At 70.8% G+C, this 114,051-nt stretch carries 102 protein-coding genes, 4 tRNA genes and 3 pseudogenes (1 of these 109 only partly in view); 37 read left to right on the top strand and 72 right to left on the bottom strand.

Translation table 11 applies throughout. The annotated features are described in order from the left end of the window. The 3 genes in view from AB0F82_RS08370 to rfbB are tightly spaced (at most 47 nt apart) and all read right to left on the bottom strand, a layout consistent with a single transcriptional unit that may run on beyond the window. Window positions 1-555 carry the 5' portion of a lipopolysaccharide biosynthesis protein gene (locus AB0F82_RS08370; RefSeq protein ID WP_356811239.1) on the bottom strand. 777 nt of this gene lie to the left of the window's left edge, so the window shows 555 of its 1,332 coding nt (coding positions 1-555); the start codon lies at window positions 553-555; its stop codon lies beyond the left edge, outside the window. 8 nt (window positions 556-563) lie between these two features. After that, window positions 564-1,436: a dTDP-4-dehydrorhamnose reductase gene (gene rfbD / locus AB0F82_RS08365; RefSeq protein ID WP_362625330.1), complete on the bottom strand. Its 873-nt coding sequence runs from the start codon at window positions 1,434-1,436 to the stop codon at window positions 564-566. 47 nt (window positions 1,437-1,483) lie between these two features. Next, complete coding sequence (gene rfbB / locus AB0F82_RS08360; protein WP_356811240.1) at window positions 1,484-2,461, bottom strand: dTDP-glucose 4,6-dehydratase; 978 nt, start codon at window positions 2,459-2,461, stop codon at window positions 1,484-1,486. A gap of 81 nt (window positions 2,462-2,542) precedes the next feature. Here rfbB and rfbA point away from each other — a divergent pair, with 81 nt between their 5' ends. Both rfbA and rfbC read left to right on the top strand, forming a co-directional pair. After that, window positions 2,543-3,418: a glucose-1-phosphate thymidylyltransferase RfbA gene (rfbA, locus tag AB0F82_RS08355; RefSeq protein WP_356811241.1), complete on the top strand. Its 876-nt coding sequence runs from the start codon at window positions 2,543-2,545 to the stop codon at window positions 3,416-3,418. Then, window positions 3,415-4,014 carry a dTDP-4-dehydrorhamnose 3,5-epimerase gene (gene rfbC / locus AB0F82_RS08350; RefSeq protein WP_356811242.1) on the top strand — a complete coding sequence of 200 codons (600 nt, stop codon included), beginning with the start codon at window positions 3,415-3,417 and terminating at the stop codon, window positions 4,012-4,014. The genes rfbA and rfbC overlap by 4 nt, the downstream gene beginning before the upstream one ends. Window positions 4,015-4,219: 205 nt before the next feature. Here the strand turns inward: rfbC and tuf are convergent, their stop codons facing one another. From tuf to rpsL, 4 genes are all read right to left on the bottom strand, one after another. Then, window positions 4,220-5,413 (bottom strand): elongation factor Tu, encoded by a 1,194-nt coding sequence (gene tuf, locus AB0F82_RS08345; protein ID WP_030653602.1) that lies wholly within the window; start codon window positions 5,411-5,413, stop codon window positions 4,220-4,222. 151 nt (window positions 5,414-5,564) lie between these two features. Continuing rightward, a complete protein-coding gene (fusA, locus tag AB0F82_RS08340) occupies window positions 5,565-7,697 on the bottom strand; it encodes an elongation factor G (RefSeq protein ID WP_356811243.1) in 2,133 nt (710 codons plus the stop codon). A gap of 39 nt (window positions 7,698-7,736) precedes the next feature. After that, window positions 7,737-8,207, bottom strand: a complete 471-nt coding sequence (rpsG, locus tag AB0F82_RS08335) for a 30S ribosomal protein S7 (RefSeq protein ID WP_007265894.1) — start codon at window positions 8,205-8,207, stop codon at window positions 7,737-7,739. A gap of 2 nt (window positions 8,208-8,209) precedes the next feature. After that, window positions 8,210-8,581, bottom strand: a complete 372-nt coding sequence (gene rpsL / locus AB0F82_RS08330; RefSeq protein WP_007265893.1) for a 30S ribosomal protein S12 — start codon at window positions 8,579-8,581, stop codon at window positions 8,210-8,212. Window positions 8,582-8,949: 368 nt separating this feature from the next. Between rpsL and AB0F82_RS08325 the strand changes: the two genes are divergently transcribed. Then, the gene (locus tag AB0F82_RS08325) at window positions 8,950-11,430 is read left to right on the top strand and encodes a YfhO family protein (RefSeq protein ID WP_362625046.1); all 2,481 of its coding nucleotides are present in this window, start codon (window positions 8,950-8,952) and stop codon (window positions 11,428-11,430) included. 95 nt (window positions 11,431-11,525) lie between these two features. Here AB0F82_RS08325 and AB0F82_RS08320 read toward each other — a convergent pair whose 3' ends face one another. From AB0F82_RS08320 to AB0F82_RS08270, 11 genes are all read right to left on the bottom strand, one after another. Beyond that, the gene (locus tag AB0F82_RS08320) at window positions 11,526-15,425 is read right to left on the bottom strand and encodes a DNA-directed RNA polymerase subunit beta' (RefSeq protein ID WP_356811245.1); all 3,900 of its coding nucleotides are present in this window, start codon (window positions 15,423-15,425) and stop codon (window positions 11,526-11,528) included. Between the two features lie 101 nt (window positions 15,426-15,526). Continuing rightward, entirely contained in the window at window positions 15,527-19,009 is a 3,483-nt protein-coding gene (gene rpoB, locus AB0F82_RS08315) for a DNA-directed RNA polymerase subunit beta (protein ID WP_030026653.1), read from the bottom strand. A 566-nt stretch (window positions 19,010-19,575) separates the two neighbouring features. Continuing rightward, window positions 19,576-19,959 carry a 50S ribosomal protein L7/L12 gene (gene rplL, locus AB0F82_RS08310; RefSeq protein WP_031152699.1) on the bottom strand — a complete coding sequence of 128 codons (384 nt, stop codon included), beginning with the start codon at window positions 19,957-19,959 and terminating at the stop codon, window positions 19,576-19,578. Between the two features lie 111 nt (window positions 19,960-20,070). Next, the gene (gene rplJ / locus AB0F82_RS08305; protein ID WP_030653597.1) at window positions 20,071-20,601 is read right to left on the bottom strand and encodes a 50S ribosomal protein L10; all 531 of its coding nucleotides are present in this window, start codon (window positions 20,599-20,601) and stop codon (window positions 20,071-20,073) included. Window positions 20,602-20,859: 258 nt separating this feature from the next. After that, window positions 20,860-21,765, bottom strand: a complete 906-nt coding sequence (locus tag AB0F82_RS08300; protein WP_362625042.1) for a hypothetical protein — start codon at window positions 21,763-21,765, stop codon at window positions 20,860-20,862. Window positions 21,766-21,830: 65 nt separating this feature from the next. Next, window positions 21,831-22,799, bottom strand: coding sequence for a DUF6612 family protein (locus AB0F82_RS08295; RefSeq protein ID WP_362625040.1), 969 nt, complete (start codon window positions 22,797-22,799; stop codon window positions 21,831-21,833). Window positions 22,800-22,988: 189 nt separating this feature from the next. Further along, on the bottom strand, window positions 22,989-23,717 hold the full coding sequence (gene rplA / locus AB0F82_RS08290) for a 50S ribosomal protein L1 (protein WP_356811248.1): 729 nt from the start codon (window positions 23,715-23,717) through the stop codon (window positions 22,989-22,991). Between the two features lie 88 nt (window positions 23,718-23,805). Further along, a complete protein-coding gene (rplK, locus tag AB0F82_RS08285) occupies window positions 23,806-24,240 on the bottom strand; it encodes a 50S ribosomal protein L11 (RefSeq protein WP_030026644.1) in 435 nt (144 codons plus the stop codon). Window positions 24,241-24,424: 184 nt separating this feature from the next. Continuing rightward, window positions 24,425-25,300: a transcription termination/antitermination protein NusG gene (gene nusG, locus AB0F82_RS08280; protein ID WP_362625037.1), complete on the bottom strand. Its 876-nt coding sequence runs from the start codon at window positions 25,298-25,300 to the stop codon at window positions 24,425-24,427. An 82-nt stretch (window positions 25,301-25,382) separates the two neighbouring features. Further along, window positions 25,383-25,664, bottom strand: coding sequence for a preprotein translocase subunit SecE (gene secE, locus AB0F82_RS08275; RefSeq protein ID WP_030825982.1), 282 nt, complete (start codon window positions 25,662-25,664; stop codon window positions 25,383-25,385). Window positions 25,665-25,770: 106 nt separating this feature from the next. Next, a tRNA-Trp gene (locus tag AB0F82_RS08270) sits at window positions 25,771-25,843 on the bottom strand. Window positions 25,844-26,036: 193 nt separating this feature from the next. Here AB0F82_RS08270 and AB0F82_RS08265 point away from each other — a divergent pair. Next, the gene (locus AB0F82_RS08265) at window positions 26,037-27,263 is read left to right on the top strand and encodes a pyridoxal phosphate-dependent aminotransferase (RefSeq protein ID WP_356811250.1); all 1,227 of its coding nucleotides are present in this window, start codon (window positions 26,037-26,039) and stop codon (window positions 27,261-27,263) included. Between the two features lie 220 nt (window positions 27,264-27,483). Next, window positions 27,484-28,503, top strand: coding sequence for an adenosine deaminase (locus AB0F82_RS08260; RefSeq protein WP_362625036.1), 1,020 nt, complete (start codon window positions 27,484-27,486; stop codon window positions 28,501-28,503). Here AB0F82_RS08260 and AB0F82_RS08255 read toward each other — a convergent pair. The 10 genes and pseudogenes from AB0F82_RS08255 to AB0F82_RS08210 all read right to left on the bottom strand — a co-directional run bounded on the left by AB0F82_RS08255 (window position 28,493) and on the right by AB0F82_RS08210 (window position 34,545). Further along, entirely contained in the window at window positions 28,493-28,864 is a 372-nt protein-coding gene (locus AB0F82_RS08255; protein WP_234308926.1) for a hypothetical protein, read from the bottom strand. The genes AB0F82_RS08260 and AB0F82_RS08255 overlap by 11 nt on opposite strands. 61 nt (window positions 28,865-28,925) lie before the next feature. Then, window positions 28,926-29,999 (bottom strand): annotated as a pseudogene (locus tag AB0F82_RS08250) (UDP-N-acetylmuramate dehydrogenase); the annotation flags it as partial. 61 nt (window positions 30,000-30,060) lie between these two features. Next, window positions 30,061-30,459: a DUF3291 domain-containing protein gene (locus AB0F82_RS08245; protein WP_356811252.1), complete on the bottom strand. Its 399-nt coding sequence runs from the start codon at window positions 30,457-30,459 to the stop codon at window positions 30,061-30,063. Window positions 30,460-30,586: 127 nt separating this feature from the next. Beyond that, entirely contained in the window at window positions 30,587-32,035 is a 1,449-nt protein-coding gene (locus AB0F82_RS08240) for an MFS transporter (RefSeq protein ID WP_362625033.1), read from the bottom strand. 77 nt (window positions 32,036-32,112) lie between these two features. Continuing rightward, window positions 32,113-32,682, bottom strand: coding sequence for a TetR/AcrR family transcriptional regulator (locus tag AB0F82_RS08235; protein ID WP_362625031.1), 570 nt, complete (start codon window positions 32,680-32,682; stop codon window positions 32,113-32,115). A gap of 393 nt (window positions 32,683-33,075) precedes the next feature. After that, a complete protein-coding gene (locus AB0F82_RS08230) occupies window positions 33,076-33,504 on the bottom strand; it encodes a MaoC family dehydratase (protein WP_356812073.1) in 429 nt (142 codons plus the stop codon). Window position 33,505: 1 nt separating this feature from the next. Further along, complete coding sequence (locus AB0F82_RS08225) at window positions 33,506-33,958, bottom strand: MaoC family dehydratase N-terminal domain-containing protein (RefSeq protein WP_356812072.1); 453 nt, start codon at window positions 33,956-33,958, stop codon at window positions 33,506-33,508. A gap of 140 nt (window positions 33,959-34,098) precedes the next feature. Further along, entirely contained in the window at window positions 34,099-34,263 is a 165-nt protein-coding gene (gene rpmG / locus AB0F82_RS08220; protein ID WP_007265873.1) for a 50S ribosomal protein L33, read from the bottom strand. Window positions 34,264-34,351: 88 nt separating this feature from the next. Next, window positions 34,352-34,424: transfer RNA gene (locus AB0F82_RS08215), tRNA-Met, on the bottom strand. 48 nt (window positions 34,425-34,472) lie between these two features. Next, window positions 34,473-34,545 (bottom strand) — tRNA-Thr (locus AB0F82_RS08210). A gap of 382 nt (window positions 34,546-34,927) precedes the next feature. On the opposite strand from AB0F82_RS08210, the gene AB0F82_RS08205 reads away from it, so the two are divergent. Next, window positions 34,928-36,196 carry an amidohydrolase family protein gene (locus AB0F82_RS08205; protein ID WP_362625028.1) on the top strand — a complete coding sequence of 423 codons (1,269 nt, stop codon included), beginning with the start codon at window positions 34,928-34,930 and terminating at the stop codon, window positions 36,194-36,196. A 97-nt stretch (window positions 36,197-36,293) separates the two neighbouring features. Then, complete coding sequence (locus AB0F82_RS08200) at window positions 36,294-36,950, top strand: SDR family oxidoreductase (RefSeq protein ID WP_356812069.1); 657 nt, start codon at window positions 36,294-36,296, stop codon at window positions 36,948-36,950. Window positions 36,951-36,997: 47 nt separating this feature from the next. On the opposite strand, the gene AB0F82_RS08195 is transcribed toward AB0F82_RS08200, so the two are convergent. Then, a complete protein-coding gene (locus AB0F82_RS08195) occupies window positions 36,998-37,438 on the bottom strand; it encodes a DUF3574 domain-containing protein (protein ID WP_362625026.1) in 441 nt (146 codons plus the stop codon). Between the two features lie 285 nt (window positions 37,439-37,723). On the opposite strand from AB0F82_RS08195, the gene AB0F82_RS08190 reads away from it, so the two are divergent. Next, a complete protein-coding gene (locus AB0F82_RS08190) occupies window positions 37,724-38,284 on the top strand; it encodes a DUF6313 family protein (RefSeq protein ID WP_362625024.1) in 561 nt (186 codons plus the stop codon). A gap of 3 nt (window positions 38,285-38,287) precedes the next feature. Then, the gene (locus AB0F82_RS08185; protein ID WP_362625022.1) at window positions 38,288-38,707 is read left to right on the top strand and encodes a hypothetical protein; all 420 of its coding nucleotides are present in this window, start codon (window positions 38,288-38,290) and stop codon (window positions 38,705-38,707) included. A 116-nt stretch (window positions 38,708-38,823) separates the two neighbouring features. On the opposite strand, the gene AB0F82_RS08180 is transcribed toward AB0F82_RS08185, so the two are convergent. Continuing rightward, window positions 38,824-38,905: transfer RNA gene (locus tag AB0F82_RS08180), tRNA-Tyr, on the bottom strand. A 200-nt stretch (window positions 38,906-39,105) separates the two neighbouring features. Between AB0F82_RS08180 and AB0F82_RS08175 the strand changes: the two genes are divergently transcribed. The 3 genes from AB0F82_RS08175 to AB0F82_RS08165 all read left to right on the top strand — a co-directional run bounded on the left by AB0F82_RS08175 (window position 39,106) and on the right by AB0F82_RS08165 (window position 42,477). Then, window positions 39,106-39,594, top strand: coding sequence for a YajQ family cyclic di-GMP-binding protein (locus AB0F82_RS08175; RefSeq protein ID WP_356812065.1), 489 nt, complete (start codon window positions 39,106-39,108; stop codon window positions 39,592-39,594). A 201-nt stretch (window positions 39,595-39,795) separates the two neighbouring features. Beyond that, the gene (locus tag AB0F82_RS08170) at window positions 39,796-41,223 is read left to right on the top strand and encodes a SulP family inorganic anion transporter (RefSeq protein WP_362625020.1); all 1,428 of its coding nucleotides are present in this window, start codon (window positions 39,796-39,798) and stop codon (window positions 41,221-41,223) included. An 18-nt stretch (window positions 41,224-41,241) separates the two neighbouring features. Next, the gene (locus tag AB0F82_RS08165; RefSeq protein WP_362625018.1) at window positions 41,242-42,477 is read left to right on the top strand and encodes an APC family permease; all 1,236 of its coding nucleotides are present in this window, start codon (window positions 41,242-41,244) and stop codon (window positions 42,475-42,477) included. Here AB0F82_RS08165 and AB0F82_RS08160 read toward each other — a convergent pair. The 13 genes from AB0F82_RS08160 to AB0F82_RS08100 form a co-directional block, all read right to left on the bottom strand. Next, a complete protein-coding gene (locus AB0F82_RS08160) occupies window positions 42,461-42,994 on the bottom strand; it encodes an SMI1/KNR4 family protein (RefSeq protein WP_362625016.1) in 534 nt (177 codons plus the stop codon). The two genes, AB0F82_RS08165 and AB0F82_RS08160, sit on opposite strands and share 17 nt — an antisense overlap. Window positions 42,995-43,071: 77 nt before the next feature. Continuing rightward, on the bottom strand, window positions 43,072-43,464 hold the full coding sequence (locus AB0F82_RS08155; protein WP_356812061.1) for a YccF domain-containing protein: 393 nt from the start codon (window positions 43,462-43,464) through the stop codon (window positions 43,072-43,074). Beyond that, window positions 43,461-44,324, bottom strand: a complete 864-nt coding sequence (gene htpX / locus AB0F82_RS08150) for a zinc metalloprotease HtpX (protein ID WP_362625328.1) — start codon at window positions 44,322-44,324, stop codon at window positions 43,461-43,463. Before htpX ends, AB0F82_RS08155 begins: the two co-directional genes overlap by 4 nt. A 207-nt stretch (window positions 44,325-44,531) precedes the next feature. Next, complete coding sequence (locus tag AB0F82_RS08145; protein WP_362625014.1) at window positions 44,532-46,073, bottom strand: NADH-quinone oxidoreductase subunit N; 1,542 nt, start codon at window positions 46,071-46,073, stop codon at window positions 44,532-44,534. Further along, on the bottom strand, window positions 46,070-47,623 hold the full coding sequence (locus tag AB0F82_RS08140) for a complex I subunit 4 family protein (RefSeq protein WP_362625326.1): 1,554 nt from the start codon (window positions 47,621-47,623) through the stop codon (window positions 46,070-46,072). Before AB0F82_RS08140 ends, AB0F82_RS08145 begins: the two co-directional genes overlap by 4 nt. 38 nt (window positions 47,624-47,661) lie before the next feature. Continuing rightward, a complete protein-coding gene (locus tag AB0F82_RS08135) occupies window positions 47,662-49,704 on the bottom strand; it encodes an NADH-quinone oxidoreductase subunit 5 family protein (protein ID WP_362625012.1) in 2,043 nt (680 codons plus the stop codon). Next, the gene (gene nuoK, locus AB0F82_RS08130) at window positions 49,701-50,072 is read right to left on the bottom strand and encodes an NADH-quinone oxidoreductase subunit NuoK (RefSeq protein WP_356812058.1); all 372 of its coding nucleotides are present in this window, start codon (window positions 50,070-50,072) and stop codon (window positions 49,701-49,703) included. Before nuoK (AB0F82_RS08130) ends, AB0F82_RS08135 begins: the two co-directional genes overlap by 4 nt. Further along, window positions 50,072-50,659, bottom strand: a complete 588-nt coding sequence (locus AB0F82_RS08125; RefSeq protein WP_436842054.1) for an NADH-quinone oxidoreductase subunit J family protein — start codon at window positions 50,657-50,659, stop codon at window positions 50,072-50,074. Before AB0F82_RS08125 ends, nuoK (AB0F82_RS08130) begins: the two co-directional genes overlap by 1 nt. Continuing rightward, window positions 50,656-51,264, bottom strand: a complete 609-nt coding sequence (locus AB0F82_RS08120) for a NuoI/complex I 23 kDa subunit family protein (RefSeq protein WP_356812057.1) — start codon at window positions 51,262-51,264, stop codon at window positions 50,656-50,658. Before AB0F82_RS08120 ends, AB0F82_RS08125 begins: the two co-directional genes overlap by 4 nt. Further along, window positions 51,264-52,232, bottom strand: a complete 969-nt coding sequence (locus AB0F82_RS08115; RefSeq protein ID WP_356812056.1) for a complex I subunit 1/NuoH family protein — start codon at window positions 52,230-52,232, stop codon at window positions 51,264-51,266. Before AB0F82_RS08115 ends, AB0F82_RS08120 begins: the two co-directional genes overlap by 1 nt. Continuing rightward, window positions 52,229-53,533: an NADH-quinone oxidoreductase subunit C gene (locus tag AB0F82_RS08110; protein ID WP_362625009.1), complete on the bottom strand. Its 1,305-nt coding sequence runs from the start codon at window positions 53,531-53,533 to the stop codon at window positions 52,229-52,231. The genes AB0F82_RS08115 and AB0F82_RS08110 overlap by 4 nt, the downstream gene beginning before the upstream one ends. Then, window positions 53,530-54,123: an NADH-quinone oxidoreductase subunit B gene (locus tag AB0F82_RS08105; protein WP_030653517.1), complete on the bottom strand. Its 594-nt coding sequence runs from the start codon at window positions 54,121-54,123 to the stop codon at window positions 53,530-53,532. Before AB0F82_RS08105 ends, AB0F82_RS08110 begins: the two co-directional genes overlap by 4 nt. Further along, on the bottom strand, window positions 54,114-54,521 hold the full coding sequence (locus AB0F82_RS08100; RefSeq protein WP_030037398.1) for an NADH-quinone oxidoreductase subunit A: 408 nt from the start codon (window positions 54,519-54,521) through the stop codon (window positions 54,114-54,116). The genes AB0F82_RS08105 and AB0F82_RS08100 overlap by 10 nt, the downstream gene beginning before the upstream one ends. Window positions 54,522-54,668: 147 nt before the next feature. Between AB0F82_RS08100 and AB0F82_RS08095 the strand changes: the two genes are divergently transcribed. The 8 genes from AB0F82_RS08095 to AB0F82_RS08060 all read left to right on the top strand — a co-directional run bounded on the left by AB0F82_RS08095 (window position 54,669) and on the right by AB0F82_RS08060 (window position 65,471). Continuing rightward, window positions 54,669-55,850, top strand: coding sequence for a sensor histidine kinase (locus AB0F82_RS08095; RefSeq protein ID WP_356812053.1), 1,182 nt, complete (start codon window positions 54,669-54,671; stop codon window positions 55,848-55,850). Window positions 55,851-56,253: 403 nt separating this feature from the next. Then, complete coding sequence (locus tag AB0F82_RS08090; RefSeq protein ID WP_362625006.1) at window positions 56,254-57,555, top strand: sensor histidine kinase; 1,302 nt, start codon at window positions 56,254-56,256, stop codon at window positions 57,553-57,555. Window positions 57,556-57,966: 411 nt separating this feature from the next. Continuing rightward, a complete protein-coding gene (locus tag AB0F82_RS08085) occupies window positions 57,967-58,626 on the top strand; it encodes a response regulator transcription factor (protein WP_030026962.1) in 660 nt (219 codons plus the stop codon). Window positions 58,627-58,777: 151 nt separating this feature from the next. Next, a complete protein-coding gene (locus tag AB0F82_RS08080; RefSeq protein WP_362625004.1) occupies window positions 58,778-60,721 on the top strand; it encodes a 2-oxoacid:acceptor oxidoreductase subunit alpha in 1,944 nt (647 codons plus the stop codon). Next, on the top strand, window positions 60,714-61,793 hold the full coding sequence (locus AB0F82_RS08075) for a 2-oxoacid:ferredoxin oxidoreductase subunit beta (RefSeq protein ID WP_356812050.1): 1,080 nt from the start codon (window positions 60,714-60,716) through the stop codon (window positions 61,791-61,793). Before AB0F82_RS08080 ends, AB0F82_RS08075 begins: the two co-directional genes overlap by 8 nt. A 158-nt stretch (window positions 61,794-61,951) precedes the next feature. Beyond that, window positions 61,952-62,806 carry an SDR family oxidoreductase gene (locus tag AB0F82_RS08070; RefSeq protein ID WP_362625002.1) on the top strand — a complete coding sequence of 285 codons (855 nt, stop codon included), beginning with the start codon at window positions 61,952-61,954 and terminating at the stop codon, window positions 62,804-62,806. A 177-nt stretch (window positions 62,807-62,983) separates the two neighbouring features. Further along, a complete protein-coding gene (gene rarD / locus AB0F82_RS08065) occupies window positions 62,984-63,928 on the top strand; it encodes an EamA family transporter RarD (RefSeq protein ID WP_362625001.1) in 945 nt (314 codons plus the stop codon). A gap of 226 nt (window positions 63,929-64,154) precedes the next feature. Then, window positions 64,155-65,471 (top strand): M28 family metallopeptidase, encoded by a 1,317-nt coding sequence (locus AB0F82_RS08060; RefSeq protein ID WP_362625000.1) that lies wholly within the window; start codon window positions 64,155-64,157, stop codon window positions 65,469-65,471. A gap of 69 nt (window positions 65,472-65,540) precedes the next feature. Here the strand turns inward: AB0F82_RS08060 and AB0F82_RS08055 are convergent, their stop codons facing one another. The 4 genes from AB0F82_RS08055 to AB0F82_RS08040 all read right to left on the bottom strand — a co-directional run bounded on the left by AB0F82_RS08055 (window position 65,541) and on the right by AB0F82_RS08040 (window position 68,725). Further along, window positions 65,541-65,960, bottom strand: a complete 420-nt coding sequence (locus AB0F82_RS08055) for a hypothetical protein (RefSeq protein ID WP_356812046.1) — start codon at window positions 65,958-65,960, stop codon at window positions 65,541-65,543. Further along, on the bottom strand, window positions 65,957-66,160 hold the full coding sequence (locus AB0F82_RS08050) for a ribbon-helix-helix domain-containing protein (RefSeq protein WP_225884906.1): 204 nt from the start codon (window positions 66,158-66,160) through the stop codon (window positions 65,957-65,959). Before AB0F82_RS08050 ends, AB0F82_RS08055 begins: the two co-directional genes overlap by 4 nt. Before the next feature lie 103 nt (window positions 66,161-66,263). Continuing rightward, entirely contained in the window at window positions 66,264-67,475 is a 1,212-nt protein-coding gene (locus AB0F82_RS08045) for a LolA family protein (protein ID WP_362624998.1), read from the bottom strand. A gap of 239 nt (window positions 67,476-67,714) precedes the next feature. Further along, entirely contained in the window at window positions 67,715-68,725 is a 1,011-nt protein-coding gene (locus tag AB0F82_RS08040) for a polyprenyl synthetase family protein (protein ID WP_356812044.1), read from the bottom strand. Window positions 68,726-69,235: 510 nt separating this feature from the next. Here AB0F82_RS08040 and AB0F82_RS08035 point away from each other — a divergent pair. After that, window positions 69,236-71,242, top strand: coding sequence for a CocE/NonD family hydrolase (locus AB0F82_RS08035; protein ID WP_362624996.1), 2,007 nt, complete (start codon window positions 69,236-69,238; stop codon window positions 71,240-71,242). 19 nt (window positions 71,243-71,261) lie between these two features. Here AB0F82_RS08035 and AB0F82_RS08030 read toward each other — a convergent pair whose 3' ends face one another. Continuing rightward, window positions 71,262-72,080, bottom strand: a complete 819-nt coding sequence (locus tag AB0F82_RS08030) for an HAD family hydrolase (protein WP_356812042.1) — start codon at window positions 72,078-72,080, stop codon at window positions 71,262-71,264. 141 nt (window positions 72,081-72,221) lie between these two features. On the opposite strand from AB0F82_RS08030, the gene fahA reads away from it, so the two are divergent. The 9 genes and pseudogenes from fahA to AB0F82_RS07985 all read left to right on the top strand — a co-directional run. Further along, the gene (fahA, locus tag AB0F82_RS08025) at window positions 72,222-73,445 is read left to right on the top strand and encodes a fumarylacetoacetase (protein ID WP_362624994.1); all 1,224 of its coding nucleotides are present in this window, start codon (window positions 72,222-72,224) and stop codon (window positions 73,443-73,445) included. A gap of 140 nt (window positions 73,446-73,585) precedes the next feature. Continuing rightward, window positions 73,586-74,341: a GntR family transcriptional regulator gene (locus AB0F82_RS08020; protein ID WP_362624992.1), complete on the top strand. Its 756-nt coding sequence runs from the start codon at window positions 73,586-73,588 to the stop codon at window positions 74,339-74,341. 39 nt (window positions 74,342-74,380) lie between these two features. Next, complete coding sequence (locus AB0F82_RS08015; protein WP_030831630.1) at window positions 74,381-74,608, top strand: 4Fe-4S dicluster domain-containing protein; 228 nt, start codon at window positions 74,381-74,383, stop codon at window positions 74,606-74,608. Window positions 74,609-74,622: 14 nt separating this feature from the next. Next, window positions 74,623-75,969: an ABC transporter substrate-binding protein gene (locus tag AB0F82_RS08010; protein WP_362624990.1), complete on the top strand. Its 1,347-nt coding sequence runs from the start codon at window positions 74,623-74,625 to the stop codon at window positions 75,967-75,969. Then, the gene (locus AB0F82_RS08005; RefSeq protein WP_362624988.1) at window positions 75,966-76,904 is read left to right on the top strand and encodes an ABC transporter permease; all 939 of its coding nucleotides are present in this window, start codon (window positions 75,966-75,968) and stop codon (window positions 76,902-76,904) included. The genes AB0F82_RS08010 and AB0F82_RS08005 overlap by 4 nt, the downstream gene beginning before the upstream one ends. After that, window positions 76,901-77,665: an ABC transporter ATP-binding protein gene (locus AB0F82_RS08000; RefSeq protein WP_362624986.1), complete on the top strand. Its 765-nt coding sequence runs from the start codon at window positions 76,901-76,903 to the stop codon at window positions 77,663-77,665. Before AB0F82_RS08005 ends, AB0F82_RS08000 begins: the two co-directional genes overlap by 4 nt. Window positions 77,666-77,676: 11 nt before the next feature. Then, window positions 77,677-80,415: a fumarate reductase/succinate dehydrogenase flavoprotein subunit gene (locus tag AB0F82_RS07995; RefSeq protein ID WP_362624984.1), complete on the top strand. Its 2,739-nt coding sequence runs from the start codon at window positions 77,677-77,679 to the stop codon at window positions 80,413-80,415. A gap of 129 nt (window positions 80,416-80,544) precedes the next feature. Further along, window positions 80,545-81,150, top strand: coding sequence for a hypothetical protein (locus AB0F82_RS07990; RefSeq protein ID WP_362624982.1), 606 nt, complete (start codon window positions 80,545-80,547; stop codon window positions 81,148-81,150). Between the two features lie 177 nt (window positions 81,151-81,327). Next, window positions 81,328-81,450: pseudogene (locus tag AB0F82_RS07985) on the top strand (Uma2 family endonuclease); the annotation flags it as partial. Window positions 81,451-81,520: 70 nt separating this feature from the next. Here AB0F82_RS07985 and nuoN read toward each other — a convergent pair. The 14 genes from nuoN to AB0F82_RS07915 form a co-directional block, all read right to left on the bottom strand. Beyond that, window positions 81,521-83,167, bottom strand: coding sequence for an NADH-quinone oxidoreductase subunit NuoN (nuoN, locus tag AB0F82_RS07980; protein WP_390075939.1), 1,647 nt, complete (start codon window positions 83,165-83,167; stop codon window positions 81,521-81,523). Window positions 83,168-83,172: 5 nt separating this feature from the next. Beyond that, a complete protein-coding gene (locus AB0F82_RS07975) occupies window positions 83,173-84,795 on the bottom strand; it encodes an NADH-quinone oxidoreductase subunit M (protein WP_362624980.1) in 1,623 nt (540 codons plus the stop codon). Window position 84,796: 1 nt separating this feature from the next. Beyond that, the gene (gene nuoL / locus AB0F82_RS07970) at window positions 84,797-86,692 is read right to left on the bottom strand and encodes an NADH-quinone oxidoreductase subunit L (protein ID WP_356812031.1); all 1,896 of its coding nucleotides are present in this window, start codon (window positions 86,690-86,692) and stop codon (window positions 84,797-84,799) included. Between the two features lie 9 nt (window positions 86,693-86,701). Continuing rightward, a complete protein-coding gene (gene nuoK / locus AB0F82_RS07965; protein WP_030653455.1) occupies window positions 86,702-87,001 on the bottom strand; it encodes an NADH-quinone oxidoreductase subunit NuoK in 300 nt (99 codons plus the stop codon). Further along, on the bottom strand, window positions 86,998-87,804 hold the full coding sequence (locus AB0F82_RS07960) for an NADH-quinone oxidoreductase subunit J (RefSeq protein ID WP_356812030.1): 807 nt from the start codon (window positions 87,802-87,804) through the stop codon (window positions 86,998-87,000). The genes nuoK (AB0F82_RS07965) and AB0F82_RS07960 overlap by 4 nt, the downstream gene beginning before the upstream one ends. Beyond that, window positions 87,801-88,403 (bottom strand): NADH-quinone oxidoreductase subunit NuoI, encoded by a 603-nt coding sequence (gene nuoI, locus AB0F82_RS07955; protein WP_362624977.1) that lies wholly within the window; start codon window positions 88,401-88,403, stop codon window positions 87,801-87,803. Before nuoI ends, AB0F82_RS07960 begins: the two co-directional genes overlap by 4 nt. Then, window positions 88,396-89,760, bottom strand: coding sequence for an NADH-quinone oxidoreductase subunit NuoH (gene nuoH, locus AB0F82_RS07950; RefSeq protein ID WP_356812028.1), 1,365 nt, complete (start codon window positions 89,758-89,760; stop codon window positions 88,396-88,398). The genes nuoI and nuoH overlap by 8 nt, the downstream gene beginning before the upstream one ends. Then, a complete protein-coding gene (locus AB0F82_RS07945; protein WP_362624975.1) occupies window positions 89,757-92,261 on the bottom strand; it encodes an NADH-quinone oxidoreductase subunit G in 2,505 nt (834 codons plus the stop codon). Before AB0F82_RS07945 ends, nuoH begins: the two co-directional genes overlap by 4 nt. Next, entirely contained in the window at window positions 92,258-93,625 is a 1,368-nt protein-coding gene (gene nuoF / locus AB0F82_RS07940) for an NADH-quinone oxidoreductase subunit NuoF (RefSeq protein ID WP_356812026.1), read from the bottom strand. Before nuoF ends, AB0F82_RS07945 begins: the two co-directional genes overlap by 4 nt. Continuing rightward, complete coding sequence (nuoE, locus tag AB0F82_RS07935) at window positions 93,625-94,380, bottom strand: NADH-quinone oxidoreductase subunit NuoE (protein ID WP_356812025.1); 756 nt, start codon at window positions 94,378-94,380, stop codon at window positions 93,625-93,627. The genes nuoF and nuoE overlap by 1 nt, the downstream gene beginning before the upstream one ends. After that, window positions 94,377-95,702: an NADH-quinone oxidoreductase subunit D gene (locus AB0F82_RS07930; RefSeq protein ID WP_362624973.1), complete on the bottom strand. Its 1,326-nt coding sequence runs from the start codon at window positions 95,700-95,702 to the stop codon at window positions 94,377-94,379. The genes nuoE and AB0F82_RS07930 overlap by 4 nt, the downstream gene beginning before the upstream one ends. After that, window positions 95,702-96,385 (bottom strand): NADH-quinone oxidoreductase subunit C, encoded by a 684-nt coding sequence (locus AB0F82_RS07925; RefSeq protein ID WP_356812074.1) that lies wholly within the window; start codon window positions 96,383-96,385, stop codon window positions 95,702-95,704. The genes AB0F82_RS07930 and AB0F82_RS07925 overlap by 1 nt, the downstream gene beginning before the upstream one ends. Window positions 96,386-96,447: 62 nt before the next feature. After that, window positions 96,448-97,002 (bottom strand): NuoB/complex I 20 kDa subunit family protein, encoded by a 555-nt coding sequence (locus AB0F82_RS07920; protein ID WP_030028258.1) that lies wholly within the window; start codon window positions 97,000-97,002, stop codon window positions 96,448-96,450. Between the two features lie 15 nt (window positions 97,003-97,017). Continuing rightward, the gene (locus AB0F82_RS07915; RefSeq protein WP_030010013.1) at window positions 97,018-97,377 is read right to left on the bottom strand and encodes an NADH-quinone oxidoreductase subunit A; all 360 of its coding nucleotides are present in this window, start codon (window positions 97,375-97,377) and stop codon (window positions 97,018-97,020) included. Window positions 97,378-98,157: 780 nt separating this feature from the next. Here AB0F82_RS07915 and AB0F82_RS07910 point away from each other — a divergent pair. Both AB0F82_RS07910 and AB0F82_RS07905 read left to right on the top strand, forming a co-directional pair. Beyond that, window positions 98,158-98,988, top strand: a complete 831-nt coding sequence (locus AB0F82_RS07910) for a C40 family peptidase (protein WP_356812023.1) — start codon at window positions 98,158-98,160, stop codon at window positions 98,986-98,988. 194 nt (window positions 98,989-99,182) lie between these two features. Further along, on the top strand, window positions 99,183-99,452 hold the full coding sequence (locus tag AB0F82_RS07905; protein WP_362624970.1) for a hypothetical protein: 270 nt from the start codon (window positions 99,183-99,185) through the stop codon (window positions 99,450-99,452). A gap of 20 nt (window positions 99,453-99,472) precedes the next feature. Here the strand turns inward: AB0F82_RS07905 and AB0F82_RS07900 are convergent, their stop codons facing one another. Beyond that, entirely contained in the window at window positions 99,473-100,756 is a 1,284-nt protein-coding gene (locus AB0F82_RS07900) for a geranylgeranyl reductase family protein (protein WP_362624968.1), read from the bottom strand. Between the two features lie 98 nt (window positions 100,757-100,854). On the opposite strand from AB0F82_RS07900, the gene AB0F82_RS07895 reads away from it, so the two are divergent. Beyond that, window positions 100,855-101,421 carry a GNAT family N-acetyltransferase gene (locus tag AB0F82_RS07895; protein WP_030831575.1) on the top strand — a complete coding sequence of 189 codons (567 nt, stop codon included), beginning with the start codon at window positions 100,855-100,857 and terminating at the stop codon, window positions 101,419-101,421. A 91-nt stretch (window positions 101,422-101,512) separates the two neighbouring features. Here AB0F82_RS07895 and AB0F82_RS07890 read toward each other — a convergent pair whose 3' ends face one another. After that, entirely contained in the window at window positions 101,513-102,442 is a 930-nt protein-coding gene (locus tag AB0F82_RS07890) for a glutaminase (RefSeq protein WP_362624966.1), read from the bottom strand. Between the two features lie 5 nt (window positions 102,443-102,447). Next, entirely contained in the window at window positions 102,448-103,140 is a 693-nt protein-coding gene (locus AB0F82_RS07885; RefSeq protein WP_356812018.1) for a demethylmenaquinone methyltransferase, read from the bottom strand. A gap of 266 nt (window positions 103,141-103,406) precedes the next feature. On the opposite strand from AB0F82_RS07885, the gene AB0F82_RS07880 reads away from it, so the two are divergent. Beyond that, a complete protein-coding gene (locus tag AB0F82_RS07880; protein ID WP_356812017.1) occupies window positions 103,407-104,315 on the top strand; it encodes a DUF3152 domain-containing protein in 909 nt (302 codons plus the stop codon). Window positions 104,316-104,368: 53 nt separating this feature from the next. Continuing rightward, window positions 104,369-104,821, top strand: coding sequence for a response regulator transcription factor (locus AB0F82_RS07875; protein WP_362624963.1), 453 nt, complete (start codon window positions 104,369-104,371; stop codon window positions 104,819-104,821). On the opposite strand, the gene AB0F82_RS07870 is transcribed toward AB0F82_RS07875, so the two are convergent. The 4 genes from AB0F82_RS07870 to AB0F82_RS07855 form a co-directional block, all read right to left on the bottom strand. Further along, complete coding sequence (locus AB0F82_RS07870) at window positions 104,787-105,431, bottom strand: imidazolonepropionase-like domain-containing protein (RefSeq protein ID WP_362624961.1); 645 nt, start codon at window positions 105,429-105,431, stop codon at window positions 104,787-104,789. The two genes, AB0F82_RS07875 and AB0F82_RS07870, sit on opposite strands and share 35 nt — an antisense overlap. Before the next feature lie 13 nt (window positions 105,432-105,444). Continuing rightward, entirely contained in the window at window positions 105,445-106,644 is a 1,200-nt protein-coding gene (mqnC, locus tag AB0F82_RS07865; RefSeq protein WP_356812014.1) for a cyclic dehypoxanthinyl futalosine synthase, read from the bottom strand. A 78-nt stretch (window positions 106,645-106,722) separates the two neighbouring features. Further along, window positions 106,723-108,531: a serine/threonine-protein kinase gene (locus AB0F82_RS07860; protein WP_362624958.1), complete on the bottom strand. Its 1,809-nt coding sequence runs from the start codon at window positions 108,529-108,531 to the stop codon at window positions 106,723-106,725. Window positions 108,532-108,972: 441 nt separating this feature from the next. After that, window positions 108,973-109,836, bottom strand: coding sequence for a menaquinone biosynthetic enzyme MqnA/MqnD family protein (locus tag AB0F82_RS07855; RefSeq protein WP_356815924.1), 864 nt, complete (start codon window positions 109,834-109,836; stop codon window positions 108,973-108,975). A gap of 237 nt (window positions 109,837-110,073) precedes the next feature. Between AB0F82_RS07855 and AB0F82_RS07850 the strand changes: the two genes are divergently transcribed. Further along, window positions 110,074-110,277 (top strand): cold-shock protein, encoded by a 204-nt coding sequence (locus AB0F82_RS07850; protein ID WP_007265804.1) that lies wholly within the window; start codon window positions 110,074-110,076, stop codon window positions 110,275-110,277. A gap of 163 nt (window positions 110,278-110,440) precedes the next feature. On the opposite strand, the gene AB0F82_RS07845 is transcribed toward AB0F82_RS07850, so the two are convergent. Then, complete coding sequence (locus AB0F82_RS07845; protein ID WP_362624955.1) at window positions 110,441-112,102, bottom strand: lytic transglycosylase domain-containing protein; 1,662 nt, start codon at window positions 112,100-112,102, stop codon at window positions 110,441-110,443. A gap of 438 nt (window positions 112,103-112,540) precedes the next feature. On the opposite strand from AB0F82_RS07845, the gene AB0F82_RS07840 reads away from it, so the two are divergent. Then, on the top strand, window positions 112,541-113,137 hold the full coding sequence (locus tag AB0F82_RS07840) for a dihydrofolate reductase family protein (protein ID WP_362624953.1): 597 nt from the start codon (window positions 112,541-112,543) through the stop codon (window positions 113,135-113,137). 18 nt (window positions 113,138-113,155) lie between these two features. On the opposite strand, the gene AB0F82_RS07835 is transcribed toward AB0F82_RS07840, so the two are convergent. Next, window positions 113,156-113,413: a DUF6221 family protein gene (locus AB0F82_RS07835; RefSeq protein WP_362624951.1), complete on the bottom strand. Its 258-nt coding sequence runs from the start codon at window positions 113,411-113,413 to the stop codon at window positions 113,156-113,158. Window positions 113,414-113,446: 33 nt separating this feature from the next. After that, window positions 113,447-113,944, bottom strand: a pseudogene (locus tag AB0F82_RS07830) (IS5 family transposase); the annotation flags it as partial. Window positions 113,945-114,051 lie beyond the last annotated feature (107 nt).

Below are 114,051 nucleotides of genomic sequence, written 5' to 3'. Positions count from 1 at the left end.
GGCCAGGATGAGGCTGAAGGCCAGTGCCGAGTGCAGTCCGAAGAGGGCGCACCCGAAGGCGAGCACGATCCGCAGCCCGCCGTCGACGGCGAGCTGGGTGCCGTACGCGCCGAAGCGGCCGAGGCCCGCCAGCACACCGCGGGTCAGGTAGCAGACGGCCATGCCGGTGAAGGCGCCGCCGAGCGCGGCCACCAGGGCGCGGTCCCCGTGGAACAGCAGGTCGGCGACGGGGCCGGCGCCGAGGACGAGGATCAGCAGGGTCGCGCCGAGGATGCCGGCGGTGAGCAGGCCGGCGCGGCGCAGCACCGGGGCCGTTCCCTGACCGAGGACGACCCGGGCGGAGACGATCCGGGTGAGCTCCTGCTCCAGGGGGAAGAAGATGCCGATGCCGAGGGACATCACGATCGTCCACAGCACCGAGACGTTGGCATAACCCGCATCGGACAGGCTGTGACCGGCCACGCCCAGGTGGGCGTACGAGGCCGCGCCGAGCACGACGGTGCCGCCGGCCACCGCGACGGTGCCCGGCGGCAGCGCCGCGCTCAACTTGTTCACCAGGGTTTTCATCCCGTGGGGCCGTTCCGGGCCGCCTTCGCGAGTGCGGCGAAGCCGGGGGTGGCGAGCGCCTTGGCCAGCTGGTCGCGCCAGTCGGGGAGCGGGTCCAGTCCGGCCTCCTCCTTCCACGCGTCGTGCGCGAGCACGCTGAAGGCGGGGCGGGCGGCGGGGCGGACGAACGCCTCGGAGTTGGTCGGCCGGATCCGCTCGGGGTCCAGGCCGCTCAGCCGGTAGGTCTCGCGCGCCAGTCCCATCCAGGTGGTCCGGCCGCTCGCGGTGCCGTGGTAGATCCCGCCCATGGCATGGCCCCTGAGGGCCGACAGGCCGAGGTCAACCAGGTGGCGGGCGAGCGCGTAGGACCAAGTGGGCTGGCCGTGCTGGTCGTCGACCACGTCGAGGGTGTCGCGCTGGGCGGCCAGCTTCAGCATGGTGGCGACGAAGTTCGGCCCGTGCTCGCCGTACAGCCAGGCGGTCCGTACGACGTAACCGTCCTGCGGCAGCAGCTCGGTGACGGCCTGCTCGCCGACCAGCTTGGAACGCCCGTAGGCGTTGACCGGGCCGGTCTCGGCGTCCTCCCGGTACGGCTCCGAGGCGTCGCCGGGGAGCACGTAGTCGGTGGAGACGTGGATCAGGCGCACATGGGCGGCGGCGCACGCCTCGGCGAGGACGCGTACGGCGGTGCCGTTGACGGCGGTGGCGGCCTCCTCGGCCGTCTCGGCGCCGTCCACGTCCGTCCAGGCCGCGCAGTTGACGACCACGGTGACGTCCTCGACCGCGGCGCGGACCGCGGCCGGGTCGGTGATGTCGAGGTCGGCGCGGCCCAGGCCCACGGCCTCGATGCCGGCGCGCTTCAGGACCGTCAGGACGTCCTGGCCGAGCATCCCGGCGGCACCGGTGACGAGCCAGCGGCCGGCGAACGAGTCGGTGCTCACTTCTGCAGGGCCGCCTTCGCCTTCAGCGGCTCCCACCAGGCGCGGTTCTCGCGGTACCAGTCGATGGTGGCCTTGATGCCGTCCTCGAAGGTGACCTGCGGGGCGTAGCCCAGCTCCGCACCGATCTTGCTGATGTCGATGGAGTAGCGCAGGTCGTGGCCCTTGCGGTCCTCGACGTGCTCGACCATGTCCCAGCCCAGGCCCGCGGCCTCCAGCAGGACGCCGGTGAGCTCCTTGTTGGTGAGTTCGGTGCCGCCGCCGATGTTGTAGACCTCGCCGGCGCGGCCCTTGCGCATGGCCAGGTCGATGCCGCGGCAGTGGTCGGAGACGTGCAGCCAGTCGCGGACGTTGCCGCCGTTGCCGTACAGCGGGACCTTCTTGCCGTCCATCAGGTTCGAGACGAACAGCGGGATGACCTTCTCCGGGAACTGGTAGTGCCCGTAGTTGTTGGAGCAGCGGGTGACGACCACGTCCATGCCGTGCGTGCGCGCGTAGGCCAGCGCCAGCAGGTCGGAGGACGCCTTGGAGGCGGAGTACGGGGAGTTCGGCACCAGCGGCCACTCCTCGGTCCAGGAGCCCTCGGTGATCGAGCCGTAGACCTCGTCGGTGGAGATGTGGACGAAGCGGCCGACGCCGTGCTTGCGGGCGGCGTCCAGCAGCACCTGGGTGCCGACGACGTTCGTCATGACGAAGGGTCCCGCGCCGGCGATCGACCGGTCCACGTGGGACTCGGCGGCGAAGTGCACGACCACGTCGTGGCCGGCCATCACCTGGTCGACGGCCTCCGCGTCGCAGATGTCGCCCTTGACGAAGCGGTATCCGGAGTGGCCCGCGACCGGGGCGAGGTTGGCCTCGACGCCCGAGTAGGTCAGCTTGTCGAAGACGGTGATCTGCGCCGTGGCGTCTGCACCGAGCTGCTGGCGGACGAATTCTGAACCGATGAAGCCGGCGCCGCCGGTCACGAGGATGCGCATAATACGAAGAGTCTAGCCGCCTGCCGAACGTCACACGCCGGACGGTCGGACCGCCCCGGCCCTCTCGCATAGGGTTCACCCATGCGTGGAATCCTTTTGGCCGGTGGCACCGGATCGCGACTCTGGCCGCTGACTCGGGCCGTCTCGAAGCAGCTGCTGCCCGTCTTCGACAAGCCGATGATCTACTACCCGCTCTCCACCCTGGTGATGGCGGGTATCAGCGAGATCCTGATCATCACCACCCCTGAAGACCGCGACCAGTTCGAGCGGCTGCTCGGCGACGGTTCGCAGTTCGGCCTGCGGCTGGAGTACGCGGTCCAGGAGCGCCCCGAGGGCATCGCCCAGGCGTTCGTGCTCGGCGCCGACTTCATCGGCGACGAGTCCGTCGCACTGATCCTCGGCGACAACATCTTCCACGGCAGCGGCCTCGGCACCCGCCTCGCCCAGCACACGGACGCCAAGGGCGGCCGTGTGTTCGCGTACCCGGTGGCGGACCCGACCGCCTACGGCGTCGTGGAGTTCGACGAGACGGGCCAGGCCATCTCCATCGAGGAGAAGCCGGTCAAGCCCAAGTCCCGCTACGCCGTGCCGGGTCTGTACTTCTACGACAACCAGGTCGTGGAGATAGCCAAGGGGCTCAAGCCCAGCGCCCGCGGCGAGCTGGAGATCACCGCCGTCAACGACGCCTATCTCCAGGCCGGCGAACTGAACGTCACCATCCTCGACCGCGGCACCGCCTGGCTCGACACCGGCACCTTCGTCTCGATGGTCCAGGCCTCCGAGTTCGTGCGCGTGATCGAGGAGCGTCAGGGCTTCAAGATCGGCTGCATCGAGGAGGCGGCCTGGCGGGCCGGCCTCATCGACTCCGCCCAGCTGCGCGCGCTCGCCGAGCCGCTGACCAAGAGCGGCTACGGCACCTACCTCCTGGCCCTGCTCGACGAGGAGGAGGGCAAGTGAAGTTCCGCGAACTCTCCATCGCGGGCGCCTTCGAGGTGACCCCGCAGCTGCACGGCGACCCGCGCGGCCTGTTCACCGAGTGGTACCGCTTCGACCGCCTGGCGGAGGTCGTCGGCCACCCGCTGAACCTGGCCCAGGCGAACCTCTCCGTCTCCGCCGCCGGCGTGGTCCGCGGCATCCACTTCGCCGACGTGCCGCGCGGCCAGGCCAAGTACGTGACCTGCGTGCGCGGCGCCGTGCTCGACGTCATCGTGGACCTCCGGGTGGGCTCCCCCACCTTCGGCACGTGGGAGGGCGTGCGCCTCGACGACGTCGACCGCCGCGCCGTCTACATCCCCGAGGGCCTCGGCCACGGCTTCTGCGCCCTGAGCGACGACGCGACCCTGTCGTACCTGTGCTCGGAGACGTACAACCCGACCGGCGAGCACTCGGTCCACCCGCTCGACCCGGACCTGGGCATCGAGTGGCCGGCCGAGGTCCCGCAGCTGTCCGCGCGCGACGAGGCCGCCCCGTCGCTGGCCGAGGCGATCGCGACCGGGCTGCTCCCGGACTTCGCCGCCTGCAACGAGTTCACCGAGTCGCTCCGCGTGAGCTGACCGGCCGCCGCAGGCAGGCACGAACGTAGAGAGGGCCGCACCCCGCACGGGGTGCGGCCCTCTTCCCGTACCCGGTTTTCGTTGCCGGTTCCGTTTCCGATTCCGGGGAACGCCGAAGGGCCCCGCCCCACCGCCGAAGCGATGGGCCGGGGCCCTCCAGTGCAACTTGGTGCCCGATCAACGAGCTACCAGGTCAGAACACGAATTACTTCGTGATCTTGGTGACCTGGCCGGCGCCCACGGTACGACCACCCTCACGGATGGCGAACTTCAGGCCCTCCTCCATGGCGACCGGCTGGATCAGCGCGACCGACATCTCGGTGTTGTCGCCCGGCATGACCATCTCCGTGCCGGCCGGCAGGGTGACGACACCCGTGACGTCCGTGGTACGGAAGTAGAACTGCGGACGGTAGTTGTTGAAGAAGGGGGTGTGACGGCCACCCTCGTCCTTCGACAGGATGTAGGCCTGGGCCTCGAACTCGGTGTGCGGCGTGACCGAACCCGGCTTGATGATGACCTGGCCGCGCTCGACGTCCTCGCGCTTGATGCCACGGAGGAGCAGACCGACGTTCTCGCCCGCCTGGCCCTCGTCGAGCAGCTTGCGGAACATCTCGATACCGGTGACCGTGGTGGTGGTCTTCTCTTCCTTGATACCGATGATGTCGACGGTCTCGTTGACCTTCAGGACACCACGCTCGATACGGCCGGTGACGACCGTACCGCGACCGGTGATCGTGAAGACGTCCTCGACGGGCATGAGGAACGGCTTCTCGGTGTCACGCGGCGGGGTCGGGATGGCCTCGTCGACGGCGGACATGAGGCCGAGGAGCTTCTCGCCCCACTCCTTGTCGCCCTCGAGCGCCTTCAGCGCGGAGACGCGGACGACCGGCAGGTCGTCGCCCGGGAACTCGTACTCGGAGAGCAGCTCACGGACCTCGAGCTCGACGAGCTCCAGGATCTCCTCGTCGTCCACCATGTCGGCCTTGTTCAGGGCGACGACGATGTAGGGGACGCCGACCTGGCGGGCCAGGAGCACGTGCTCCTTGGTCTGCGGCATCGGGCCGTCGGTGGCGGCGACCACGAGGATCGCGCCGTCCATCTGCGCGGCACCCGTGATCATGTTCTTGATGTAGTCCGCGTGACCGGGGCAGTCGACGTGGGCGTAGTGACGCGCCTCGGTCTGGTACTCGACGTGCGCGATGGAGATGGTGATACCGCGCTGGCGCTCCTCAGGAGCCTTGTCGATCTGGTCGAAGGCCGAGGCCTCGTTCAGGTCCGGGTACGCGTCGTGCAGCACCTTGGTAATGGCGGCCGTGAGGGTCGTCTTACCGTGGTCAATGTGACCGATGGTGCCGATGTTGACGTGCGGCTTAGTCCGCTCGAACTTCGCCTTCGCCACGGGGGTCCTCCTGGAGAGTGGTTCTGTACGCCTTACAGATCGGCGCCAGGTGATCTTTGCTGGAAAGCCGGCCGGTCCCCGGGGCAACGGGAGTGGTTCCTGTTGCCCCAGAGGCTGCCGGTGACAAGCCTAAAGCGTGTACTCCGAAGAGTTACTCGCCCTTGGCCTTCGCGATGATCTCCTCGGCGACGTTCCGGGGAACCTCGGCGTAGGAGTCGAACTGCATCGAGTAGCTGGCGCGACCCGAGGTCTTGCTGCGGAGGTCGCCGACGTAGCCGAACATCTCCGACAGGGGCACGAGGCCCTTGACGATCTTGGCTCCGTGACGGTCCTCCATGGCCTGGATCTGGCCACGGCGGGAGTTGATGTCGCCGATGACGTCACCCATGGACTCCTCCGGCGTGGTGACCTCGACGGCCATCATCGGCTCGAGGAGCACGGGAGAAGCCTTGCGCGCGGCCTCCTTGAAGGCCTGCGAACCGGCGATCTTGAAGGCGAGCTCGGAAGAGTCGACCTCGTGGTAGCCGCCGTCGAGAAGCGTGACGCGGACGCCCGTCATCTCGTAGCCGGCCAGGATGCCGAACTGCATGGCCTCCTGCGCACCCGCGTCCACCGAAGGGATGTACTCCTTCGGCACACGACCGCCGGTGACCTTGTTCACGAACTCGTACGCCGGGCCGTCGGCCTCGGTGATGGGCTCGATCGCGATCTGCACCTTGGCGAACTGACCGGTACCACCGGTCTGCTTCTTGTGGGTGTAGTCGTGACGCTCGACGCCCTTGCGGATCGTCTCACGGTACGCGACCTGCGGCTTGCCGACGTTGGCCTCGACCTTGAACTCGCGCTTCATACGGTCGACCAGCACCTCGAGGTGCAGCTCGCCCATACCGCCGAGAATGGTCTGGCCCGTCTCCTCGTCCGAGTGAACGTGGAAGGAGGGGTCCTCCTCCGCGAGACGCTGGATGGCGACACCCAGCTTCTCCTGGTCACCCTTGGACTTGGGCTCGATGGCGACCTGGATGACCGGAGCCGGGAAGTCCATGGACTCCAGGATCACGGGCTGCTTGTCGTCGCACAGCGTCTCACCGGTGGTGGTCTGCTTCAGGCCCATCACGGCGACGATGTCGCCGGCGCCCACCGACGCGATCTCCTCACGCTTGTTCGCGTGCATGCGGTAGATCTTGCCGATGCGCTCCTTCTTGCCCTTGACAGAGTTCAGCACCGCAGTGCCGGCCTCCAGGCGGCCCGAGTAAACCCGGACGAAGGTGAGCTTACCGAGGTGCGGGTCGCTCATGATCTTGAACGCGAGCGCGGCGAGGGGCTCCTCGTCGGACGGCTTGCGCTTCACGACCGTCTCGGCGTCGCGGACGTCGTGGCCCTCGATGGCCTCGATGTCCAGCGGCGACGGCAGGTAGCGGACGACGGCGTCGAGCAGGGGCTGGACACCCTTGTTCTTGAACGCCGTGCCACAGAACACCGCGGTGATCGTGGGCTCGCCCTTGCCCTTGCCGGAGCCGAGGATGATGCGACGGACGGCGGCGTGCAGCTGCTCCTCGGTCGGCTCGTCGCCGTTGAGGAAGAGCTCCATGATCTCGTCGTCGTTCTCGGCGACGGTCTCGACCAGCTTGCCGCGCCACTCTTCAGCGGTCTCGGTGTGGCTGGCCGGGATGTCGACGATGTCGTACATCTCGCCCTTGGTCGCCTCGGCGGACCAGACGAGCGCCTTCATGCGGACGAGGTCGACGACACCCTGGAAGTCGGCCTCGGCACCGATGGGGAGCTGCATGACGATCGGGACGGCGCCGAGGCGGTCCTTGATCATGTCGACGCAGCGGTGGAACTCGGCACCGGTACGGTCGAGCTTGTTGACGAAGCAGATGCGCGGGACGCCGTAGCGGTCCGCCTGACGCCAAACGGTCTCGGACTGCGGCTCCACACCCGCGACACCGTCGAACACGGTGACGGCGCCGTCGAGGACGCGGAGCGAACGCTCCACCTCGACGGTGAAGTCCACGTGACCCGGGGTGTCGATGATGTTGATGGTGTGGTCGACGTCCTCGAGCGGCCAGTGGCAGGTCGTCGCGGCGGACGTGATGGTGATGCCGCGCTCCTGCTCCTGCTCCATCCAGTCCATCGTGGCGGCGCCGTCGTGGACCTCACCGATCTTGTAAGACACACCGGTGTAGAACAGGATGCGCTCGGTGGTGGTCGTCTTGCCCGCGTCGATGTGGGCCATGATCCCGATGTTGCGGACCTTGGCCAGGTCAAGCGAAGTGGTAGCCATAAGGCTTCGGTCTTCTCTCGGTCTCGATGTGGGGTGGGACTACCAGCGGTAGTGCGCGAAGGCCTTGTTGGACTCGGCCATCTTGTGCGTGTCCTCGCGCTTCTTGACGGCAGCGCCAAGACCGTTGGAGGCGTCGAGCAGCTCGTTCATGAGGCGCTCGGTCATGGTCTTCTCACGACGGGCGCGGGAGTAACCCACGAGCCAGCGGAGGGCCAGGGTCGACTGGCGACCCGGCTTGACCTCGACGGGGACCTGGTAGGTCGCGCCACCGACACGGCGGGACTTGACCTCGAGGGACGGCTTGACGTTCTCCAGCGCGCGCTTCAGCGTGATGACCGGGTCGTTGCCGGTCTTCTCGCGGAGGCCTTCCATGGCGCCGTAGACGATGCGCTCGGCGGTGGAGCGCTTGCCGTTCAGGAGGATCTTGTTGATGAGCGAGGTCACCAGAGGAGATGCGTAGACCGGGTCGATGATGACCGGGCGCTTCGGGGCGGGGCCCTTACGAGGCATTCTTACTTCTCCTTCTTGGCGCCGTAGCGGCTGCGGGCCTGCTTGCGGTTCTTGACAGCCTGGGTGTCAAGCGCACCGCGGATGATCTTGTAACGAACACCCGGCAGGTCCTTCACACGGCCACCACGCACGAGCACGATCGAGTGCTCCTGCAGGTTGTGTCCCTCACCCGGAATGTAAGCGGTGACCTCGATGCCGGAGGTCAGACGCACACGCGCGACCTTACGGAGCGCCGAGTTCGGCTTCTTCGGGGTGGTCGTGAACACACGCGTGCAGACGCCGCGACGCTGAGGCGAGGCCTCGAGCGCGGGAGTCTTTGTCTTCTCGACCTTGTCCTGCCGGCCCTTACGGACCAGCTGCTGGATCGTAGGCACTACTTCTCCGGTTTCTGTGTGCCGTGTAGTGAAGCTAACCTGGAACTTTGCCGACCCACGCGGTCGGGTGTGTCGGACCCTGCACACTTCCACCGAGGTGAGAGGGGCACGGATCGCGGTGTGGTCTTCTCGGCTCACCGCGGGTCTTGAGCGCACGCGGGAGCCCAGGGCACACCCCAGGCACAAGGTCAGAGCGTACCTACCTCACAGAGGTAGGTCAAAACAAATGCCCAGCACGAAAACCCGCCCCGCGCAAGCGGGAGGAGGGCCGTTCGGCCCGGCGGCCCGCCCCGGCGCCCTAAACTGACACCTTGCCCGGGCGCCGGGCGCCCGCGAGTCGATCAGCAGGGAGCAGGACATTGGGGACCGTGGCACCCGAGCCGACCACAGTCGACGCCCGGCCCCACGCTCCGGACCGCCCGTCGGCCGTCCGTCGGTCCGTCCGCCGCTCGGTCCGCGGATCCGCCCGCCTGCGCGGCCCCCTGCTGGCCTTCCTGATGGCGGCGACCGCCTTCTGCGCGGCCTGGGTGGCCCGCGGCACCTTCCCCTTCGGCAACACCGGGCGGGCCGTCAACGACCAGGCCAACCAGTACGTGCCCTTCCACCGGGCGCTGTGGGACCTGGTCCACGGGCAGGCCGCCGGCGACCTGCTCTTCACCTGGCGCGGCGGATTCGGACAGCAGTTCCTGTCCGACTACCACACCTACCTCGGCAACCCGTTCTCCTGGATCGCCGTCCTGGTCCCGCGCGCCCACGTCGACCTCGCCGTCTTCGCCGTCACCCCGCTCACGATGGGCGCCGCCGCCGCCGTGATGACGGTGTACCTCGGCAAGCTGCACGCCGGCCCGTGGTGGCAGCGGGGCGTGCTGGGGGCGACGTACGGCCTGTGCGGGTGGGCGCTCAGCGACGCCTCGTACATCCCGATGTGGCTCTGGGGCCTGGTCGCGTTCCCGATGCTCGGCATCGCCGTCGAGTGGTGCCTGGAAGGGCGCCGCTGGCCGGGCGCGACCCTGCTGGTCGCGCTCGCCTGGTTCGGGAACTTCTACACCGCGATGATGGCCACGATGGCCGCCTGCGTCCTGCTGGCGATCCGCCTCGCCACCCGCGAGACGACGGCCCGGGAGCGGCTGCTCGCCCTGTGGCGGGCCGCCACGGCCGCCGGCACCGGGATCCTGCTCACGCTCCCGCTGCTGCTGCCGTCGTTCCTGTCCAGCGGGGCCGCGCAGCCCACCAGGGCCGCCGCCTTCGACCCGGTACGGATCGAGGTGTTCTTCGCGGGCATGCTGCCGGCCACGCACCTGTGGGGCGGCCGCCCCCGGCTCTACGTGGCCTCCCTCGGCCTGATCCTGGCCGGCGCCTTCCTCCTCAACACCGCCGTCGCGCGGCGCACCCGCCTGGTGTGGGCGCTCGCCACCGCGCTGGTCCTCGCCTCCTTCCAGTTCCCGCCCACGCAGTACGTGTGGCACGGGCTGGCCGTGCCGAACGGCAACCCGTACCGCGAGACCTTCGTCTTCAGCGGGATGGTGGTGGTCCTGGCCTGGCTGGCGCTGGCCAACCGGCCGCGACCCCGGCACCTGGCCCTGATGGCGGCCGTACTGGTCGCCGCCGCCTTCGTGCTCCGCCGCACCGACGACTTCGGCGGCTGGACCTGGCCGGCGGTACTCGGCGGCGGAGGCGTCTCGCTGCTGGCCCTGGTGCTGCTGCGGCTCGGCGACAAGCGCCGCTTCCTGGTCCCGGTGGCCGCCGTACTGATGGTCGGCGTCGTCCTCACCGAGTCCGCCGTGGCCGCGGCCGGCGCCGACGCCCGCCGGGCCCGCGAGCGCTGGGCCAAGCCGGTCCCCACCTCGAACCAGTCGATCACCCGGCACTTCGACGCCGTCCGCGGCGTCGAGGACTGGCCCGCCCACCGCACCGACTCGGGCGCGCCGCAGACCTCGTACAACGACGCCCTGGCGCTCCGCGCGGAAGGGCCGCAGTACTACAGCAGCTACCTCCCCGAGGCCACCTACCGGGCGCTGGAGCCCCTCGGATACGGCTTCAAGAACGACGGCCGGACCTTCTTCGGCGCCGACAACCCCGCGCTCGACGCGATCTTCTCGATCGGCGCTCGGGTCCGGCCGGGCACCGCCCCGGACAGCTGGACGGCCGAGAGGTTCCCGGCGCCCCCGCTGGTCACCGTCCGCACCGCCCCGTACGCCTCGCCCAACCCGGCGGACAGCGTCTACGCCCGCCAGGAGGCCGTCCTGGGCGCCACGGTCTACGAGGTCCCGCAGGTCACCCGCGGCGGCGACCCCGAGGTCCAGACGTACGCCGCCCGGTGCCGGCCCGGCTCCGAGGCCTACTGGTACTCCCCCGCCCTCTACGGCACCCTCAGCTCGGGGGACACCGAGAAGCCGCTGGAGGACGAGGTGACGGGGGTGACCCCGCTCGGCCCCGTCCCCGCCTCCGGCAAGGTCGACGTCACCGTGCGGACCCGTACGAAGGGCGCCGACGCGGGCGCCCACCCGCTGGGCTGCCTGGACCGGACGGCCCTCGGCTCGGCCGTCGACCGTCTGAAGGCCACCGGCGCCACCGCGGTCGAGGTCGGCGGTCACTCGATCGAGGCGACGGTCCCCCCGAACACCCGGGGCACCGCGGTCATCGCCACCACCGCCGTCCCCGGCTGGAGCTGCTCGGCCCCGGTCAAGCCCTTCCACGGCCTCCTGGCCGTGGACCTCCCCCCGGGCACGGACAAGGTCTCCTGCACCTTCACCCCGAAGGGCCTCACCCCGGGCCTGGCAGCCGCCGCCCTGGCCCTCCTGACCCTCGCGGCGGTCCAGGCCGCCACCCTCCGCCGCCGCCGACGCTGAGCCGCCGTGGTCCCGCGGGGGAAACACCCCCGTGAGAATGAAAGAAGCCCCCCGCCACTCCTCTCGGAGCGGCGGGGGGCTTCTTCTTACGAGCCTCAGCCGTTGTACGGGCCGTAGTCGTAGTCCTCCAGCGGGACGGCCTGGCCGGAGCCGGTGCCGAAGGGCGAGTAGTCGATGTCGTCGTAGCCGACGGCCGAGTACATCGCTGCCTTCGCCTCCTCGGTGGGCTCCACCCGGATGTTGCGGTAGCGGGCGAGGCCCGTACCGGCCGGGATGAGCTTACCGATGATGACGTTCTCCTTGAGGCCGATCAGGGAGTCGGACTTGGCGTTGATCGCCGCGTCCGTCAGGACCCTGGTCGTCTCCTGGAAGGACGCCGCCGACAGCCACGACTCGGTCGCGAGCGAGGCCTTGGTGATACCCATCAGCTGCGGACGGCCGGAGGCGGGGTGACCGCCCTCGGTGACCACACGACGGTTCTCGGTCTCGAACTTCGACCGCTCGACCAGCTCGCCCGGCAGGAGCTCCGCGTCGCCGGACTCGATGATCGTCACGCGGCGCAGCATCTGCCGGATGATGATCTCGATGTGCTTGTCGTGGATCGACACGCCCTGCGAGTTGTAGACCTTCTGGACTTCGCCGACCAGGTGGACCTGGACGGCACGCTGGCCGAGGATGCGCAGCACGTCGTGCGGGTTGGTGGCACCCATGGTGAGCTTCTGGCCCACCTCGACGTGGTCGCCCTCGTGCACGATGACCTTGGCGCGCTTCGAGATCGGGAACGCCGTCTCGTCGCTGCCGTCGTCGGGCGTGATGACGATCTTCTTCGTCTTCTCGGTCTCCTCGATCCGCACGCGGCCGGCGGCCTCGGAGATCGGGGCGACACCCTTCGGGGTACGGGCCTCGAAGAGCTCGACGACACGCGGCAGACCCTGCGTGATGTCGTCACCGGCCACACCACCGGTGTGGAAGGTACGCATCGTCAGCTGGGTACCGGGCTCACCGATGGACTGGGCGGCGATGATGCCGACCGCCTCACCGATGTCGACCAGCTTGCCGGTGGCGAGGGAGCGTCCGTAGCAGAAGGCACAGGTGCCGACCGCGGACTCACAGGTCAGGACCGAGCGGGTCTTGACCTCCTCGACGCCGTTGGCGACCAGGGCGTCGATGAGCACGTCACCGAGGTCGACGTTGGCCGGCGCGATGACCTTGCCGTCGATGACGACGTCCTCGGCCAGCATGCGGGCGTAGATCGAGGTCTCGACGTCGTCGGCCTTGCGCAGCACGCCGTCCTCGCCGCGAACGGCGATCTTCAGCTTCAGGCCGCGCTCGGTGCCGCAGTCCTCCTCGCGGATGATCACGTCCTGCGAGACGTCCACCAGACGACGGGTCAGGTAACCCGAGTCGGCGGTACGCAGGGCGGTGTCCGCCAGACCCTTACGGGCACCGTGCGTGGAGATGAAGTACTCCAGAACGGTGAGGCCCTCACGGAAGGACGCCTTGATCGGACGCGGGATGGTCTCGTTCTTCGCGTTCGACACCAGACCACGCATACCGGCGATCTGTCGCATCTGCATCATGTTTCCTCGGGCACCCGAGTCAACCATCATGAAGATGGGGTTGGTCTTGGGGAAGTTCGCGTTCATCGCCTCGGCAACCTCGTTGGTCGCCTTGGTCCAGATCGCGATGAGCTCCTGCGTGCGCTCGTCCTTGGTGATCAGACCGCGCTCGTACTGCTTCTGGACCTTCTCGTCCTGTGCCTCGTAGCCCGCGACGATGGCCTTCTTGGCCTCGGGCACGACGACGTCGGAGATGGCCACGGTGACGCCCGAACGGGTCGCCCAGTGGAAGCCGGCCGCCTTCAGGTTGTCGAGCGTCGCCGCCACGATGACCTTGGGGTAGCGCTCCGCCAGGTCGTTGACGATCTCGGAGAGCTGCTTCTTGCCCACCGAGTAGTCGACGAACGGGTAGTCCTCGGGCAGCAGCTCGTTGAAGAGCGCGCGGCCCAGGGTGGTGCGCAGACGGAAGCTGTCGCCAGGCTGGAACTCCTGCTCACCCTCCTCGGCGACCGGCGGCACCCAGCCGCGCGGCGGGATGGTGCCCACCGGGAAGCGGATGTCGACGGACGACTGGAGCGCGAGCTCGCCGTTGTCGAACGCCATGGTCGCCTCGGCCGTGGAGCCGAACGCACGGCCCTCGCCCTTGGTGTCACGGAGCTCACCGTCGGTGGTGAGGAAGAACAGACCCAGCACCATGTCCTGGGTCGGCATGGTGACGGGACGACCGTCTGCCGGCTTCAGGATGTTGTTCGAGGACAGCATCAGGATGCGGGCCTCGGCCTGCGCCTCCGCGGAGAGCGGCAGGTGCACGGCCATCTGGTCACCGTCGAAGTCCGCGTTGAACGCGGTGCAGACGAGCGGGTGGATCTGGATGGCCTTGCCTTCGACCAGCTGGGGCTCGAAGGCCTGGATGCCGAGGCGGTGCAGGGTGGGCGCACGGTTCAGCAGGACCGGGTGCTCGGCGATGACCTCTTCGAGCACGTCGTACACGACCGTGCGGCCGCGCTCGACCATGCGCTTCGCCGACTTGATGTTCTGCGCGTGGTTCAGGTCGACCAGGCGCTTCATCACGAACGGCTTGAAGAGCTCCAGCGCCATGGCCTTGGGCAGCCCGCACTGGTGCAGCTTCAGCTGCGGACCGACGACGATCACGGAACGCGCGGAGTAGTCCACACGCTTACCGAGAAGGTTCTGACGGAATCGGCCCTGCTTGCCCTTCAGCATGTCGCTGAGGGACTTCAGCGGACGGTTGCCGGGGCCCGTCACCGGGCGGCCACGACGACCGTTGTCGAAGAGGGCGTCCACGGCCTCCTGGAGCATGCGCTTCTCGTTGTTCACGATGATCTCGGGGGCACCGAGGTCGAGAAGGCGCTTCAGGCGGTTGTTGCGGTTGATCACGCGGCGGTACAGGTCGTTCAGGTCGGAGGTCGCGAAGCGGCCACCGTCCAGCTGCACCATCGGACGCAGGTCCGGCGGGATGACCGGCACGCAGTCCAGAACCATGCCCTTGGGCTTGTTGCTGGTCTGCAGGAACGCGGAGACGACCTTGAGGCGCTTGAGCGCACGGGTCTTCTTCTGGCCCTTGCCGGTACGGATGATCTCGCGGAGGCGCTCGGCCTCCTCCTCCAGGTCGAAGGACTCCAGGCGCTTCTGCAGCGCGGCGGCGCCCATGCAGCCGTCGAAGTACGTGCCGAAGCGGTCACGCAGCTCGCGGTAGAGGAGCTCGTCGCCCTCGAGGTCCTGGACCTTGAGGTTCTTGAAGCGGGCCCACACCTCGTCGAGGCGGTCGATCTCGCGCTGGGCGCGGTCACGGAGCTGCTTCATCTCGCGCTCGGCACCTTCGCGCACCTTGCGGCGCACGTCGGCCTTCGCACCCTCGGCCTCGAGCTCGGCCAGGTCGGACTCGAGCTTCTTGGCCCGGCCTTCGAGGTCCGCGTCGCGGCGGTTCTCGATCTGCTGGCGCTCGACGGAGACGTGGGCCTCCAGCGACGGCAGGTCGCGCTGGCGGCGCTCGTCGTCGACGAACGTGATCATGTACGCGGCGAAGTAGATGACCTTCTCGAGGTCCTTCGGCGCGAGGTCGAGCAGGTAGCCCAGGCGCGAGGGGACGCCCTTGAAGTACCAGATGTGGGTAACGGGAGCGGCAAGCTCGATGTGGCCCATCCGCTCACGGCGCACCTTGGCGCGCGTGACCTCGACGCCACAGCGCTCACAGATGATGCCCTTGAATCGGACACGCTTGTACTTGCCGCAGTAGCACTCCCAGTCCCGGGTCGGACCGAAGATCTTCTCGCAGAAGAGTCCGTCCTTCTCGGGCTTCAGGGTGCGGTAGTTGATGGTCTCCGGCTTCTTTACCTCGCCGTGCGACCAGGTTCGGATGTCGTCCGCGGTGGCAAGGCCGATCCGCAGCTCGTCGAAGAAGTTGACGTCGAGCACTGTGCGTCAATCCCTCTTTCGGGGTCGTGTCTCTTGATCAGTGGTCTGAACGGTCCCGGGGATGACGGGGGGCTCTGTTCGTGAGCCCCCCGTCAGGCCCGTCAGACCTCTTCGACGCTGCTCGGCTCGCGCCGGGACAGGTCGATACCGAGCTCCTCCGCCGCGCGGAAGACGTCCTCGTCGGTGTCGCGCATCTCGATGGACATGCCGTCCGAGGACAGCACCTCCACGTTGAGGCAGAGCGACTGCATTTCCTTGATGAGCACCTTGAAGGACTCGGGAATGCCCGGCTCGGGGATGTTCTCGCCCTTGACGATGGCCTCGTAGACCTTCACGCGGCCGGTGACGTCGTCGGACTTGATGGTCAGCAGCTCCTGGAGGGCGTAGGCGGCACCGTAAGCCTCGAGCGCCCACACCTCCATCTCGCCGAATCGCTGGCCACCGAACTGTGCCTTACCACCCAGCGGCTGCTGCGTGATCATCGAGTACGGACCGGTCGAACGGGCGTGGAGCTTGTCGTCGACCAGGTGGTGGAGCTTGAGGATGTACATGTACCCGACCGAGATCGGGTCCGGGAACGGCTCGCCGGAGCGGCCGTCGAACAGGCGCGCCTTGCCGGACGGGAGGACCAGGCGGTCGCCGTCGCGGTTCGGGATGGTGTGCTCGAACAGGCCGGCGAGCTCGTCCTCGCGGGCGCCGTCGAACACGGGGGTGGCGACGTTGGTGCCGGGCTCGACGCGGTCGGCACCGATCGCCTTCAGCCGCTCGGCCCACTCCTCACCCAGACCGGAGACGTCCCAGCCGCGGCTGGCGAGCCAGCCGAGGTGGATCTCCAGGACCTGTCCCGGGTTCATTCGGGACGGGACACCCAGCGGGTTCAGGATGATGTCGACCGGCGTGCCGTCTTCGAGGAAGGGCATGTCCTCGATCGGAAGGATCTTGGAGATGACACCCTTGTTGCCGTGGCGGCCGGCGAGCTTGTCACCGTCGGTGATCTTGCGCTTCTGGGCGACGTAGACGCGGACCAGCTGGTTCACGCCCGGAGGAAGCTCGTCGCCCTCCTCGCGGTCGAAGACGCGGACACCGATGACCTTGCCGATCTCACCGTGGGGGACCTTGAGCGAGGTGTCACGCACCTCGCGGGCCTTCTCACCGAAGATCGCGCGGAGCAGACGCTCCTCCGGGGTCAGCTCGGTCTCACCCTTGGGCGTGACCTTGCCGACCAGGATGTCGCCGGCGACGACGTCCGCACCGATGCGGATGATGCCGCGCTCGTCGAGGTCCGCGAGGACCTCCTCGGAGACGTTCGGGATGTCCCGGGTGATCTCCTCGGGGCCGAGCTTGGTGTCACGGGCGTCGACCTCGTGCTCCTCGATGTGGATCGAGGAGAGGACGTCGTCCTGCACGAGGCGCTGCGACAGGATGATCGCGTCCTCGTAGTTGTGGCCTTCCCACGGCATGAACGCGACGAGCAGGTTCTTGCCGAGGGCCATCTCGCCCTCTTCGGTCGCCGGTCCGTCGGCGAGGACCTGGGACTCGACGATCCGGTCACCCTCGTTGACGATGACCTTCTGGTTGACCGAGGTGCCCTGGTTCGAGCGGGAGAACTTGGCGACGCGGTACGTGGTGTACGTGCCGTCGTCGTTGGCGACGGTGATGTAGTCGGCCGAGACCTCCTGGACGACACCGTCCTTCTCCGCACGGATCGAGTCACCGGCGTCGACCGCACAGCGGTACTCCATGCCGGTGCCGACGAGCGGGGCCTCCGCCTTGATGAGCGGAACGGCCTGGCGCATCATGTTCGCGCCCATGAGGGCACGGTTGGCGTCGTCGTGCTCCAGGAAGGGGATCATCGCGGTCGCGACGGACACCATCTGGCGCGGGGAGACGTCCATGTAGTCGACGTCGCCGCCGGCGATGTAGTCGATCTCGCCGCCACGACGGCGGACCAGGACGCGGTTCTCGGTGAAGCGCATGTCCTCGGACAGGGCCGCGTTGGCCTGCGCGATGACGAAGCGGTCTTCCTCGTCGGCCGTCAGGTAGTCGACCTCGTCGGTGACGACACCGTCGATGACCTTGCGGTACGGGGTCTCGACGAAACCGAACGCGTTGACGCGGCCGTAGGACGCGAGCGAGCCGATCAGACCGATGTTCGGGCCTTCGGGGGTCTCGATCGGGCACATGCGGCCGTAGTGCGACGGGTGGACGTCACGGACCTCGAAGCCGGCCCGCTCACGGGACAGACCGCCGGGGCCCAGCGCCGACAGGCGGCGCTTGTGGGTCAGGCCCGAGAGCGGGTTGTTCTGGTCCATGAACTGCGACAGCTGGCTGGTGCCGAAGAACTCCTTGATGGAGGCGACGACCGGCCGGATGTTGATCAGGGTCTGCGGCGTGATCGCCTCGACGTCCTGGGTGGTCATGCGCTCGCGCACGACGCGCTCCATACGAGCCAGACCCGTGCGGACCTGGTTCTGGATGAGCTCGCCGACGTTGCGCAGACGACGGTTGCCGAAGTGGTCGATGTCGTCGGTCTCGACCACGATCGAACGGCCGGACTCACCGATCGTCTCGGTCTCGCCGGCGTGCAGCTTGACCAGGTACTTGATCGTGGCGATGACGTCGTCGGTGGTGAGCACACCGGCGTCGAGCGGCTCGTCGGCGCCGAGCTTCTTGTTCACCTTGTAGCGGCCGACCTTGGCGAGGTCGTAGCGCTTGGGGTTGAAGTAGAGGTTCTCGAGCAGCGTCTGAGCGGCCTCACGGGTCGGCGGCTCGCCCGGGCGCAGCTTGCGGTAGATGTCGAGCAGCGCGTCGTCCTGACCCTGGGTGTGGTCCTTCTCCAGGGTGGCGCGCATGGACTCGTACTCGCCGAACTCCTCGAGGATCTGCTCGGTGGTCCAGCCGAGAGCCTTCAGGAGGACGGTGACGGACTGCTTGCGCTTGCGGTCGATGCGGACACCGACCATGTCGCGCTTGTCGATCTCCATCTCCAGCCAGGCACCCCGGGACGGGATGATCTTGGCGGAGAAGATGTCCTTGTCGGACGTCTTGTCGATGGAGGAGTCGAAGTAGACACCGGGGGAACGGACAAGCTGCGACACGACGACACGCTCGGTGCCGTTGATGACGAAGGTGCCCTTGTTGGTCATGAGCGGGAAGTCGCCCATGAAGACCGTCTGAGACTTGATCTCTCCGGTCTCGTTGTTCGTGAACTCGGCAGTGACGAACAGCGGAGCCGCGTACGTGAAGTCGCGCTCCTTGCACTCGTCGACAGAGTTCTTCGCCGGCTCGAAACGGTGGTCGCGGAAGGTCAGCGACATCGACCCGGAGAAGTCCTCGATCGGCGAGATCTCCTCGAAGATCTCTTCCAGACCGGACTTGGTGGGGACGTCCTGTCCACTCTCAAGCGCCGACTCGACGCGAGACTTCCAGGCGGCATTGCCGAGCAGCCAGTCAAAGCTCTCGGTCTGCAGCGCCAGGAGGTTCGGAACCTCGAGGGGCTCCTTGATCTTTGCAAAGGAGATGCGCAGCGGGGCGGTGCTGGCACCGTTGTTCGTATTGGTCGAGGCGTTGCGCGAGGCGGCCAAGAGGGGGTCCTTCCGAGGGCTCGGACTCACTACGCGCGTACCGGTCCCAGCAGACACAGAAGACAGGCCCCCCGATTCCGGCCCAAAAGGCCAGATCAGGGCAAGTCAATCAAGTGTGCTCAAGCGTGGGCATGTCCCTGGCGACGGGCAGGGAACAGCTAACAGGCAGCGCAAAGGGTCAGTGTAGCCACTCGGCTCACTGATGTCCAGACCAGGTTTCCGGAAACCGGCAACAGGCCTTCCCCATGTCGTTCAAACTGCGTCCAACGCTGTGGCGTTCGTACACAGAGCGCGTATCAGTACTGCCCTCTTCGTAGTCGATCCATGCCTCGGATTTCGGATCGAGGCGGTCGACCTCTCGACGGGTCTGAGAATGCTGCGCCGCGTCCCGTTCGTCAAGGCCCCCTGCTCCGAGCGGATCATCTTCGGACCCTGCGTCGGGGCAACGATGATCACCCTACTCCCCAACGAGACCAGGGCAAGTCAGGCACTGCGGGTACGCCAAAGGGCGACCACCCTTACGGGTGATCGCCCTTGGATGAGGCCTCAGGAAGGCCTCAGAGGTGTTACTTGACCTCGACGGCCGCACCGGCGCCCTTGAGGGCCTCGGCGGCCTTCTCGGCGGCGTCCTTGGCGACCTTCTCGAGGACCGGCTTCGGGGCGCCGTCCACGAGGTCCTTGGCCTCCTTCAGACCCAGGGAGGTCAGCTCGCGCACGACCTTGATGACCTGGATCTTCTTGTCGCCGGCACCGGTGAGGATGACGTCGAACTCGTCCTTCTCCTCCTCGGCCTCGACAACGGCACCCGGGCCGGCCGGGCCGGCAACGGCGACGGCCGCGGCGGCGGTGACGTCGAACTTCTCCTCGAAGGCCTTCACGAACTCGGAGAGCTCGATGAGGGTCATCTCCTCGAACTGGGCGAGGAGGTCGTCCTGAGAGAGCTTCGCCATGATGGGCGATCCTTCCACTAATTCGGCAGGTGCCGATGTGTCTATAGAGGCGGGCGTAACGGCCCGCTACGACCCGCGCACTAGGCGGCGCGGATCACTGCGCGAGCCGAATTACTCGGCACCGCCCTGCTCGGCGAGCTTGACGCGAAGCGCTTCCGCGGTGCGGACGAACTTCGACGGCAGCGCCTGGAAGAGCGAGGCAGCCTGGGACTGCTTGCCCTTGAACGCGCCGGCCAGCTTGCTGAGCAGAACCTCGCGGGACTCGAGGTCCGCAAGCTTCTTGATGTCATCGGCGGAGAGCGCCTTACCATCAAGGACACCCGCCTTGATGATCAGGTTGGGGTTGTCCTTGGCGAAGTCACGCAGGCTCTTCGCCGACTCCACCGGGTCACCGGTGATGAAGGCGACCGCGGTCGGACCAGCGAAGTGCTCGTCCAGCGCGGTGATCCCGGCCTGGTTGGCCGCAATCTTGGTCAGCGTGTTCTTCACCACGGCGTACTGGGCGTTCTCACCAAGGGAGCGACGCAGCGTCTTGAGCTGCGCGACGGTGAGACCCCGGTACTCGGTCAGCACGGCGGCGTTCGAGCTCTGGAACGCGTCCTTGAGCTCGGCTACCGATGCAGCCTTGTTGGGCGTCGGCATGGTGCGTTCGCCTCCTTCCGGGTGATGAGGACCGCTCAGAAGGGGCTGAAAGACGAAACGCCCCGGCGCAGGCGCCAGGGCGTGGCTCAACCGGAACGAATTCCGGGAACCTTCCACAGTCACCTGCGCGGGTCGTCCGCATCCAGCGGATCCTTCGGCCACCGAACCCTTGCGGGCACGGCAACGACCAGCGGTCTTTGGCTTCCGGGGAAGACTACGTGAAGGGTTCCGGTCGAGGCAAATCGGTCAGCCGGCCGGTCAGCGGCGCAGGCCGGGCAGCCCCGCGTCCCGCAGCGTCTTGTCGGCCTCTTCCAGGCTCTTGTCGGCCTCTGCCAAGTCCTTGTCGACCTGTTCGAGGTCGGCGTCGACGCCCTTCATCACGGCGTCGAAGGTGACGACCTGGTCGGCCGGCGGCGGCTGGACGGCGGCGGGCTTGCCGAAGTCGGAAAACTTCGCCGTGGTCTTCGTCGTGCCCTTGCCGTCCGTGCTGGAGCTGTCGACGCGGACCGGGTAGCCGTCCTTGCCGATCCACAGGTCCACCTCGAAGGCGGTGATGTGCTTCACGGACTCGCGGAGGTACTGGCGGTTCTTTTCCTCCATCACCTTGGTGGACTCGTCCGCCTTGACCAGGTCCGCGTTGGTGAAGCTGCCCTTGTAGTGCTGGGCGTCGATGCCGTCGGTCGTCCCGGCCCCGACGTGCGTGAGCTTGTCCTGGCCGAGCAGCATGGCGAGGTACTCGGCCGGGTCCTCGTTCAGCCGGACCCCCGGCTTGCCGTCCTTGGACAGGTCCATCTGCATCCAGGTCTTGCCCTTGAGGGGCTTGTCCAGCTGGGTGTAGACGGTGTCGCCCATCATGATCGAGCGGGTGTCGGGCTTGCCGCCGCCGTCCTTCAGGACCACGTCGTGGCTGGAGGGGTACCAGCCCTTCGTGCCGGACTGGCCGCTGGTCTTGCCGTCGGTCCCGACGGTGGACAGCTCCGCCTTGGCGAACTTGGCGGCCACCGTCTTCAGGTAGGACGCCTTCACCGCCTCCCGGGGGTCGTGCGCCTTGGCGTCCGCCCCCTCGCCCCCCTCTGCCCCGCCGCCGCAGGCGGTGAGACCGCCCACGAGAAGCACGGTGCCGGCGATCGCCGCTGCGGCCCGGGTCCGGACAGCCTTGTTCATCTGGTTCTCCCCCACTGCGTTCATCTACGTTCTGACCTGCGTGTCGCCGATGGGCGCGGAATCGGTCAGGCTCCCGCGCCGGGCCGGCCGCCCAGCTCCTTGAGCATGCCGAAGAGGTCGAAGGTCTCGCTCGCCGGCGGTGCCTGGACGGTGGCCGCGGACCCGTAGTCCGAGTAGGAGGCGTCCACGTTCACGGCCCCCTGCGGCATCCCCATGACGACCTTCATGCGGACCGGGTAGCCGTCCTTGTTCACCCAGACGTCCATGTCGTAGCCCTTGATGCCGGCCTTCTTCATGGCCTCGACCAGCTTGGCCCGCTCGTCCGCGGTGAGCGCCTGGGCCCGCTGGTCGGCGGCGAGCATCTCCTCGAAGCTCAGGGTGCCCTTGTAGTGCTCGGCGTCCGTCCCCTCGACCTTCTCCGAACCGACGTGCTTCACGTTCGGCGAGGCGAGCAGCAGGGCGAGCTGCTTGGCCGGGTCCTGGCTCTGGTCCATGCCGCCCATGCCGCTGAGCTTCTTCACGGCCTCGGCGTCGCCGGAGGCCTGCGCCGCGGCGGCGAGGTCCAGCTTCATCCAGCGCTTGCCCTCGGTGCCCGCGGACAGGGCCGAGTCGGCGGGCACCTCCATGAACATGACGTCGTTCACCATGATCATGCGCATGGACTCGGCGCCCGCCCCGCTGAGCGCGCCGCCCTTCATCGTGATGTCCATGACGGTCGGGTCCCAGCCCTGTACGCCCGTCATCTCGATCGTGCCGCCACCGGCGGCGGCGCCGAGCGAGGCGGGCATCGACATCGTCATGCGGACCTTGGCCGACTTGGCGGCGGAGGTCTTCTTGTACGCCGCCGTGAGCGCCTCGGTGGCGCTGCCGCCGGCCGCGGGGCTGCCCGGCTGCGCGGACGCCGCAGGGGCGGCCGCCTTGCCGGCGTCCTCCTTCTTGCCGCTCTCGCACGCCGTGGCGCCGCCCGCGAGCAGGACGGCCGCCAGCGCGGCGCCGAGGGCCTTCTTCCGGTACGTCTTCGTCTGGTTCGACACTGAGGTCCCCCACCCCTTGCTTGATCGGTTCTGCAGGTTGAGCCTACGGTCCCCCCTCGCCGCGTCGCGCGCCGATATGGCCGCGGCCGGGGGATGTGTGGCCTTTGACACGGCAACGGGCCCCCCGCCACCCGTGAAGGGGGCGAGAGGCCCGTAGAGCCGCTCGGTGAGCCGTCAGGCTCGGCCAAGTCAGACGGCAGCCGGGTCTTCCTCGACGAGGAGGTTCCGGGTGCGGTTCGGGTCCAGCTGGATGCCGGGGCCCATGGTGGTGCTGAGGGCGGCCTTCTTCAGGTAGCGGCCCTTGGCGGCGGACGGCTTCAGACGAAGAATCTCGTCCAGGGCCGCGCCGTAGTTCTCGACGAGCTGCTCGTCGGAGAAGGAAACCTTGCCGATGATGAAGTGCAGGTTCGAGTGCTTGTCGACGCGGAACTCGATCTTGCCACCCTTGATCTCGGTGACAGCCTTCGCGACGTCCATCGTGACGGTGCCGGTCTTCGGGTTCGGCATGAGGCCACGGGGACCGAGCACGCGGCCGAGGCGGCCGACCTTGCCCATGAGGTCCGGGGTGGCGACAACGGCGTCGAACTCGTTCAGGCGGTTGCCCTTGGCGATCTCGTTGATCAGCTCGTCGTCGCCGACGATGTCGGCGCCGGCGGCTTCCGCGGCCGCAGCACGGTCACCGGTCGCGAAGACCAGGACCCGGGCGGTCTTGCCGGTGCCGTGCGGGAGGTTCACGGTGCCGCGGACCATCTGGTCGGCCTTGCGCGGGTCGACACCCAGGCGGAAGGCGATCTCGACGGTGCTGTCGAACTTGGTGGAGGAGGTCTCCTTGGCGATACGGACGGCCTCGAGCGGGGCGTAGAGCTTCTCCCGGTCGATCTTGGCGTCCGCAGCGCGGAGGGTCTTGCTGCGCTTCACTTCTGCTCCTGTGTTGTGGCTTCAGGCATGGAGTCGTGGTGCGGACCAGCGCTTGGTCCTACCACTGGTGGTGCGAGGGGTGGCTGGATCAGCCTTCGACGGTGACGCCCATCGAACGCGCGGTGCCGGCGATGATCTTGACGGCCGCGTCGATGTCGTTGGCGTTCAGGTCGGGCATCTTCAGCTCGGCGATCTCCTTGACCTGGGCGGCCGTGAGCTTGGCGACCTTGGTCTTGTGGGGCTCGCCGGAGCCCTTCTCGATGCCCGCGTGCTTCAGGATGAGGCGCGCCGCCGGCGGAGTCTTGGTGATGAAGGTGAAGGTGCGGTCCTCGTAGACCGTGATCTCCACCGGCACGACCATGCCACGCTGCGACTCGGTCGCGGCGTTGTAGGCCTTGCAGAACTCCATGATGTTGACGCCGTGCTGACCGAGCGCGGGGCCGACCGGCGGAGCCGGGTTGGCCGCACCGGCCTTGATCTGGAGCTTGATAAGCCCCGTGACCTTCTTCTTCTTGGGAGGCATTGCTCTCTCCGGGTCCTAGTGAGAGTTTTCAGCCGCCGATCCGGTCATCCGGATGGAGGCATACCGCACCACGATAACGGGTATCAGTGCGGGGCTAAAAACCGAGCAGGTCAGACCACCCTTGGGGGGTGGTCTGACCTGTCCGGAAGCTGGGGCTCAGAAGCCGTGACGCACGCGGAGTGGATCAGTTCTTCTGGATCTGGTCGAAGCTGAGCTCGACCGGGGTCTCGCGACCGAAGATCTCGACGAGGCCCTTGACCTTCTTCGAGTCGGGGTTGATCTCGTTGATGGTCGCCTGCAGCGTGGCGAACGGGCCGTCGGTGACGGTGACCGAGTCGCCGACCTCAAAGTCCAGGACCTCGATCGTGCGCTTGACGGCGGGCGCGGGCAGGCCGGCCTCTTCCGCGGCGGCCTTGGCCGCCTTCTCCTGCGCCTCCGGGGCGAGCATCTTGACGATCTCGTCCAGGGTCAGCGGGTACGGGTCGTACGCGTTGCCCACGAAGCCGGTGACGCCGGGGGTGTTGCGGACGACGCCCCAGGACTCGTTCGTCAGATCCATGCGGACGAGAACGTAGCCGGGCAGCTTGTTCTGCCGGACGTTCTTGCGCTCGCCGTTCTTGATCTGGACGATCTCTTCCTCGGGCACCTCGGCCTGGTAGATGAACTCCTCGACGTTCAGCGAGACGGCGCGCTGCTCCAGGTTGGCCTTCACGCGCTTCTCGTAGCCGGCGTAGGTGTGGATCACGTACCACTCGCCGGGGAGGAGGCGCAGCTCCTCGCGCAGGGCCTGGACCGGGTCGACCGGCTCGGCGGGCTCGGCCTCTTCGGCCTCCTCCGCGATCTCGGCGTCGTCGGCGGCCTCTTCGAGCTCGGTGTCGGCCTCGACCTCGTCCGCCTCGTCGGAGACGTGCAGCGCGGCCTCCTCGGCCGGCTCACCCGCCTCGACGTCGGCGAGCTCGGCCTCGTCGGGGTCCACAGCGTCTGCCGCCTCGACGATGTCGAGCTCGTCCTCGACGGACTCGACGGAGTCGTGGCTCGCGTTCAGGTTCGGGTCAGACACGGTGGCTGCTTCTTCCTGGAAAAAAGGTGGTGGAACATGCGAAAAGGGGCGGCACCCATCAAGGCGCCGCCCTCCGCGGGGATCAGCCGAAGACGAACTTGATGGCTTCCTGGAACCCATAGTCAATCACGGTCACCAGACCGATCATGATGACCACGAAGACAATCACCACGGTGGTGTACGTCGTGAGCTGGTTGCGAGTGGGCCAGACAACCTTGCGGAGTTCCGCGACAATCTGGCGGTAGAAAAGCGCGAGACGGCCCAGAGGACCCTTCTTGCCGCGCTTGCCGCCCTTGCGGGCCTTCTTCTCGCGCGTCTCGTCCTCGGCGTCAGGCATGTCGATGGAGCCCAGGGCGTCCGTCACGTCTCTCACCTGAATCCGGGTCGTGGCCGTACCGCGCCCGGTTGCGCCGCACGGCGTTGCATCTAAGTACGTACCTGCGCACACACATCCGAGAAGGAGTGTGGAGCAGGGCCGGAGGGACTCGAACCCCCAACCGCTGGTTTTGGAGACCAGTGCTCTACCAATTGAGCTACGACCCTTTGCGTCCCCCAACCTACCGCATCCGGGCGAGTGCACGGAGTGCTCACGCTTTGCAGCGGCTGGCGAGGTCCAACGACAGGTGAGTGTACGTGAACTGGACCGTGACGTCGAACAGCACCCGACCTGACGTGCTCCAGTCCGTTGACTGAAACGGTGTGCGGCGCCTCTTCGCGGTCTGGGACGATTGCCCGTATGACCTCTGCAACGCCTTCCTCCGAGCGCCGGGTGTCCGCCCGTATCGGCGCCATTTCCGAGTCCGCCACCCTCGCCGTGGACGCCAAGGCCAAGGCCCTCAAGGCCGCCGGACGCCCGGTGATCGGCTTCGGCGCGGGCGAGCCCGACTTCCCGACCCCGGACTACATCGTCGAGGCCGCGGTCGAGGCCTGCCGCAACCCCAAGTACCACCGCTACACGCCGGCCGGCGGTCTGCCGGAGCTGAAGGCCGCCATCGCCGCCAAGACGCTGCGCGACTCCGGCTACGAGGTCGAGGCGTCGCAGGTCCTCGTGACCAACGGCGGCAAGCAGGCGATCTACGAGGCCTTCGCGGCCATCCTCGACCCGGGTGACGAGGTCATCGTCCCGGCTCCGTACTGGACCACCTACCCGGAGTCGATCCGTCTCGCCGGCGGTGTCCCGGTCGATGTCGTCGCCGACGAGACCACCGGCTACCGGGTCTCCGTGGAGCAGCTGGAGGCCGCGCGCACCGAGCGCACGAAGGTCGTCCTCTTCGTCTCCCCGTCCAACCCGACCGGTTCGGTCTACAGCGAGGCCGACGCGAAGGCGATCGGCGAGTGGGCCGCCGAGCACGGCCTGTGGGTGCTGACGGACGAGATCTACGAGCACCTGGTCTACGGCGACGCGAAGTTCACCTCGCTGCCGGTCCTGGTGCCGGCCCTGCGCGACAAGTGCATCATCGTCAACGGCGTCGCCAAGACCTACGCGATGACCGGCTGGCGCGTGGGCTGGGTCATCGCCCCGCAGGACGTCGTCAAGGCGGCGACGAACCTGCAGTCGCACGCCACCTCCAACGTCTCCAACGTGGCCCAGGTCGCCGCGCTGGCCGCCGTCTCGGGCAACCTGGACGCGGTCGCCGAGATGCGCAAGGCCTTCGACCGCCGCCGCCAGACGATGGTCAGGATGCTGAACGAGATCGACGGCGTCTTCTGCCCGACCCCGGAGGGCGCGTTCTACGCGTACCCGTCGGTCAAGGAGCTCCTCGGCAAGGAGATCCGCGGCAAGCGCCCGCAGACCTCCGTCGAGCTGGCCGCCCTGATCCTGGACGAGGCCGAGGTCGCGGTCGTCCCGGGCGAGGCCTTCGGCACCCCGGGCTACCTGCGCCTGTCGTACGCCCTGGGCGACGAGGACCTGGTCGAGGGCGTGTCCCGCGTCCAGAAGCTCCTGGCCGAGGCCAAGGCCTGACGCGGCCCGCGGCATGACCTGGGCGGCGGCACCCCCGAGGGTGCCGCCGCCCAGGCGTTTGCGGCCCCGCCGGGCCCCATCCGCCCTCGCCGGTGTTCGAGGCGCGGGGGCTCGGGGGCAGCTCCCCCGCAGCGGCGCCGCGCCCGCTCACGCGTTCGCGCAAGCCCCCGATCGGTAAAACCCCCTCCCGCCGAGCGCAGCGGTACGGCAGGATCACCGGATGGAGCACGCACGCGATCTCACGCTTCTGCCGAAGGCCCACCTCCACCTGCACTTCACCGGGTCGATGCGACCATCGACCCTCCTGGAACTCGCCGACAAGTACGGCGTGCGGCTCCCCGACGCACTGACCGCCGGGGAACCGCCCAAGCTGCGCGCCACCGATGAGCGCGGCTGGTTCCGCTTCCAGCGGCTCTACGACGCCGCCCGCTCCTGTCTGCGCGAGCCGGAGGACATCCAGCGCCTGGTCCGCGAGGCCGCGGAGGAGGACGTCCGGGACGGCAGCGGCTGGCTGGAGATCCAGGTGGATCCCACCTCCTACGCCCCGCTGCTCGGCGGGATGATCCCGGCCGTCGAGATCATCCTCGACGCCGTCGACGCCGCCTCCCGCGAGACCGGCCTCGGCATGCGGGTCCTGATCGCCGCCAACCGCATGAAGCACCCCCTCGACGCGCGCACCCTGGCCCGCCTCGCCGTGCGCTACGCCGACCGCGGCGTCGTCGGTTTCGGCCTTTCCAACGACGAGCGCCGCGGCATGGCCCGCGATTTCGACCGGGCCTTCGCCATCGCCCGCGACGGCGGCCTGCTGGCGGCCCCGCACGGGGGCGAGCTGGCCGGCCCGTCCTCGGTCCGCGACTGCCTCGACGACCTGCACGCCGCCCGCGTCGGGCACGGCGTACGGGCCGCGGAGGACCCCCGGCTGCTGAAGCGGCTCGCTGACCGGCAGATCACCTGCGAGGTCTGCCCCGCGTCGAACGTCGCCTTGGGCGTGTACGAGCGCCCCGAGGACGTCCCGCTGCGCAGGCTGTTCGAGGCCGGGGTGCCGATGGCGCTGGGCGCGGACGACCCGCTGCTGTTCGGGTCCCGGCTGGCGGCGCAGTACGAGATCGCCCGCCGCCACCACGGCTTCACGGACGCGGAGCTCGCCGAGCTGGCCCGCCAGTCGGTCCGCGGCAGCGCCGCGCCGGACGAAGTGCAGGCCAAGCTGCTGGCCGGGATCGACCACTGGCTCACCGGGTGAGCCGCAGGTCCCCCTCGTAGCAGTCGGCGCGGACGCGGCGGCCGTCCGGGAAGCCGATCTCCAGGTGGGTGCGGCCCTGTTCGGGCAGCGCGAACTCGGCGACCGAGGAAACGGTCTCGCCCAAGTGCCGCAGGAAGGGGTGGTCGCCGAGGTCCTCGCCGACCTCGATGCGGCCCCACTCCCCCATGTCGTACGGCGCGTGGGGCGGGGCGGACTCGACGATGAGGCACTGGTCGGACCCGGTGGTGATACGGATGGAGTCGCCGACGCTGTCGATCAGCCAGACGTCGAGGGGGGACTCGGAGCGTTCGCCGTCACTGACGTGCCAGGACGCGACGACCCTGCTGAGCGTGCGACCCACGAGCCGAGTGGGGTCCGTACCGGCCCCGTGGCGGGGACAGAGCATGGGCGGCCGGGGCTCCTCAGATGCTGACGCCGACCGTCACCGGCTCGTTGACGAGGGTGACGCCGAAGGCCGCGTGGACGCCCGCGACGACCTCGCGGGCCAGGGTGAGGAGGTCCTCCGTGGTGGCCTCGCCGCGGTTGGTGAGGGCGAGGGTGTGCTTGGTGGAGATGCGCGCGGGCCCGGTGCCGTAGCCCTTGGTGAAGCCGGCCTTGTCGATCAGCCAGGCCGCGCTGGTCTTCGTACGGCCCTCGCCGGCCGGGTAGGCGGGCGGGGCGGTGTCGGGGCCGAGGCGGTCCTGGACTCGGGCGAGGAAGGCGGCGTAGGCCTCGTCGGTCAGGATCGGGTTGTGGAAGAAGGAGCCGGCCGACCAGGTGTCGTGGTCGGCGGGGTCGAGGACCATGCCCTTGCCGGCGCGCAGCCGCAGGACGGTCTCGCGGACGGTGGCGGCGGGGACCCGGTCGCCGGCCCCGACGCCGAGGGCGCGGGCGGTCTCGGGGTACTTGATCGGCGCCGAGAGCCCGCCTGCGTCCTCCAGGGCGAAGCGCACGCGCAGGACGACGTAGCGGTCGGGCTGGTCCTTGAAGGTGCTGTTGCGGTACCGGAAGGCGCACTCGGCGGCGGTCAGCGTAACCGTTTCGCCGGTGGTGCGGTCGTAGGCGACGACCTCGGTGATGGTGTCGCAGACCTCCTGGCCGTACGCCCCGACGTTCTGGATCGGGGTGGCGCCGGCCGAGCCGGGGATGCCGGCGAGGCATTCGATGCCGGCGAGGCCGGCATCGACGGTGCGGGCGACGGCGTCGCTCCAGTTCTCGCCGGCGGCGAGTTCCAGGGCGGTGCCGTCGAGGGTGAAGCCGGTGGTCGCGATGCGCAGGGCGGTTCCGTCGAAGCCCTGGTCGCCGATGACCAGGTTGCTGCCGCCGCCGATGATCAGGAGCGGGGTGCCGCTCCGGTCCGCGGCGCGCACGGTGGCGACGACCTCGGCGTCGGTGGTCGCGGTGACCAGGCGGGCGGCGGGACCACCGAGACGGAAGGTGGTCAGCGGGGCGAGGGGGGCTTCGTGGAGTTCCTGCACGTGGACAAGAGTACGGTCCGTGCCCCTCGCATCCCTGCGGGGCCACGGACCGTCCTCGTTCGTCCCCGTTCCGGCCGGGTCAGCGGTTCGCTTCCTGCTCGGCGAGGCGGCGCTCGGCCTCGGCCCAGGTGAGCGGCAGCTCGGCGGCCGGAACGGTCCAGTAGGTGAAGGCGGATTCCTTCATGTACGCGCTGGCGGCGCGGGCGCTGGTGCGGTGGGGCTCGCTGCGGGCGAAGCGGTAGAGGGCGTCGCGGTCCTCCCATGCGGAGAGGGTGAGGAAGGTGCGGCGAAGGACGCGGGCCCGGAGGGCGACGCCGTGGGCGCCGGGGGCCTTGCGCATCTGGCGGATGATGCCGGGCGCCTTGAGGAAGAACCTGACGGCGCCGGTGAGGGTGGCGGTCTCGAAGCGGGAGGCCATGACGTAGACCTCTGCGCCGGGGTCGGCCGGGGTGGGCGTGGACCAGGGGATGTCGGGCATGACGTGCTCTCCTTGCGCTCCTGGGTGCGGGTCCGGTCGGTCGTACAGGGTCGGTACGGGTGGGTAGTACGGGCGGATACGGGTCGGTACGGGGCTGCGCCCGGGGCCGGGTCGGCGGGTGGCGGGCTCAGCCGGCGGCGGGAACCTTCTCCGGTGCGGTGGCGGTCCGGCCCGCGGGGACCGGGGCGGTCTTGGACCTGCGGGGCACGAGGAGGGCCAGCGCGGCGGCGAGCGCGACCGCTCCGGCGCCGATCCACAGGGCGGGAACGGTGCCGTCGGTGAAGGCCTGCGGGGACTCGTACCCGCCCTGGGCGGAGAAGACGGAGGCCAGGACGGCGACACCGAGGGCTCCGCCGAGCTCGCGCAGGGCGTTGTTCGCGCCGGAGGCCTTGCCCTGGTCGGCGGGGCGCACGGTGGACATCAGGACGTTGGCCGCCGGGGCGAAGTAGAGGGCCATGCCGATCCCGCTGAGGATCAGCGGCGGCAGCTGCGCGGCGTACGAGACGTCCGTGCTGAGGATCGCGGCGAACCAGCCGAGGCCGAGTGCCTGGAACGCCAGCCCGGCGGCGACCACGGGGCGACCGCCGATGCGGTCGGAGAGTATCCCGGCCAGCGGGGCCACGATCATCGGCATGCCGGTCCAGGGAAGCATCCGCAGGCCGGCTTCGGTGGGCGAGTAGCCGGCGACGCCCTGGAGGAACTGGCTGAGCAGGAAGATCGAGCCGAACATGCCGAGGAACATCAGCAGGCCGGCCAGGTTGATCCCCAGGAAGCCGCGGTCCCGGAAGAGCCCCATGGGGAGCATCGGGTTCGCGTGGGTGGAGCCGTGGAGGACGAATCCCGCGACGAGGGCGGAGCCGAGGGTCAGGCCGGTAAGGACGGGCGCGCTGGTCCAGCCCTCGGAGTTGGCGTTGACCAGGGCGTAGACGATGCCGAAGAGGCCGCCGCTGATGAGCAGGGTGCCGGGGACGTCGAGGCGGGCGCCCGGGGCGGTGGACTCGGCGAGGCGCAGGCGGGCGAGCGGAATCAGGGCCAGTCCTGTCGGCACGTTGAGCCAGAAGATCCACTGCCAGGAGATGTGCTCGGTGAGGCTGCCGCCGATGAGGGGGCCGCTGGCGACGGCGAGGCCGGTGACGGCGCCGTAGATGCCGAGGGCCATGCCGCGCCGGGCCGCCGGGACGGCGGCGGTGAGGAGGGTCAGGGTGAGCGGCATCATGACGGCGGCTCCCACGCCCTGCACGGCACGGGCGGCGATGAGCGCGTCGATCCCGGGCGAGAGGGCGGCCGCGGCGGAGGCGCCGGTGAAGACGGCGAGGCCGGCGATGAACAGCCGGCGGCGGCCGAAGCGGTCGCCGAGGGCCGCGCCGAACATGAGGAGGACGGCGAAGGTGAGCGTGTAGGCGTTCACCGTCCATTCCAGGTCCTCCAGCCCGCCGCCGAGGTCCGCGCGGATGGCGGGGAGCGCGGTGGTCACGACGAGGTTGTCGAGTGCGGCCATGAAGCTGGCGACGCCGGTGAGGACGAGGGCCCACACGGCGGGCCCTCGGAGCTTGGTGCCGGAGTCCTGGGCGTGCATGATTCCCCCTGCGAGTTGTTAGTTATTACTGACTAACTTTCCTGGCCATGGGAAGGCGCCCGGGCGAGCCCGCGCGTTCACCTCTCCAGGCGGCCGGTGATGCGGGCCGACGGGTAGAACCCTTCCCAGACCCGGTGGTCGAACGGGAAGCCCATGGCGGCCAGGACGTTGATCAGCATCCCGTAGGCCATGAAGGTCGTGGTCTCGTTCGGGTCCGCCCCCAGCGGCAGGTGGGCGGTGTCCCACAGTTCCATCCAGCCGGCCCTGACGACCTCGCCGAACTCGTGGTCGCCGGCCGCCTCGGCCGCGGCCACGGCGACGTACATCTGGAGCTGCATCTGGAGCTTGTCGGGGTCCTCGGTGATCAACCGGGTGTACGCGTTGGCGATGGCGTGCTGGGCCTCCTCGCCGTGCAGTCCTTCGACGGCGGAGGCGAAGAGCTCCCGGGTCTCCTTCAGGCAGCGCTCGCACGCGGCCAGGAAGATGGCCTGCTTGTTGGGGAAGAGCCGGAAGAGGTACGGCTGGGAGACACCCACCCGCTTGGCGATCGCCTCGGTGGAGGTCCCGTGGTATCCGCCCCGGGCGAACTCGTGCACCGCCGCACGAATGACGCTCTCGCGTCGCTCGTCTGCGCTCATCCTTGCCATACGGCGAAGTTAGTACTCAATCACTAACTTCGTCAAGGGTCGTCGTGGCGCTCTGCGAAGCAGAGGCCGGGGGCATGGCCGAGCCGAGGGGGCGCGCCGCCGGGCCGGGGCGGTGGGGCCGCCGGGCCGGGAGGCCGGCGGCCGGGAGGCCGGCGGCCGGGCCGGGAGGCCGGCGGCCGGGAGGCCGGCGGCCGGGCCGGGAGGCCGGCGGCCGGGCCGGGAGGCCGGCGGCCGGGAGGCCGGCGGCCGGGCCGGGAGGCCGGCGGCCGGGAGGCCGGCGGCCGGGCCGGGAGGCCGGCGGCCGGGCCGGGCGCCGAGGGGGCGGGCACACCGCACCCTCGCACGCCCCGGCCCGCACTCGTTCAGGCCCTGACGTTCAGGCCTTCACACTCCTCAGGCGAGCGCGACCACCGCGCGGGACATGCCGAGGACCTTCTGGCCCGCGCTCATGGCGGTCAGGTCGACCCGCACCCGGTTGTCGTCCAGCTTCGCCGCGACCTTGGCGGTGACCTCGATCAGGCCGCCCTGGTCGTCGTTCGGGACCACGACGGGCTTGGTGAAGCGCACGCCGTACTCGACCACCGCGCCCGGGTCGCCCACCCAGTCGGTGACCACGCGGATCGCCTCGGCCATGGTGAACATGCCGTGGGCGATCACGTCCGGCAGCCCGACCTCCTTGGCGAACTTCTCGTTCCAGTGGATCGGGTTGAAGTCGCCCGAGGCGCCGGCGTACTGGACGAGCGAGGCGCGGGTCACGGGGAAGGACGCCGCGGGCAGCTCGGTGCCGACCTCGACGTCGGAGTACTTGATCTGCGCTGCCATGTCAGGCCTCCTCGGGGGCGCGGGAGACGAGCTTCGTCCACGCCGTCACCACGTGCTCGCCGGTCTCGTCGTGGACCTCGCCGCGGACATCGATGATGTCGTTGCCCGCGAGCGACTTCACGGCCTCGATGGTGGAGGTCACCGACAGACGGTCACCGGCACGCACCGGGCGGGAGTACGCGAACTTCTGGTCGCCGTGGACGACGCGGCTGTAGTCCAGGCCCAGCTGCGGGTCCTGGACAACATCGCCGGCCGCCTTGAATGTGATGGCGAACACGAAAGTCGGCGGAGCGATCACATCCGAGTGGCCGTAGGCCTTCGCCGCTTCGGGGTCGGTGTAGACGGGATTGGCGTCACCCACAGCGACCGCGAATTCGCGGATCTTCTCCCGGCCGACCTCGTACGGATCGGTGGGCGGGTAGCTCCGCCCCACGAAGGACTGGTCGAGAGCCATGACTCACTACCTCCTGTTGAAGGGACACGAAACACACAGAGACAAAGACTGGAGAGATTGGGTGTGAAAACGACACGAGGCCGCCCCCAATGAAGGGGACGACCTCATGACGGTGCCTGTTATTCGAGACTTCGCTGGGGTCAGCGGGTCTCGCGGTGCGCGGTGTGCGAGTTGCAGCGCGGGCAGTGCTTCTTCATCTCCATGCGGTCCGGGTTGTTACGCCGGTTCTTCTTGGTGATGTAGTTCCGCTCCTTGCACTCCACGCAGGCCAGCGTGATCTTCGGGCGGACGTCGGTGGCAGCCACGTGAGTGCTCCTTGACGGACTATGGGACGGATGAACGCATAAAAGAGTAGCCGATCGGGAGACCGACCCCGCAATCGGCTACTGTGGGTAGCGGCGACCGGACTTGAACCGGTGACACAGCGATTATGAGCCGCTTGCTCTACCGACTGAGCTACGCCGCTTTGATGTGATCAGCTCCCCACCCGAGGGTGGGGAACCTCTCTCACCAGAGCCCCAATGCGGAATCGAACCGCAGACCTTCTCCTTACCATGGAGACGCTCTACCGACTGAGCTATTGGGGCGAGCGATGAAGACATTACACGGTTGCCCGCCGATCGCCCAAATCCTTTGCGGGAGCAGGGCTCCGAGGGGGTTCGGAAGCCCTTCTCGATCAACCCGCAGACCACTGGAACCCCACTTCTGCCGAAGTTTGTGTGCGAGCTCACACATCGCGCGCTCCCCGGGTACCGCGAGGGCGGCACGGACGGCGGGGACGGCGGCGGGCAGTACGGGGGCGCACGCGCGGGCGCGGCCGCCGGGCACCACACCGGTACGACTATTGCCCTCTTCCGTGAAGCGGAGTGCACCGCGCCCTAGGCTCTGACCACGCTGCGTGATCTTGGGCCACGGGCCGCGGGCCGCGGCCACGGCCCCAGGAACCGCCCGAGCCACCGCAGGAGCGCGATGTCCGACAGCCAGCCGCAGCAGCCGTCCCCGTCCCGCCGCAGCGGCAACGGCAGCGCGGCCGCCGCCGAGGCCACCACCCTGCTCCTCGCCGGGGCCCGCCTCACGGACGGCCGTACCGTCGACGTCCGCCTCGGCGGCGGCCGGATCCAGGCCGTCGGAACCACGGGCAGCCTCTCCTCCTCCGTGCTGTCCCGGGTCGACCTCAACGGCTACCTGCTGCTTCCCGCCCCCGCCGAGCCCCACGCCCACGGGGACACCGCGCTGACCGCCGACGGCGACGGGCCCGTCTCGTACGCGCCCGACGAGGTGCAGCGCCGGGCCACCGAAGCGGCACTGCTCCAGCTCGGGCACGGCGCGACCGCCATGCGCTCCCACGTGCGCATCGGCGACATGTACGGTCTCGGCCCCATGGAGGCCGTGCTCCAGGCCCGGCGTTCCCTGCGCGGGCTCACGGACCTGACCGCGGTGGCCGTCCCCCGGCTGCTGACCGGGGTGGCCGGGGCGGAGGGACTCGCCATGCTGCGGGACGCGGTGAAGATGGGCGCCTCGGTGATCGGCGGCTGCCCGGACCTGGATCCGGACCCGACGGGCTTCCTCGAAGCCGTCCTGGAGCTCGCCGACGAGCACGGATGCCCCGTGGACCTGCACACGGACGGTGACGACCCGGCCCGCCTGGCCCGGCTCGCGGCGATGGCGGGCGGTCTGCGGCCCGGGGTGACCATCGGCCCCTGCGGGGGCCTGTCCCGGCTCCCGCTGGACGCGGCCGCCCGCGCCGCCGACCAGCTGGCCGCGGCCGGCGTACGGGTGACCTGCCTGCCCCAGGGCGACTGCGCGGCCCTGGAACGCCGCGGCCTGCGCGCCGCCCCCGTACGGCTGCTGCGGGGCGCCGGCGTACGGGTCGCGGCGGGCAGCGGGGCGCTGCGGGACGCCGGGAACCCGGTCGGCCGGGGCGACCCGCTGGAGGCCGCGTACCTGCTGGCCTCCCAGGGCGGCCTGCGCCCCGGCGAGGCCTACGACTGCGTCAGCGCCTGCGCCCGCGAGGCCATGGGCCTGCCGGAGGTGCGCGTGGAGGCCGGCTTCCCCGCGGAGCTGCTCGCCGTGCGCGGGGACAGGATCGCGGGCGTGCTGTCCCTCGCGTACAGCCGGATCGTGGTCCACCGCGGGCGGGTGGTGGCCCGTACGAGCGCCGTACGGGAGTACTGCGACTCCGCCGTCGCGGTGGCCCTGGACCTGCCCCGGCAGGGCCGTACGGAGTCCGGCCCCTAGTGGGTGCCTTGCCGACGGGCCGGGCATGATCGGCGCGACACCCCCCGGGGGGTGTCTTCCCAGGGCGGGGGCGCCCGGCTCGTCGTACCGTCGGGGCATGCGCATCGTCATCGCGGGTGGACACGGTCGGATCGCGCTGCGGCTGGAGCGCCTGCTCGCCGCGCGCGGGTACGAGGTCGCGGGCATCATCCGCGATCCGGAGCAGGGCGACGACCTCAGGGAGGCGGGCGCCGAACCGGTGCTCTGCGATCTGGAGTCGGCCACGGTGGAGCATGTGGCGGGGATCCTGCAGGGTGCGGACGTGGCGGTGTTCGCGGCGGGCGCCGGCCCCGGCAGCGGTGCCGCACGCAAGGACACGGTGGACCGGGGCGCGGCGGTGCTGTTCGCCGACGCGGCCGAACGGGCCCGGGTGCGCCGCTTCCTGATGGTCTCTTCGATGGGCGCCGACGCCCATCACGAGGGCGACGAGGTGTTCGACGTCTATCTGCGGGCGAAGGGTGAGGCCGACGACCACGTCCGGACCCGGCTGGGCCTGGAGTGGACGGTCCTGCGCCCGGGCTCGCTGCTCGACGACGCAGGCAAGGGGCAGGTCCGCCTGGAGGTGCGCACAGGCCGAGGGGCCGTCCCGCGCGACGACGTGGCGGCGGTGCTGGCCGAGCTGGTGGAGACACCCGCGACGGCGGGCCTGACCCTGGAGCTGATCTCCGGCTCGACCCCGGTCGAGGTGGCCGTGAAGGACGTGGCGGGCAACTGACGGCCCGGCGGGCAGGCCGGCTCCGGGCCGGCCTCCCCGCCGGCGGCTCAGAACTGCGCTTCCACCTTGTCGTCGGAGCGTCCGACCGAGTCCTGCTGGTAGCGGCTCTCGTACGCGTCGCGGATGCGTTCGATGCGCCCGCTGCGGTCGTCGGCGTCCTTCTCCGGGTACAGCAGGACCACTTCGTAGGACGTCTCGCGGACGATCTTGCCGTTCTCGCCGCGCCACTGGCCGTACCCGTCGTGGAGGGTCAGCCCCTCGGGGAAGGCGGGGGTAATCTCCTGGTCCAGGAACCGCATGAACTCCCGCTCGGCGACCGGGCCCCCGCCGTCGGTCCGTTCGGTGCCGAAGTACAGCCGGGTCTCCCGGTAGGGCTCGCCCACGTCCGTATGCAGGGCGGCTCCCATCAGAGCCGGAATCCCCGCGCCGAGCAGGGCGATGAGTACCCCGCCGCCGACCTTCCCCCGCGTGTCAGATGTCCATTTCACCCCCGGAGAACGACCGCGGGCCCCCGACGATGCGCCGACGGTGCGGCCGGCGCCGGCTCCCCTGCGGCAAAAGCATCCCCTTCAGCCACCTCACTGCGGCACAATCTCGGCACGGTGCAAGCGAGTTGTCCGTACAGCGGGCAGCTGGCCGTACCAGCCGAACGGGGGCGCATGTTGATCAACGGGCCCATCCCGATCCCTCCTCAGCTCGATCTCCCGCCGAGCCGCCGGAGCTTCTTCAGACGGCTGCGCCGCGTCTGGCGGTCACGCAAGGCGCTGAAGGGGGTGACGCAATGGATCCTGGACTGGGGGCTGCCGCTCACCTTGTGCCTGGCGGCGCTGTACGTCTTCGCCGTGCGGGCGACCAGCCCGAGCAGCGTGTACCGCGTGTTCACGTTGATCGACGCGCCCCGGCACTGGCTCCTGTGGACCGCCTCGCTGGTGGGCTGGCTGCTCGTCCCGGCGATCATCGGTGGCTTCGCCGGCCACGTGATCGCCGAACGCATCAGCCGCGTGAAGTCGATCTCCACCAACACGCTCTTCCAGCAGCGGAAGCTGAGGCAACGCCTCCGGCCACCAGGCCTGATCGACAACCTGAGCTCCTACTTCCACGGCTCGTACGCGCGACAGGACTTCGTGGACGGGTGGGTCCGGGTAGCGCACCGTAACGACTGGGCGAAGGCTCAAGATCACTGGGAGGTGTACGTCAGGGACATGATGTCGACCCAGCAGTACGCTCATCTCGATCGGCACGAGTGCCTGCGGCAGGCCCAGAACACGGGGAAGATGGCCTTGGGCTTCACCGCTCGCACAGGCCTCTGCATCGTGTGCGAAAGGAGGCGGTGAGCCGTGCGCTCCGAGGACGCGGTCGAGATCGTGCGGGCTTCTCTGGCGCTGGCCTTCCCGACGGCCAGCGCGGAGGGCCTCACCCGGGCGGCCGAGACCGTCATCCGCTGGGGGACCGAAGAGGTCGCCGAGGAACTCAACGCCGGCTTGACCACACGAATGCTGCTGGATCTCCTGCAGGTGGCGGGGATCCCGCCGGAGGACTTCCGCCTGGCGGAACCCGATCACCCGTTCGCGGACCCGGCCGCCTACCGGACCTGGTCGCGCACCGAGGGCATGCCCCTGCTGCCCCTCCTGCCCAGACCGCCTGACGATCCGACGACCCCCCACGGCCCTTCGCGGCCCGACGGCCCATCCGGACCGGACGGACGGGACGGACGGCCTCGGCCGGACGGGCCGTCCGGGGCGCCCCCGCAGCAGTGACCGGCGGAGCACCTGCGGAATCCGCGGCGTGGGGCGAGCCCGCACGCCGCTCCGGCCCGCATAAACGAAATGACCCTTGATCACGTTTCCGCAGATCAAGGGCCATCTCTATCGCGTGGCGGCGCCAGGATTCGAACCTGGGTAGGCTAAGCCGACGGATTTACAGTCCGCTCCCATTGGCCACTCGGGCACACCGCCATGGGATGTCGCCTTCGAGGCCGCGTGTCCGCGGTTCTCCCTGGCAACGACGTAAACGATACCTGATGACCGGGGGTGCTCCGCCACCGGATTGATCAGCGCCGTGGGTGGGTGCGGTGGCTAGGCTTTGCCGAGCGGTCCGGGGATGTCCGGCCGCGCCCTCCGGGGTGATCGCAATCGACTTCAAGGAGCCACAGCACATGGCCGACTCCAGTTTCGACATCGTCTCGAAGGTCGAGCGGCAGGAGGTCGACAACGCCCTCAACCAGGCCGCCAAGGAGCTCTCGCAGCGCTACGACTTCAAGGGCACCGGCGCCACCATCGCCTGGTCCGGCGAGAAGATCCTGATGGAGGCGAACTCCGAGGAGCGCGTCAAGGCCGTCCTCGACGTCTTCGAGACCAAGCTGGTCAAGCGCGGGATCTCGCTCAAGGCGCTGGACGCCGGTGAGCCGCAGCTGTCCGGCAAGGAGTACAAGATCTTCGCCACGATCGAGGAGGGCATCTCCCAGGAGAACGCCAAGAAGGTCGCGAAGATCATCCGGGACGAGGGTCCGAAGGGCGTCAAGGCCCAGGTCCAGGGCGACGAGCTGCGCGTCAGCTCCAAGAGCCGCGACGACCTCCAGGCCGTCCAGGCCCTCCTCAAGGGCAAGGACCTGGAGTTCGCGATCCAGTTCGTGAACTACCGCTGACCCGGGTCCTCGACCTGCCACCACGCCGGCCCGGCGGTCTTCACCGACCGCCGGGCCGCGGTGGTTGCGGGGTGCGTGGGGCGTGTGTGCCGGGCGTGTGCGGCGCACGCGCTGGCGCGGGCCCCCATGGGCACTTGGGCGGCGGGGAGTGCGCCCAGCACGGTGGTGTCATCACATCACCGCGTGGCAGGGGGTTCTCGCATGCCTGGGGCCGGCACGTTTCGCGCGGACTTCGGGGCGTCCGTCGTCGTCGCACTGGTCGCCGTCCCCCTGTGCGTGGGGGTGGCGGTCGCCTCCGGGGTCCCCGCCGAGCTGGGGATCGTCACCGGCGTGGTCGGGGGGCTGGTCACCGGCTGGTTCCGCGGGAGCTCCCTCCAGGTGAGCGGGCCCGCTGCCGGGCTCACCGTGCTCGTCTACGAGGCGGTGCAGGCGTACGGCGCGGCCGCCCTCGGGGTGCTGGTGCTGGCCGCCGGGGCGGTGCAGGTGGGCATGGGGGTGCTGCGGCTCGGGCGGTGGTTCCGGGCGATCTCCGTGGCCGTCGTGCACGGCATGCTGGCCGGCATCGGGCTCGTGCTGATCTCCGGGCAGCTGTACGCCCTGGGCGACGCGGAGGCCCCCGGGCAGACCCTGGCGAAGCTGGGCGGGGTGCACGGGCTGGCGGCGCGGGCCGACTGGGCCGCGGTGCTGCTCGGGGCCGGGACCATCGCCGTCATGGTCGCGTGGCGGCGGGCGCCCGCCCGTCTGCGGCTGCTGCCCGGCGCGCTGGTCGCGGTGGCCGCCGCCACCACCGCGGCCGCCCTGCTGCGGCTGCCCGTCGAGAAGGTGCGGGTGACGGGGGTCCTGGATGCCGTGTCCCCGCCCGGCTGGGCCGAGTTCGAGGTGCTGGCCTCCCTCGGCGCGGTCGGGACGGTGATCGCGCTGGCGCTGATCGCCTCCGCCGAGACCCTCTTCAGCGCCGCCGCCGTGGACCGGATGCACGACGGACCCCGCACGGAGTACGACCGGGAACTGATCGCCCAGGGCGTGGGCAACAGTGTCTGCGGGCTGCTCGGGGCACTGCCGATGACCGCCGTGATCGTCCGCAGCGCCGCCAACGTGGAGGCCGGCGCCCGCACCCGGGCGGCCCGCGTGATGCACGGCGGCTGGCTGCTGCTCTTCGCCGTGGCCCTCCCCCAGGTACTGGAGAGCGTGCCGCTCGCCGCTCTGGCCGGGGTGCTCCTGTACGCGGGATGGAAGCTGCTGCCGGTCAGGGCGGTGGCCGCACTGTGGCGCACGCACCGGGGCGAGGCGGTGGTGCTGGTCACAACGGCCTGCGCGATCGTCGCCACCAACCTCTTCGAGGGGGTGCTGGTCGGGCTGGGGCTCGCCATCGCCAAGGCGGCCTGGGAGACCTCCCACGTGCACGTCGAGGAGGTGTGGGAGGACGGGGAGCTGTGCGTGCGGGTCATGGGGAACGCCAGCTTCCTGCGGCTGCCGAAGCTGCTCGACGCACTGGACGCGCTGCCGCACGGGCAGCCGGTCCGGCTCGACCTGAGCGGCCTGCGCCACCTCGACCACGCCTGCCTGACCGCCCTGGAAGGGTGGGAGCGCACCCGAGCGCCCCTTCCCGGCCGGGAAGGCGTCATCTAGCCCCGTTACCCTCCGCTGGTGACGGATGAGTTGAAGCGCACCCTGGGGGTAGCCGACGCGGTCGTCGTCGGGCTCGGCGCGATGGTGGGCGCCGGGGTGTTCGCGGCCTTCGCCCCGGCCGCGGGAGCGGCGGGAGGGGCGCTCCTCGCCGCTCTGGCGGTGGCGGCCCTCGTGGCCTACTGCAACGCGCACTCCTCGGCGCGGCTGGCCGCCCGGTATCCGGCCTCCGGGGGCACGTACGTGTACGGGCGGGAGCGGCTCGGCCCCTTCTGGGGCTATCTGGCCGGCTGGGGGTTCGTGATCGGCAAGACCGCGTCCTGCGCGGCGATGGCACTGACGGTGGGTGCCTACGTGTGGCCCGGGCGGGAGCACGCCGTGGCCGTGGCGGCGGTGGTGGCGGTCACGGCCGCGAGCTACGGCGGTGTCCAGAAGTCCGCCCGGATCGCCCGGCTGATCGTGGCGGCGGTCCTGGCGGTGCTGGCCGGGGCGGTAGTGGTGTGCCTGTCCTCGGGTGCGGCGGCACTGGAGCGGCTGGGCGGCCCGGACTGGACCCCCTTCGGGCTGCTGCAGGGCGCCGGCCTGCTGTTCTTCGCCTTCGCGGGCTATGCCCGGATCACCACCCTGGGTGAGGAGGTGCGGGACCCGGAACGGACCGTCCCGCGGGCGGTGCCGATCGCGCTGGGGATCGCCCTGCTGGTGTACGCGGCGGTGGGGGTGGCGCTGCTGTCGGTGCTCGGCGTCGAGGGGCTGGCGGGGTCGTCGGCGCCGCTGGCGGACGCGGTCCGGGCGGCGGGCGGGCCGGAACTGGCGCCGGTGGTCCGGGTGGGCGCGGCCCTGGCCGCGCTGGGTTCCCTGCTGGCCCTCGTTCTCGGGGTGTCGCGGACCGTACTGGCGATGGCCCGGGACGGCCATCTCCCGCGCGCGCTGGCCGCCGTACATCCCCGGCACAGGGTGCCACACCATGCCGAGCTCGCGGTGGGGGCGGTCGTGGCGGTGCTCGCGGCCACGGCCGATCTGCGGGGCGCGATCGGTTTCTCCTCCTTCGGCGTGCTCGCCTACTACGCGATCGCGAACGCCTCCGCGTGGACTCTCGATTCAGGTGTCAAGGGGCGGGCCGTGGCGGCGGTCGGGCTGTCCGGCTGTGTGGTGCTGGCGTGTGCGCTGCCCCTCGCGTCGGTGGTCGCGGGGGCTGCCGTACTGGCTCTGGGCGCGTTGGCGTACCAGGTGCGCGGCCGGCTCAGATCCGGGAGGTGAACTCCGCCCAGGGAACCGGTTCCAGGTCGTGGTCCTCCCCCAGTGCGGACTCCTCGCAGAACCACGCCGTGCCGTCGAGCCAGCCGCGCAGCCAGCCCGCCAGGCTCGGGGCGTCGACGGACCAGGCCAGGTCGGGCTCCCCGGGATTCGGGTCGAACAGCAGGACCTGGGCCGTTGCGGATCTGCAGTCGACGCAGGCGTACACGGCGCAGCCGAGGTCGGCGACGGGCAGGACCCCCTCGGGCCACCGCCAGCCGGAGGCGCGTTGCGCCTCGTAGGCGGCGAGTGCCTGACGCAGTGGCAGCAGCCCGTGCTCCGGGCCGAATCCGCCGTCCGCGACGCGGGTGTAGAGCCGGGCGAGCAGGGGCGGCAGGGCGAAGCCGAGTATGCCCTGGGCGCGGGTGATCTCCCCTGCGCCCAGGGGCGCCGGCAGGGGCTCTGCATGCTCTTCGCGCCCGTGCGCGGCGTTGCGCGCACGGGCTGCGACTTGCTCCAGCAACTGCTCGGTCTCGTTCATGCGTTCATGGTGACGCACCCCACCGACAGCCGCCCCGGCCTGTGGACAACTCCTGACCGGGCCGCGTCAGACGTGTCTCACCGCGCGGCGAACGGGGCGTCCGTGGGGACGATTTCGCGGCCCAGCGGGAGCAGGGAGAGCGGGACCATCTTGAAGTTGGCGATGCCGAAGGGGATGCCGATGATCGTGACGCAGAGCGCGATGCCGGTGACGATGTGGCCCAGGGCGAGCCACCAGCCGGCGAGGACGAGCCAGAGCACGTTGCCGACGCAGGATCCGGCGCCGGCGTCGTGGCGCTCGACCGTGGTGTAACCGAACGGCCAGAGGGCGTAGACGGCGATGCGGAAGGCGGCGATGCCGAACGGGATGCCGATGATGGTGATGCAGAGGAGCACACCCGCGAGCACGTATCCCAGGAACAGCCAGATGCCGCTGAGGATGAGCCAGATGACGTTCAGGATTGTCTTCATCGGCGTCGGCCTGCCATCTGTTCGAGCCGGGCGATCCGCTCGGCCATCGGGGGGTGGGTCGAAAACATCTTGCTCAATCCCTGACCGGGGCGGAAGGGGTTGGCGATCATCATATGACTCGCCGTCTCCAGCCGTGGTTCGGGCGGCAGCGGGAGCTGCTTGGTCCCCGCGTCGAGTTTGCGCAGGGCACTGGCGAGGGCCAGCGGGTCCCCGGTGAGCTGGGCGCCGGAGGCGTCGGCCTCGTACTCGCGCGAGCGGCTGACGGCCAGCTGGATCACGGACGCGGCCAGCGGGCCCAGGATCATGATCAGCAGCATGCCGAGCAGACCGGGGCCCTCGTCGTCGTTCGACCTGCCGACGGGGATGAGCCAGGCGAAGTTCACCAGGAACATGATCACCGAGGCGAGTGCTCCGGCCACCGACGAGATGAGGATGTCGCGGTTGTAGACGTGGCTGAGCTCGTGGCCGATGACCCCGCGCAGCTCGCGCTCGTCGAGGATGCGCAGGATGCCCTCGGTGCAGCAGACCGCGGCGTTGCGCGGGTTGCGGCCGGTGGCGAAGGCGTTCGGGGCCTCGGTGGGCGAGATGTACAGGCGTGGCATGGGCTGGCGCGCGGACGTGGAGAGCTCGCGCACCATGCGGTAGAGCTGGGGTGCCTCGAATTCGCTGACGGGACGGGCGCGCATCGCGCGCAGAGCGAGTTTGTCGCTGTTCCAGTAGGCGTAGGCGTTCGTCCCGAGTGCGACGACGACGGCGACGATCAGGCCGGTCCGGCCGAAGAAGCTGCCGATGAGGATGATGAGTGCGGACAGCCCGCCGAGGAGTACGGCGGTCTTGAGCCCGTTGTGCCGGCGGTGCACGGTACGCCCTCCAAGTGGTTCGGCAGGGGAGCCCGTCATGGATTTGAGGGTCTACGGTCCAGTGGACCCTCCCTTCCTGGTCAACGCGAGGTGAGGGCGTCTGGTTCCCAGGGCGTGCCGGGACGGGGGCCCGCCGCCGCCCCCTCGGCGGGGGCGGCGGGGCCGCCGTGCGCGTTGCTCCGTACGGGCTGACCGGCCCGGTACGGGCTACTGCGTGAAGAGGCTCCCCGACGCGACGCGCAGGACGAGCTGCGGGGCACCCGAGAGGACGACAGCGGTGATCGCGGTCGCGACGATGGCGGCCGCGACCGGCCAGGGGGCCTTCGTACGGACCGGCGCGCCCTCCGCGGCCGACGCGCCCTCGGGCGCCCGGAAGAGCAGCGCCGTCCAGCGCAGGTAGTAGTACAGGGCGATGACGACGTTGACCGCCATGAGCACGGCCAGCCATCCCAGGCCCGCGTCGACGGCGGACTGGAAGACGGTGACCTTGGCGAAGAGCCCGATGATGCCCGGCGGCAGGCCGGCCAGGCAGAGCAGGAAGAAGGCCAGGGAGAGGGCGGCCAGCGGGCGCTCGGCGTACAGGCCGCGGTAGTCGCTGATCCGGTGGAGCGGCTTCGTACGGGCGACGAGGGCGGCCACGGCGAAGGCGCCGAGGTTCACGGCGGCGTACATCAGGGCGTAGGCGAGGGTGGAGCCGATCTGGTCGCGCTCGGAGTACGCGGCGGCGGCGATCGGGACCAGCAGGTAGCCGGCCTGGCCGACCGAGGACCAGGCGAGCAGCCGTACGGCACTGTTCGGGCGGTCCGCGGACTGGCGCACGGCGGCGGCGTTGCCCAGGGTCATGGTGAGCGCGGCGAGGACGGCGATGGCCGGGCCCCAGATCTGCGAGTACGCCGGGAAGGCGATCACCGTGACGAGGATGAGGCCGGTGAAGCCCACGGCCTTGCCGATCACCGAGAGGTAGCCGGCGATGGGCAGGGGGGCTCCGACGTAGGTGTCGGGGACCCAGAAGTGGAAGGGGACGGCCGCGGTCTTGAACGCGAAGCCGACCAGGGTGAGCGCGACGCCGGCCATGGCGAGGGTGTCGAACTGTCCGGGGACGTCCTCGAGGCGGTCGGCGACCTGGGTGAGGTGCAGCGAGCCGGTGACGGCGTAGACGAAGCTGACGCCCATCAGCGACACGGCGGTGGCGGTGACGGAGGACAGGAAGAACTTCAGGGCGGCCTCGGAGGAGAGCCGGTCGCCGCGCCGCATGCCCACGAGGGCGAAGGCGGGCAGGGACGCGACCTCCAGCGCGACGATCAGGGTGGCCAGGTCGCGGGAGGCGGGCAGCAGGGCGGCGCCGGCCGCGGAGGAGAGCAGCAGGAACCAGTACTCGCCTGCGGGCATCCGCGTGTCGCGCACGGCGGTGACCGACAGGAGCGCGGTGAGTAGGGCTCCGGCCAGCACCAGGAACTGGACGACGACCGTGAAGTGGTCGACGGTGTAGCTGCAGGCCTCCGGATCGGCGGTGAGGCAGAAGGTGGAGCGGCCGTCGGCGCGCAGCGGGATCAGGGTGGCGGTCGCGGCGGCCAGGCCGGCCACCGAGATCCAGCCGAGGGCCGCCTTGTGCCGCTCGGCGACGAAGAGGTCGGCCACGAGGACGACCAGGCCGACGACGGCGGTGATCGCCACGGGCGCGATGGCGAGCCAGTCGACGGACTGAACCAGGCTGGGGCTCTCGGCCGCGAGGACCGTCAGGGCCGTCATGAGTTGCCTCCTGCGAGGAGCTGCTGGACGGCCGGGTCGGTCAGGCCGAGGAGGAGCGCGGGCCACAGGCCGGCGAGGACGGTGAGGGCGACGAGCGGGGTCCAGGCGGCGAACTCGTAGCGGTGGACGTCCGCGACGGCGAGCTCGGGGCCGGCCGCGGGGTCTCCCATGCAGACGCGCCGTACGACGACCAGCAGGTAGGCGGCCGTGAGCAGGGTGCCGAACGCGCCGCCGGCCGTGTACGTGAGGAACGCGGCCCGGGGCAGGCCCTCGGCCGGGTCGAAGGCACCGAAGAGCGCCAGCATCTCGCCCCAGAAGCCGGCGAGGCCGGGCAGGCCCAGGGAGGCGACGGCGGCGAAGGCGAGGAGGGCGCCGAAGCGGGGGGCGCGGCCGTAGAGGGCGGCGCCGGTGGCTCCGGCGAGGGTGTCGAGGTCGGCGGTCCCGTAGCGGTCCTTGAGGGCGCCGACCAGGAAGAAGAGGAGGCCGGTGATCAGGCCGTGGGCGATGTTGGCGAAGAGGGCGCCGTTGACTCCCGTGGGGGTCATGGACGCGATGCCGAGGAGCACGAAGCCCATGTGGCCGACGGAGGAGTAGGCGATGAGCCGCTTGAGGTCGCCCTTGTTCCCCTTGCGGGCCAGTGCGAGGCAGGCGAGCGATCCGTAGACGATGCCGACGACGGCGAAGGCGCCCAGGTAGGGGGCGAAGGTGGCCATGCCGTCGGGGGTGACGGGGAGCAGGATGCGGACGAACCCGTACGTGCCCATCTTGAGCAGGACGCCGGCCAGGAGGACGGATCCGACGGTGGGGGCGGCGGTGTGGGCGTCGGGCAGCCAGCTGTGCAGGGGCCACATCGGGGTCTTCACGGCGAGGCCGGTGCCGATGGCGAGGACGGCCAGGAGCTGCGTGGTGTGCGTCAGTTCGCGGCCGTTGTCAGAGGCGAGTGCCACCATGTCGAATGTGTCCGCCGTCACACCGATGAGGAGGAGGCCGAGCAGCATGACGACGGAGCCGAGGAGCGTGTAGAGGATGAACTTCCAGGCGGCGGCCTGCCGCTGGGCACCGCCCCAGCGGGCGATCAGGAAGTACATCGGGATGAGGACCATCTCGAAGGCGAGGAAGAAGAGCAGCAGGTCGAGGACGGCGAAGGTGGCGAGGGTGCCGGACTCGAGGACGAGGAGCAGCGCGACGAAGGCCTTCGGGGAAGGGCCCGCGGGGAGCTTGAAGTAGCTGTAGAGCGCGCAGAGGAAGAACAGCAGCGCGGTCATCAGGAGGAGGGGGAGCGAAATGCCGTCGACACCGAGGTGGATCCGGACGTCCAGCGCCGGGATCCAGCTGATGTCCGTCGTCGCCTGGAAGCGGGACGGGGCGTCGTGGTCGAAGCCCAGGGTGAGGGCGATCGCCGCGGCGAGGATCACGCCGGTCACGGTCACGCCGTGTCGGAGGACGGCCTGCTCGGGGCTGCGGCCCTTGAGACCGGGCGGGGCCGGCAGGAGGGCCGCGGCGGCTCCGAGGAGCGGTGCGGCCAGCATGAACGCCAGAAGGAACTGCATCACGGACGGGCTGATATCAATCACGGCTGACTCACGGCTCACGATCCGGCGTTGACGTTGGCGAGGACGGCGGTGGCGATCGCCAGGACCACGGCGCCGGCGAGCAGGGCGCTCAGGTAGCTCTGCACGTTGCCGGTCTGGGCGCGGCGTACGAGGCCGCCGAGCAGCCGGGTGCCGCTGCCCGCGCCGCGGACGTAGGTGTCCACGACCTCGCGGTCGAGGAAGCTGACGAGGCGGGCCGCCGCACGGACGGGGCGGACGAACAGCCGGTCGTAGACGGCGTCGAGGTGGAAGCCGTCGGCCGCGTGGCGGTGCAGGGGGCCCAAGAGGGCCCGGCCGGGGTCGGCGGCGGGACCCGCCGGGACGGTGGGGTGCTCGTGGGTGACCTCCGCGACCTCGGGCGTCTCGGCCGCGGACTCGGCGGCCGCGGTGGCCGCGGACACCGTGGCGGCCACGGCGGCCGGCTGCTCGGCGGCGGCCGTGGCGGGTCCGGCCGCGGGGGCCGTGGCGGTCTTGGCCGTGGCGCGCTGCCAGAGGGCGTAGGTGAGCATCGCGCCGATGACGGCGGCGCCCGTGCCGAGGACCGAGGTGGCCACGGTCGGGGTGAGGGCCCTGCCGTCGAACCAGTCGGCGATCGAGTCGGCCGCGAGGCCGAAGGCGACCGACGGGACGGCCAGCAGCCACAGCACGCCCGTCATGGCGAAGGGCTCCTTGCCGTGGTCGGGGGCGGCTGCGCCCCGGCCGCGGAAGGCCATCAGCCACAGCCGGGCGGCGTAGGCGGCGGTGAGCAGGGCGGTGAGCACGCCGGCGATCAGCACCAGCCAGCCGGCGGCGCTGGGAGCGAGGTCGGAGTGGCCGGTGGCGGTCTGCTCGGCGGCGACGAGGACGGCTTCCTTGGAGAAGAAGCCGGCGAAGGGCGGGATGGCGGCGAGCGCGAGAAGCGCGATCGTCATCGTCCAGAAGGCGTCGGGAATGCGCTTGGCCAGGCCGTCCATTCGGGACATGGCGGCCAGGGAGTTCGTACCGGCGGCGTGGATGATCACGCCCGCGCCGAGGAAGAGGAGCGCCTTGAAGGCGCCGTGGGACAGGAGGTGGAAGACGGCGGCGCCGCGGTCGCCGACGGCCAGGGCGCCGGTCATGTAGGCGAGCTGGCCGATCGTGGAGTAGGCGAGGACCCGCTTGATGTCGTCCTGGGCGAGGGCGGCGAGGGCGGAGCCGACCATCGTGACGGCCGCCATGACGGCCATGACGATCAGTGCGGCGGCGGAGGCCGCGAAGACGGGCAGGAGGCGGGCGATGAAGTAGACACCGGCGGCGACCATCGTCGCGGCGTGGATGAGCGCGGAGACGGGGGTGGGGCCGGCCATGGCGTCGGGGAGCCAGGTGTGCAGCGGGAACTGCGCGGACTTGCCCGCGACTCCGGCGAGCAGGAGGAGCGCGATCAGCGTCGGGTGGTCGAGTCCGCCGGCGGCGACGGTCCCGAGGATCTTGGTGATCCGGAAGGAGCCGGCGTCGGTGGCGAGCGCGAACAGGCCGATCAGGAAGGGGACGTCACCGAGCTTGGTGACGAGGAAGGCCTTCAGGGAGGCGGAGCGGGCCGCTTCGGTCTCCCAGTAGTGGCCGACCAGGAAGTACGAGCAGATGCCCATGACTTCCCAGCCGACGAGCAGCACCATCAGGTCGCCGGAGTAGACGACGAGCAGCATGGCGGAGGTGAAGAGCGAGACGAGGGCGGCGTACGACGGGTAGCGCGGGTCCTCGCGGAGGTACGCCGTCGAGTAGAGCTGAACGCAGGTGGCGACGACCCCGACCAGGACGGCGACCAGGGCGGCGAAGCCGTCGATGTAGAGCGAGAGGTCGATCGGCACCGAGCCGGTCGGGGTCAGCTCGGTCGCGGTGCTGATGGGCTGCCCGCCGCCCTGGCGGACGGCGACGGTGACGGCCAGTACGGCGGCGGCGAGCGTCGGCAGGATCGCGAGCGGGCGGACGAATCCGGGGGCGCTGCGGCCGAGCAGCAGTCCCGCGACCGCGCCCAGGAAGGGGAGCAGCGGGACGAGGACGGCGAGGGTCGTGGTGCTCACGCGGCGACCTCCGGCCGGGCGGTGCCGGTGCTGTCGCCGGCGTTGTTCGGGTGGGGCTCGTGGCCCTCGGAGGTGTCGCGCAGGCGGTCGACGTCCGAGGTGCCCCGGTTGCGGTAGACCATCAGCACGATCGCGAGGCCGATGCCGATCTCGGCGGCGGCGATGGCGATGGTGAAGAGGGTGAGGGCCTGGCCGGCGTGCAGGGTGTCGCGCAGCCATACGTCGAAGGCCACCAGGTTGAGGTTGACGGCGTTGAGCATCAGCTCGACGGACATCAGGACCAGGATGGCGTTGCGGCGGGCGAGCACTCCGTACAGGCCCGTGCAGAAGAGGAGCGCCGCTAGCACGGCGGGGTAGGCGAGGTGCATCAGCGCTGTCCCTTGTCACTGGCGTCTGCGGGGTCGTTGCGGCGGGACAGCACGATGGCGCCGATCAGGGCGGCGAGGAGGAGGACGGAGAGCGCCTCGAAGGGCAGCACCCAGTGCTGGAAGAGGATCTCGCCGGAGACCTTCGTGGAGCCCTGGACCGGCCCGTCGAGGTCGATCCAGGTGGTGCGGAAGGCGTCGACGACCACCCAGACCAGGGCGACGGCCGCGACGGCGGCGACGCCGAGCGCGACCACGCGGTTGCCGGAGTCGGCGTCCGGGGAGCGGCCGATGGGGGCCTTGGTGAGCATCAGCCCGAAGAGGAGGAGGACGACCACGGAACCGAGGTAGATCAGGACCTGGACCCAGGCGATGAACTCGGCGGTCAGCAGCAGGTACTCGACGGCGATGCCGCCCAGCGTGACGACCAGCCAGAGGGCGGCGTGGACCAGCTGCTTGGTGGTGACCGTGACGAGGGCCGCGCCGAAGGTGGCGAGGCCCACGAGGAGGAACACGATCTCGACGCCGGTCGGGGACAGGAACCCGGGCCCGGTGGTGGCGGCTGCGGCCAGGGTGGCGGCGGGGGTCACGCGTCTGACTCCGGGGTCGGGGTGGTCGGCGGTTCGGTCTCGGCGGCCTGGGCGGCGGCTTCGGCGGCCGCCGAGGCGGCGGCGGCTGCCGCTTCGGCCTTCTCCACGGCCTTGCGGGCGGCGGCGATCTCCTTGGGCTCCTCGGCGGCCGGGTCCAGGGCGGGCGGGGCCGGGACGGTCCACATCCACTCGCGGAGTTTGTCGCGCTCGTGGGTCAGCTCGTGGATGTCGGTCTCCGCGTACTCGAACTCCGGCGACCAGAAGAGGGCGTCGAAGGGGCACACCTCGATGCAGATGCCGCAGTACATGCAGAGGGAGAAGTCGATGGCGAAGCGGTCGAGGACGTTGCGGCTGCGCTCGCGGCCGCCGGGGGTGGAGGCGGGGACCGTCTCCTTGTGGGAGTCGATGTAGATGCACCAGTCGGGGCACTCACGGGCGCACAGCATGCACACCGTGCAGTTCTCCTCGAACAGGCCGATGACCCCGCGGGAGCGGGGCGGGAGTTCGGGCTGGACCTCGGGGTACTGGGCCGTGTGAGAGCGCTTCGTCATCGTGCGCAGCGTGACGGCCAGGCCCTTGGCGAGGCCGGATCCGGGGATGGGCATTACTGGATCGCCACCTTCACGATGCCGGTGAGCGCGATCTGGGCGAGCGCGAGCGGGATGAGTGTGGTCCAGGCGAGCTTCTGGAGCTGGTCCTCGCGCAGGCGCGGGTAGCTCACGCGGAGCCAGATCACGACGAAGGCGAGGACCGCGGTCTTGAGCAGGGTCCAGACCCAGCCGAGGCCGTCGGCGCCGAAGGGGCCGTGCCAGCCGCCGAGGAAGAGGACGGTGGTGAGGAAGCAGAGGACGACGATGCCGGCGTACTCGGCGAGCAGGAACAGCGCGAAGCGCAGGCCGGTGTACTCGGTGTACGCGCCGAAGATGATCTCTGAGTCGGCGACGGGCATGTCGAAGGGGGGCCGCTGCAGTTCGGCGAGGCCGGCGGTGAAGAAGACGAGCGCGCCGACGATCTGCCAGGGCAGCCACCACCACTGGAAGCCCTCGACGATGCCGGTGAGGGAGACCGTCCCGGCGGCCATCGCGACGGACGCGGCGGCCAGCAGCATGGGGAGCTCGTAGGCGAGCAGCTGCGCGGCGGTGCGCAGGCCGCCGAGCAGGGAGAACTTGTTCGCGGAGGCCCAGCCGGCCATGAGGGAGCCGAGGACCCCGACGCCCATGACGGCGAGCACGAAGAACAGGCCGGCGTCGATGACCTGGCCGACCGCCCCCTCGCCCGGGCCGATCGGGATGGCGAGGAGGACGAGGAGGTACGGCAGCAGGGCGACGGCGGGGGCCAGCTGGAAGATCCGGCGGTCGGCGTTGGCCGGGACGACGTCTTCCTTCTGCGCGAACTTCACGCCGTCGGCGACGAGCTGCGCCCAGCCGTGGAAGCCGCCGGCGTACATGGGGCCGAGGCGGCCCTGCATGTGGGCCATCACCTTGTGCTCGGTCTGCCCGACGACGAGCGGGAGCACGAGGAAGACGGCGAAGACGACGATCAGCCGCAGGGCGACGTCGAGGACGTCGTTCACGCGTCGCCTCCGTTGTCGGTGGTGGGGCGGGTCTCGGGATGGGTCCCGGGGTCCTTGGGTTCCGGTGCGGGCCCGGCTCCCGGCTCGGCCTTCGGTGCGGCCGCGGGGGATGCGCCGGGCTCGGCCTTCGGAGCCGGTTCGCGGGCCGGCTCTTCGAAGGCGGGCTTCGGGTCGTGCCAGGGGGCGTCGGAGCTGCGGGGTGCGGTGCGGCGCGCCGGACGCGCCGCCTCACCCGCGCCGGCAGCGGCGCCTGCGGCCTGGCCGGCCGCGCCGCCGTCGGAAGCCGGGGCCTGGCTCGCGGAGCCGTCGGCCGCCGAGCGGGTACGGCGCGGCGGGCGGGCCGCGGCTTCCGTGTCCGGGGCGTCCGGGGCGGGCGCCTCCGCGGCCTGGCTCGCGGAGCCGTCGGCCGCCGAGCGGGTACGACGGGCCGGGCGGGCGGGGGCTTCCGGAGCCTCCGCGGCCGGAACGGCCGCGGAGGGGGCGGCCGCGGACGGGGCGGCCGTCTCGGCTGCCTGGCTCGCCGAGCCTTCCGCGACCGAGCGGCTGCGGCGCGGCGGGCGGGCCGGGGTCTCCGGGGTGGCGGCTTCGACGGCCTGGGTGGCCGAGCCCTCGGCGACCGAACGGGTCCGGCGGACGGGGCCGCCCTCGCGCGGGGTACGGGCGGCGGCGCCCGCCGTTCCGGCGGCGCGCGGGGTGCGGGCCGGACGGGCCGGGGCCGGCGGAAGCTGGCCCTTCATGGGGCCCCAGTCGTTGGGGTCCGGCACGCCGGGCGGCAGCATCTGACGGCGCTTCGGGGCGTCCGGGTCGTGGGCCTCACCCGGCTCCTTGGCCCCCGGCCAGGCCTTCGCGACGCGCGCGGCCAGCACGAAGTCCTTGCGCAGCGGGTGCCCCTCGAAGTTCTCCGGGAGGAGGAGGTGCACCAGGTGCGGGTGGTCGGTGAAGGTGATCCCGAACATCTCGAACGTCTCGCGCTCGTGCCATTCCGCCCCCGCGTAGACGGCGACCGCCGACGGCAGGGAGGGGGCGCTGTGCGGGACGGTCGTGCGCAGCAGGAGGCGGCGTACGCGGCGGTTCTCCAGCGAGGCGACGTGCGCGCAGACCCGGAAGCCGGTTCCGGGCTCGTCCACCGCGCTCAGCCAGTCGAAGTACGTGCAGCCCAGCTTGTCCCGGGCGATCTCCAGGGAGGAGATCCAGCTGCCGACGGGCACGTCCACCGTGAGGACGTCGTACGAGAGCTCGGCGAGGGCCTCGGCGCCGAAGACCGTCGGCGCGGCGTCGGGGAGGGAGTCGTAGAGGTTCACGCGCCGGCCCCCCCGGTGGGCGCGGGCGGGGGCGTGACCAGGCCGCTGGTCAGCTGGGAGACGGAGGGCCCCGAGGCGTAGCGCTCGGCCAGCGACTCCCGGGCGATCTTCTCCTGGAGCTTGAGGATGCCCTGGAGGAGCGCTTCCGGGCGCGGCGGGCAGCCGGGCACGTAGACGTCGACGGGGATGATCTGGTCGACGCCCTTGGTCACCGAGTACGAGTCCCAGTACGGGCCGCCGCAGTTGGAGCAGGCGCCGAAGGAGATGACGTACTTCGGCTCCGGCATCTGCTCGTAGAGCCGCTTGACGGCGGGGGCCATCTTGTCCGTGACGGTGCCCGAGACGATCATCAGGTCGGCCTGGCGCGGACCCGGTGCGAAGGGGATGACGCCGAGGCGGATGAAGTCGTGCCGGGCCATCGACGCGGCGATGAACTCGATCGCGCAGCAGGCGAGGCCGAAGTTGAAGACCCACAGGCTGTACCGGCGGCCCCAGTTCAGGACCACCTTCATCGGTTCCGGGGCCAGACGGGAGAGGACTCCGAGGCGCTTGGGCTCCGGGAGCAGCTCCGGCTGAGGTGTCACGTCCATTCGAGGACGCCCTTCTTGTACGCATAGAGCAGGCCGACGGCCAGGAAGCCCAGGAAGACGAACATCTCGACCAGGGTCGTGGCGCCGTAGCCGGCGGCGGCGAACACCGTCGCCCACGGGAACAGGAAGATCGAGTCGACGGCGAAGATGACGTAGAGGAAGGCGTAGACGTAGTAGCGGACCTGGGTGTGCGCCCAGCCCTCGCCGACGGGGTCCACGCCGCACTCGTACGTCAGCAGCTTCTCGCGGGTCGGGACGACGGGCCGCAGGAGGCGGCCCGCTCCGAAGGCGACGGCCACGAAGAGCACACCGAGGGCCGCCAGCAGACCGACGACCGAATAACTCCGGAAGTAGTCCGCCGCGAGCACGGTTACGGTCGATACCGTTGGTTCGGACACGTCCGTTCCTCGCTCCTCGGTCACTGTCGACTATCTGGTACGGACGGGAGTCTAGGGCCTGCCTCACACGGGGTGGGGTTATCCCCCGTTCACAGCACCCCGGACACCCCATGGCATCGGGGGACCCGGCTTGACAGGCTGTGGCGCATGACCACGAGCCATGTCATCCCCGACAACGATCGGCCTCCTCCCGTGCGGCCCGTATTCAGTGCCGTCACATGGAAGGAAATCGCCCATCTGGTGACCAACCTGCCAGAGGGGATCATCGGATTCGTTTACGCGGTTGTCATGGTTTCCACCACGGGCGGTCTTTCCGTGACCGCGATCGGACTTCCTTTGCTGGCGGTCGGTCTCTTTCTGTCTCGGCAATGGGGACGGCTGGAGCGGGCCCGGGCGCGATGGCTGCTGGGCGTACGGGTGGAGGAGCCGACCCCGATCCCCGGGCCGCGTCGGTCCGGCGGGTTCTTCCCCTGGCTGTGGACGAGCATCAAGGATCCGGTCGGCTGGCGGACCGTGCTCTACCAGCTGATCCGGCTGCCCTGGGGGGTACTCACCTTCACGGTAGTCCTGACCGGCCTGTTCGTGCTGTGGCCGGTGCTGCCGTATCTGGTGCGGCTGCTGGCGAACGCGGACCGGGCGATGGCACGGGGCCTGTTGTCCCCCTCCGACGGCCTGGAACGGCGGATCGCGGAGCTGGAGTCCGACCGGGGCGTGGTGGTCGACACCGCGGCGGCGGACCTGCGGCGCATCGAACGGGATCTGCACGACGGGGCGCAGGCGCGGCTGGTCGCGCTGGCGATGGGGCTGGGCCTGGCGAAGGAGAAGCTGCTGGAGGACCCGGAGGGCGCGGCGGCGATGGTCGACGAGGCCCACGGGGAGGTGAAGCTGGCCCTCCAGGAGCTGCGGGACCTGGCGCGCGGGATCCACCCGGCGGTGCTGACCGACCGGGGGCTGGACGCGGCGCTGTCGTCGGTGGCGGCGCGGTGCGTGGTGCCGGTGAAGGTGCTGGTCGACCTGCCGTCGGGGCAGGAGGCCCGGCCGGCGGAGGCGATCGAGGGGATCGCGTACTTCGTGGTGTCCGAGCTGCTGCAGAACGTGAGCAAGCACGCGAGGGCGCGGGGCGCGACCGTGGAGGTGTGGCGGGCGGGGGCCCGGCTGGTCATCCGGGTGTCGGACGACGGACGGGGCGGAGCGGATACGTCCGGCGGGAGCGGGCTGGCGGGGCTGGCGGAGCGGCTCGATGCGGTGGACGGGGTGCTGGTGGTGGACTCCCCCGAGGGGGAGGGGACGGTGGTGACGGCGGAGCTGCCGTGGCGTGACCGCCGCTGAGGTCTCGCCGCGCCGCGGCCGGGCTGGGTGGCTGACTGGCTGGCTGGCTGATTTTGCGGGACTCCCGTCCGGGTGGGCGGGAGTCCCGTTCGTCTGCCGGGCACGGCACCGTTTCCTGGGGCGCCACCCCAGACCCCGCGCCTCAAACGCCGGCGGGGCTGAATGGTGCGGCGGGCTCCGGAAGATCGGGCCACGGCCCCGGCACGCCCGGAGGGAGCGGGCGCTGCCCCAGACCCCGCGCCTCCAACGCCGGCGGGGCTGGGCTGGGCGGCGGGGCTGGGTCGCTCGGGGCTGCGGGGTGGGGTTAACCCCCGGGTGGAGATGCCTACTCGCCGCATGGTCTCGGGGTGGGGGCGGGGGCGAGGGTGGGGCGTAGTCGAGGAGCGGAAGGGCGGGTCGGGAGATGGACGACGGCAAGGGCAGGCGTGGCGGTGCCGGGGCGGTGCTGTGGGCCCCGGTGGCGGGCCGGACCTGGCGGGAGTTCGCGTACCTGCTGGTCGGGCTGCCGCTGAGCACGCTGTACTTCTCGCTCGCCATCACGGGCGTGAGCCTCGGCGCCGGGCTGCTCGTCACCTTCCTCGGCGTGCCGGTCCTGGCGGGCGCCCTCGCGATGTGCCGTGGGTTCGGGCGGCTGGAGCGGGCCCGGGTGCGCGCGCTGCTGGGGGCGGACATCGCCGAGCCGGCGCCGATCCGGGCGAAGAAGAGCGGGCCGCTGGCCGCCGTGGGCGCGGTGCTCAAGAGCGGGAGCGCCTGGCGGCACCTGCTGTACTCGGTGATCCACTTCCCGTGGGCAGTGTTCGGTTTCTGCCTGGCACTGACGTTCTGGGCGGCCGGCTGGGCGTACCTGCTGTATCCGCTGTGGTTCTGGGTCTTCCCGGCGTACACCGATCAGCCCGGGCTCCAGCTCTTCCAGAACGGCGACTACTCCTTCTACCTCGACTCCCCCGGCGAGATCGCCCTCACGTGCCTGATCGGACTGGCCTTCACCCTCGCCACCCCGTGGGTGATCCGGGCGCTGACCACCGTCGACCGGGTCATGGTCGGCGGTCTGCTCGGGGCGTCCCGGCTGGACAGCAGGGTCAGCGAGCTGGAGTCCGACCGGGGGGTCGTCGTGGACACCGCCGCCGCCGACCTGCGTCGCATCGAACGGGACCTGCACGACGGCGCGCAGGCCCGGCTGGTCTCGCTGGCCATGGACCTGGGGATGGCCCGGGAGAAGCTGGCCGAGGACCCGCGGGCGGCCGCCCGCATGGTGGACGAGGCGCACGGCGAGGTGAAGATCGCCCTGCAGGAGCTGCGGGACCTGGCCCGCGGGATCCACCCGGCGGTGCTGACCGACCGGGGACTGGACGCGGCGCTGTCGGCGGTGGCAGCGCGGTGCGCCGTGCCGGTACGGGTGGCCGTGGACCTCCCGGCCCGGCCGGCCGCGGCGATCGAGGGGATCGCGTACTTCACGGTCTCGGAGCTGCTGCAGAACATCAGCAAGCACGCCGGGGCCCGGTCCGCCTCGGTGGACGTGTGGAAGTCCGGGGGGCGGCTGCTGCTGCAGGTCGCCGACGACGGCCGGGGCGGGGCGGACGCTTCCGACGGGAGCGGGCTGGCCGGGCTCGCCGAGCGGCTGGACGCCGTGGACGGGGTGCTGGTCGTCGACTCCCCGGACGGTGGAGGGACGACGGTGACCGCCGAGCTGCCGTGGCGGGCGTAGGCCCGCGGCAGCCCCGGCGAGCCCGCGGCAGCCCGGGCCGGCCCGGGGCGCCGGGACCCCCGTCCGGGTGGGCGGGGGTCCCGTTCGTGCGTCCGGCTCGGCGCCGCTTCCCCGAGCGCCGCGCCGCACGCCGCGCCGCAAACGCCGGCGGGGCTGAAACGGCGCGGCCCCGTCCCCGCCGAACGCAGGGCCGCGCACGCCGGCGGGGCCGGAATTGCCGGCGTCGGCCGCGATAGACCGCGATAGATCCGGACTCTGGGCTTCCATCCGCTCGGCTTGCGAAAACTCGCCCCCGTACGCCCATGTGTTCTCCCGGCTCTGCCTTCACCGGGACTTAAGGCTGGGATGCTTGGCTGGGTCGGGCGGTACGGGAACGAGTGATGCGGGAGCTGCTGAGTCGTGGAAGACAGGGTGCGGGTGGTCATCGCCGAGGATTCAGTGCTGCTGCGCGAGGGCCTGACCCGGTTGCTGACCGACCGGGGGCATGACGTCGTGGCGGGCGTCGGGGACGCGGAAGCCCTGATCAAGACGGTGGCGGAGCTGGCTGCCGAGGATGCGCTGCCGGACGTGGTGGTGGCGGACGTGCGGATGCCGCCGACGCACACCGACGAGGGCGTACGGGCCGCCGTACGGCTGCGTCGCGATCACCCCGGGATAGGCGTGCTCGTGCTGTCGCAGTACGTGGAGGAGCAGTACGCCACCGAGCTCCTGGCCGGTTCCAGTACCGGAGTGGGATATCTGCTCAAGGACCGGGTGGCCGAGGTGCGGGAGTTCCTTGACGCGGTGGTCCGGGTGGCCCGGGGCGGTACGGCCCTGGACCCCGAGGTCGTCGCCCAGCTGCTCGGGCGCAGCCGGAAGCAGGACGTGCTGGCGGGTCTGACGCCGCGCGAGCGCGAGGTGCTCGGGCTGATGGCCGAGGGCCGTACGAATTCCGCCGTGGCGAAGCAGCTGGTCGTGAGCGACGGAGCGGTGGAGAAGCACGTCAGCAACATCTTCATGAAACTGGGCCTCTCGCCGAGTGACGGGGATCACCGGCGGGTTCTGGCCGTTCTCACCTACCTGAAATCTTGATCGACTGACACTCTGTCAGATACGGCATACCGGTCGGGTCGTCTCAAGGGGCGGTCCTACGGTCCAGAATGTGGTCGCTCCTGGGGGCCTGATCCCTACCGTCGTAGGGTGGGTTATGGGGGTGCTCACGCCTCGAAGGAGGTCCAGTTCAGTGACCAGCCAGGTCAGCAGCCCAGCCGAGCAGGCCGACGGGGCCGGGGGTGCGGTTGTCGGTGGACAGCGCATTCCGGGGAGTCCGGACGGCAAGGAAGTACGGCGTCTCGATCGGGTGATCATCCGGTTCGCGGGTGACTCCGGTGACGGTATGCAGCTCACCGGTGACCGGTTCACCTCGGAGACGGCGTCGTTCGGGAACGACCTGTCGACGCTGCCTAACTTCCCGGCCGAGATCCGCGCCCCCGCCGGCACCCTGCCGGGTGTGTCCTCCTTCCAGCTCCACTTCGCCGACCACGACATCCTCACCCCCGGCGACGCGCCGAACGTGCTGGTGGCGATGAACCCGGCCGCCCTGAAGGCGAACATCGCCGACGTGCCGCGCGGCGCGGAGATCATCGTCAACACGGACGAGTTCACCAAGCGCCCCATGGCCAAGGTCGGGTACGAGACCTCGCCGCTGGAGGACGGCTCGCTGGCCGCCTACAACCTGCACCCGGTGCCGCTGACCACGCTGACGGTGGAGGCGCTGAAGGACTTCGGGCTCTCCCGCAAGGAGGCCGAGCGCAGCAAGAACATGTTCGCGCTGGGCCTGCTGTCGTGGATGTACCACCGGCCCACCGAGGCCACGGAGAGCTTCCTGCGGCAGAAGTTCGCGAAGAAGCCCGAGATCGCCGAGGCGAACATCGTGGCGTTCCGCGCCGGTTGGAACTTCGGGGAGACGACGGAGGACTTCGCGGTCTCCTACGAGGTGGCGCCGGCGACCCAGGCCTTCCCCACCGGCACCTACCGCAACATCTCCGGGAACCTTGCCCTCTCCTACGGCCTCATCGCCGCGAGCCAGCAGGCCGATCTGCCCCTCTACCTGGGCTCCTACCCCATCACCCCGGCCTCGGACATCCTGCACGAGCTGTCGAAGCACAAGAACTTCGGCGTGCGGACCTTCCAGGCCGAGGACGAGATCGCCGGCATCGGGGCGGCCCTCGGCGCGGCCTTCGGCGGGGCGCTCGGGGTCACCACCACCTCCGGCCCCGGCGTGGCGCTCAAGTCGGAGACGATCGGTCTCGCGGTGTCGCTGGAACTCCCTCTGCTGATCGTGGACATCCAGCGCGGCGGCCCCTCCACCGGCCTGCCGACGAAGACCGAGCAGGCGGACCTCCTCCAGGCCATGTACGGCCGCAACGGCGAGGCGCCCGTCCCCATCGTGGCGCCGCGGACCCCGGCGGACTGCTTCGACGCCGCCCTCGACGCGGCCCGGATCGCGCTGACCTACCGGACGCCGGTCTTCCTGCTCTCCGACGGCTACCTCGCCAACGGCTCCGAGCCGTGGCGGATCCCGGAGGTCGCGGACCTGCCGGACCTGAAGGTCAAGTTCGCCGCCGCCACGAACCACACGCTCGCCGACGGCACCGAGGTCTTCTGGCCCTACAAGCGGGATCCGCAGACGCTGGCCCGGCCCTGGGCGGTCCCCGGCACCCCCGGCCTGGAGCACCGCATCGGCGGCATCGAGAAGCAGGACGGCACGGGCAACATCTCGTACGACCCGGCCAACCACGACTTCATGGTGCGCACCCGCCAGGCCAAGGTCGACGGCATCGAGGTGCCCGAACTCGATGTCGACGACCCGGGCGGCGCCACCACCCTGGTCCTCGGCTGGGGTTCCACCTACGGCCCCATCACCGCCGCGGTCCGCCGGGTCAGGGGCGCCGGGCTGTCCGTCGCCCAGGCCCACCTGCGCCACCTCAACCCCTTCCCCAGGAATCTCGGCGAGGTCCTGGAGCGTTACGAGAAGGTAGTGGTGCCGGAGATGAACCTCGGGCAGCTCGCCACCCTGATCCGGGCGAAATACCTGGTCGACGCCCAGTCGTACAACCAGGTCAACGGAATGCCGTTCAAGGCCGAGCAGCTCGCCAAGGTCCTCAAGGAGGCCATCGATGACTGAGGTGACGGAGGCGACCGACGGGGCGCGGACCCTGCTCTCGCTGGTACCCAAGGCCGAGAGCAAGCAGTCGATGAAGGACTTCAAGTCGGACCAGGAGGTCCGCTGGTGCCCGGGCTGCGGTGACTACGCCGTGCTCGCCGCGGTCCAGGGCTTCATGCCCGAGCTGGGACTGGCGAAGGAGAACATCGTCTTCGTCTCCGGCATCGGATGCTCCTCCCGCTTCCCGTACTACATGAACACCTACGGGATGCACTCGATCCACGGCCGGGCCCCCGCCATCGCGACGGGCCTCGCCACCTCCCGCCGCGACCTGTCGGTGTGGGTGGTCACGGGTGACGGCGACGCGCTCTCCATCGGCGGCAACCACCTCATCCACGCGCTGCGCCGCAACGTCAACCTGAAGATCCTGCTCTTCAACAACCGGATCTACGGGCTGACCAAGGGCCAGTACTCCCCCACCTCCGAGGTCGGCAAGATCACCAAGTCGACACCGATGGGCTCGCTCGACGCGCCCTTCAACCCGGTGTCGCTGGCGATCGGCGCCGAGGCCTCCTTCGTCGCCCGCACCGTCGACTCCGACCGCAAGCACCTCACCGAGGTGCTGCGCCAGGCGGCCGACCACCAGGGCACGGCGCTCGTCGAGATCTACCAGAACTGCAACATCTTCAACGACGGCGCCTTCGAGGTCCTCAAGGACAGGGACCGGGCGCGCGAGGCGGTGATCAGGCTGGAGCACGGCCGGCCGATCCGGTTCGGCGCGGACGACGAGAAGGGCGTCGTGCGCAACCAGGCCACCGGGGACCTGGAGGTCGTCGACGTGACCCCCGCCAACGAGGGGCAGGTCTTGGTCCACGACGCCCGGACCGCCAGCCCCACCACGGCGTTCGCGCTCTCCCGCCTCGCCGACCCGGACACCCTGCACCGGACCCCGATCGGTGTCTTCCGCAGCGTCGAGCGGCCGGTCTACGACACGCTCATGGCCGACCAGCTCGACGCGGCCGTCGACCGCAGCGGCAAGGGAGACCTCGGCGCGCTGCTGAACGGCAACGACACCTGGACCGTCGTCGGCTGACCCACCCGCGCGACACGGCCGCCGGAAGCCCGGGCCCCTCATGGGCCCGGGCTTCGGCATGAGCGGCCCGCCCACCTGGCCACCACCCCCCGTACAGCGCTTTCCAAAAGTTAGCGCTTACCGTAGGCTGGCGCTGTCGCCCAACGAGGAGAGCACTCATGAGCATCGTCGTCACCGCCGCCACCGGAGCCCTCGGCCGTCTCGTCGTCGGGGAACTGCTGGAACGGGTCCCCGCCGACCGCGTCGCCGTCGTCGTCCGCAACGAGGAGAAGGCCGCCGGCCTGGCCGCCCTGGGAATCGAGGTGCGCGTCGCCGACTACGACGACCCGGCGGCTCTGGCCCGCGCCTTCGAGCCCGGCGACCGGGTGCTGCTGATCTCCGGCAACGAGATCGGGCGGCGCGTCGCCCAGCACACCGCCGTGATCGACGCCGCCAAGGCGGCGGGTGTGGCGCAGCTGGCCTACACCGGCATCCTCGGCGGCCCGGAGGCCGACTTCGAGCTCGCCGCCGAGCACACCGCCACCGAGCGGGCCGTCCTCGGCTCCGGACTCCCCTACACCTTCCTGCGCAACGGCTGGTACCACGAGAACTACACCCGCGAGCTGCCGGCCGTCCTCGGGCACGGAGCGGTCGTGGGCAGCTCGGGCCAGGGCCGGGTCGCCTCGGCGGCACGCGCCGACTACGCGGCCGCCGCGGCCGTGGTGCTCACCGGCGAGGGGCACCTGAACCAGATCTACGAACTCTCCGGCGACGCCGCGTGGAGCCTCGGGGAGTACGCGGCCGAGGTGTCTGCGCTCAGCGGCAAGGAGATCGCGTACACCGAGGTCCCGGCGGACGAGCACCTGCGGATCCTGACGGGCGCCGGGGTGCCCGAGGGCTTCGCGGCGATCATCGTCGACGTGGACGCGGCGATCGCACGGGGCCGGCTGGCGGGCACCAGCGGGGACCTGGCCCGGCTGATCGGGCGCCCGACGACCCCGGTCGCCGCGGCGATCGGCGCCGCGCTGGCCTGACCTGGGCGGACTCGGGCGGCTCCCGTTCGGCTCCCGGCGGTTCCCGAGCGGCCAGCACCTCCGTACGGGCATGGGCGCACAGAAAGGTGTCATGAGTATCTCGCAATGACGGGCATGACATCCGGGCCGTGCGGCGATACCGTCGTGAAATTGGCCGGAAGTCGCACAGGAGGTCCCGTGAAGGCAGGGAACGAGCAGCGCGCGGGTTTGCTCTACGGATTCGGCGCTTACGGGATGTGGGGGCTGGTGCCCCTCTTCTGGCCGCTCCTGATGCCCGCCGGGGCCGTCGAGATCCTCGCCCACCGCATGACCTGGTCCCTGGCCGTGGTCGGCCTGGCACTGCTCGCGGTACGCCGCTGGGGCTGGATACGGGAGCTGCTGCGCCGGCCGCGCAAGCTCGGCCTGACCGCGCTGGCCGCTTCGGTGATCAGCGTGAACTGGGGCCTGTACATCTGGTCGGTCAACAACGGCCACGTCGTCGAGTCGAGCCTCGGCTACTTCATCAACCCGCTGGTCAGCATCGCCATGGGCGTGCTGGTGCTGGGCGAGCGGCTGCGCCGCGTGCAGTGGGTGGCCGTCGGCATCAGCTTCGCCGCCGTGCTCGTGCTCGCCGTCGGCTACGGACGGCCGCCGTGGATCTCGCTGGTCCTGGCGTGCTCCTTCGCGACGTACGGGCTGATCAAGAAGAAGCTCAACATGGGTGGGCTGGAGTCGCTGGCCGCCGAGACGGCCATGCTGTTCCTCCCGGCCCTCGGCTACCTGCTGTGGCTGGGCGCGCAGGGCCGGTCCAGCTTCACCTCGCAGGGCGCCGGCCACGCGCTGCTGCTGGCCGCGACCGGACTGGTCACGGCGATCCCGCTGGTGTTCTTCGGGGCCGCCGCCATCCGGGTCCCGCTGTCCACCCTGGGGTTGCTGCAGTACATGGCCCCGGTGTTCCAGTTCGGGCTCGGCGTCCTGTACTTCCACGAGGCCATGCCGCCCGAGCGCTGGGCCGGCTTCTCCCTGGTGTGGGCCGCGCTGGCCCTCCTGACCTGGGACGCGCTGCGGACGGCGCGGCGCTCCCGTGCCCGACTGGAGGCGGTTCCCGTGGTCGCCCCGGCACCGGCCCGCGAACCCGCGTAGCGCCGCCCGGCAGGGCGCGCACCGGCACACGCCCCGGGCCCCACGATCCCCGGTACGGAACCCCCGTACCGGGGATCGTCCGTTTTCCGAACTGCCCTGACCGAATTATGGTCTTGACGGACAGTCACATTCTCGCCGACCATCAGGCTCGCACTGACGCACTAACGCTCACCTGCTCTATCTCGCTCGTTCCGTCATATCCCCAGCGGAATCCCGGAGCCCCCACATGAGCCTGTCCGTCTCCCGGCGCCTCGCTGCCGTGACCGCTCTCGCGGTCGCCGGCCTGTTCGCCTCCGCCGCCCCCGCCGCCCTCGCCGCCCCCACGGCGGTCGCCGCGGCGCCGACCCCGCCCGACATCCCAGTGGCCAACGTCAAGGCCCACCTGGCGCAGCTCTCGACCATCGCCGCCAACAACGGCGGCAACCGCGCCCACGGCCGGGCCGGCTACAAGGCCTCGATCGACTACGTGAAGGCCAAGCTCGACGCCGCGGGCTTCACCACGACGCTGCAGACCTTCACCTCCAGCGGCGCCACCGGCTACAACCTGATCGCCGACTGGCCGGGCGGCGACCCCAACTCGGTCCTGATGGCCGGCGCGCACCTCGACTCCGTCACCTCGGGCGCGGGCATCAACGACAACGGCTCCGGCAGCGCAGCCGTCCTGGAAACGGCCCTCGCCGTCTCCAGGGCCGGGCTGCAGCCCACCAAGCACCTGCGCTTCGGCTGGTGGGGCGCGGAGGAGCTGGGGCTGGTCGGGTCGAAGTACTACGTCAACAACCTGCCGGCGGCCGAGCGGGCCAAGTTCGCCGGGTACCTGAACTTCGACATGATCGGCTCGCCCAACCCGGGCTACTTCGTCTACGACGACGACCCGACGATCGAGCAGACCTTCAAGAACTACTACGCGGGCATCGGCGTCCCCACCGAGATCGAGACCGAGGGCGACGGCCGCTCCGACCACGCCTCCTTCAAGAACGTGGGCATACCGGTCGGCGGCCTGTTCACCGGGGCCAGCAACACCAAGTCCTCCGCGCAGGCGCAGAAGTGGGGCGGCACCGCCGGCCAGTCCTTCGACCGCTGCTACCACTCCTCCTGCGACAACACCGCGAACATCAACGACACCGCCCTGGACCGCAACGCCGACGCCATCGCCTACGCGATCTGGAACCTGGGCGCCTCCACCCCGGTTCCGCCGGGCCCGTCCTTCGAGAACACCGCGGACGTGACCATCCCGGACTCCCCCGCCGCGGCGGTCACCTCGCCGATCACGGTCTCGGGCGTCACGGGCAACGCGCCGGCCACCACCAAGGTGGACGTGAACATCGTCCACACCTACCGCGGTGACCTGGTGGTCGACCTGCTCGCCCCCGACGGCACGGTCTACAGCCTGCACAACCGCTCCGGCGGCAGCGCCGACAACCTCGTGCAGTCGTACACCGTCAACGCCTCCAGCGAGGTCGCGAACGGCGTCTGGAAGCTGCGGGTCAAGGACTCGGCCGCGCAGGACGTCGGCTACATCAACAGCTGGAAGATCACCTTCTAGCCGACCCGGGGCCCGGCCCCGGCCTCTCTCCAGGGCTCCGGCACGATCCACCCGGATCGCTGCCGGAGCTCAGGCGTCCTCGGCGCGGGCGGCCTGCGACGAGGCCTCCAGCGGCTCCCTGATCCGGGCCCGCAGCTCCTCGGCCACGGCCGCGATGTCCGCGCGGCCCAGCTTCGCCGCCTCGACCAGGTCGCCGAGCTCCTCCGGCGAGGGCAGCTTCGCGGCCCCGGCCACGCGCAGGTACGAGCGGGTCGCCGCAGCCGCGTAGAACTCGTTCATCGGTGATTCCAGCGCCGGGCAGACCGCGAGGGTGTGCAGAAACGCGGCGGCCCGCCACGCGGTGTCCGGGGCGGGCTGTTCTGGCACCAGGACCAGGTCGTTCTGGTGCCGGGCGACCGCGGCGGCCACCCCGGAGGGATCCCACACCGCGGGATCTGAGGGGAGATGGTGGGCCAGAGCGGTCCAGGCCCACTCCATGGTGATCTTCAATTGCCGAACCGCTCCTGGAAGTAGCCCCAGTGATCGGCGAACTCCTCTATGCCGGAGAGGAAGTTCTTCCGGTCCTCGTCGAGTTCGCGCTCCGTGACCTCTGTGATCAGAGCGGTGACCGTCGTCCCCAGTGCCGCCGCGCGCGCCTTGAGGCGCTCGTGGAACTCTTCGTCCAGGCGGATGGTGACGTGTCTCGACATGCCAACACCGTACAGCGGACGCGCTGTACGGGCAGTGACAACGACGCAAGGGTGGGCAGGGACACAGTCCCCGCCCACCCTCGGCGCTCACCGCACGGTGCGGCTACTTGTTGGCGTCGGCCGCCTTCACCAGCGAGTCCTTGGTGACCGCGCCGGCGTAGACCTTGCCGTCGTCGGTGACCAGGACGTTGAACAGGCGGGTCGACAGGACCCGGCCCTCACCGAACTTCCCGTTGACCTTGTCCCCCAGGGAGTCGAGGAACTGCTTGGCCTCCTTGGGGGCGTTCTTGTCGTTCTCCAGGTCCTTGAGGCTCTTGCCGGCGCCGGAGTCGATGCGCGCGATCGTCGCCCAGCCCTCGCCGAGCACCTTCACGTCGCCCTTGCCCCCCGGACCGCCGGCCAGGCCGTCCAGGCCCGGGAAGGACTCCAGCGCCTTGAACGCGCCGTCCTTGCCGCCCTTGCCGTGCCCGTCCGCGCCCTCGGTCACCTTGGCGCCCTTGGGCGGGGTGAAGGCGAAGGTGTCGGCGGCCGGCTTGGCGAAGTCCACCTTGGTGAAGCCGGCGTCCACGATCGGCTTGCCGCCCTGCGCCGAGAGCAGCTGCACGCGCAGCGGCACGCCGTTCTTGGCGTCCACCGCGATCTGCACCGATCCGACCGTCGAGCCGGCCTGCTTGGGCTTGAGCACCAGCTGGTAGGCGTCCCGGCCGGCCACCTGAGCGGTCTCGCCCACGCTGACGTCCGTGGTGGGACCGGCGGCCGCGAGGATCTCCTCGGCGAGCTTCTGGGGGGAGGCGGTCAGCCGGTCACCGGTCTTGTGCTCCTTGCCCTCGCCCTTGCCCGCCTTGTCCGCCGGGGACGCCTTCCCGTGGAAGACCTCGTTCGACTTGGAGTCGTAGCCCCACACGTCGTTGCCGTTGTGGATGAGGCTGTACTCGTCCTTGCCGTCCAGGAAGGTGAGCCGCTGGCGGTCCTCGCCGTCGGCCGCCACGCGGAAGGTGTGGGTGCCGTTCGCCAGCTGCGCGACCTTGTCCTCCGGGTTCGCCGAGCCGCCCGCGACACCGCCGCCGCCGAGGAGCCCGGAGGCGATCTTCGGCAGGCCCAGGTCGGTGCTGATCTTCGCCGTCCCCGACAGCTGCTCCACGTCCGAGGCGGCGACCTTCTCGATCAGCTGCTGCGCCGTCACCTTGGGCAGGTCGGGCCCGCCGGCGTTGGCGAAGGCCGGGACCATCGCCACGGTCGCCGCGGCGACACCCGCCACCGCGACCGGTACGGCGTACCGTGCGACCTTGCGAGAAGTCTTCGTGTTCGCTGCCATGTCAGTGCCCTGCCCTCTGTGTCGACTGCGGCGATCCGCGTGTCGCCGCGCTCACCCGATCCGGTGGGGTTGATGACTCCATCTGACCAAAACGGCGGCGTCGGGGCGTCAGTCCCCGGAAGCAACTGGGCGTACGACCGTGGGATGACACGGAACGGGCCCTCCTCCCCCGACCCGTAGGGGTCGGCGGGCGGAGGGCCCGTACGGCGGCGTCGGGCGCGCCCGCCCGCCCGCGGTCGTCAGCCGGCGCGGTGCACCACCGCGTCACACAGCTCCTCCAGAGCCGCCTTCGCGAAGCACTCGGGCAGCGGTGCGAGCGTGGCGCGCGCGTCCTCCGCGTACCGGACGGTGTCGCGCCGGGCCTGCTCCAGGGCAGGGTGCGCCCGCAGCCGGGTGAGCACCTCGGCGTGGCGGGCGTCATCCGTCAGGTCGCCGTCCAGCAGCGTGACGAGCTCCAGGTCCTCCGCGCGGCCGTCCCTCGCGGCCATCTCGCGCAGCCGCAGCACGGGCAGCGTCGGGATGCCCTCGCGCAGGTCGGTACCCGGGGTCTTGCCGGACTCGTGCGCGTCGGAGGCGATGTCGAGGACGTCGTCGGCGAGCTGGAAGGCGGTGCCGAGCCGCTCCCCGTACTGGGTCAGGATGTCGACGACCGACTCGTCGGCACCGGACATCAGCGCGCCGAAGCGGCCGGAGACCGCGATCAGCGAGCCGGTCTTGCCGGCGATGACGTCGAGGTAGTGGGCGACGGGGTCGCGGCCGTCGCGCGGCCCGGCCGTCTCCAGGATCTGGCCCGTGACGAGCCGCTCGAAGGCCTCGGCCTGGATGCGGACGGCCTCGGGCCCGAGGTCGGCCAGGATGTGCGAGGCACGGGCGAAGAGGAAGTCACCCGTCAGGACGGCCACCGAGTTGCCCCAGCGGGCGTTGGCGCTCTCCACGCCGCGGCGTACGTCGGCCTCGTCCATGACGTCGTCGTGGTAGAGCGTCGCCAGGTGGGTGAGCTCCACGACCACGGCGGACGGGACGATCCCGGGCGCGTAGGGGTCGCCAAAACGGGACGCGAGCATGACGAGCAGCGGCCGGAACCGCTTGCCCCCGGCCCGCACCAGGTGCTGTGCGGCCTCGGTGATGAAGGGGACTTCGCTCTTGGTGGCTTCCAGCAGACCCGCCTCGACGGCGGCCAGTCCGGCCTGGACATCGGTCTCAAGAGCCTGGTCCCGCACGCTCAGTCCGAACGGCCCGACGACGGTCACGAGGGGTACTCCTGTCTGCTGACGATCACGCTGACGATCACATGGATTGTCGATGTGTCGCTGCCATCACTCAAGCCAGCGTATCGGGTCCGTTTTCGATCACCGAGAGGGCCTTCCCGGCCACCCTCCCCACACTGCCCGATGAGCACCGGTATGTTCGGGAGGAGCCGAAAGACCCGGAGAGTACGTTTTGCGCAGAACCGTGACCGAGACGGACGAGCCCTCGGATCCGGCGGCCGAACAGCCGCCGCCCCGGGACGATTACGTCTGCCCGCCACCGCCACCGGCCGGCTCGGCGCGAGCACAAGAGTCGGCACTGGGGCTTTGCCGCCGTCGTGCTCGCCACCCTTTCGGCGGTCGCCGGGTGCCTGACGATGGGCTTCGGCTTCCCCGCCGGCCGGCACGCCTCGGCGCCCGGCGTCTTCGAGGCGCGCCGGCCAACGGCATCCAGGCCCAGGTGGTCAAGGTCTACGGCCACGGCTGCGGCCGAGGCGATTGGTGGCAGAACCAATGATCATCCGCACCGAGTTCCCGTACGGCACCACGCACGAGGATGTCCGGATCCCGCTCCCCGACGGAGTGGAGCTGTACGCCCGGATCTGGCGCCCCGTGACCGACGAGCCCGTCCCGGCCCTGCTGGAGTACCTCCCCCACCGGCTCACCGACTGGACCGCGCCGCGCGACTGGCAGCGCCATCCCTGGTACGCGGGCCACGGCTACGCCTCCGTACGGGTCGACGTGCGCGGGCACGGGTGCAGCGGCGGCCTGCCGGGCGACGAGTACGACGCCCGCGAGCTCGCCGACGGGGTCGCGGTGGTGGAGTGGCTGGCGGCGCAGGAGTGGTGCACGGGGTCGGTGGGGATGTTCGGGATCTCGTGGGGCGGGTGCAACTCCCTCCAGATCGCCGCCCTCGCCCCCGAACCGCTCAAGGCGGTCGTCACCGTCTGCTCGACGGACGACCGCTACGACAACGACGGGCACTACATGGGCGGCTCGGTGCTCGCCGTGGACCTGCACGCGTGGGCGGCGACCATGCTGGCCTTCGCCTCCCGGCCGCCGGACCCGCACTATGCCGGTGACGGCTGGCGCGCCCAGTGGCTGGACCGGCTGGCGGCAGTGGAACCGCTGATCCACACCTGGCTCTCGCACCAGACCCGCGACGCCTACTGGCGCCACGGCAGCGTCTGCGAGGACTACGGGGCGATCGGTGCGGCCGTGCTCGCGGTCGGCGGCTGGCACGATCCGTCCCGGGACACCGTGCTGCGGCTGGTCGAGCACCTGCCGTCCGCACGCGTACGGGGCCTGATCGGCCCCTGGTCGCACCAGTACCCGGACCGCGGGCTTGCGCCGGGACCCGCGATCGGCTTCCTCCAGGAGACCCTGCGCTGGTGGGACCACTGGCTGAAGGGGGCCGACAACGGGGTGACGGACGAGCCGCTGCTCCGTGCCTGGATCAGCGACGCCCACCCGCCGGCGACGGTCTACGAGGAGCTGCCGGGGCGCTGGGTCGGCGAGAAGGCCTGGCCCTCGCCGACCGTGATCCCCGTCCCGTACGTGTTCCAGGGCGGGCCGGTGGCCGTCGCCTCCCCGCAGCACACCGGGCTGGACGCGGGCCGCTTCCTCCCCTTCGGCAACGACGCCGACCTGCCGCCGGACCAGCGGGAGGAGGACGCGAAGTCGGCCTGCTTCGAGTTCCCGGTGGGCGGCGGGGAGCCGGTGGAGATCCTGGGCCGACCGTCGGTGACCCTGCGGCTGCGGCTCGACGTGCCCTACGGGCAGGTCGTGGCCCGGCTGTGCGACGTCGCCCCGGACGGCTCCTCGACGCTGGTCACGCGGGGCGCGCTGAACCTCTCCGCCCGCCAGGGCCGGGACCGGGCCGTGCCGTGGCCGGTGGGCTCGTACGAGGACGTCACCTTCGAGCTGAACGGCATCGGCCACGCCTTCACACCGGGGCACCGGATCCGCCTCGCGGTGTCCTCCGCGTACTGGCCGTGGATCTGGCCGCGGGCCGGGTCCGGGGCCGGCTGGACGCTGGACCCGGCGGGCAGCTCGGTGACCCTGCCGGTGCGGGCGGTCTCCCCGGCCGGGGAGGCCGGGATCGTCTTCGAGCCGCCGGAGCAGGCGACGCCGCTGGGCGTCTCGTTCCCGGCGACCCTGGACGAGCCGCGCCCGGAGCGGCTGGTCGTACGGGACGTCGCGCGCGGGACCTGGCGGCTGGAGGTGGACCCGCGCCACGGGGGCACCCGGGTCTACCCGGACGGCCTGGAGTACGCCGAGGACGCCACCGAGGTGTACGAGATCCAGGACGGGGACCCGCTGTCGGCCCGAACCCGCTCGCAGTGGCGGATCCGGCTCCACCGGCCGGACTCGGGCTGGGACGCGCGGGTGGAGACCACCTCGGAGATCTCCTGCGACGAGGGCGGCTTCCTGACGACGAACGAGGTGGTGTGCCGGGAGGGGGAGGAGGTGGTCTTCCACCGCACGTGGGAACGCCGCCTCCCGCGTGCGGCGGGCTGAGCGCGCCGGAAGCCCGCGGTCAGCCGAACAACCGCTCCAACACCACCGCGACGCCGTCCGCCTCGTTCGACAGCGTCAGCTCGTCGGCCACCGCCACCAGCTCGGGGTGGGAGTTGGCCATGGCCACCCCGTGCGCGGCCCAGGCGAACATCGGCACGTCGTTCGGCATGTCCCCGAAGGCGATCGTCCCGGCCGGGGACGCCCCCAGGACGTCCGCCGCCCGCGCGAGCCCGCTGGCCTTGTCGATGCCCGGCGGCTGGAGCTCCACCGTGTGCTCCCCCGCCATCGTGACGTTCACCAGGTCCCCGACCACCGTCCGCGCCACCCGCGTCAGCTCGTCGTCGTCCAGTTCGGGGTGCTGGAGCAGCACCTTGTTGATCGGCGCCGACCACAGGCCCGACCGCCGGGCCACCCGCACCGTCGGCAGGTGCGGGTGCCACATCCGGTAGCCCGGACCCATCAGCATCTCCGCGTACAGGCCCTCCTGGTTGACCGCCGCGTAGACCTCGCCGACCTCCGCCTCGATCTTGCCGAGGGCCACCTCCGCCAGCTCCCGGTCCATGGACACGGAGTGCAGCAACCGGCCGCGCGCCGCGTCGTACACCTGCGCGCCCTGCGCGCACACCGCGAGCCCCGTGTAGCCGAGTGCGTCGAAGACGTGTCGGACCTGTGGAACGGGACGGCCGGTGACGATGATGTGCCGGGCGCCGGCGGCCCGGGCCGCGTCGAGAGCCGCATGGGATCGGGCTGAAAGGGTGTCCCCGGCACGCAGCAGAGTCCCGTCCAGGTCAGTGGCGATCAAGGCGTAGGGGAGGGCCGGAAGAGGCGCGGAAGTCACGGCGCCAAGGATACGGACCCCTTTGGACAAGTCCTACAAATAGAGCGCGAATCCGGCCTCCCACGCGCCCCCTCAGCCACGTAACGTGTCAACCAGCCCCCGGGACACCCCCGGACCGCGTCGAAAGCGAGGCAGTACCCCATGCCCCAGCAGAGCCCCCTCGATGTCCCCGAGGGCGACCCGTTCGGGCCGCACAACCTCCCCTACGGCGTCTTCTCGACCGCCGGCGAGGAGCGCCGCCGGATCGGTGTGCGCATCGGCGGGCACGTGCTCGACGCGGGAGCGGCAGCGGTCGCGCTCGGCTCCCCGTACGCCGGGCTGCTCGGCCACACCTCCCTCAACCCGCTGCTGGCCGCCGGGCGCACCGCCTGGCGCGACGTGCGGCGCGCGCTCACCGCCTGGGTGACCGACCCCGGCCACCGCCCCACGGTCGAGCCGCACCTGCTGCCGCTGGACGAGGTGGTGCTGCACCTGCCGTACGAGGTCGCCGACTACGTCGACTTCTACGCAAGCGAGCACCACGCCACCAACGTCGGACGGATGTTCCGCCCGGACGGCGACGCGCTGACGCCCAACTGGAAGCACCTGCCGATCGGTTACCACGGCCGTTCCGGGACCGTCGTGGTCTCCGGGACCGACGTCGTACGGCCCTCCGGGCAGCGCAAGGCGCCCACCGACCCGGCGCCCGTCTTCGGGCCGTCCGTGAAGCTCGACATCGAGGCCGAGGTCGGCTTCGTCGTCGGCGCCCCCTCCGAGCTGGGCCGTCCGGTGCCGCTGGGCGCGTTCGAGGACCACGTCTTCGGGCTGTTCCTCCTCAACGACTGGTCGGCGCGGGACATCCAGGCCTGGGAGTACGTGCCGCTCGGCCCCTTCCTCGGCAAGTCCTTCGCCACCTCCGTCTCCGCCTGGGTGACCCCGCTGGAGGCCCTGGACGCCGCCCGCGTGGCCCCGCCCGCCCGGGACTTCCCGCTCCTGCCCTACCTGGACGACGCGGCCGTCGACCGCCCCGGCGGCTTCGACCTGCACATCACCGTCTCCATCAACGGGCAGGAGGTGGCGCAGCCGCCGTTCGCGACGATGTACTGGACCGCCGCCCAGCAGCTCGCGCACATGACCGTCAACGGTGCCTCCCTGCGCACCGGCGACGTCTTCGGCTCGGGCACCGTCAGCGGTCCCGAGGTCGGCCAGCGCGGCTCGCTGCTGGAGCTGACCTGGAACGGCCGCGACGCCATCGAGCTCGCCGACGGCAAGCGCACCTTCCTGGAGGACGGGGACACCGTCACCCTCACCGCCTGGGCCCCCGGCCCCGACGGCACGCGCGTCGGCCTGGGCGAGGTCATCGGCCGCATCGTGGGCACCGCGTAGTCCACCCCTTGGTCGGCGGGGTGGCGGATCTTTCCACCACCCCGCCGAAGCCGCAGGTCACAGGGGGTACGCAGGAGCCCCCTGGTGGCGCAATACTGCTGCAACACCACCGTCCGCGGACCGTCGGTATGTTCCGTGCCATGCCAGCCGAACGCAGCCTCGACCACGCCGCGCGGCGGCGGAGACTGCGCGCGGACCAGGCGCGGCAGCTCGCCGACCTGCTGCGCCACCAGATCCTCTCCGGCGCCTTCCCCACCGGGGTCCTCCCGCTGGAGAACGCCCTCGCCGCCGACTACCGGGCCAGCCGCAACACCGTCCGCCAGGCCCTCGACCTGCTGCGCGGCGAACAGCTCGTGGAACGGCAGCCCGGCGTGGGCACCGTCGTCGTCTGCGAGAAGTACCCGCACGGCCTCGACCGCCTGCAGGGGCTCGCCGAGACCCTGCACGAGCACGGCACCGTCACCAACGAGGTCCGTACCGCGGGCCCGGTGCCGGCGCCCGCGCCGGTCGCCCACCGCCTGGGCCTGCCCGAGCACACGGACGTGCTCTACATCGAACGGCTGCGGCGCCTGAACGGGCTGCCGCTCTCCCTCGACCTCACCTACATCCCCCTGGACATCGGCTCCGCGCTGCTCGGCTGCGACCTGGAGAACACCGACGTCTTCCGGCTGCTGGAGCAGCAGACCGGCCAGCCGCTCGGCCACGCCGAGATCACCCTCGAAGCCGTCAACGCCGACGCGCACTCCGCCGCCGTGCTCCAGGCCCCGCGCGGGACGGCCGTCCTGATGCTGGAGCGGCTCACCCACCTGGCCGACGGACGGCCCGTGGACCTGGAGTTCATCCGCTTCCGGGGCGACCGGATCACCATGAGCGGCCTGCTGCGCCGCTCGCTCTGAGCTCTCAACCCCTGCGTACCCACCTTCCTGGAGACAGCCATGCCTCTGGTCCCCCAGCGCGGCGACGTGCCCGTGACCATCGACGAGTCCCTGTGCATCGACGGCTGCACCCTGTGCGTCGACATGTGTCCGCTCGACTCGCTCGCGATCCGCGAGGACGACGGCAAGGCGTACATGCACGTCGACGAGTGCTGGTACTGCGGCCCCTGCGCCGCCCGCTGTCCCACCGGCGCGGTCACCGTCAACATGCCCTACCTGCTCCGGTGAAAGGTCCCGCACCCATGCGTACGAAGGCAGTCGCGCCGCTCGCGCTCGCCCTGCTGCTGGCCCCCCTGGCCGCGGCCTGCTCGGGCTCCGCCGGAGCCGCCGGCTCCAGGACGGTCACCGTGACCGTCGGCTACCAGTCCAAGACCATCAACACCGTCACCGCCGGCACCCTGCTGCGCTCCCTCGGCTACTTCGAGCAGGAGCTCGCTGCGCGCGGCGCGAAGGACGGCGTCACGTACAAGGTGGACTGGCAGGACTACGCCACCGGCGCCCCGATCACCGCGCAGATGACCGCGGGGAAGATCGACATCGGGTCGATGGGCGACTTCCCGCTCCTCATCAACGCCGCCCGCGGCAAGGAGCTGAAGCAGCCCACCCGGCTCGTCTCCGTGACCGGCTACAACCTGCGTGGCGGCCTCAACACCGTGGTCACCGCCCCCGGTTCGAAGCTCCGGTCGCTGGCCGACCTGCACGGGAAGAAGGTGTCGACCAGCGTCGGCTCCGCCGCCGACGGGACGCTCGTACGGGCCCTGCGGCGCGCCGGGATCGACCCGTCGAACGGGATCGAGAAGCTCAACCAGCAGCCGAGCGTGGGTGCTTCGGCGCTCCAGGCGGGCAGCGTGGACGCCCTCTCGCAGTTCGTGGCGTGGCCGGGGCAGCTGGCGTACGAGGGCCGGGCGAAGGCCCTGTACGACGGCGCCGAGCTGAACCTGCCGACCTTCCACGGGGTCACGGTCCGTGAGAAGTTCGCGAAGGAACGGCCCGGTGTGCTGGAGGACTTCCTGCGGGCGCAGCGCAAGGCCACAGAGCACCTGCGCGCGGAGCCCGTGGCGGCGGCCGAGTCGGTGGCGAAGGAGACGGGGCTGCCCGCGGAGGTGGTGTACCTCTACAACGGGGCGAACGGCATCGCGACCTTCGACCCGGCGCTGCGCCCGGAGCTGATCGACGCGCTGAAGCAGGACGTGCCGGTGCTGAAGGACGCGGGGCTGGTCCCCGACGTCGACGTGGACGCCTTCGTGGACCCGGAGCCCCTGAAGCGGGCGGCGGCGGGCACGCAGCCGTACCCGGTGGCGGCTGCCGCCCGCTCCGAGCTGTGGCTGAAGGGCCAGACCCGTACGCAGAGCTTCGACTCTCCGCGCGAGCTGCTGAAGGCGGCCCGGGGCGCGGACGTCCGGGCGGCGTACGTGCCGGACGCGGTGACCGGGACCCTGTGGTTCGCGGACAAGGCCGTGTGGGTGGCCGAGGGGCCGGAGCTGCGGGCGTTCGTCACCCCGGCGGGTGCGAAGGCGTACGTCGACGCGCACCAGGGGTCGGGGGCGCGGATCGTGGGCTTCGCCGAGGCCGGGGCCCTGGCGTCATGACGGCCGGCCGGTGGGCGCTGCGGGCCGCTTCGCTCGGCACGGCCCTGCTGCTGTGGCAGGGGCTGACCTCGCTGGACGTGAACCTGTGGCTGCGCTTCGAGCAGTTCCCGACGGTGGGCGAGGTGGCTTCGACCTTCGGGCAGCGTGCGCGGCAGGCGGCGTACTGGCAGGACCTGGGCTCCAGCGTGCGCCGGATCGTGTCGGGCTTCGCGCTCGCCGCGGTGCTGGGAGTCGCGGTGGGGACGGCGGTGGCGCGGTCCCGGATCGCTGAGGACCTGCTGGGCCCGCTGCTGGAGGTCCTGAGACCGGTCCCGGCCATCGCGCTGGTGCCGGTGGCGATCCTGCTGTTCCCCTCCAACGAGCAGGGGATCGTCTTCATCACCTTCGCAGCCGCGTTCTTCCCCGTCGTGGTCTCGACGCGGCACGCGGTGCGGGCGCTGAGCCCGGTGTGGGAGGAGGCCGTGCTGACGATGGGCGGCGGCCGGGGGCGGGTGTTGTTCTCGGTGGTCCTGCCGGGTGCCCTGCCGGGCGTCTTCGGGGGCCTGTCGGTCGGCATCGGCGTCTCGTGGATCTGCGTGATCTCGGCGGAGATGATTTCCGGCGAGTACGGAGTCGGCTACCGGACCTGGCAGGACTACACGGTGGTCGACTATCCGGGCGTCTTCGTCGGCATGGTCACCATCGGCGCGCTGGGCTGGCTGACGTCCACGGCCGTGGAGCGGGCGGGCCGCCGTCTGACCCGGTGGTTGCCCTCGCGCGACTCCTCGGGCCCCGTACCGTCCTCCGCCGCCCGGGCCCGGGCTGGCCGGGGCGCGCGGCGCCCGTCCCGCGAGCCGCTCGCGGCCGTCACGGGCCCGGCCGGCGCGGCCGGCCCGGCCGTGCCGCGTTCCGGACCTGAGACCTTCCCAGAGCGGACCCGAGAGGTGACCCCATGAGCCTGACCCAGTCGGACGCCCGGACCCATGCCGGCGCTGCGGGGGACGAGGGCCCGCCCGGGGCCGGGCTCGCGCTGCGCGGCGTACGGCTCGGGCACCGCGGGAACACGGTGCTCGACGGGGTCGACCTGGTGGTCGAACCCGGCGAGGTGCTCGCCGTCGTGGGCCCGTCCGGATGCGGCAAGTCCACGCTGCTGCGCACCCTCGCGGGGCTGCTGCCGCCGCTCGACGGCGTGGTGGAACAGGACGGCACTCCGGTCCGCGGCCCGTCCGCCGACCGGGCGCTGGTCTTCCAGGACGACGCCCTGCTCCCCTGGCGCACGGTGCGGGCCAACATCGAACTCCCCCTCGCCATCCGCGGGAACGCCCGGGCCGCCCGGCGGCGTACCGCCGGGGAGTGGCTGGAGCGCGTGGGTCTGGCCGGGCACGCCCGCAAACTGCCGCACCAGCTCTCCGGCGGGCAGCGCCAGCGCGTCCAGCTGGCCCGCGCGCTCGCCGCGCGCCCCCGGGCCGTCCTCATGGACGAGCCCTTCGGCGCGCTGGACGCCCAGACCCGCGGCGAGATGCAGGACCTCCTCGTGGACGTCCTCGCGGGCACCGGCGCGACCGTCGTGTTCGTCACCCACGACGTGGACGAGGCGCTCTTCCTCGGTGACCGCGTCGCGCTGCTCGGCGCCGGCGCGGTGGTGGCGGTTCCGGCCCCGCGGGACCGGGGCGCCGCGCACGCCGGACTCCGCCGGCAGATCATCAACTCACTCTGAAGGGCCGCACCATGGACATCCCCGCGCTCGGCGACGCCGAGGAAATCTCCTGCGACGTCCTCGTCATCGGGGGCGGCACCGCCGGCACGATGGCGGCGCTCACCGCCGCCGAGCGCGGGGCGCGCGTGCTGCTGCTGGAGAAGGCGCACGTCCGCCACTCCGGCGCCCTCGCCATGGGCATGGACGGGGTCAACAACGCGGTCGTGCCCGGCCGCGCCGAGCCCGACGACTACGTCGCCGAGATCACCCGCGCGAACGACGGCGTCGTCGACCAGTCCACGGTCCGCCAGACGGCCACCCGCGGCTTCGCGATGGTGCAGCGCCTGGAGTCGTACGGGGTGAAGTTCGAGAAGGACGAGCACGGCGAGTACGCGGTGCGCCAGGTGCACCGGTCGGGCTCGTACGTGCTGCCCATGCCCGAGGGCAAGGACGTCAAGAAGGTCCTCTACCGGCAGCTGCGGCGCCGGGAGATGCGCGAGCTGATCCGGATCGAGAACCGCGTGATGCCGGTGCGGGTCCTGACCGCGCCCGACGACGGCCGGGCGATCGGCGCGGCCGCGTTCAACACCCGTACCGGCGCGTTCGTGACCGTGCGCGCCGGGGCGGTGATCCTGGCGACCGGCCCCTGCGGGCGGCTCGGACTCCCGGCCTCCGGATACCTGTACGGCACGTACGAGAACCCGACGAACGCGGGTGACGGCTACGCCATGGCCTACCACGCCGGCGCCGCGCTGACCGGTATCGAGTGCTTCCAGATCAACCCGCTGATCAAGGACTACAACGGGCCGGCGTGCGCGTACGTCGCGAACCCCTTCGGCGGCTACCAGGTCAACCGGCACGGCGAGCGGTTCGTGGACTCCGACTACTGGTCGGGGCAGATGATGGCCGAGTTCGCCGCCGAACTGGCCTCGGACCGGGGCCCGGTGTTCCTGAAGCTGAGCCACCTCCCGGAGGAGTCGGTGGCGTCCCTCGAATCGATCCTGCACACCACGGAGCGGCCGACCCGCGGCACCTTCCACGCGAACCGCGGCCACGACTACCGCACCCACGACATCGAGATGCACATCTCGGAGATCGGCCTGTGCGGCGGCCACTCGGCCTCGGGCGTCCGCGTCGACGACCACGCCCGCACGACCGTCCCGCGGCTGTACGCGGCCGGTGACCTGGCCTCCGTACCGCACAACTACATGATCGGGGCCTTCGTCTTCGGCGACCTGGCGGGTGCGGACGCCGCCCGGTACCGGCCCTACGAGGGCGCCCTGCCCGCGGACCAGCTGGCGGCGGCGCACGAGCTGGTCTACCGGCCGCTGCGGCATCCGGACGGGCCGCCGCAGCCGCAGGTGGAATACAAGCTGCGCAGGTTCGTGAACGACTACGTGGCTCCGCCGAAGACGGGCGCGAAGCTGTCCCTCGCGGTGGAGGCCTTCGACCGGATGAGCGGGGAGATCGGCGAGATGGGGGCCACCACCGCGCACGAGCTGATGCGGTGCGCGGAGGTGTCGTTCATCCGGGACTGCGCGGAGATGGCAGCGCGGGCCTCGCTGGCCCGTACGGAGTCACGCTGGGGGCTGTACCACGAGCGGACCGACCATCCGGAGCGGGACGACTCGGGCTGGCTGCACCATCTGGACCTGCGCAAGTCCGCTTCGGGGACGATGGAGTTCACCGCGCGGCCGGTGGAGCCGTACCTGGTGCCGGTGGACGGGTTCAGCCCGCTCGGCGGCCCCGAGCGGCACCTGGGCGAGGTCGCGCTGGTGCCGGTGGCGACGGCCGGGCCGCGGCGTACGCCTCCGGCGGCGCGGACGGGCTCTGCCGCCGCGGCGACGTCCGCCGGCGACCCCGCGGACACCGCGGCGGGCACCGCCGGGACTGCCGCCGGCTCCTCGCCGCGGATCCTCGAACTCCTCGCGCTCGCCGAGGAGTCTCCGGAGCTCGGCGCCCTGCGCCCCTACCTGACCGACGCCGATCCGGCCGTCCGCACCACGGCCGTGGCCGCGCTCGGCGAGACCGTGCCGGCCGGGGCCGGACCGGCGCTGGCCGAGCGGCTGGCGGACTGCGACCCCGCCGTACGGGCCGCGGCCGCGGCCGCGTTGCGCGAGCTGCTGGAGGTCCTGCCGGGCGGGTCCGAGCTCGGCGCGGGGCTGCGGGCGGCCCTGGCCGTGCCCGACCCGGCGGTGCGCTCGGCCGCGCTCGAAGCGCTGCGGACGCTGCGGCTGGGGGACGCCGGGCTGTACGCGGCCGCGCTCGCGGACGTCGAGGTCGACGTACGGATCCACGCGGTGCGGGGTCTGGTGTCCGTGGACGCGGCGGCGGAACTGGCCGCGGCCGCCGGGGACCCGGCCCGTGAGGTGCGGGTGGCCGTCGCCAAGGGCCTGGCCGCGGTGCGCGACCCGGCACCGGCGCCGCTGGACCCGCTGCTGTCGGACGCCGATCCGCTGGTACGGGGTGCGGCGCTGGGTGCGCTGGCCGCGGTGGGCTGCCCGGGCGGGTACGCCCGTACGGCGGTGGCGGCGCTGGCCGATCCGGCGTGGCAGGTGCGTGCGGGGGCGGCGGCCGGACTGTCGGCGGCCGCCGCGGAGGCGGCGGTGCCGGCGCTGGCGAAGGCCCTGGCCGACACGGACGCGGACGTCCGCAAGGCGGCGGTGCTCGCCCTGCTGGCGCACCGGGACTCCGCGGAGGCCCGGGCCGCCCTCGCCACGGCGGTCGGTGACGCCGACGCGGACGTGCGGGCGTACGCGGCCCGCGCCTGACCGGCGGGGCGGCCGGGCCCCCGTTCGGAGGCGCGCCGCGTGCGCCGGGCGGGGCGGCCCGGGATGGTGGACGGACCGTATGGAATCGGGAACCCGTACCCCGTACCCCCACCGCGAGGAGCCGCCGCCATGACCGTACGCAGCCTGAGGACCCTCGTCACCTGCGCGGCCGCCGTGTCGCTGGGCCTGACCGCCGTGGCCCCGGCGCACGGGGTCGAGGGGCCCGCGCCCGACCCGCGCAACGCGCAGGCCATGCGGGACATGGCGACGGCGATCGCGGCGACGGCGAAGTACGCGGACGAGCGGGAGGCCATCAAGGACGGGTACGTCCCGCACGGCGAGCAGTGCATGAGCAACCCGTTCGGGGTGGGCGCCATGAACTACCACTACGTCAAGCAGGCCAACTGGGGTTCGAAGGACCCCGCGAGGCCCACCGCGCTCCTCTACAGCAAGGACAAGGACCGCAACGGCCGCCGCAGGCTGGAGACGGTGGAGTGGATGTCCACCGACCGGGACCAGGACCTGAAGACCGCCGACGACCGGCCGAGCATGTTCGGCCTGCCCTTCGACGGCCCCATGCCGGGCCACTGGGCGGGCATGCCCAAGCACTACGACCTGCACATGTGGGCGTACAGGAAGAACCCGGCCGGCCGCTTCCACAACTGGAACCCGGCCCTGACCTGCCCGAAGAAAGCTGCCACTCCGGGCAACCCGGCCTCCGCCCACGCCCACTGAGCCCGCGCCCGCAGGTGGAGTCAAGTGTCATGCGCACATGACTCACTCATCAGGACGGTGTTCCGCGGATCCCCGGCGATACGCTGGTCGCACTCGCGAGACTCCGGCTCATGGGAGCACTGATGAGCCGGGAACACAGCTGGCCGATCGCCGGGCGGCTGGACTGCCGACGACCTGGATCCCGCCACGGGCGGCTACGTCGCGACAGGGATCTTCCACGACCGCCTGAAGGTCTCCGTACCGTTCACCATCGATGTCGACCTCACGGCGATCACACCCCGGCACCGTCCGGAGAAGTAGCCCCGTGCAAAGGCGAAGGGCCCGGCTCCCCCCGAGGGAGCCGGGCCCTTCGCCGTGGCCTGTGAGCCGGTCAGCGGACGAACGTGCTCGCCTGCCCGGCCAGGTCCAGGAAGTACTGCGGTGCCAGGCCCAGGACCAGGGTGACCGCGACGCCCACCGCGATGGTCGTCATCGTCAGCGGCGAGGGGACGGCCACCGTCGGGCCGTCGGCCTTCGGCTCGCTGAAGAACATCAGGACGATCACCCGGATGTAGAAGAACGCGGCGATCGCGGACGACAGGACACCGACCACGACCAGCGCTCCCGCGCCGCCCTCGGCCGCCGCGCTGAACACGGCGAACTTGCCCGTGAAACCCGACGTCAGCGGGATGCCGGCGAAGGCCAGCAGGAACACCGCGAACACGGCCGCAGTCAGCGGCGAACGCCGGCCCAGACCGGCCCACTTGGACAGGTGCGTCGCCTCGCCGCCCGCGTCGCGCACCAGCGTGACCACCGCGAACGCGCCGATCGTCACGAAGGAGTAGGCGAGCAGGTAGAAGAGGACGGACTGGACGCCCTCCGCCGACGTCGCGATCACACCGGCCAGGATGAAGCCGGCATGCGCGATCGAGGAGTACGCCAGGAGCCGCTTGACGTCCGTCTGGGTCACGGCGATCACCGCGCCCGCCAGCATCGTGACGATGGCCACCGCCCACATCACCGGGCGCCAGTCCCAGCGCAGCCCCGGCAGGACCACGTACAGCAGCCGCAGCAGGGCGCCGAAGGCGGCCACCTTCGTCGCCGCCGCCATGAAGCCGGTGACCGGGGTCGGGGCGCCCTGGTAGACGTCCGGGGTCCACATGTGGAAGGGGACCGCACCGACCTTGAAGAGCAGGCCGGTCAGGATCAGCGCGCCGCCCATGAGCAGCAGCGCGTCGTTGCCCATGGTGCCGGCCAGTGCCGGGTCGATCTTCGTGATCGTGCCGTCCACCACGTCGGCGATCACCGCGTACGACACGGAGCCCGCGTAGCCGTAGAGCAGCGCGATGCCGAAGAGGAGGAAGGCGGAGGAGAAGGCGCCCAGGAGGAAGTACTTCACCGCGGCCTCCTGCGACATCAGCCGCTGGCGGCGGGCGACGGCGCAGAGCAGGTACAGCGGGAGGGAGAAGACCTCCAGGGCGACGAACAGCGTCAGCAGGTCGTTGGCCGCAGGGAAGATCAGCATGCCCGCGATCGCGAACAGGGCCAGCGGGAAGACCTCGGTGGTGGTGAAGCCCGCCTTGACGGCGGCCTTCTCGCTGTCGCTGCCCGGTACCGACGCCGCCTGGGCGGCGAAGGAGTCCACCCGGTTGCCGTGTGCGGCCGGGTCCAGGCGCCGCTCGGCGAAGGTGAAGACCGCGACGACCGAGGCCAGCAGGATGGTGCCCTGCAGGAAGAGCGCGGGGCCGTCCACGGCGATGGCGCCCATCGCGGCGACGTGCGCCTTGGCCGAGCCGTACCCGCCGGCCGCGAGGCCGACCACCGCGGCGAAGGCCGAGGCCAGCGCGGCGAGGGCCAGGAACACCTGGACGTAGTAGCGGGCCCTGCGGGGCACGAAGGCCTCCACGAGGATCCCGACGACGGCCGCGCCCACCACGATCAGCGTGGGAGCGAGCTGTGCGTACTCGATGGTCGGCGCCGGGATCCGGTCGGCCGGCGTGTCGGCCGCCAGTGTCCACAGGCTGTGGGCGGAAGTCAGTGTGCTCACTTCGCCTCCTCCCCGTTCTTGGCTTCGACGGCGACCTCGGGCTCCGGGTCCGTCTGCTTCACGTCCGACATGGTGTGCTCCACCGCCGGGTTGACGATGTCGGTGAGGACCTTCGGGTAGACGCCCAGCCCGATCAGCAGCGCGATCAGCGGGGCGACCACCAGCACCTCCCGCAGGCGCAGGTCCGGCATGGTGCGGACCTCCTCCTTCACGGGCCCGGTCATCGTGCGCTGGTAGAGCACGAGCGTGTAGAGCGCGGCCAGCACGATGCCGACGGTGGCGACGATCCCGACGACCGGGTAGCGGGCGAACGTGCCGACCAGCACCAGGAACTCGCTGACGAAGGGTGCGAGGCCCGGCAGCGAGAGGGTGGCGAGGCCGCCGATGAGGAAGGTCCCGGCGAGGACCGGAGCCACCTTCTGGACGCCGCCGTAGTCGGCGATGAGCCGCGAGCCGCGCCGCGAGATCAGGAAGCCGGCCACCAGCATCAGCGCCGCCGTCGACAGGCCGTGGTTGACCATGTAGAGGGTGGCGCCGGACTGGCCCTGGGAGGTCATCGCGAAGATGCCCAGGATGATGAAGCCGAAGTGCGAGATGGAGGCGTAGGCCACCAGCCGCTTGATGTCCCGCTGCCCGACCGCGACCAGCGCCCCGTAGACGATGCTGACCAGCGCCAGTACGAGGACCACCGGCGTGGCCCACTTGCTGGCGTCGGGGAAGAGCCCGAGGCAGAAGCGGAGCATCGCGAAGGTGCCCACCTTGTCGACGACCGCGGTGATCAGTACGGCGACGGGCGCGGTGGACTCGCCCATCGCGTTGGGCAGCCAGGTGTGCAGCGGCCAGAGCGGGGCCTTCACCGCGAAGGCGAAGAAGAAGCCGAGGAACAGCAGCCGCTCGGTGTTGGTCGCCATGTCGAGGGTGCCCGCGGCCCGGGCGGCGGTGATCTCCTGGAGGGAGAAGTTCCCGGCGACCACGTACAGGCCGATGACCGCGGCCAGCATGAGCAGGCCGCCGACCAGGTTGTAGAGCAGGAACTTGACCGCCGCGTAGCTGCGCTGCGCGGCCGCGTTCTCGTCCGAGCCTGTGTGGGCCCGGTCCCCGAAGCCGCCGATGAGGAAGTACATCGGGATGAGCATGGCTTCGAAGAAGATGTAGAAGAGGAAGACGTCGGTGGCCTCGAAGGAGATGATCACCATCGCCTCGACCATGAGGATCAGGGCGAAGAAGCCCTGGGTCGGCCGCCAGCGCTGGGAGCTGGTTTCGGTGGGGCCTCCCCTGCTCGAAGAGCTCGGGGATGCGTCGGCGTCGTGCCAGCCGGCCGCGATCACGAAGGGGATCAGGAGCGCGGTGAGTCCGATGAGGACCACCCCGATCCCGTCCACGCCCAGCTCGTAGCGGACACCGAAGTCGGGGATCCAGGCGCGGGATTCGGTGAGCTGGTAGCGGTCGCCACCGGGTTCGAAGCGGACCGCGACGAGCACGGCCAGGGCCAGTGTCGCCAGCGAGAAGAGCAGCGCGAGCCACTTGGCGGCGGTCCGGCGGGCGGCCGGGACGGCCGCCGTGAGGATCGCGCCGACCGCGGGCACCGCGGCCGTGACCGTCAGAAGCGGGAAGTCCATGTCACACCGCCCTCATCAGCAGGGTCGCGGCGATCAGGACCGCCGTGCCCCCGAACATCGAGACCGCGTAGCTGCGGGCGTAGCCGTTCTGCAGCTTGCGCAGCCGGCCCGAGAGGCCGCCGACCGAGGCGGCCGTCCCGTTGACCACGCCGTCGACCAGGCTGTGGTCGACGTACACGAGGGAGCGGGTCAGGTGCTCCCCGCCGCGCACCAGCACGACGTGGTTGAAGTCGTCCTGGTACAGGTCGCGGCGGGCCGCCCGGGTGAGGAAGGAGCCGCGCGGGGCGACGACCGGGACGGGCCGCTTGCCGTACATCCCCCAGGCGATGCCGACTCCGACGAGGAGCATCACCATGGTGGCCGCGGTGACCGTCATGGCGCTGACCGGCGGGTTGCCGTGGGAGTAGCCGGTGACGGGCTCCAGCCACTTCAGGAAGCGCTCGCCGATCTCGAAGAAGGCGCCGGCGAAGACCGACCCGAAGGCCAGGATGACCATCGGAATGGTCATGGACCTCGGGGACTCGTGCGGGTGCGGCTCGTGGCCGTCCGCGGCCGGCTGCCAGCGCTTCTCACCGAAGAAGGTGAGGAGCATGACGCGGGTCATGTAGAAGGCGGTGATGCCGGCGCCCAGCAGGGTGACCCCGCCGAGGATCCAGCCCTCGGTGCCGCCCTTCGCGAAGGCCGCCTCGATGATCATGTCCTTGGAGAAGAAGCCGGACAGGCCCGGGAAGCCGATGATCGCCAGGTAGCCGAGGCCGAAGGTGACGAAGGTGACCGGCATGTACGTGCGCAGGCCCCCGTACTTGCGCATGTCGACCTCGTCGTTCATCCCGTGCATCACGGAACCCGCGCCGAGGAAGAGGCCGGCCTTGAAGAAGCCGTGGGTCACCAGGTGCATGATCGCGAAGACGTAGCCGATCGGGCCGAGGCCGGCGGCGAGGATCATGTAGCCGATCTGCGACATCGTCGAGCCGGCCAGGGCCTTCTTGATGTCGTCCTTCGCGCAACCGACGATCGCACCGAAGAGGAGCGTGACCGCGCCCACGACGGTGACGGCCAGCTGGGCGTCGGGCGCCCCGTTGAAGATCGCGGCGGAGCGGACGATCAGGTAGACGCCCGCGGTCACCATCGTCGCCGCGTGGATCAGGGCCGAGACCGGGGTCGGGCCCTCCATCGCGTCCCCGAGCCAGGACTGCAGCGGCACCTGCGCCGACTTGCCGCAGGCCGCCAGGAGCAGCATCAGGCCGATGGCGGTGAGCGTGCCCTCCGAGGCCTCGCCCACCGCGCCGAACACCGGCCCGAAGGCGAACGTCCCGAACGTGGTGAACATCAGCATGATCGCGATCGACAGGCCCATGTCGCCGACGCGGTTGACCAGGAAGGCCTTCTTGGCGGCCGTGGCCGCGCTGGGCTTGTGCTGCCAGAAGCCGATCAGCAGGTACGAGGCGAGGCCCACGCCCTCCCAGCCGAAGTACAGCAGGAGGTAGTTGTCGGCGAGGACCAGCAGCAGCATGGCCGCGACGAACAGGTTGAGGTAGCCGAAGAAGCGGCGGCGGCGCTCGTCGTGCTCCATGTACCCGATCGAGTACACGTGGATGAGCGTGCCGACGCCCGAGATGAGGAGGACGAACGTCATCGACAGCTGGTCCAGCTGGAACGCCATGTCGGCCTGGAAGCCCTCGACGGGGATCCAGGTGTACAGGTTCTGCGTCAGCGTCCGGTCGTCGGCGCCGCGCCCCAGCATGTCCGCGAACAGGGCGACGCCGATCCCGAAGGAGACGGCCGCGAGCAGGGTGCCGAGCCAGTGGCCGGTCTTGTCGAGGCGCCGGCCGCCGCAGAGCAGCACCACCGCTCCGAGCAGGGGCGCCGCGATCAGCAGCGCAATCAGGTTCTCCACAGCGACCCCTTACAGCTTCATCAGGCTGGCGTCGTCGACCGAGGCCGAGTGGCGGGTACGGAACAGCGACACGATGATCGCCAGGCCGACCACGACCTCCGCGGCGGCGACGACCATGGTGAAGAAGGCGATGATCTGGCCGTCGAGGTTGCCGTGCATCCGGGAGAACGCGACGAAGGCGAGGTTGCAGGCGTTGAGCATCAGCTCGACGCACATGAACAGCACGATCGCGTTCTTGCGGATCAGCACGCCGGTGGCGCCGATCGTGAACAGCAGGGCCGCCAGATACAGGTAGTTGACCGGATTCACTTCGAGGCCTCCTCACGGCCGAGGCGCTCCGCGGAACTCTGCTCCAGCGCCTTGAGGTCGTCGAGCGCCTCGCTGGAGACGTCGCGGATCTGACCGCGGGCGCGCAGCGTCTTGCTGACCGTCAGCTCGGACGGGGTGCCGTCCGGCAGCAGGCCGGCGACGTCCACCGCGTTGTGCCGGGCGTAGACGCCGGGCGCGGGCAGCGGCGGGAGCTGCACCCCCTCGCGCACGCGGCGCTCGGCCAGCTCGCGCTGGGTCGCGGCCCGTTCGGTGCGCTCGCGGTGGGTGAGCACCATCGCACCGACGGCCGCGGTGATCAGCAGCGCGCCGGTGATCTCGAAGGCGAAGACGTACTTGGTGAAGATCAGCTGCGCCAGACCCTCGACGTGCCCGGCGGAGTTGACCCGGCCGAGCCCGTTGAACTGGCTCAGCCCGGCGTGGCCGATGCCGGCGAACAGCAGGATGCCGAAGCCGAGGCCGCACAGGACGCCCAGCCAGCGCTGCCCCTTGATGGTCTCCTTCAGGGAGTCGGCGGCGGTGACGCCGACGAGCATGACCACGAAGAGGAAGAGCATCATGATCGCGCCGGTGTAGACGATGATCTGGACGACGCCCAGGAAGTACGCCCCGTTGGCGAGGTAGAAGACGGCCAGAATGATCATCGTCCCGGCGAGGCTGAGTGCGCTGTGCACGGCTTTCTTCATCAGGATCGTGGCCAGCGCGCCGATGACGGCGACCGTGCCGAGGATCCAGAACTGAACGGCCTCGCCACCGGAGGTGGCGGTCGCGGCGATGGCGCTCATGCCCCCACCTCCGCCGCGGTGCCGCCGTCGGCGTCGGCCGGCTCCTCGCCCTTGGAGACCGCCACCTGCCGGACCGTGCCCGGGGCGGCGCCCGTCACCAGTCCGCGGTAGTAGTCCTGCTCGTCGGTGCCGGGGAAGATCGAGTGCGGGGCCTCGACCATGCCCTCGCTCAGACCGGCGAGCAGCTGCTCCTTGGTGTAGATGAGCGACTCGCGGCTGGCGTCGGCCAGTTCGAACTCGTTCGTCATGGTCAGCGCCCGGGTCGGGCACGCCTCGACGCACAGCCCGCACAGGATGCAGCGGGCGTAGTTGATTTGGTAGACCCGGCCGTACCGCTCACCCGGGGAGTAGCGCTCCTCCTCGGTGTTGTCGGCGCCCTCCACGTAGATGGCGTCGGCGGGACAGGCCCAGGCGCACAGCTCGCACCCGATGCACTTCTCCAGACCGTCGGGGTGCCGGTTGAGCTGGTGCCGTCCGTGGAAGCGCGGGGCGGTGGTCTTCTGCTGCTCCGGGTACTGCTCGGTGAGGCGCTTCTTGAACATGGCCTTGAAGGTCACGCCGAAGCCGGCCACCGGGTTCTGCCACTTCTCGTCAGACATTCTCAGCACCCTCCTCTCGGTCACTGTCGGGGTTCGCGCCGCCACTGACGATCAGCTCCCGCTCGCTGCGGGGCCGCCTGCGCGGTACGGGTGCCAGGTGCTGGCCGGGCTTGGGCGGTACGGGGAACCCGCCCGCCAGCGGGTCGAAGGGCTCCGCGTCCTTGGCGGCGTCCGCGGCCGCGGCCTTCTCGCGCTTGTCGCGGAAGACGTCCGCGACGAGGGAGAGCAGCAGGATCGCCACGACGGCGCCGCCGACATAGAGGGCGATGTCACCGATCTCGTACGCCTCGTTGCGCAGCGCCCGGACGGTGGCGACCATCATCAGCCACACCACGGAGACCGGGATCAGGACCTTCCAGCCGAGCTTCATCAGCTGGTCGTAGCGCACGCGCGGCAGCGTGCCGCGCAGCCAGATGAAGAAGAACAGGAGCAGCTGCACCTTCAGGACGAACCAGAGCAGCGGCCACCAGCCGTGGTTCGCGCCCTCCCAGAAGTGACTGATCGGGTACGGGGCCCGCCAGCCGCCCAGGAACAGGGTGACCGAGACCGCCGAGACGGTGACCATGTTGACGTACTCGGCGAGCATGAACAGCGCGAACTTGATGGACGAGTACTCGGTGTTGAAGCCGCCGACCAGGTCGCCTTCGGACTCCGGCATGTCGAAGGGGGCGCGGTTGGTCTCGCCGACCATCGTGACGACGTAGATGATGAAGGACACCGGCAGCAGCACGATGAACCAGCGGTCCTGCTGGGCATCGACGATCGCCGAGGTCGACATCGATCCGGAGTAGAGGAAGACCGAGGCGAAGGCCGCGCCCATCGCGATCTCGTAGGAGATCATCTGAGCGCAGGAACGCAGGCCGCCGAGGAGCGGGTACGTGGAGCCGGAGGACCAGCCCGCGAGGACGATGCCGTAGATGCCGACCGAGGCCACCGCGAGGATGTAGAGCATCGCGATGGGCAGGTCGGTCAGCTGCATCGAGGTGCGCTGGCCGAAGATGGAGACCTCGTCCCCGGCCGGGCCGAAGGGGATCACCGCGATGGCCATGAAGGCCGGGATCGCCGCGATGATCGGGGCCAGGACGTAGACGACCTTGTCGGCCCGCTTGACGATGATGTCTTCCTTGAGCATCAGCTTCACGCCGTCGGCGAGCGACTGGAGCATGCCCCACGGGCCGTGCCGGTTGGGGCCGATGCGCAGCTGCATCCAGGCGACGACCTTGCGCTCCCACACGATGGAGAACAGCACCGTCACCATCAGGAAGGCGAAGCAGAACACCGCCTTGACGACGACGAGCCACCAGACGTCCCGTCCGAAGACGGACAGGTCCTCGGCAGCGAGTTGAACGGTGTTCACGCGCCCACCTCCGCAGTGGTGTCGCCTGCGCCGGCCGGGGTCGCCGGACCGATGCGTACGAGGGTGCCCGGGCGGGCTCCGGCGTCGGCGAGGACGCCGGAGCCGGTGGAGTTCAGCGGGAGCCAGACCACGCGGTCGGGCATCTCGGTGATCCGGAGCGGGAGTTCCACGGTGCCGGCGGGGCCGGTGACCGCGAGGACGTCGCCGTCCTTGACGCCCGTCTCGGCGGCCGTGGCGGCCGACAGCCGGGCGCCGGCCTCGTGCCGGGTTCCGGCCAGGGCCTCGTCGCCCTCCTGGAGCCGGCCCTGGTCGAGGAGGAGCCGGTGGCCCGCGAGGACCGCCTCGCCGACGCCGGGACGGGGCAGCGGCACGGGGTCGGTGGACTGCTCGGCGGCGAGCCCGCCCTCCCAGGGGCCGAGCCGCTCCAGCTCCCGGCGTACGGCGTGCACGTCCGGCAGCGCGATCGGCCGGTCGGCGGCGTCGGCGAGCATGTGCAGCACGCGGGCGTCGGCCGGGGCGAGCCGGCGGGTCATCTGGTCGGGCTTGAGGGCGGCCTCGAACGGCCGGACCCGGCCCTCCCAGTTGATGAACGCGCCCGCCTTCTCGGCGACCGCGGCGACCGGCAGGACCACGTCCGCGTGGTCGGTGACCTCGCTGGGCCGCAGCTCCAGGGAGACCACGAAGGCCTCCGTCAGGGCGGTCCGCGCGCGGGCCGGGTCGGGCAGGTCGGTGACCTCGACGCCCGCGACCAGCAGCGCGGACAGTTCCCGGGTGGCCGCCGCCTCGACGATCTGGCCGGTGTCGCGGCCGTAGCGGTGCGGGAGTTCGTCCAGGCCCCAGGCGGTGGCGACCTCGTCGCGGGCCCGCGGGTCGGTCGCCGGCCGGCCGCCCGGCAGCAGGGACGGCAGCGCGCCGGCCTCGACGGCCGCCCGCTCCCCGGCCCGGCGGGGGATCCACACCAGCTTCGCCCCGGTCGCGGCGGCCGCCCGTACGGCGGCGGTCAGCGCGCCGGGCACGCCGGCGAGGCGCTCCCCGACGACGATGACGGCGCCGGGCCTGCGCAGCGCCTCGGCGGCTTCGGCGCCGCCCGCCTCCAGGCCGGTCCGCGAGGACAGCGCGTCGAGCCAGTCGGGCTCGGTGCCGGGGGCGGCGGCGAGCAGCGTGCCGCCGGCCTTCTCCAGTCCGCGGGTGGCGAAGGGGGCGAGGGCGAAGGTCCGCTGCTTGAACCTGCGGTGGGCCTTGCGCAGCCGCAGGAAGACGCCGGGGGCCTCCTCCTCGGCCTCGATGCCGGCGAGCAGCACCGTGGGCGCCGCCTCCAGCGAGGTGTAGGTGACGCCGTCGCCGTCGAGGTCCTTGCCGGTGCCGGCGACGGTGGCGGCCAGGAAGTCGGCCTCCTCGGCGCTGTGCACGCGGGCCCGGAAGTCGATGTCGTTGGTGTCGAGCACCACCCGGGCGAACTTGGCGTAGGCGTAGGCGTCCTCGACGGTGAGCCGGCCGCCGGTCAGCACGCCGGCCCGGCCGCGCGCGGCGGCGAGCCCGTTCGCGGCGGCCTCCAGGGCCTCGGGCCAGCTCGCCGGTTCCAGCACTCCGGCGGCGTTGCGCACCAGCGGGGTGGTCAGCCGGTCCGGGCGCTGCGCGTAGCGGAACGCGAAGCGGCCCTTGTCGCAGACCCACTCCTCGTTGACCTCGGGATCCTCCGCGGCGAGGCGCCGCAGCACCTTGCCCCGGCGGTGGTCGGTACGGGTCGCGCAGCCGCCCGCGCAGTGCTCGCACACGCTCGGGGAGGAGACGAGGTCGAAGGGGCGGGAGCGGAACCGGTACGCGGCCGAGGTGAGGGCGCCGACCGGGCAGATCTGGATGGTGTTGCCGGAGAAGTACGACTCGAAGGGGTCGTCCTCGCCGGTGCCGACCTGCTGGAGCGCGCCGCGTTCCAGCAGCTCGATCATCGGGTCGCCGGCGATCTCGTTGGAGAAGCGGGTGCAGCGGGCGCAGAGCACGCACCGCTCCCGGTCCAGCAGGACCTGCGTGGAGATCGGGACGGGCTTCTCGTAGGTCCGCTTGCGGCCCTCGAAGCGGGACTCGGCGTTGCCGTGCGACATCGCCTGGTTCTGCAGCGGGCACTCACCGCCCTTGTCGCAGACGGGGCAGTCCAGCGGGTGGTTGATGAGCAGCAGCTCCATCACCCCGCGCTGCGCCTTGTCGGCGACCTCGGAGGTCAGCTGCGTCTTGACGACCATGCCGTCGGTGCAGGTGATGGTGCAGGAGGCCATCGGCTTGCGCTGGCCCTCGACCTCGACGATGCACTGGCGGCAGGCACCGGCCGGGGGCAGGAGGGGGTGGTCGCAGAACCGGGGGATCTCGATGCCGAGCTGTTCGGCGGCGCGGATGACGAGGGTGCCCTTGGGCACCGAGAGCTCGACCCCGTCGATGGTCAGCGAGACCAGGTCCTCCGGCGGGACGGCGGCTTCTCCCCCGGAGGCGGCCGTAGTGGTGACGGTCATGCGTTCACCTCCGTGTCGGCCCAGAGGGTCGACTTCCTGGGGTCGAAGGGGCAGCCCTTGCCCGTGATGTGCTGCTCGTACTCCTCGCGGAAGTACTTGAGCGAGGAGAAGATCGGGCTGGCCGCGCCGTCGCCGAGGGCGCAGAAGGACTTGCCGTTGATGTTGTCGGCGATGTCGTTCAGCTTGTCGAGGTCGGACATGACGCCCTTGCCGGCCTCGATGTCGCGGAGCAGCTGGACCAGCCAGTAGGTGCCTTCGCGGCAGGGTGTGCACTTGCCGCAGGACTCGTGCGCGTAGAACTCGGTCCACCGGGTGACGGCCCGCACCACGCAGGTGGTCTCGTCGAAGCACTGGAGGGCCTTGGTGCCGAGCATCGAGCCGGCGGCGCCGACGCCCTCGTAGTCCAGGGGGACGTCGAGGTGCTCGTCGGTGAACATCGGGGTGGAGGAGCCGCCCGGCGTCCAGAACTTCAGCCGGTGCCCGGGCCGCATGCCGCCGCTCATGTCGAGGAGCTGGCGCAGGGTGATGCCGAGCGGGGCCTCGTACTGGCCGGGTCCGGCGACGTGCCCGGAGAGCGAGTAGAGCGTGAAGCCGGGGGACTTCTCGGTCCCCATCGCCTTGAACCAGTCCTTGCCCTTGTTCAGGATCGCGGGAACCGAGGCGATGGACTCGACGTTGTTGACGACAGTGGGGCACGCGTAGAGCCCCTCGACGGCAGGGAAGGGGGGACGCAGCCGGGGCTGGCCGCGCCGGCCTTCGAGGGAGTCCAGCAGCGCCGTCTCCTCGCCGCAGATGTACGCGCCCGCGCCCGCGTGCACCGTGATGTCGAGGTCGAGGCCGCTGCCGAGGCCGCTCTTTTCCCGATGTCCAGCCTTGCCAAGGTATCCGGCCTCGTACGCCTCGCGCACCGCCTCGTGCAGGCGCCGCAGGACGGGTACGACTTCGCCGCGCAGGTAGATGAAGGCGTGCTGCGAGCGGATCGCGTAGCAGGCGATGATCATTCCCTCGATGAGGGAGTGCGGGTTGGCGAAGAGGAGGGGGATGTCCTTGCAGGTTCCCGGTTCCGACTCGTCGGCGTTCACGACGAGGTAGTGCGGCTTTCCGTCGCCCTGCGGGATGAACTGCCACTTCATGCCGGTGGGGAAGCCCGCGCCGCCGCGTCCGCGCAGCCCCGAGTCCTTCACGTAGGCGATCACTTCGTCCGGCGTCATCGCCAGGGCTTTGCGCAGGCCCTCGTAGCCGCCGTGGCGGCGGTAGGTCTCCAGCGTCCACGACCGGGGTTCGTCCCAGAACGCCGACAGGACGGGTGCGAGGAGCTTTTCCGGGCTGGTGCCGTTCTTGCTCAGTTCGGTCGACACGGTCATCACTCCCCTCCCTCGGTACGGGTCTCGCCGCGCGGGTGGACGACCGGGGCGTGCGGGGATTCGCCGCGGGCGATGCGCAGGCCGATCAGGGAGGCGGGGCCGGCGCCGCCGGTGGCCTCGACCGCGCCCGCGCGCTCGTCGGGGAAGCCGGCCAGGATCCGGGCGGTCTCCTTGTACGTGCACAGCGGCGCACCCCGGGTCGGGGAGACCTCACGGCCGGCCAGCAGGTCGTCGACCATGGCCTTGGCGGACTCGGGGGTCTGGTTGTCGAAGAACTCCCAGTTGACCATCACCACGGGGGCGTAGTCGCAGGCCGCGTTGCACTCGATGTGTTCGAGGGTGACCTTGCCGTCGGGGGTGGTCTCGTTGTTGCCGACCCCGAGGTGCTCCTTGAGCTCTTCGAAGATGGCGTCGCCGCCCATGACCGCGCACAGGGTGTTGGTGCAGACGCCGACCTGGTAGTCGCCGGAGGGCCGCCGCCGGTACATGGTGTAGAAGGTGGCGACGGCGGTGACCTCGGCAGTGGTCAGGCCGAGCACCTCGGCGCAGAAGCGGACGCCGGTCTTGGAGACGTAGCCCTCGTGCGACTGGCACAGGTGCAGCAGCGGGAGCAGCGCGGAGCGGCTGTCGGGATAGCGGGCGATGACTTCCTTCGCGTCGGCTTCGAGGCGTGTCCGTACCTCCGCCGGGAAGTCGGGGGCGGGCAGCTGGGGCATGCCCAGCGAGACCCCTCGGTTCTGAGGACTGGCGGTCATCGGTCGACGCCTCCCATCACGGGGTCGATGGAGGCGACGGCGACGATGACGTCGGCGACCTGGCCGCCCTCGCACATCGCCGCCATGGCCTGCAGGTTGGTGAAGGACGGATCGCGGAAATGGACCCGGTAGGGGCGGGTTCCGCCGTCGGAGACGACGTGGACGCCGAGCTCGCCCTTGGGCGACTCGACGGCCGCGTACGCCTGCCCGGCCGGTACCCGGAAGCCCTCGGTCACCAACTTGAAGTGGTGGATGAGGGCCTCCATGGAGGTGCCCATGATGTTCCTGATGTGGTCGAGAGAGTTGCCGAGGCCGTCGGGGCCCATGGCCAGCTGCGCGGGCCAGGCGATCTTCTTGTCGGCGACCATCACCGGCCCGGGCTCCAGCCGCTCCAGGCACTGCTCGACGATCCGCAGGGACTGGCGCATCTCCTCCAGGCGGATCAGGAACCGCCCGTAGGAGTCGCAGGTCTCGGTGGTCGGCACGTCGAACTCGTAGGTCTCGTAGCCGCAGTACGGGTCCGACTTGCGCAGGTCGTGCGGCAGGCCGGCGGAGCGCAGGATCGGGCCGGTGGCGCCGAGCGCCATGCAGCCGGAGAGGTCGAGGTAGCCGACGTCCTGCATGCGGGCCTTGAAGATCGGGTTGCCGGTGGCGAGCTTGTCGTACTCCGGCAGGTTCTTCTTCATGGTCTTCACGAACTCGCGCAGCTGGTCGACGGCGCCCGGGGGCAGGTCCTGCGCGAGGCCGCCGGGGCGGATGAACGCGTGGTTCATGCGCAGCCCGGTGATCAGCTCGAAGATGTCGAGGATCAGCTCCCGGTCGCGGAAGCCGTAGATCATGATCGTGGTCGCGCCCAGCTCCATGCCGCCGGTGGCGATGCACACCAGATGGGAGGAGAGCCGGTTGAGCTCCATCAGCAGGACGCGGATGACGGTGGCCCGGTCCGGGATCTGGTCGGTGATGCCGAGGAGCTTCTCGACGCCGAGGCAGTACGCCGTCTCGTTGAAGAACGGCGTCAGGTAGTCCATGCGCGTGACGAAGGTGGTGCCCTGCGTCCAGTTGCGGAATTCGAGGTTCTTCTCGATTCCGGTGTGGAGGTAGCCGATGCCGCAGCGGGCCTCGGTGACGGTCTCGCCGTCGATCTCCAGGATCAGCCGCAGCACACCGTGGGTGGAGGGGTGCTGCGGACCCATGTTGACGACGATCCGCTCGTCGTCGGCCCTGGCCGCCGACTGGACGATCTCGTCCCAGTCGCCGCCGGTGACGGTGTAGACGGTGCCCTCGGTCGTCTCGCGAGCGGAGGAGTGGTTGGACGTGGACATCAGCTGTACGACCTCCGCTGGTCGGGAGCCGGGATCTGGGCGCCCTTGTACTCGACGGGGATGCCGCCGAGCGGGTAGTCCTTGCGCTGCGGGAAGCCCTGCCAGTCGTCCGGCATCATGATCCGGGTGAGGGCCGGGTGCCCGTCGAAGACCAGGCCGAAGAAGTCGTACGTCTCGCGCTCGTGCCAGTCGTTGGTCGGGTAGACGGAGACGAGCGAGGGGACGTGCGGGTCGGCGTCCGGGACGGACACCTCCAGCCGCAGGATCCGGCCGTGGGTGAGCGAGCGCAGGTGGTAGACGGCGTGCAGTTCGCGGCCCTTGTCCCCGGGGAAGTGGACTCCGCTGACGCCGGTGCACAGCTCGAAGCGCAGGGCGGGGTCGTCGCGCAGGGTGCGGGCGACCCGTAGGAGGTGCTCGCGGGCGATGTGGAAGGTGAGCTCGCCCCGGTCGACGACCGTCTTCTCGATGGCGTTCTCCGGGACCAGGTCCTGCTCCTCCAGGGCGCCTTCGAGCTCGTCGGCCACTTCGTCGAAGTAGGAGCCGTACGGCCGGGCGGTCGCGCCGGGCAGGGCGACGGTGCGGACGAGGCCGCCGTAGCCGCTGGTGTCGCCGCCGTTCCCGGCGCCGAACATGCCCTTGCGGACGCCGATGACCTCGGGGCCCTGGGCGCGCGGCGCGGGCAGGCCGCCGCCGCCACCGTCGGAGCCGGGGGCGTCGGTGCCGTTGCGCGGCTCTTGGGTCTCGCTCACCGGAGCAGCCCCTTCATCTCGATGGTGGGGAGCGCCTTGAGGGCCGCCGCCTCCGCCTCGCGGGCCGCTTCCTCCCGGTTCACGCCGAGCTTTCCGCCCTGGATCTTCTGGTGGAGCTTGAGGATCGCGTCCATCAGCATCTCGGGGCGGGGCGGGCAGCCGGGGAGGTAGATGTCCACCGGGACGATGTGGTCGACGCCCTGGACGATCGCGTAGTTGTTGAACATTCCGCCTGAAGATGCACAAACCCCCATGGAGATGACCCATTTGGGAGCGGGCATCTGGTCGTACACCTGGCGCAGCACCGGCGCCATCTTCTGGCTGACCCGACCGGCCACGATCATGAGGTCGGCCTGGCGCGGGGAGCCGCGGAAGACCTCCATGCCGAAGCGGGCCAGGTCGTACCGGCCCGCTCCGGTCGTCATCATCTCGATGGCACAGCACGCGAGGCCGAAGGTCGCCGGGAAGACGGACGACTTGCGCACCCACCCCGCGGCCTGTTCGACGGTGGTCAGCAGAAAGCCGCTCGGCAGCTTCTCTTCCAGTCCCATGGGAAATTCAGCCCCTCAGTCCCATTCCAGGCCGCCGCGACGCCATACGTAGGCGTAGGCGACGAAGACGGTGAGCACGAAGAGCAGCATCTCGACGAGCCCGAAGATCCCCAGGGAGTCGAAGGTGACGGCCCAGGGGTAGAGGAAGACAACCTCGATGTCGAAGACGATGAAGAGCATCGCCGTCAGGTAGTACTTGATGGGGAAGCGACCGCCGCCGGCAGGCATCGGCGTCGGCTCGATGCCGCACTCGTAGGCTTCGAGCTTCGCCCGGTTGTACCGTTTTGGACCGATCAGCGTGGCCATGACCACGGAGAAGATCGCAAACCCTGCGCCGAGGGCGCCGAGCACGAGGATGGGCGCGTACGCATTCACGCTCCTCGCTCCTTCCAGTCGTCCTTGACCGTTGGACCGCTGCCGGCGCCGCGTGCCCCGCCTCGCGAAGATCACGCTTTCGATGAAGCGCTCGCATGTGAGGCAGTTCACAAGCCGGACTGGTGCGCATCTTATGCCTGCTCGTCTGTGATCTGCGACACGGGTACCAACACCGAGTTTGTGATCTCCACCACCTGACGAACGATCATGAAGTCCGATGAGTGGTGATCTTCATACGCGAAGCAGCCACATGATCACCAAAGGTGACATTCGAGCCCGTTCTCGCAGGTGGAAGGCGCCTTGCCCTATCAAATGATGGCGGGTGCAGGCAAATTGGCCTGGAAGCGCCCCCGATGGTAAGGGGATCCGCGTCGCCCGGTCGGGGGAGGCCGCGCGTACGGAGGTGGACGCGGGGCAGACGAGGGTGCGGCGGGCCCCCGAGTGCGTGCATCCGTTCACGAGCCGCCCCGGCCGCTTCACAGGAAGGTCACGGCCCGGCCACAGGGTCCGCATGACGTGATCCGCCTGTGACCTGCGCCACTCTGAATCGGGCGTTCCGAAAGCGGGCTTGGCCATCTGTGCGGAGGGATGGTAGTCCGAGGATCATTTCGGACTTAATTCTGAAACCCCATGATCACAGCCTTGTGAAGACGTGTCCGTTTCGCCCGTTACGGCGTCAATAAGAGCCGGGACACGCCCGGTTCGCGCACTTCGCGCGCAACTGTGGCGCACCCCACGTTTCTTGAAGGGACCCCTGACGCCCTGATAGCGGTTGTTCTCATGTCCCACACCGCTCACATACCCAGCCACCGGAAGCCCCGCCGCAGCGCCTCGAAGCTCGCGGTCCGCGCCGGAGTTGCCGGTGGCGTCCTCAGCACCCTGGCCATGGCCGGCACCGCGAGCGCGTCCCCGTCCGAGCCCGTGGCCGAGACGACGCTCGAAATGCCGGTCCTGAACCTGGACCTGGCGGCCGAGGTCTCCTCCGCCGTCACCACGGCCGCCGAGAACACCCGTCTGGCCGCCGTGGAAGGCGAACTGACCGCCCAGGAGGAGAGCGCCCGTACCGGCGCCGCCGCCGAGGCGAAGCAGGCCAAGGAGACGGCCCAGAAGGCCGCCGAGAAGAAGGCGAAGGAGGAGGCGGACCGCAAGGCCGAGGCCGAGCGCGCCACCCGCGACTCCGACCGCACCTCCCTCAAGAGCACCTCGGCCTCCGCCAAGGCTCCGCAGGGCACCGGCACCGTGTCGGCCCCGGCGACCGGCTCCGCCGCCGCCGTCGTCAACTTCGCCCGCGCGCAGGTCGGCAAGGCCTACGTCATGGGTGGCACCGGCCCGTCCTCCTTCGACTGCTCCGGCCTCGTCCAGGCCGCCTACCGCCAGGCCGGCATCTCCCTGCCGCGCATGTCCCAGGCGCAGTCCTCGGCCGGCACGTCGGTCTCCCTGAACGCCCTGCAGCCGGGCGACATCCTGTACTGGGGCTCCAAGGGCAGCGCGTACCACGTCGCCCTCTACGTCGGCGGCGGCAAGTTCGTCGGCGCGCAGAACCCCAGCACGGGCATCGTCGAGCGCAGCCTGAGCTACGACAGGCCGACGGGCGCCGTCCGCGTCCTCTGAACCCGCCCCTGAGCGCCGCTCGGGCCAACGGCACCACACACGGCCGCAGGGCCGGTACTCCCCCGCTCGGGGGCGGAGTACCGGCCCTGCGGCCGTTGCCCTGACCTGACGGGCCTTGTGGCACCCCGCCGGCCGACGCCCTGCGAAGATGGCGGCGGAAGCCCTGAGCGTCAGACCCTGGAGGTGGTGGTCCCGTGGGCGCACAGCCGTACGAGCACCACGAGGCCGGCGACCCGACCGCGGTCCGGGCCGCCCTCGGCCTCGGGCTCCTCGCCGTCGGGGGCTGGCTGCTGAACACCGCGCGCCCCTGGCAGAAACCGGGGCACGCCCTCCTCCTGGCCACCGGCTGGACCGTCTCGGTCGCGCTGCTGGTGTGCGGCCTGGTCCTGCTGGCCCGGTGCGTGCGCACCGTGCACGGATCCCCCGACCCTGAGGGCCGGGGGATCCGGGACCGCCGTCCGTAGCGGCCTGCGTCAGACCGTCGTCACGCCTTCGGGGCCACCTTCGAGAGGCCGTTGATGATGCGGTCCATCGCGTCGCCGCCCGCCGGGTCGGTCAGGTTGGCCAGCATCTTCAGCGTGAACTTCATCAGCAGCGGGTGGGTCAGACCGCGCTGCGTGGCGACCTTCATGACCTTCGGGTTGCCGATCAGCTTCACGAAGGCGCGGCCCAGCGTGTAGTAGCCGCCGTAGGTCTCCTTGAGCACCTTGGGGTAGTTGTGCAGCGCCAGCTCGCGCTGCGCCGGGGTGGACCGGGCCTGCGCCTGCACGATGACGTCGGCCGCGATCTGGCCGGACTCCATGGCGTAGGCGATGCCCTCGCCGTTGAACGGGTTGACGAGGCCGCCCGCGTCGCCGACCAGCAGCAGGCCCTTGGTGTAGTGCGGCTGCCGGTTGAAGGCCATCGGCAGGGCCGCGCCGCGGATCGGCTGCGTCATGTTCTCCGGGGTGTAGCCCCAGTCCTGCGGCATCGAGGCGCACCAGGCCTTGAGGACCTCGCGCCAGTCCAGCTCCTTGAAGGCGGAGGAGGAGTTGAGGATGCCGAGGCCGACGTTGGAGGTGCCGTCGCCCATGCCGAAGATCCAGCCGTAGCCGGGCAGCAGCCGGTCCTGCGGACCGCGCCGGTCCCACAGCTCCAGCCAGGACTCCAGGTAGTCGTCGTCGTGCCGCGGCGAAGTGAAGTACGTGCGCACCGCGACGCCCATCGGGCGGTCCTCGCGCCGGTGCAGGCCCATCGCCAGGGACAGCCGGGAGGAGTTGCCGTCGGCCGCGACGACCAGCGGGGCGTGGAAGGTGACCGGGGTCTTCTCCTCGCCCAGTTTCGCCTGCACGCCCGTGATGCGGCCGGTGCGGGCGTCGCGGACGGGCTCGCCGACGTTGCAGCGCTCGTACAGCCGGGCGCCGGCCTTCTGCGCCTGCCGGGCGAGGATCTCGTCGAAGTCGTCGCGCTTGCGGACGAGTCCGTACTCCGGGTAGGAGGCGAGTTCCGGCCAGTCCAGCTGGAGCCGCTGCCCGCCCCCGATGATCCGCAGGCCCTTGTTGCGGAGCCAGCCGGCCTCTTCGGAGATGTCGATGCCCATCGCCACCAGCTGCTTGGTGGCGCGCGGGGTCAGTCCGTCGCCGCAGACCTTCTCGCGCGGGAACGCCGTCTTCTCCAGCAGCAGGACGTCCAATCCGGCCTTGGCGAGGTAGTAGGCGGTGGTCGAGCCGGCGGGCCCGGCCCCGACGACGATCACGTCCGCGGAGTGTTCGGAGAGGAGCTCGGTCACTGCGGGGTCTCCCGAAGGCTCGATAAAGGGTGCCCAACGGCACCGGACATGTGCAGTCTATGCAGCGAGAGAGATCGCGATCAGAAGGGCCACCCACGTTGACAAGCTCGCCGACCTCGCAGACCTCGCCGGCCTCACCGCCCCGGCAGCCGCTCGCCGCGGTGCAGCTCCGCGTGCCCACCGACGAGGACGCCCACGCCTGGCACGAGGTCTTCGCCGATCCCGACGTCATGGAGTTCCTCGGTGGTCCCGCGGAGCTGTCCGAGTACGAGGAGTTCACCGCGCGCCAGCGCATGCACGACGCACAGCTCGGCTACTGCCTGTGGACACTGCTGGACGAGGACGGCGCGGTGATCGGCTTCACCGGCGCCCAGCCGTGGCCCCGGCAGGAGTGGGGCCCGGTCGGGGAGGTCGAGATCGGCTGGCGGCTGGGCCGGGAGCACTGGGGCAAGGGCTACGCCACGGCCGCCGCGGAGGCGACCGTGGCACGCGTCCGGGCGGCCGGCCTGGAACGGGTCTGCGCCATGATCCACGCACGCAACGCCCGTTCCGTGGCCGTGGCGGAGCGGCTGGGCATGACCCTGGCCGAGGAGTTCACCACGCCGGGCGGGAATCCGGCACGCCGCTACGTACTGGACCTGCGGGACCTGCCGCAGCCCCGCTGATCCTCCCGGTCGGCGTTCGTCCCGGCCGGCGTCCGGGGGGCCGCGGCGAAGCGGGGAGCCGCTCGCCGCGGCGGGGGCCGGTAGCACGGGATCAGAAGACGGACAGGCCCGTCAGGGTCGTGAAGCGGTCCAGCGCCGCGACGCCCGCCACCGAGTTGCCCCGGGCGTCCAGGCCCGGGCTCCACACGGCGAGGGTGCACCGCCCCGGGACGACGGCGACGATCCCGCCGCCCACCCCGCTCTTGCCGGGCAGACCCACCCGGTAGGCGAACTCGCCGGCCGCGTCGTACGTCCCGCAGGTCATCATCACGGCGTTGACCTGCTTGGCCTCGCTGCGCGTCAGCAGCCGCGAGCCGTCTGCGCGCAGCCCGTGCCGGGCCAGGAAGCTCCCGGCGCGCGCCAGGTCGGCACAGCTCATCTCGATGGAGCACTGCCAGAAGTAGTGCTCCAGCAGTGCGGGCACCGGGTTGTCGATGTTGCCGTAGGAGGCCATGAAGTGGGCGACGGCCGCGTTGCGGTCCCCGTGCTCCTGCTCGGATGCGGCGACCTCGGCGTCGAAGGCCATCTCCGGGTTCTGGCTCTCCTGCCGCAGGAACTCCAGCACTTCGCTGCTCGCGTCGCCCGTCAGGGTCTGGAGCCGGTCGGTGACCACGAGCGCGCCCGCGTTGATGAAGGGATTGCGCGGAATGCCGTTTTCGTACTCCAGCTGCACGAGCGAGTTGAACGGGTTGCCCGAGGGCTCCCGGCCGACCCGCTCCCACAGACTGTCGCCGCCCCCGGCCAGCGCCAGGGCGAGCGAGAAGACCTTGGTGATCGACTGGGCGGAGAAGGGCACCTGCCAGTCCCCCACCCCGAAGACGTTGCCGTCGAGATCGGCGATCGCCATCCCGAACTGCCGCGGGTCCACCGACGCGAGGGCCGGGATGTACTCGGCGGGCGTACCGCTGCCCAGCAGCGGGGCGACGTCGGCGGCGATCCGCTCCAGAAGGGGCCCGTAGTCCGTGGGCGCAGCGTCGGGCACGGCGGTCAGTCCTTGGTGCCTCTGTGCAGCGCGACGATGCCGCCGCTGAGGTTGCGCCAGGCGACCTTGGACCAGCCGGCCTTCTGCAGGAGGGCGGCCAGCGCCGGCTGGTCGGGCCATTCGCGGATGGACTCGGCCAGGTACACGTACGCGTCGGGGTTGGACGACACCGCGCGGGCGACGGGCGGCAGCGCGCGCATCAGGTACTCGGTGTAGACGGTCCGCAAGGGCGCCCAGGTGGGCTGCGAGAACTCGCAGATCACGACCTGGCCGCCGGGCTTGGTCACCCGGTACAGCTCGCGCAGCGCCGCGTCGGTGTCCTGGACGTTGCGCAGGCCGAAGGAGATCGTCACGGTGTCGAAGACATCGTCCTTGAACGGCAGCCGCGTGGCGTCGCCGGCCGTCAGCGGCAGCCAGGAGTTGCGCTTCTTGCCCTCCATGAGCATGCCGAGGGAGAAGTCGCACGGGACGACGTACGCGCCGGTCGCGGCGAAGGGCAGCGAGGAGGTCGCCGTGCCGGCGGCCAGGTCGAGGACCTTCTGCCCGGGGCGCGCGCCGACCGCCTTGGCGACCTCCTTGCGCCAGACCCTGTCCTGGCCGAGGGAGAGGACGTCGTTGGTCAGGTCGTAGTTCGCCGCGACCCTGTCGAACATGGAGGCGACTTCGTGCGGCTGCTTGTCCAGGGAGGCCCTTGTCACTGGCGTTCGCCCCTCGTGTTGCGATGCGGATCGGCGGGTACGGCCCCATCCTCTCAGGCCGCGCCGGCCCGGAGGGCGCGGGCTCCGCCGTACCGCGCCGTGCCGGTTCCGTACCCGAGCGTAGAACTGTTCCGAAGGACAGTTACGCTGCTACGCCGCATGCGCGTTGACTGCCAGGGTGCGGCCCGGTGAGGGTCACCCACCGGATCAGAACCGCAAACCGTGGGCGGGTCCGGCAGTGGCCGCCGCGAACAGGAAGCTTCACGATGCCGGCAGGCCATTCCACCGGTCGTTCCCGCCGAGACGGCCCGCGCGCCAGGCGCCGGGCCGAACGGCGCAGGCGGCTGCGGCGCACGATCCTCCTCGGTTCGGCGGCGCTGGTCGCCGTCTCGGCCACCGCCTACGCGCTGCTGCCCGAGGACGACGCCACCACGGCCGCCAAGGGGCGCACCGCCGCCCGGCCCGACGCACCGGACGGGGAGGGCACCGACGCCGCCGGGAACCCGCTCCCGCAGGGCGGTGCGAAGTCACCCGAGGCCGCGCCGTCCCCCGCCGCCCCCTCGCAGCAGCCCGCGGGCTCGCCCTCGGCGTCCACCGGCGCCCCGGCGACGCCCGGCAAGCCCGGCGCCTTCTCCGGCTCGTCCGCCGCCGGCAACGCGCAGGGCAAGGGGACGACACGGCGCTGGCGGCTGGAGGTCGAGGAGGGCAGCGGGATCGACCCGGAGGCGGCCGCCCGCTCCGTCGAGGCGATCCTCGGGGACCCGCGCGGCTGGACCAGGGACCCGCAGTACGGCTTCCAGCTCGTGGGAGCGGGCCAGCCGGTGGACTTCACCGTCAAGATCGCGACACCCAGGACCACCGACCTCCTGTGCGACGTGGTCACCCCGGAGCTCATCGGCGAGACCAACTGCCGGGTCGGCCACACCGTGGTGGTGAACCTCAAGCGCTGGAAGGAGGGTTCGCCCCAGTTCAGCGGCTCCGTGGAGGAGTACCGGGCGCTGATCGTCAACCATGAGGTCGGGCACGAGATCGGCCGCGGCCACGAGGGCTGCCCGGGCGCCGGGAAGCCCGCACCGGCGATGATGCAGCAGATCAAGGGCCTGGGCGGATGCAAGTCCAATGCCTGGCCGTTCGACGCGAATGGAACCTACCTGTCCGGTCCATCCGTCCTCTAGGGCGGAGGGCGGCCGCCGGAAGGGCCGCCCGGGGGCATCGAGGAGTGGGAACCGTGCGCGTCGTCAGCTTCAGCGTCCCCACGTGGTTCCCCTCGTACGAGGAGCCGGGCGGGCCGCCGTCGCCGCACGAAGGCCTGCCGACCGAGGCGCTGCTGACCGAGCAGGAGTCAGCGGTGTTCCTGTGCCTGGCCACCGGCGCCTCCAACCGGGAACTCGCCGTGGAACTCCAACTGTCCGTCAGCACGGTCAAGTTCCACGTCGTGAACATACGGGCCAAGCTCGGCGGGGTCAGCCGCCTCCAGGCCTGCCTGCTGGCCGCCCTCGCCCGGCAGGGCGGGCGCCCCGAGGACATCCGACCCGCGGACAACGGCCCCGCGCACATCCGCGCCACCGGCGACAGACCCGCCGACGACAGACCCGCCGACGGCGGACCCGCCGAGGACGCGCCGGCCGCCGGGAGCGACGCCGGGCTCAGCGACGGCGGTGCAGCAGCCGTCCCCCGATGACCGTGGCCACGCACGTGGTCGCGCCCCGCGCCAGCAGTTCGGCCTCGTCCGCCACCGCGAACACCGCGAAGCGCGCCGCGGCGCCCGGCTCCAGCACCCCGTGGAAGGCATCGGCCGCCGACTCCCGCCCCGCGAAGGGATCCAGGGCCGGCCGCCCCTCGTAGGGTGCGGGCGGCAGGATCGCCAGCCCCGATCGGGACACCGCCGTGCGCACCGCCGCAACCGTGAAGCGCCCGCACACCGCCACCACCCCGCGCGCCAGCAGCCGCTGCGTGCCGCGCCGGGCGCTGTTGCCCCACCGCGGCTCGGTCAGCTTCAGGGCGTCCAGCGCTTCCTCGCCGCTGATCGGGTCGGCGCCGAGCTCCGTGACCTCGTACGGGTCGTCCGGGTAGTACGTCCGCTCCAGCAGCTCGTCCGCCCCGCGCACCAGCAGCCCCGGGGTGAGCACCCCCGGCCAGCGGCGGACCCGGGCGTGCGAATGGGCCGCGCCGAGGTCCTCGTACGGACCGACGTGGGCGATCCGGTCCCCTTCGACGAGGACCGCACCGCCCTCCAGCGGCGCGGACCCCGGCCCGGTCACGAGGAGTTCGGCGGCATGCAGCGTCAGCATCGTGTCGGACGCGTCAGTTCGCGGAGATGAGCTTCAGCTCGGGGTGCGCGGTGCCGCCCTCGATGGCGGTGGAGGAGATGTGCGAGACGACGCGGTCGTCGGCCGGGTCGTTCGCCGGGTCGTCGTGCACCAGCAGGTGCTCGTACGTCGTCGCGCGCTGCGCCGGCGTGCGGCCCGCCTTGCGGATCAGGTCGATGATCTCCTGGCGGTTGGAGCGGTGCTTGGCGCCCGCCGAGGAGACGACGTTCTCCTCCAGCATGATGGAGCCGAGGTCGTCCGCGCCGTAGTGCAGCGAGAGCTGGCCCGCCTCCTTGCCGACGGTCAGCCAGGAGCCCTGGATGTGGGCGATGTTGTCGAGGAACAGGCGCGCGATCGCGATCATGCGCAGGTACTCGAAGATCGTCGCCTGGGTGCGCCCCTTGAGGTGGTTGTTCTCGGGCTGGTACGTGTACGGGATGAAGGCGCGGAAGCCGCCCGTGCGGTCCTGCGTGTCACGGATCATCGCGATGTGCTCGATGCGCTCGGCGTTGGTCTCGCCGGTGCCCATCAGCATGGTGGAGGTGGACTCCACACCCAGCTTGTGGGCGATCTCCATGATCTCCAGCCAGCGCTCGCCGGACTCCTTGAGCGGGGCGATCGCCTTGCGCGGCCGGGCCGGCAGCAACTCGGCGCCGGCGCCCGCGAAGGAGTCCAGACCGGCCGCGTGGATGCGCTGGATGGCCTCCTGCGCCGAGACGCCCGAGATGCGGGCCATGTGCTCGACCTCGGACGCGCCGAGGGAGTGGATGACCAGCTGCGGGAAGTCCTTCTTGATGGCGGAGAAGTGGTGTTCGTAGTACTCGACGCCGTAGTCCGGGTGGTGCCCGCCCTGGAACATGATCTGCGTGCCGCCGAGCTCGACGGTCTCCGCACAGCGGCGCAGGATGTCGTCGAGGTCGCGGGACCAGCCCTTCTTCGTGTCCTTGGGGGCCGCGTAGAAGGCGCAGAACTTGCACGCCGTGACGCACACGTTCGTGTAGTTGATGTTCCGCTCGATGATGTACGTCGCGATGTGCTCGGTGCCGGCGTAGCGGCGGCGGCGCACCGCGTCGGCCGCCTGGCCGAGCGCGTGCAGCGGCGCGTGGCGGTAGAGGTCGAGCGCCTCTTCCTTGGTGATCCGGCCCCCCGCGGCGGCGCGGTCGAGGACAGACTGGAGAACGGCCTGGTCGGTCACCGGTGAGTCACCTTTCGGCGGTGTGTCTGTGTCAAGGTCCGGACCGATCCAGCCTACGCCAGCACCCGGCGGCGGTTTTCAGGGGCTGCGGGTGAGGTCTCCTTCGGGGTTCCCGGCCGGGGAGTCGCCCGACTTGTAGTGGAGCGTTCCGTTGGAGTTGAGGGTGAAGCGCTCCTCGGCGGACCCGTTGGAGCACACGCCGGGGGCGGGGTTGGGGCCGGCCGAGGTGTCCAGGACGAGCGAGCGGTCGGTGGCGGACGCCAGCTTCCAGTCCCCGCTGCAGTCGGTCCCGAAGAGCGGCAGGATCGACTTGTCCCGGCCGACGACCTCACCGACCTTGCCGGCCTTGATGGTGATCTCGAACTCGGTGGAGAGCCGGGCGCGGGCGGTGGTGACCGTCCCCTTCCACGTGCCGATGAGCTCCTTGGGGACGTCGGTACGGCTCCCGGACGGCGGCGCGGAGCTCGCACCGGTGGCCGCGGCCGAGGGGGCCGAGGCACCCGGGGCCGGGGAGGAGGCGGAGGGCCGCCCGCCGGAGTCGGCCTGGTCCCGCCGGCCGCCGCCCTGGCCCGGCAGCAGGTCCAGGAAGTAGATCCCGCCGGACAGCACCGCGAGGACGGCCGCCGCGGCCAGTACGACGGTGCAGCTGAACCGGCGCCCCGCGGCGCTGACGGTGACCTGCCGCCCGTCGGCCGCGCTCCGCTGCTGCGGCACCGCGCCGCCGGCTCCGGGGGGCCCGCCGGCCGTCCCGGTGGGGCTGCCGTACGGGCCCGCGGCCCGGGCGGCGTACGCGGAACCCGCGCCCTGGCTCCCGTACGGGCCCGTGCTCCCGTACGCTCCCCGGCTCCCGTAGGAGGGGTCCGGCGCCCCGAAGCCGCCACCGGCGGGGCCGTACGACCCGGCGGTGAACGGGACCGGGCCCGATGCGGCCTCCGGGGCGCCGGCCGCGACGCCGGCCCCGGCCGGAGCCGGGGTCGCACCCGCACCGCCCTCGCAGGGCTCGCCGTCCAGGTCCAGCAGCGCCACCGCGGCCCGGCTGGCCTCCTCGACCAGCGCGGCCGGGAGCCAGCCGGGGGCGCCGAGCGCCCCCGCGAGGGCGGCGCCGACCGCTTCGGGGGCGGGCCGGTCGGCGGCCGTCTTGGCCAGGCAGGCCGCGATCAGGTCGCGCAGGTCCCCGGCCGGGAGCTCGCCGAGCTCGGGCGGCTCGTGGACCACCTTGTAGAGGAGGGTGGCGGAGTTGTCCCCGGTGAAGGGCGGCCGGCCGGTCGCCGCGAAGGCCAGGACCGCGCCGAGCGAGAACACGTCGGCCGCCCCGGTGATCCCCTTGCCGAGGATCTGCTCGGGTGACATGTAGCCGGGCGAGCCGATGGAGACGCCGGTGGAGGTGAGCGAGGCGGTGCCGTCCGTGGCCCGCGCGATCCCGAAGTCGATCAGCCGCGGACCGTCCAGGGTGAGCATCACGTTCGACGGCTTCACGTCCCGGTGGACGAGGCCCAGCCCGTGCACGGCCACCAGGGCCCGCGCCAGGCCCGCGCCGATGGCCCGAACCGATGCCTCGGGGAGCGGCCCGTGCGCGGCGAGCGCGCGGTCCAGGGAGGGGCCCGCCACGTAGCCGGTGGCCACCCACGGGACCGCGGCCTCCGGGTCGGCGTCCAGTACCGGCGCGGTCCACTCGCCGCCGACCCGCCGGGCCGCCTCCACCTCGCGGCGGAATCGGGCCCGGAACTCCTCGTCGGAGGCGAAGTGCGGGTGCACGATCTTGACGGCGACGGTCCGGCCGCCCGCGCTGCGGCCCAGGTAGACCCGCCCCATGCCGCCCGCGCCGAGCCGGCCGAGCAACCGGTATGTGCCGATGGTCCGCGGCTCACCGGCTTCCAGCGGATGCATCGCGTCCCCCCAATTCCCCGTGGTCCCGGGCGCCTTGTGGCACCCGGCCGACAGCAGCCTAAGGGCTGTCCCACCGTCCCCGGTGGATCAGCGCACGGCGTCAGATGCGGTGCATGGCAAGGCGGAGGGGCGTCCTGATACGGGGCGCATCCGGGTGTTCCGACAACGCGGCGAGGTGCCGCAGCTGCCGTCGTGCGCCCGCCGGGGATGGAGGACGGGACAGCCCTTGGGGGTGTCCTGTCGATCGGGCCGAGCCCGGCATGATCGGCACCTCATCCCCTAGGGCGTGCGGGGACGGGCGGGGCGCGCCGTCACCCTTCTGCATTCCCCCCGCCCGGCGGAGAAATGCGGAAAGGGCGGGAATTCCCGGGAAACCGGGCAACCGGGGCAACCGGGCATTCACCTGCCGGGCGCTTTGGATCTACCCGGCGGTAAACCCGGTCAGCACTCCTGGACCACCGCGCTCAGCAGCTCCACGGACACATCCGCGGGATACCCCGTCGTCGGTCCGGTCCGGCGCGCGAATTCCCGTACGCCGGCCAGCTGATCGGGTCCGAAGCGGAAGTCGAGCGTCGTGAAGTACCGCTCCAGCAGCTCCGCGTCGAAGGCCTCCCAGCGGGCCGCCTGCTCGGCGACCTTGGTGACCTCTTCGAGGGAGAGGTCACGCGAGGCGAGGAAGGCCTCGTGGACCTTCTGCACGACGGCGGGCTCCCGGGCGAGGTAGTCCTTGCGGGCGGCCCAGACGGCGAAGACGAACGGCAGTCCGGTCCACTCCTTCCACATGTGCCCCAGGTCGTGGACGGTCAGTCCGAGCCTGGGCGCGTCGTGGAGCGAGGCCCGCAGCGCGGCGTCGCCGATCAGCACGGCGGCGTCGGCCTCCTGCATCATCAGGCCCAGGTCGGGCGGGCAGGTGTAGTAGTCGGGCCGTACCCCGTACTGCTCGGAGAGCAGGAGCTGGGCGAGGCGTACGGACGTACGGGAGGTCGAGCCGAGGGCGACGCGAGCTCCGTCGAGCTGCTCCAGCGGGACCTGCGAGACGATCACGCAGGACATCACGGGGCCGTCGCAGCCGACCGCGAGGTCGGGGAAGGCGACGAGCCGGTCGGCGTTGCGGAGGAATTCGACGAGGGTGATCGGGGCGATGTCCAGCTCCCCGTCGACCAGCCTCTGGCTGAGCTTCTCGGGGGTGTCCTTGGTCAGCTCCAGGTCCAGCAGCGTGCCGGTTCTGGCGAGCCCCCAGTAGAGGGGCAGGCAGTTCAGGAACTGAATGTGGCCGACGCGGGGCCGGCTGCGGTAGACGTCCACATCGCGAGACTAGTCCCACGGTCCGCGTCAGCCTTGAGGCGGGTCTCAAACGTCCGGGTGACGTGATCTTTCCCTCTGGTCTCGGCCGCATGGTGCGTGCTAGGCTCGCCGCAAGTTGCAGTTTGGTTTCCCTTGCAGTACGAGGCCTGCGGAGAATGTGACCCGCAGGCTTTTGTAGTTTTCAGACTTCTTAGCAGGTTCTGGAGCAGGGCGACCCTTTGGCCCATAGGAGGGCTCATGGCTACCGGAACCGTGAAGTGGTTCAACGCTGAAAAGGGCTTCGGCTTCATCGCCCAGGACGGCGGCGGCCCGGATGTCTTCGTCCACTACTCCGCGATCAACGCCTCTGGCTTCCGCTCCCTCGAGGAGAACCAGCAGGTCAACTTCGACGTCACGCAGGGTCCGAAGGGCCCGCAGGCGGAGAACGTCACCCCGGCCTAGTCGCCAGGGCCAACCTCATCGCGGGTTGGAAAAGCAGTACCCAAGGAGCCCTGTCCCCTCTGCGCGAGCAGAGCGGCAGGGCTCCTGCCTTTTTCCTCCCGGGTGGGGGGACGACCTGGGCCCGCACCGTGTGGACGGTGCGGGCCCAGGGGCGTGGAGCGGGTTACTTCGGGGTGGCGGCCGGGGTCGGGGCCGTGATCTCGATGTCGAGGATCAGGGTCACGTCCTCCGGGGTGACCAGGCGGAGCTGGTAGGTGCCCGGGGCGAGGTCCGCGTCCGTGAAGATCTCCGGCAGGACGATCCGGCCGTCGGCCGCGGTCTCCGGCAGGGTGAGGCCGAAGACCTTCTTGCCGGTCTCGTCCTTGAAGTACGGGCCCTTCGCGGTCGCCGGGTCGGCCGGCACCCACTTGCCGTCCTTCTCCTGGCCGAAGCCCGCGACGACACCGGACACCGCGACGGCCTTGCCCTTGGCCGTGGCCCGGACCTCGATGCCCTTGATGCTCTTGCCGGCGACCGCCGCAAGCGGCTTCGAGCCGTCCGGGCGGGCGAGCAGGTCGGCGGCCGGAGCCGTGACCTTGCCCGCGAAGTTCACGGTGAGCCGGCTCGTGGTGTCGTAGGCCGAGGCGCGCAGGGTGAAGGTGCCCGCCGTGGCGCCGGCCTTCAGGCCGGGCGCGGCGGCGATGCCGTCGGCGCCCGTCTTGACCACGAGGGACTTCGCCGTCCCGAAGAGGGTGCCGGTGGCGTCCTCCTCGACCGCGAAGATCACCTCCCGGCCGGCGGCGGGCTTGCCGTCGCTGAGGAGCAGCTTGACCTTCGGGACCACGGTGAAGGCCGTGCCCGCCTCGGCGGTGAGGCCGGGACCGTCGAGCACCGTCAGATGGGCCAGGTGCGGGGCCGGCTTCTCCGGGGTGGGGGTCGGGGTCGGCGTCGGCGTCGGGGTGGGGGTCGGCTTGGGGGTGGGCGTCGGCGTCGGCTTGGGGGCCGGCGTCTGCGTGACCGGGTTCTGCGGACGGGGCGTGGGCAGGGTGCCCGGCTGCTGCGGCGGGTAGTTCCCGACGGGCGGGTTGGCCACCTCGGTGGCGCCCTGCTGGTACTGGCGCATGTAGCCGAGCACGGTGTTCACGTACTCGCGGGAGTTGTTGTAGCTGAGGATGGCCTTGTCGAGCTCGGCGGCCACGGAGAGGTTCCGGTCGCCCGCGCACAGGTAGAGGCCGGCGCCCAGTGCCGCGTCGTAGATGTTGTTGGGGTCCCGCTTGGCGTCGCCGTTGCCGTCGGCGCCCCAGGTACTCCAGGTCGACGGGATGAACTGCATCGGGCCGACGGCGCGGTCGTAGACCACGTCCGCGTCCCACTCGCCCCGGTCGGTGTCGCGGATCTCGGCGAAGCCGTTGCCGTCGAGGCGCGGGCCGCGGATCGGCTTCTCGGTGTAGCCGTCGGCCTTGAGGCCGTAGCCGGAGGCGTGGACGGACTCGACCCGGCCGATGCCCGCGAGCAGCTGCCAGGGCAGCTTGCAGCCGGGGAGTGCGGCCGCCACGGACACCTCGGCGCGGTGGTAGGCGTCGAGGGCGGTCGCGGGTATCCCGCTGGCGCCCTCCTGCGGGCCCGTACCCGCGGCGGGCGGCGGGTCGGCGACGATGTCCGGCAGGTCCAGTCGGGCGTCACCGCGATCGGTGGCCTGCGGACTGTCCGGGGTCGGTTCGGACTCTCCCGCATCTGCGGTCGACGGAGTGGACACGACCGCGGCAGTGGTCAGGCTGGCCGCGAGCGCGGCCGTGCACAGGACCTTGCGCGAGGTGTTGACGAGGTGGCGGTGAAGCGGCTTCACAGTGCGGCAATCCCCCCAAGGAGCCGTTCAGAGGTATACGGCCGGAGCGACCGTGAATATCCACTGTCTATCAGGTATTCCGACCCGACTCGCCGTGCGCCCGGCAGATGTGACGCACCATTCGTCTCGCCTTTACCGGGGTCTGACGACAGAACGGACAACACTGTCAACTCTCCGTCCGAAATGGCCCGATGACAACCTATTTCCAGCCAGACCCCGTCCGTTCGGATGGCCGAACACCCCCGCAGCCCCACAACTGCCGCCCGCCCGGCGGCCGCCACGCACAGCGCCTCGAAACCGCTCCACACGCCGCCACGGCCCGCACACGGGGATGTGATGCAGATCACTCAAGTGGGAGCGTGAGGACCGATGCATTTTGAGGCGCCCGGCGGTCTCCCTTGTGTACCCACCGACCCGAACGGAAGAGGAACGCATCCCATGCGCATCGTCATCACCGAATTCATCAGTCTCGACGGCGTCGTGCAGGCCCCGGGCGGTCAGGGCGAGGACAACGACGGCGCCTTCGCCCACGGCGGCTGGTCGCACCCCTTCTTCGACCCGGAGGTCGTCGGCGGCTCCTTCACCGAAGCGCTGGAAAAGGCCGAGGCGCTGCTCTTCGGGCGCCGCACCTGGCAGACCATGGCCGCGGCCTGGCCCGAGCGGGCCGGTGACCCCTTCGCGGACCGGATGAACAGCGTCCCGAAGTACGTCGTGTCCGAGACCCTGGGCGATGACGAACTGACGTGGAACAACACCATGCGCATCGACGGCGCCGAGGCCGTCGCCCGTATCCGCGAGCTGCGCGACGGCCAGGGCGGCGACCTGGTGGTCATGGGCAGCCCGACCCTCGTCCGCACCCTGCTGAGCGAGGGCCTCGTCGACGAACTCCGGCTCATGGTCATGCCGGTGCTGCTGGGCGGCGGAAAGTCGATCTTCCCGGAGGACGGCGGCCTGCACACGCTCGAACTGGTCTCCACGGCCATCAGCCCGGCGGGCGTGCACGTCTGCACCTACCGCCCGGCCGCCAAGGGCTAGGGGCTGTCTCCTTGAAGGCTACGGGCGCCATTCCTGCTGGTAGGCGGGATGTCCGGCGTATGACTGGCCAAGGACTCGCAGCGCGTATGCCAAACCGGCTGAGCGGGAGTCCGAGGGGGCCATGGCGTTGTAGTCGTTCGCCAGTTGCTCGATCAGGTCGAGCATGGGGAGGTGACTGTCGAGAAGGGCCTCTCCTCCCATTGTTTCGGCCACGTAGGCGTAGGCGTGGTTGTCGTCGTTGATGCGTGCGACGAGGAACTTCAGAAGATCGTCCATGTGGTCATCTTCGTGGGCATGGTGCTTCGACTGTCAGCCGCCTGCCCAGATGAGGATGGCGGCCAGGTGGAGTGCGGCCTGGTAGGCGATGGCGAGCTTGTCCGTTCGCATGGCCAGGCCGCGCCACTGCTTGAGTCGGTTGATGCACCGCTCGACGGCGTTGCGCTGCTTGTAAGCCTCGGCGTCGAAGGCCGGTGGTCGGCCTCCGGCGCGGCCTCGCCGCAGCCGGTGGCCGACCTGGTCGGACGGCTCGGGGATGACAGCGCGGATTCCGCGTCGCCGGAGGTGATTGCGGATCGCGCGGGATGAGTACGCGGGGTCCGCCAAGACGGCATCGGGTCGGGTTCGCGGTCGTCCGGGTCCGCTTCGCAGAACACGGATGGCTGCCATGACGGTCTCGAAGGCCGGGGCGTCGCCCGCTTGCCCTGCGGTGACGCGAAGGGCCAGGGGCCGTGCACGGCTGTCACTGGCGAGGTGGACTTTCGTGCTCAGGCCGCCGCGGGAGCGTCCGAGGGCGTGGTCGTCAGGTTCGGCCCGGCCTGGCGCCCCGTTACCTTCTTCGTGGCCCCGCAACGGGGTTCCCGGTCTCCGGGTCCGGTATGACTTGAGCCCCTTGTCGATCATGGTCGAAAAAGTGG

The organism is Streptomyces virginiae, from assembly GCF_040638905.1.
In the GTDB taxonomy this organism is placed as follows: domain Bacteria; phylum Actinomycetota; class Actinomycetes; order Streptomycetales; family Streptomycetaceae; genus Streptomyces; species Streptomyces virginiae_B.
The sequence above is the reverse complement of the archived record's forward strand: the minus strand, read 5'-3'. Positions and strand labels throughout refer to the sequence as shown.

Excerpts from the sequence above, each read along its gene's own strand:
- rfbD (WP_362625330.1), bottom strand. The coding sequence starts at position 1,436 with ATGCTCGGCCAGGACGTCCTGACGGTCCTGAAGCGCGCCGGCATCGAG.
- rfbB (WP_356811240.1), bottom strand. The coding sequence starts at position 2,461 with ATGCGCATCCTCGTGACCGGCGGCGCCGGCTTCATCGGTTCAGAATTC.
- rfbA (WP_356811241.1), top strand. The coding sequence starts at position 2,543 with ATGCGTGGAATCCTTTTGGCCGGTGGCACCGGATCGCGACTCTGGCCG.
- fusA (WP_356811243.1), bottom strand. The coding sequence starts at position 7,697 with ATGGCTACCACTTCGCTTGACCTGGCCAAGGTCCGCAACATCGGGATC.
- rpsG (WP_007265894.1), bottom strand. The coding sequence starts at position 8,207 with ATGCCTCGTAAGGGCCCCGCCCCGAAGCGCCCGGTCATCATCGACCCG.
- rplL (WP_031152699.1), bottom strand. The coding sequence starts at position 19,959 with ATGGCGAAGCTCTCTCAGGACGACCTCCTCGCCCAGTTCGAGGAGATG.
- rplJ (WP_030653597.1), bottom strand. The coding sequence starts at position 20,601 with ATGCCGACGCCCAACAAGGCTGCATCGGTAGCCGAGCTCAAGGACGCG.
- AB0F82_RS08300 (WP_362625042.1), bottom strand. The coding sequence starts at position 21,765 with ATGAACAAGGCTGTCCGGACCCGGGCCGCAGCGGCGATCGCCGGCACC.
- rplK (WP_030026644.1), bottom strand. The coding sequence starts at position 24,240 with ATGCCTCCCAAGAAGAAGAAGGTCACGGGGCTTATCAAGCTCCAGATC.
- AB0F82_RS08265 (WP_356811250.1), top strand. The coding sequence starts at position 26,037 with ATGACCTCTGCAACGCCTTCCTCCGAGCGCCGGGTGTCCGCCCGTATC.
- AB0F82_RS08260 (WP_362625036.1), top strand. The coding sequence starts at position 27,484 with ATGGAGCACGCACGCGATCTCACGCTTCTGCCGAAGGCCCACCTCCAC.
- AB0F82_RS08245 (WP_356811252.1), bottom strand. The coding sequence starts at position 30,459 with ATGCCCGACATCCCCTGGTCCACGCCCACCCCGGCCGACCCCGGCGCA.
- AB0F82_RS08240 (WP_362625033.1), bottom strand. The coding sequence starts at position 32,035 with ATGCACGCCCAGGACTCCGGCACCAAGCTCCGAGGGCCCGCCGTGTGG.
- AB0F82_RS08235 (WP_362625031.1), bottom strand. The coding sequence starts at position 32,682 with ATGGCAAGGATGAGCGCAGACGAGCGACGCGAGAGCGTCATTCGTGCG.
- AB0F82_RS08230 (WP_356812073.1), bottom strand. The coding sequence starts at position 33,504 with ATGGCAGCGCAGATCAAGTACTCCGACGTCGAGGTCGGCACCGAGCTG.
- AB0F82_RS08225 (WP_356812072.1), bottom strand. The coding sequence starts at position 33,958 with ATGGCTCTCGACCAGTCCTTCGTGGGGCGGAGCTACCCGCCCACCGAT.
- AB0F82_RS08205 (WP_362625028.1), top strand. The coding sequence starts at position 34,928 with ATGTCCGACAGCCAGCCGCAGCAGCCGTCCCCGTCCCGCCGCAGCGGC.
- AB0F82_RS08200 (WP_356812069.1), top strand. The coding sequence starts at position 36,294 with ATGCGCATCGTCATCGCGGGTGGACACGGTCGGATCGCGCTGCGGCTG.
- AB0F82_RS08175 (WP_356812065.1), top strand. The coding sequence starts at position 39,106 with ATGGCCGACTCCAGTTTCGACATCGTCTCGAAGGTCGAGCGGCAGGAG.
- AB0F82_RS08170 (WP_362625020.1), top strand. The coding sequence starts at position 39,796 with ATGCCTGGGGCCGGCACGTTTCGCGCGGACTTCGGGGCGTCCGTCGTC.
- AB0F82_RS08160 (WP_362625016.1), bottom strand. The coding sequence starts at position 42,994 with ATGAACGAGACCGAGCAGTTGCTGGAGCAAGTCGCAGCCCGTGCGCGC.
- AB0F82_RS08155 (WP_356812061.1), bottom strand. The coding sequence starts at position 43,464 with ATGAAGACAATCCTGAACGTCATCTGGCTCATCCTCAGCGGCATCTGG.
- AB0F82_RS08145 (WP_362625014.1), bottom strand. The coding sequence starts at position 46,073 with ATGACGGCCCTGACGGTCCTCGCGGCCGAGAGCCCCAGCCTGGTTCAG.
- AB0F82_RS08140 (WP_362625326.1), bottom strand. The coding sequence starts at position 47,623 with ATGCAGTTCCTTCTGGCGTTCATGCTGGCCGCACCGCTCCTCGGAGCC.
- nuoK (WP_356812058.1), bottom strand. The coding sequence starts at position 50,072 with ATGCACCTCGCCTACCCCGCCGTGCTAGCGGCGCTCCTCTTCTGCACG.
- AB0F82_RS08120 (WP_356812057.1), bottom strand. The coding sequence starts at position 51,264 with ATGCCCATCCCCGGATCCGGCCTCGCCAAGGGCCTGGCCGTCACGCTG.
- AB0F82_RS08105 (WP_030653517.1), bottom strand. The coding sequence starts at position 54,123 with ATGGACGTGACACCTCAGCCGGAGCTGCTCCCGGAGCCCAAGCGCCTC.
- AB0F82_RS08095 (WP_356812053.1), top strand. The coding sequence starts at position 54,669 with ATGACCACGAGCCATGTCATCCCCGACAACGATCGGCCTCCTCCCGTG.
- AB0F82_RS08090 (WP_362625006.1), top strand. The coding sequence starts at position 56,254 with ATGGACGACGGCAAGGGCAGGCGTGGCGGTGCCGGGGCGGTGCTGTGG.
- AB0F82_RS08075 (WP_356812050.1), top strand. The coding sequence starts at position 60,714 with ATGACTGAGGTGACGGAGGCGACCGACGGGGCGCGGACCCTGCTCTCG.
- AB0F82_RS08070 (WP_362625002.1), top strand. The coding sequence starts at position 61,952 with ATGAGCATCGTCGTCACCGCCGCCACCGGAGCCCTCGGCCGTCTCGTC.
- AB0F82_RS08060 (WP_362625000.1), top strand. The coding sequence starts at position 64,155 with ATGAGCCTGTCCGTCTCCCGGCGCCTCGCTGCCGTGACCGCTCTCGCG.
- AB0F82_RS08050 (WP_225884906.1), bottom strand. The coding sequence starts at position 66,160 with ATGTCGAGACACGTCACCATCCGCCTGGACGAAGAGTTCCACGAGCGC.
- AB0F82_RS08045 (WP_362624998.1), bottom strand. The coding sequence starts at position 67,475 with ATGGCAGCGAACACGAAGACTTCTCGCAAGGTCGCACGGTACGCCGTA.
- AB0F82_RS08035 (WP_362624996.1), top strand. The coding sequence starts at position 69,236 with ATGATCATCCGCACCGAGTTCCCGTACGGCACCACGCACGAGGATGTC.
- fahA (WP_362624994.1), top strand. The coding sequence starts at position 72,222 with ATGCCCCAGCAGAGCCCCCTCGATGTCCCCGAGGGCGACCCGTTCGGG.
- AB0F82_RS08020 (WP_362624992.1), top strand. The coding sequence starts at position 73,586 with ATGCCAGCCGAACGCAGCCTCGACCACGCCGCGCGGCGGCGGAGACTG.
- AB0F82_RS08015 (WP_030831630.1), top strand. The coding sequence starts at position 74,381 with ATGCCTCTGGTCCCCCAGCGCGGCGACGTGCCCGTGACCATCGACGAG.
- AB0F82_RS08010 (WP_362624990.1), top strand. The coding sequence starts at position 74,623 with ATGCGTACGAAGGCAGTCGCGCCGCTCGCGCTCGCCCTGCTGCTGGCC.
- AB0F82_RS08005 (WP_362624988.1), top strand. The coding sequence starts at position 75,966 with ATGACGGCCGGCCGGTGGGCGCTGCGGGCCGCTTCGCTCGGCACGGCC.
- AB0F82_RS08000 (WP_362624986.1), top strand. The coding sequence starts at position 76,901 with ATGAGCCTGACCCAGTCGGACGCCCGGACCCATGCCGGCGCTGCGGGG.
- AB0F82_RS07995 (WP_362624984.1), top strand. The coding sequence starts at position 77,677 with ATGGACATCCCCGCGCTCGGCGACGCCGAGGAAATCTCCTGCGACGTC.
- AB0F82_RS07990 (WP_362624982.1), top strand. The coding sequence starts at position 80,545 with ATGACCGTACGCAGCCTGAGGACCCTCGTCACCTGCGCGGCCGCCGTG.
- AB0F82_RS07975 (WP_362624980.1), bottom strand. The coding sequence starts at position 84,795 with ATGGACTTCCCGCTTCTGACGGTCACGGCCGCGGTGCCCGCGGTCGGC.
- AB0F82_RS07960 (WP_356812030.1), bottom strand. The coding sequence starts at position 87,804 with ATGAGCGCCATCGCCGCGACCGCCACCTCCGGTGGCGAGGCCGTTCAG.
- nuoI (WP_362624977.1), bottom strand. The coding sequence starts at position 88,403 with ATGTCTGACGAGAAGTGGCAGAACCCGGTGGCCGGCTTCGGCGTGACC.
- AB0F82_RS07945 (WP_362624975.1), bottom strand. The coding sequence starts at position 92,261 with ATGACCGTCACCACTACGGCCGCCTCCGGGGGAGAAGCCGCCGTCCCG.
- nuoF (WP_356812026.1), bottom strand. The coding sequence starts at position 93,625 with ATGACCGTGTCGACCGAACTGAGCAAGAACGGCACCAGCCCGGAAAAG.
- nuoE (WP_356812025.1), bottom strand. The coding sequence starts at position 94,380 with ATGACCGCCAGTCCTCAGAACCGAGGGGTCTCGCTGGGCATGCCCCAG.
- AB0F82_RS07930 (WP_362624973.1), bottom strand. The coding sequence starts at position 95,702 with ATGTCCACGTCCAACCACTCCTCCGCTCGCGAGACGACCGAGGGCACC.
- AB0F82_RS07920 (WP_030028258.1), bottom strand. The coding sequence starts at position 97,002 with ATGGGACTGGAAGAGAAGCTGCCGAGCGGCTTTCTGCTGACCACCGTC.
- AB0F82_RS07910 (WP_356812023.1), top strand. The coding sequence starts at position 98,158 with ATGTCCCACACCGCTCACATACCCAGCCACCGGAAGCCCCGCCGCAGC.
- AB0F82_RS07880 (WP_356812017.1), top strand. The coding sequence starts at position 103,407 with ATGCCGGCAGGCCATTCCACCGGTCGTTCCCGCCGAGACGGCCCGCGC.
- AB0F82_RS07870 (WP_362624961.1), bottom strand. The coding sequence starts at position 105,431 with ATGCTGACGCTGCATGCCGCCGAACTCCTCGTGACCGGGCCGGGGTCC.
- AB0F82_RS07860 (WP_362624958.1), bottom strand. The coding sequence starts at position 108,531 with ATGCATCCGCTGGAAGCCGGTGAGCCGCGGACCATCGGCACATACCGG.
- AB0F82_RS07850 (WP_007265804.1), top strand. The coding sequence starts at position 110,074 with ATGGCTACCGGAACCGTGAAGTGGTTCAACGCTGAAAAGGGCTTCGGC.
- AB0F82_RS07840 (WP_362624953.1), top strand. The coding sequence starts at position 112,541 with ATGCGCATCGTCATCACCGAATTCATCAGTCTCGACGGCGTCGTGCAG.
- AB0F82_RS07835 (WP_362624951.1), bottom strand. The coding sequence starts at position 113,413 with ATGGACGATCTTCTGAAGTTCCTCGTCGCACGCATCAACGACGACAAC.